This is a genomic window from Luteibacter anthropi (assembly GCF_023699965.1).
In the GTDB taxonomy this organism is placed as follows: domain Bacteria; phylum Pseudomonadota; class Gammaproteobacteria; order Xanthomonadales; family Rhodanobacteraceae; genus Luteibacter; species Luteibacter anthropi.
Map to the genome: position 1 here is coordinate 3,222,752 of NZ_CP077072.1, position 115,343 is coordinate 3,338,094.

General features: G+C 64.6%; 98 protein-coding genes, 1 tRNA gene, 1 pseudogene and 1 riboswitch (1 of these 101 cut by a window edge). Of the genes and pseudogenes, 53 read left to right on the plus strand and 47 right to left on the minus strand.

Annotated elements, in window-relative coordinates:
• From KR767_RS14010 to KR767_RS14025, 4 genes are all read left to right on the plus strand, one after another.
• A protein-coding gene (locus KR767_RS14010) for an MFS transporter (protein ID WP_166949332.1) crosses the window boundary here: on the plus strand, window positions 1-126 show its 3' end. 1,083 nt of this gene lie to the left of the window's left edge; the window shows 126 of its 1,209 coding nt (coding positions 1,084-1,209); the start codon falls outside the window, past its left edge; the stop codon is at window positions 124-126.
• 149 nt (window positions 127-275) lie between these two features.
• Window positions 276-1,391 (plus strand): hypothetical protein, encoded by a 1,116-nt coding sequence (locus tag KR767_RS14015; RefSeq protein ID WP_250876714.1) that lies wholly within the window; start codon window positions 276-278, stop codon window positions 1,389-1,391.
• Entirely contained in the window at window positions 1,388-2,038 is a 651-nt protein-coding gene (locus KR767_RS14020; RefSeq protein WP_166949336.1) for an ATP-binding cassette domain-containing protein, read from the plus strand. The genes KR767_RS14015 and KR767_RS14020 overlap by 4 nt, the downstream gene beginning before the upstream one ends.
• Before the next feature lie 83 nt (window positions 2,039-2,121).
• On the plus strand, window positions 2,122-3,867 hold the full coding sequence (locus KR767_RS14025; protein WP_425602678.1) for a sensor domain-containing diguanylate cyclase: 1,746 nt from the start codon (window positions 2,122-2,124) through the stop codon (window positions 3,865-3,867).
• A 6-nt stretch (window positions 3,868-3,873) separates the two neighbouring features.
• Here the strand turns inward: KR767_RS14025 and KR767_RS14030 are convergent, their stop codons facing one another.
• Complete coding sequence (locus KR767_RS14030; protein WP_250876715.1) at window positions 3,874-4,968, minus strand: NmrA family NAD(P)-binding protein; 1,095 nt, start codon at window positions 4,966-4,968, stop codon at window positions 3,874-3,876.
• A 161-nt stretch (window positions 4,969-5,129) separates the two neighbouring features.
• Here KR767_RS14030 and KR767_RS14035 point away from each other — a divergent pair, with 161 nt between their 5' ends.
• Both KR767_RS14035 and KR767_RS14040 read left to right on the plus strand, forming a co-directional pair.
• Window positions 5,130-5,630, plus strand: a complete 501-nt coding sequence (locus KR767_RS14035) for a winged helix-turn-helix transcriptional regulator (RefSeq protein WP_250876716.1) — start codon at window positions 5,130-5,132, stop codon at window positions 5,628-5,630.
• 80 nt (window positions 5,631-5,710) lie between these two features.
• The gene (locus KR767_RS14040) at window positions 5,711-6,358 is read left to right on the plus strand and encodes a DsbA family oxidoreductase (protein ID WP_166949340.1); all 648 of its coding nucleotides are present in this window, start codon (window positions 5,711-5,713) and stop codon (window positions 6,356-6,358) included.
• Window positions 6,359-6,364: 6 nt separating this feature from the next.
• On the opposite strand, the gene KR767_RS14045 is transcribed toward KR767_RS14040, so the two are convergent.
• Entirely contained in the window at window positions 6,365-7,009 is a 645-nt protein-coding gene (locus KR767_RS14045) for a TMEM175 family protein (protein ID WP_250876717.1), read from the minus strand.
• Window positions 7,010-7,279: 270 nt separating this feature from the next.
• On the opposite strand from KR767_RS14045, the gene KR767_RS14050 reads away from it, so the two are divergent.
• Both KR767_RS14050 and KR767_RS21345 read left to right on the plus strand, forming a co-directional pair.
• Window positions 7,280-8,677 (plus strand): neprosin family prolyl endopeptidase, encoded by a 1,398-nt coding sequence (locus tag KR767_RS14050; protein ID WP_250876718.1) that lies wholly within the window; start codon window positions 7,280-7,282, stop codon window positions 8,675-8,677.
• A gap of 132 nt (window positions 8,678-8,809) precedes the next feature.
• The gene (locus tag KR767_RS21345) at window positions 8,810-9,820 is read left to right on the plus strand and encodes a methyl-accepting chemotaxis protein (RefSeq protein ID WP_284732846.1); all 1,011 of its coding nucleotides are present in this window, start codon (window positions 8,810-8,812) and stop codon (window positions 9,818-9,820) included.
• Between the two features lie 4 nt (window positions 9,821-9,824).
• Here the strand turns inward: KR767_RS21345 and KR767_RS14065 are convergent, their stop codons facing one another.
• The 10 genes and pseudogenes from KR767_RS14065 to KR767_RS14105 all read right to left on the minus strand — a co-directional run bounded on the left by KR767_RS14065 (window position 9,825) and on the right by KR767_RS14105 (window position 23,675).
• Window positions 9,825-11,693: a glycoside hydrolase family 2 protein gene (locus KR767_RS14065; RefSeq protein ID WP_250876719.1), complete on the minus strand. Its 1,869-nt coding sequence runs from the start codon at window positions 11,691-11,693 to the stop codon at window positions 9,825-9,827.
• 17 nt (window positions 11,694-11,710) lie between these two features.
• Window positions 11,711-14,056 carry a GH92 family glycosyl hydrolase gene (locus KR767_RS14070; protein ID WP_250876720.1) on the minus strand — a complete coding sequence of 782 codons (2,346 nt, stop codon included), beginning with the start codon at window positions 14,054-14,056 and terminating at the stop codon, window positions 11,711-11,713.
• A gap of 65 nt (window positions 14,057-14,121) precedes the next feature.
• Window positions 14,122-17,310 (minus strand): TonB-dependent receptor, encoded by a 3,189-nt coding sequence (locus tag KR767_RS14075; RefSeq protein ID WP_250876721.1) that lies wholly within the window; start codon window positions 17,308-17,310, stop codon window positions 14,122-14,124.
• 1,306 nt (window positions 17,311-18,616) lie between these two features.
• Window positions 18,617-19,024 carry an XVIPCD domain-containing protein gene (locus tag KR767_RS14080; protein ID WP_250876722.1) on the minus strand — a complete coding sequence of 136 codons (408 nt, stop codon included), beginning with the start codon at window positions 19,022-19,024 and terminating at the stop codon, window positions 18,617-18,619.
• 93 nt (window positions 19,025-19,117) lie between these two features.
• Window positions 19,118-19,315: pseudogene (locus tag KR767_RS21445) on the minus strand (peptidoglycan-binding domain-containing protein); the annotation flags it as partial.
• Window positions 19,228-19,431, minus strand: a complete 204-nt coding sequence (locus KR767_RS14085) for a hypothetical protein (RefSeq protein WP_250876723.1) — start codon at window positions 19,429-19,431, stop codon at window positions 19,228-19,230. The gene KR767_RS14085 and the pseudogene KR767_RS21445, both read right to left, overlap by 88 nt.
• The gene (locus KR767_RS14090; RefSeq protein ID WP_250876724.1) at window positions 19,428-19,784 is read right to left on the minus strand and encodes a glycoside hydrolase family 73 protein; all 357 of its coding nucleotides are present in this window, start codon (window positions 19,782-19,784) and stop codon (window positions 19,428-19,430) included. The genes KR767_RS14085 and KR767_RS14090 overlap by 4 nt, the downstream gene beginning before the upstream one ends.
• 18 nt (window positions 19,785-19,802) lie before the next feature.
• Window positions 19,803-20,405 carry a hypothetical protein gene (locus KR767_RS14095; protein ID WP_250876725.1) on the minus strand — a complete coding sequence of 201 codons (603 nt, stop codon included), beginning with the start codon at window positions 20,403-20,405 and terminating at the stop codon, window positions 19,803-19,805.
• Window positions 20,406-20,919: 514 nt separating this feature from the next.
• Window positions 20,920-21,267, minus strand: a complete 348-nt coding sequence (locus tag KR767_RS14100) for a zinc ribbon domain-containing protein YjdM (RefSeq protein WP_166949352.1) — start codon at window positions 21,265-21,267, stop codon at window positions 20,920-20,922.
• A 23-nt stretch (window positions 21,268-21,290) separates the two neighbouring features.
• A complete protein-coding gene (locus KR767_RS14105; protein ID WP_250879163.1) occupies window positions 21,291-23,675 on the minus strand; it encodes a serine hydrolase in 2,385 nt (794 codons plus the stop codon).
• A gap of 158 nt (window positions 23,676-23,833) precedes the next feature.
• On the opposite strand from KR767_RS14105, the gene KR767_RS14110 reads away from it, so the two are divergent.
• Together KR767_RS14110 and KR767_RS14115 are read left to right on the plus strand one after the other, a co-directional pair.
• Window positions 23,834-24,250: a heavy metal-responsive transcriptional regulator gene (locus tag KR767_RS14110; RefSeq protein ID WP_250876726.1), complete on the plus strand. Its 417-nt coding sequence runs from the start codon at window positions 23,834-23,836 to the stop codon at window positions 24,248-24,250.
• On the plus strand, window positions 24,247-26,571 hold the full coding sequence (locus tag KR767_RS14115; protein WP_250876727.1) for a heavy metal translocating P-type ATPase: 2,325 nt from the start codon (window positions 24,247-24,249) through the stop codon (window positions 26,569-26,571). The genes KR767_RS14110 and KR767_RS14115 overlap by 4 nt, the downstream gene beginning before the upstream one ends.
• An 86-nt stretch (window positions 26,572-26,657) precedes the next feature.
• Here the strand turns inward: KR767_RS14115 and KR767_RS14120 are convergent, their stop codons facing one another.
• The gene (locus KR767_RS14120) at window positions 26,658-29,060 is read right to left on the minus strand and encodes a GH92 family glycosyl hydrolase (RefSeq protein ID WP_250876728.1); all 2,403 of its coding nucleotides are present in this window, start codon (window positions 29,058-29,060) and stop codon (window positions 26,658-26,660) included.
• A gap of 142 nt (window positions 29,061-29,202) precedes the next feature.
• On the opposite strand from KR767_RS14120, the gene KR767_RS14125 reads away from it, so the two are divergent.
• Window positions 29,203-30,258, plus strand: a complete 1,056-nt coding sequence (locus tag KR767_RS14125; protein ID WP_250876729.1) for a sulfite exporter TauE/SafE family protein — start codon at window positions 29,203-29,205, stop codon at window positions 30,256-30,258.
• Window positions 30,259-30,262: 4 nt separating this feature from the next.
• Here the strand turns inward: KR767_RS14125 and KR767_RS14130 are convergent, their stop codons facing one another.
• The 4 genes from KR767_RS14130 to KR767_RS14145 form a co-directional block, all read right to left on the minus strand.
• Window positions 30,263-31,138, minus strand: coding sequence for a bestrophin family protein (locus KR767_RS14130; protein WP_166949364.1), 876 nt, complete (start codon window positions 31,136-31,138; stop codon window positions 30,263-30,265).
• Window positions 31,135-31,800: a carbonic anhydrase gene (locus KR767_RS14135; protein WP_166949366.1), complete on the minus strand. Its 666-nt coding sequence runs from the start codon at window positions 31,798-31,800 to the stop codon at window positions 31,135-31,137. Before KR767_RS14135 ends, KR767_RS14130 begins: the two co-directional genes overlap by 4 nt.
• A 103-nt stretch (window positions 31,801-31,903) precedes the next feature.
• On the minus strand, window positions 31,904-32,371 hold the full coding sequence (locus KR767_RS14140) for a RidA family protein (protein WP_250876730.1): 468 nt from the start codon (window positions 32,369-32,371) through the stop codon (window positions 31,904-31,906).
• Entirely contained in the window at window positions 32,368-33,084 is a 717-nt protein-coding gene (locus KR767_RS14145; protein WP_250876731.1) for an SDR family NAD(P)-dependent oxidoreductase, read from the minus strand. The genes KR767_RS14140 and KR767_RS14145 overlap by 4 nt, the downstream gene beginning before the upstream one ends.
• On the opposite strand from KR767_RS14145, the gene KR767_RS14150 reads away from it, so the two are divergent.
• Window positions 33,083-34,099: a LysR family transcriptional regulator gene (locus KR767_RS14150; RefSeq protein WP_250876732.1), complete on the plus strand. Its 1,017-nt coding sequence runs from the start codon at window positions 33,083-33,085 to the stop codon at window positions 34,097-34,099. The two genes, KR767_RS14145 and KR767_RS14150, sit on opposite strands and share 2 nt — an antisense overlap.
• A gap of 126 nt (window positions 34,100-34,225) precedes the next feature.
• Here the strand turns inward: KR767_RS14150 and gcvP are convergent, their stop codons facing one another.
• Entirely contained in the window at window positions 34,226-37,096 is a 2,871-nt protein-coding gene (gene gcvP, locus KR767_RS14155) for an aminomethyl-transferring glycine dehydrogenase (RefSeq protein WP_250876733.1), read from the minus strand.
• Window positions 37,097-37,138: 42 nt separating this feature from the next.
• Window positions 37,139-37,234, minus strand: a riboswitch (glycine riboswitch).
• A gap of 171 nt (window positions 37,235-37,405) precedes the next feature.
• On the minus strand, window positions 37,406-38,230 hold the full coding sequence (locus KR767_RS14160) for an SDR family oxidoreductase (RefSeq protein ID WP_250876734.1): 825 nt from the start codon (window positions 38,228-38,230) through the stop codon (window positions 37,406-37,408).
• A gap of 98 nt (window positions 38,231-38,328) precedes the next feature.
• On the opposite strand from KR767_RS14160, the gene KR767_RS14165 reads away from it, so the two are divergent.
• From KR767_RS14165 to KR767_RS14175, 3 genes are all read left to right on the plus strand, one after another.
• Window positions 38,329-39,222: a LysR family transcriptional regulator gene (locus KR767_RS14165; RefSeq protein WP_250876735.1), complete on the plus strand. Its 894-nt coding sequence runs from the start codon at window positions 38,329-38,331 to the stop codon at window positions 39,220-39,222.
• 159 nt (window positions 39,223-39,381) lie between these two features.
• Complete coding sequence (locus KR767_RS14170; protein WP_250876736.1) at window positions 39,382-40,710, plus strand: DUF5690 family protein; 1,329 nt, start codon at window positions 39,382-39,384, stop codon at window positions 40,708-40,710.
• Window positions 40,707-41,891 carry a TIGR03364 family FAD-dependent oxidoreductase gene (locus KR767_RS14175; RefSeq protein ID WP_250876737.1) on the plus strand — a complete coding sequence of 395 codons (1,185 nt, stop codon included), beginning with the start codon at window positions 40,707-40,709 and terminating at the stop codon, window positions 41,889-41,891. The genes KR767_RS14170 and KR767_RS14175 overlap by 4 nt, the downstream gene beginning before the upstream one ends.
• On the opposite strand, the gene phnF is transcribed toward KR767_RS14175, so the two are convergent.
• Window positions 41,881-42,636 carry a phosphonate metabolism transcriptional regulator PhnF gene (phnF, locus tag KR767_RS14180; protein ID WP_166949385.1) on the minus strand — a complete coding sequence of 252 codons (756 nt, stop codon included), beginning with the start codon at window positions 42,634-42,636 and terminating at the stop codon, window positions 41,881-41,883. The two genes, KR767_RS14175 and phnF, sit on opposite strands and share 11 nt — an antisense overlap.
• An 80-nt stretch (window positions 42,637-42,716) precedes the next feature.
• Here phnF and KR767_RS14185 point away from each other — a divergent pair, with 80 nt between their 5' ends.
• Entirely contained in the window at window positions 42,717-43,868 is a 1,152-nt protein-coding gene (locus tag KR767_RS14185; RefSeq protein WP_250876738.1) for an alpha-D-ribose 1-methylphosphonate 5-triphosphate diphosphatase, read from the plus strand.
• On the opposite strand, the gene KR767_RS14190 is transcribed toward KR767_RS14185, so the two are convergent.
• Window positions 43,869-46,115: a TonB-dependent receptor gene (locus tag KR767_RS14190; RefSeq protein ID WP_250876739.1), complete on the minus strand. Its 2,247-nt coding sequence runs from the start codon at window positions 46,113-46,115 to the stop codon at window positions 43,869-43,871.
• A 396-nt stretch (window positions 46,116-46,511) separates the two neighbouring features.
• Between KR767_RS14190 and KR767_RS14195 the strand changes: the two genes are divergently transcribed.
• Entirely contained in the window at window positions 46,512-48,578 is a 2,067-nt protein-coding gene (locus KR767_RS14195) for an RICIN domain-containing protein (protein WP_250876740.1), read from the plus strand.
• A gap of 92 nt (window positions 48,579-48,670) precedes the next feature.
• Here the strand turns inward: KR767_RS14195 and KR767_RS14200 are convergent, their stop codons facing one another.
• Together KR767_RS14200 and KR767_RS14205 are read right to left on the minus strand one after the other, a co-directional pair.
• The gene (locus KR767_RS14200; protein ID WP_250876741.1) at window positions 48,671-49,123 is read right to left on the minus strand and encodes an HIT family protein; all 453 of its coding nucleotides are present in this window, start codon (window positions 49,121-49,123) and stop codon (window positions 48,671-48,673) included.
• Between the two features lie 55 nt (window positions 49,124-49,178).
• Window positions 49,179-49,538: a DUF4274 domain-containing protein gene (locus KR767_RS14205; protein ID WP_250876742.1), complete on the minus strand. Its 360-nt coding sequence runs from the start codon at window positions 49,536-49,538 to the stop codon at window positions 49,179-49,181.
• 188 nt (window positions 49,539-49,726) lie between these two features.
• On the opposite strand from KR767_RS14205, the gene KR767_RS14210 reads away from it, so the two are divergent.
• Window positions 49,727-50,047 carry a hypothetical protein gene (locus KR767_RS14210; protein ID WP_250876743.1) on the plus strand — a complete coding sequence of 107 codons (321 nt, stop codon included), beginning with the start codon at window positions 49,727-49,729 and terminating at the stop codon, window positions 50,045-50,047.
• Window positions 50,048-50,194: 147 nt separating this feature from the next.
• Here the strand turns inward: KR767_RS14210 and KR767_RS14215 are convergent.
• Window positions 50,195-50,279: transfer RNA gene (locus tag KR767_RS14215), tRNA-Leu, on the minus strand.
• Between the two features lie 130 nt (window positions 50,280-50,409).
• On the opposite strand from KR767_RS14215, the gene rnr reads away from it, so the two are divergent.
• From rnr to sugE, 4 genes are all read left to right on the plus strand, one after another.
• Window positions 50,410-53,181, plus strand: coding sequence for a ribonuclease R (gene rnr / locus KR767_RS14220; RefSeq protein WP_425602679.1), 2,772 nt, complete (start codon window positions 50,410-50,412; stop codon window positions 53,179-53,181).
• 3 nt (window positions 53,182-53,184) lie between these two features.
• Window positions 53,185-53,931: a 23S rRNA (guanosine(2251)-2'-O)-methyltransferase RlmB gene (gene rlmB / locus KR767_RS14225; protein ID WP_250876744.1), complete on the plus strand. Its 747-nt coding sequence runs from the start codon at window positions 53,185-53,187 to the stop codon at window positions 53,929-53,931.
• Window positions 53,928-54,200 (plus strand): CBU_0592 family membrane protein, encoded by a 273-nt coding sequence (locus tag KR767_RS14230; RefSeq protein WP_250876745.1) that lies wholly within the window; start codon window positions 53,928-53,930, stop codon window positions 54,198-54,200. The genes rlmB and KR767_RS14230 overlap by 4 nt, the downstream gene beginning before the upstream one ends.
• A gap of 226 nt (window positions 54,201-54,426) precedes the next feature.
• A complete protein-coding gene (gene sugE / locus KR767_RS14235) occupies window positions 54,427-54,744 on the plus strand; it encodes a quaternary ammonium compound efflux SMR transporter SugE (protein WP_166949403.1) in 318 nt (105 codons plus the stop codon).
• Between the two features lie 100 nt (window positions 54,745-54,844).
• On the opposite strand, the gene phoU is transcribed toward sugE, so the two are convergent.
• The 6 genes from phoU to rnt all read right to left on the minus strand — a co-directional run bounded on the left by phoU (window position 54,845) and on the right by rnt (window position 60,262).
• Entirely contained in the window at window positions 54,845-55,552 is a 708-nt protein-coding gene (phoU, locus tag KR767_RS14240; protein WP_166949405.1) for a phosphate signaling complex protein PhoU, read from the minus strand.
• A 22-nt stretch (window positions 55,553-55,574) separates the two neighbouring features.
• A complete protein-coding gene (gene pstB / locus KR767_RS14245) occupies window positions 55,575-56,318 on the minus strand; it encodes a phosphate ABC transporter ATP-binding protein PstB (RefSeq protein ID WP_243853243.1) in 744 nt (247 codons plus the stop codon).
• A gap of 82 nt (window positions 56,319-56,400) precedes the next feature.
• A complete protein-coding gene (gene pstA / locus KR767_RS14250; protein ID WP_166949409.1) occupies window positions 56,401-57,270 on the minus strand; it encodes a phosphate ABC transporter permease PstA in 870 nt (289 codons plus the stop codon).
• Window positions 57,270-58,301 (minus strand): phosphate ABC transporter permease subunit PstC, encoded by a 1,032-nt coding sequence (gene pstC / locus KR767_RS14255; RefSeq protein WP_250876746.1) that lies wholly within the window; start codon window positions 58,299-58,301, stop codon window positions 57,270-57,272. Before pstC ends, pstA begins: the two co-directional genes overlap by 1 nt.
• 120 nt (window positions 58,302-58,421) lie before the next feature.
• Window positions 58,422-59,402 (minus strand): phosphate ABC transporter substrate-binding protein PstS, encoded by a 981-nt coding sequence (gene pstS / locus KR767_RS14260; RefSeq protein ID WP_250879165.1) that lies wholly within the window; start codon window positions 59,400-59,402, stop codon window positions 58,422-58,424.
• Window positions 59,403-59,602: 200 nt separating this feature from the next.
• Window positions 59,603-60,262: a ribonuclease T gene (gene rnt / locus KR767_RS14265; protein WP_166949415.1), complete on the minus strand. Its 660-nt coding sequence runs from the start codon at window positions 60,260-60,262 to the stop codon at window positions 59,603-59,605.
• 203 nt (window positions 60,263-60,465) lie between these two features.
• Between rnt and KR767_RS14270 the strand changes: the two genes are divergently transcribed.
• Entirely contained in the window at window positions 60,466-62,058 is a 1,593-nt protein-coding gene (locus KR767_RS14270) for a coiled-coil domain-containing protein (protein ID WP_243853235.1), read from the plus strand.
• Window positions 62,059-62,137: 79 nt separating this feature from the next.
• Here the strand turns inward: KR767_RS14270 and KR767_RS14275 are convergent, their stop codons facing one another.
• The 5 genes from KR767_RS14275 to KR767_RS14295 all read right to left on the minus strand — a co-directional run bounded on the left by KR767_RS14275 (window position 62,138) and on the right by KR767_RS14295 (window position 70,260).
• Window positions 62,138-63,589, minus strand: a complete 1,452-nt coding sequence (locus KR767_RS14275) for an efflux transporter outer membrane subunit (protein WP_250876747.1) — start codon at window positions 63,587-63,589, stop codon at window positions 62,138-62,140.
• Complete coding sequence (locus KR767_RS14280) at window positions 63,573-64,760, minus strand: efflux RND transporter periplasmic adaptor subunit (RefSeq protein WP_166949417.1); 1,188 nt, start codon at window positions 64,758-64,760, stop codon at window positions 63,573-63,575. The genes KR767_RS14275 and KR767_RS14280 overlap by 17 nt, the downstream gene beginning before the upstream one ends.
• Window positions 64,750-67,986 carry an efflux RND transporter permease subunit gene (locus KR767_RS14285; protein ID WP_166949419.1) on the minus strand — a complete coding sequence of 1,079 codons (3,237 nt, stop codon included), beginning with the start codon at window positions 67,984-67,986 and terminating at the stop codon, window positions 64,750-64,752. Before KR767_RS14285 ends, KR767_RS14280 begins: the two co-directional genes overlap by 11 nt.
• Window positions 67,987-68,176: 190 nt before the next feature.
• Entirely contained in the window at window positions 68,177-69,598 is a 1,422-nt protein-coding gene (locus tag KR767_RS14290; protein WP_250876748.1) for a sensor histidine kinase, read from the minus strand.
• Complete coding sequence (locus KR767_RS14295) at window positions 69,595-70,260, minus strand: response regulator (protein ID WP_166949421.1); 666 nt, start codon at window positions 70,258-70,260, stop codon at window positions 69,595-69,597. Before KR767_RS14295 ends, KR767_RS14290 begins: the two co-directional genes overlap by 4 nt.
• 277 nt (window positions 70,261-70,537) lie before the next feature.
• Between KR767_RS14295 and KR767_RS14300 the strand changes: the two genes are divergently transcribed.
• The 3 genes from KR767_RS14300 (at window position 70,538) to KR767_RS14310 (ending at window position 73,241) form a co-directional block, all read left to right on the plus strand.
• A complete protein-coding gene (locus tag KR767_RS14300) occupies window positions 70,538-70,891 on the plus strand; it encodes a hypothetical protein (RefSeq protein ID WP_166949423.1) in 354 nt (117 codons plus the stop codon).
• A 139-nt stretch (window positions 70,892-71,030) separates the two neighbouring features.
• Entirely contained in the window at window positions 71,031-71,711 is a 681-nt protein-coding gene (locus tag KR767_RS14305) for a carbonic anhydrase (protein ID WP_166949425.1), read from the plus strand.
• A 12-nt stretch (window positions 71,712-71,723) separates the two neighbouring features.
• Entirely contained in the window at window positions 71,724-73,241 is a 1,518-nt protein-coding gene (locus tag KR767_RS14310) for a SulP family inorganic anion transporter (RefSeq protein WP_166949427.1), read from the plus strand.
• Window positions 73,242-73,589: 348 nt separating this feature from the next.
• On the opposite strand, the gene nth is transcribed toward KR767_RS14310, so the two are convergent.
• The 4 genes from nth to KR767_RS14330 form a co-directional block, all read right to left on the minus strand.
• Window positions 73,590-74,204: an endonuclease III gene (nth, locus tag KR767_RS14315; protein WP_166949667.1), complete on the minus strand. Its 615-nt coding sequence runs from the start codon at window positions 74,202-74,204 to the stop codon at window positions 73,590-73,592.
• Between the two features lie 20 nt (window positions 74,205-74,224).
• Entirely contained in the window at window positions 74,225-74,833 is a 609-nt protein-coding gene (locus KR767_RS14320) for an RnfABCDGE type electron transport complex subunit B (RefSeq protein WP_250876749.1), read from the minus strand.
• Between the two features lie 25 nt (window positions 74,834-74,858).
• Entirely contained in the window at window positions 74,859-76,961 is a 2,103-nt protein-coding gene (metG, locus tag KR767_RS14325; protein WP_250876750.1) for a methionine--tRNA ligase, read from the minus strand.
• Between the two features lie 279 nt (window positions 76,962-77,240).
• Window positions 77,241-77,711: a DUF2147 domain-containing protein gene (locus KR767_RS14330; protein ID WP_250876751.1), complete on the minus strand. Its 471-nt coding sequence runs from the start codon at window positions 77,709-77,711 to the stop codon at window positions 77,241-77,243.
• Between the two features lie 419 nt (window positions 77,712-78,130).
• Between KR767_RS14330 and apbC the strand changes: the two genes are divergently transcribed.
• The 9 genes from apbC (at window position 78,131) to KR767_RS14375 (ending at window position 86,733) form a co-directional block, all read left to right on the plus strand.
• Complete coding sequence (apbC, locus tag KR767_RS14335; RefSeq protein WP_166949443.1) at window positions 78,131-79,216, plus strand: iron-sulfur cluster carrier protein ApbC; 1,086 nt, start codon at window positions 78,131-78,133, stop codon at window positions 79,214-79,216.
• A gap of 60 nt (window positions 79,217-79,276) precedes the next feature.
• Window positions 79,277-79,843, plus strand: coding sequence for a dCTP deaminase (dcd, locus tag KR767_RS14340; protein ID WP_166949445.1), 567 nt, complete (start codon window positions 79,277-79,279; stop codon window positions 79,841-79,843).
• 87 nt (window positions 79,844-79,930) lie between these two features.
• Entirely contained in the window at window positions 79,931-80,428 is a 498-nt protein-coding gene (locus tag KR767_RS14345; RefSeq protein ID WP_250876752.1) for a hypothetical protein, read from the plus strand.
• Window positions 80,429-80,489: 61 nt separating this feature from the next.
• Window positions 80,490-81,467 (plus strand): tRNA (adenosine(37)-N6)-dimethylallyltransferase MiaA, encoded by a 978-nt coding sequence (miaA, locus tag KR767_RS14350; RefSeq protein ID WP_250876753.1) that lies wholly within the window; start codon window positions 80,490-80,492, stop codon window positions 81,465-81,467.
• A 90-nt stretch (window positions 81,468-81,557) separates the two neighbouring features.
• Window positions 81,558-81,818: an RNA chaperone Hfq gene (hfq, locus tag KR767_RS14355; protein WP_166949451.1), complete on the plus strand. Its 261-nt coding sequence runs from the start codon at window positions 81,558-81,560 to the stop codon at window positions 81,816-81,818.
• Between the two features lie 89 nt (window positions 81,819-81,907).
• Window positions 81,908-83,215 (plus strand): ribosome rescue GTPase HflX, encoded by a 1,308-nt coding sequence (gene hflX / locus KR767_RS14360; RefSeq protein ID WP_250876754.1) that lies wholly within the window; start codon window positions 81,908-81,910, stop codon window positions 83,213-83,215.
• Between the two features lie 162 nt (window positions 83,216-83,377).
• Window positions 83,378-84,505, plus strand: coding sequence for an FtsH protease activity modulator HflK (gene hflK / locus KR767_RS14365; RefSeq protein ID WP_250876755.1), 1,128 nt, complete (start codon window positions 83,378-83,380; stop codon window positions 84,503-84,505).
• Complete coding sequence (gene hflC / locus KR767_RS14370) at window positions 84,502-85,371, plus strand: protease modulator HflC (RefSeq protein WP_166949457.1); 870 nt, start codon at window positions 84,502-84,504, stop codon at window positions 85,369-85,371. Before hflK ends, hflC begins: the two co-directional genes overlap by 4 nt.
• A 54-nt stretch (window positions 85,372-85,425) precedes the next feature.
• A complete protein-coding gene (locus tag KR767_RS14375; RefSeq protein ID WP_250876756.1) occupies window positions 85,426-86,733 on the plus strand; it encodes an adenylosuccinate synthase in 1,308 nt (435 codons plus the stop codon).
• Between the two features lie 296 nt (window positions 86,734-87,029).
• On the opposite strand, the gene purB is transcribed toward KR767_RS14375, so the two are convergent.
• The 3 genes from purB to epmB form a co-directional block, all read right to left on the minus strand.
• Window positions 87,030-88,397, minus strand: coding sequence for an adenylosuccinate lyase (gene purB / locus KR767_RS14380; RefSeq protein WP_250876757.1), 1,368 nt, complete (start codon window positions 88,395-88,397; stop codon window positions 87,030-87,032).
• A gap of 51 nt (window positions 88,398-88,448) precedes the next feature.
• A complete protein-coding gene (locus KR767_RS14385; RefSeq protein ID WP_250876758.1) occupies window positions 88,449-90,509 on the minus strand; it encodes an EAL domain-containing response regulator in 2,061 nt (686 codons plus the stop codon).
• A 102-nt stretch (window positions 90,510-90,611) separates the two neighbouring features.
• On the minus strand, window positions 90,612-91,637 hold the full coding sequence (gene epmB, locus KR767_RS14390; protein ID WP_250876759.1) for an EF-P beta-lysylation protein EpmB: 1,026 nt from the start codon (window positions 91,635-91,637) through the stop codon (window positions 90,612-90,614).
• 89 nt (window positions 91,638-91,726) lie between these two features.
• Here epmB and efp point away from each other — a divergent pair, with 89 nt between their 5' ends.
• From efp to folE2, 7 genes are all read left to right on the plus strand, one after another.
• Entirely contained in the window at window positions 91,727-92,308 is a 582-nt protein-coding gene (efp, locus tag KR767_RS14395) for an elongation factor P (RefSeq protein ID WP_166949467.1), read from the plus strand.
• 173 nt (window positions 92,309-92,481) lie between these two features.
• Complete coding sequence (locus KR767_RS14400) at window positions 92,482-93,822, plus strand: TRZ/ATZ family hydrolase (protein WP_250876760.1); 1,341 nt, start codon at window positions 92,482-92,484, stop codon at window positions 93,820-93,822.
• Window positions 93,819-94,088, plus strand: coding sequence for a YciI family protein (locus KR767_RS14405; protein ID WP_250876761.1), 270 nt, complete (start codon window positions 93,819-93,821; stop codon window positions 94,086-94,088). Before KR767_RS14400 ends, KR767_RS14405 begins: the two co-directional genes overlap by 4 nt.
• A gap of 9 nt (window positions 94,089-94,097) precedes the next feature.
• Entirely contained in the window at window positions 94,098-94,802 is a 705-nt protein-coding gene (gene ubiG / locus KR767_RS14410) for a bifunctional 2-polyprenyl-6-hydroxyphenol methylase/3-demethylubiquinol 3-O-methyltransferase UbiG (RefSeq protein ID WP_250876762.1), read from the plus strand.
• Window positions 94,799-95,479: an HAD family hydrolase gene (locus KR767_RS14415; protein ID WP_166949473.1), complete on the plus strand. Its 681-nt coding sequence runs from the start codon at window positions 94,799-94,801 to the stop codon at window positions 95,477-95,479. The genes ubiG and KR767_RS14415 overlap by 4 nt, the downstream gene beginning before the upstream one ends.
• Window positions 95,476-96,315 (plus strand): squalene/phytoene synthase family protein, encoded by an 840-nt coding sequence (locus KR767_RS14420; RefSeq protein ID WP_250876763.1) that lies wholly within the window; start codon window positions 95,476-95,478, stop codon window positions 96,313-96,315. The genes KR767_RS14415 and KR767_RS14420 overlap by 4 nt, the downstream gene beginning before the upstream one ends.
• Before the next feature lie 100 nt (window positions 96,316-96,415).
• On the plus strand, window positions 96,416-97,345 hold the full coding sequence (folE2, locus tag KR767_RS14425) for a GTP cyclohydrolase FolE2 (RefSeq protein ID WP_250876764.1): 930 nt from the start codon (window positions 96,416-96,418) through the stop codon (window positions 97,343-97,345).
• A 129-nt stretch (window positions 97,346-97,474) separates the two neighbouring features.
• On the opposite strand, the gene KR767_RS14430 is transcribed toward folE2, so the two are convergent.
• Genes KR767_RS14430 through yidD form a run of 3 tightly spaced genes read right to left on the minus strand, consistent with a single transcriptional unit; the run spans window position 97,475 to window position 99,856 of the window.
• Window positions 97,475-98,275, minus strand: coding sequence for a M23 family metallopeptidase (locus tag KR767_RS14430; RefSeq protein ID WP_250879166.1), 801 nt, complete (start codon window positions 98,273-98,275; stop codon window positions 97,475-97,477).
• On the minus strand, window positions 98,263-99,603 hold the full coding sequence (locus KR767_RS14435; protein WP_250876765.1) for a dihydroorotase: 1,341 nt from the start codon (window positions 99,601-99,603) through the stop codon (window positions 98,263-98,265). The genes KR767_RS14430 and KR767_RS14435 overlap by 13 nt, the downstream gene beginning before the upstream one ends.
• Complete coding sequence (gene yidD, locus KR767_RS14440) at window positions 99,596-99,856, minus strand: membrane protein insertion efficiency factor YidD (protein ID WP_250876766.1); 261 nt, start codon at window positions 99,854-99,856, stop codon at window positions 99,596-99,598. Before yidD ends, KR767_RS14435 begins: the two co-directional genes overlap by 8 nt.
• 117 nt (window positions 99,857-99,973) lie before the next feature.
• Between yidD and dksA the strand changes: the two genes are divergently transcribed.
• A complete protein-coding gene (dksA, locus tag KR767_RS14445; RefSeq protein WP_166949481.1) occupies window positions 99,974-100,933 on the plus strand; it encodes an RNA polymerase-binding protein DksA in 960 nt (319 codons plus the stop codon).
• A 110-nt stretch (window positions 100,934-101,043) separates the two neighbouring features.
• On the plus strand, window positions 101,044-102,462 hold the full coding sequence (locus tag KR767_RS14450) for a nicotinate phosphoribosyltransferase (protein ID WP_250876767.1): 1,419 nt from the start codon (window positions 101,044-101,046) through the stop codon (window positions 102,460-102,462).
• Between the two features lie 274 nt (window positions 102,463-102,736).
• On the opposite strand, the gene KR767_RS14455 is transcribed toward KR767_RS14450, so the two are convergent.
• Together KR767_RS14455 and cysS are read right to left on the minus strand one after the other, a co-directional pair.
• Window positions 102,737-103,171 carry a SufE family protein gene (locus KR767_RS14455; RefSeq protein ID WP_250876768.1) on the minus strand — a complete coding sequence of 145 codons (435 nt, stop codon included), beginning with the start codon at window positions 103,169-103,171 and terminating at the stop codon, window positions 102,737-102,739.
• Window positions 103,168-104,547, minus strand: coding sequence for a cysteine--tRNA ligase (cysS, locus tag KR767_RS14460; protein WP_250876769.1), 1,380 nt, complete (start codon window positions 104,545-104,547; stop codon window positions 103,168-103,170). Before cysS ends, KR767_RS14455 begins: the two co-directional genes overlap by 4 nt.
• Window positions 104,548-104,749: 202 nt before the next feature.
• Here cysS and KR767_RS14465 point away from each other — a divergent pair, with 202 nt between their 5' ends.
• The 9 genes from KR767_RS14465 to KR767_RS14505 all read left to right on the plus strand — a co-directional run bounded on the left by KR767_RS14465 (window position 104,750) and on the right by KR767_RS14505 (window position 115,235).
• Window positions 104,750-105,298: a glycine zipper 2TM domain-containing protein gene (locus KR767_RS14465; RefSeq protein WP_166949487.1), complete on the plus strand. Its 549-nt coding sequence runs from the start codon at window positions 104,750-104,752 to the stop codon at window positions 105,296-105,298.
• A 357-nt stretch (window positions 105,299-105,655) separates the two neighbouring features.
• Window positions 105,656-106,687, plus strand: coding sequence for an N-acetylornithine carbamoyltransferase (locus KR767_RS14470; protein ID WP_166949489.1), 1,032 nt, complete (start codon window positions 105,656-105,658; stop codon window positions 106,685-106,687).
• Between the two features lie 42 nt (window positions 106,688-106,729).
• Window positions 106,730-107,935 carry an argininosuccinate synthase gene (locus KR767_RS14475; protein ID WP_166949490.1) on the plus strand — a complete coding sequence of 402 codons (1,206 nt, stop codon included), beginning with the start codon at window positions 106,730-106,732 and terminating at the stop codon, window positions 107,933-107,935.
• 10 nt (window positions 107,936-107,945) lie between these two features.
• Window positions 107,946-109,043 carry an acetylornithine deacetylase gene (locus KR767_RS14480; RefSeq protein WP_250876770.1) on the plus strand — a complete coding sequence of 366 codons (1,098 nt, stop codon included), beginning with the start codon at window positions 107,946-107,948 and terminating at the stop codon, window positions 109,041-109,043.
• Window positions 109,044-109,083: 40 nt separating this feature from the next.
• Window positions 109,084-110,349, plus strand: coding sequence for an acetylglutamate kinase (locus KR767_RS14485; RefSeq protein WP_243853246.1), 1,266 nt, complete (start codon window positions 109,084-109,086; stop codon window positions 110,347-110,349).
• Window positions 110,350-110,355: 6 nt separating this feature from the next.
• A complete protein-coding gene (gene argC, locus KR767_RS14490; protein WP_250876771.1) occupies window positions 110,356-111,303 on the plus strand; it encodes an N-acetyl-gamma-glutamyl-phosphate reductase in 948 nt (315 codons plus the stop codon).
• A gap of 18 nt (window positions 111,304-111,321) precedes the next feature.
• A complete protein-coding gene (locus tag KR767_RS14495) occupies window positions 111,322-112,614 on the plus strand; it encodes an argininosuccinate lyase (RefSeq protein ID WP_250876772.1) in 1,293 nt (430 codons plus the stop codon).
• 192 nt (window positions 112,615-112,806) lie between these two features.
• Window positions 112,807-113,931, plus strand: a complete 1,125-nt coding sequence (gene proB / locus KR767_RS14500; RefSeq protein WP_250876773.1) for a glutamate 5-kinase — start codon at window positions 112,807-112,809, stop codon at window positions 113,929-113,931.
• Window positions 113,932-113,951: 20 nt separating this feature from the next.
• The gene (locus KR767_RS14505) at window positions 113,952-115,235 is read left to right on the plus strand and encodes a glutamate-5-semialdehyde dehydrogenase (RefSeq protein ID WP_250876774.1); all 1,284 of its coding nucleotides are present in this window, start codon (window positions 113,952-113,954) and stop codon (window positions 115,233-115,235) included.
• Window positions 115,236-115,343: the final 108 nt, after the last annotated feature.

Genomic DNA, 115,343 nt, shown 5'->3' on the forward strand with positions numbered 1-115,343 from the left:
GGCCTGCTCCTGGCCATCGACATCTACGCCGCGATCATTCTCGTGCTTGCGCTGGCTGCGGTGGGCTGGATCGTCTCGCGCGCCCACCATGTTCGCGCGCCTTCGCCCATGCCTGTCGGAGGCTGAGCCGCGGGCGTTGCGTTCCTGCGAGCGCTCCCTAGAATCGGGTGGACCGACAGGAAGCGTTTGCAGGACAGCCCATGGAAAACGATTCAGGCAAGCCTTCGCCGTCGGCAGGCGAGGTACTCACCGCGATGTCGATGACGTGGTACCGGATGGATATCCGGCGCCGGATGATGCGTCACAAGCAGGCCATCGTGGCGGCGCTGTTGCTGGCGCTACCGACCCTGGCGGCTTTCGTGATGCCCATGGTCGCGCTTTTCGATGCGCCAGGCGGCAAGGCAGCCCTGCTCACGGCGGTGGGACTTGCCCTCGTATCGGCGGGCTGGGCCGCGTTGCAGCGTGATGCGCTTGCGTTTTCACCTGCAATGCCTTTTCTTGCCAGCCTGCCCCTGTCTCGTGGGGCGGTCTTGCGTCGCGATCTTCTTGTCCTGGGTGCAGCATCGGCACCTTTCTATCTGTTTCTCATCGTAGCGTACCTGTTGTCCGGGGCGTTACAGGATGCCTTGTTCAAGGGTGCGCTTCTTGTCGCGTTGATCGCGACGTTCCTGGCCGCTCAACTGGCATGGACGCGGCGGCGTCCCTTGTGGTGCGCCGTTGCGGTCGCGCTGTCCGGGACCGCCGTGGGCATACATCACACTGGCGTCGCTTTATCGGCGCTGGTCGGTGCGCTTTTGGTGCTTCATCTTCTTCCGCAGCAGCGTCCATGGTCCACCGCGGACTATCGACTTGCCCGATACGGCCTGCGACCAGCGGGCTTTGGGTGGATCGGTCTCTACGCGCGCATTCTGCTGAACTATGCGCATGGATCGTACCGTTCGACGTGTGTTCTGGTTGGATCGCTTGCGCTGGTGACGGCGTTTTTCTTGTGGCGCAGCAACGGTGACGGCATCTGGCAAATCGGACTGCTTGGTGGTTTCTGCGTGGTCGCGACGAGCGTGTTCGGCATGGGGTATTCCCATATCCGCAAATCACGTGATGCCTACGCCGTGGCCCTCTCGGCACTGCCCGTCCACGCTGCACGACAGGCTCTTGCAATCGTCGTCGCCGTGGAATGGCCAGCCGTCACCCTCTCGTGTGCGCTCGGCGTGTTCGCCTGGCCCCGGGTATGGATGATCGTGGCGATCGCCCCGCTGGCAGGTGCACTGTCGGCGATGCAGTACCTGCTTCACCTGAAGAGTCCGGGGGATGCCGTGGCAGTGTCTCTTGGGGCCGGTATCCTCGTTGTGTGGGGCATCGTGGAGATAGCCGGAAGAATGGGTTTGGCATGAACGAATCACTTCGGATCGACCGACTCGGTATCGCCTTCCGTGGCAAGGTCGTCTTCGACGGGCTCAGCCATGTCTTTCCTGTTGGCTGCCATCTGATCCAGGGGGCCAACGGCACGGGAAAGTCGAGCCTGCTTGGCGCCATGGCAGGGCATGTGCCTTATACGGGACGTATCGCGATAGATGGTCATGACCTGGCCCACGACGGTGAGAAAGCACGCCGTTCATTGGCCTACGTGCCCGACGAGCCCACGTTCTATCCGTTTGTGACCGGCCGGGCTTTCGTGGATTTCGTGCTGCGAACGCATCGGCGTTCGGTGATATCCGAGAAACGCTGCTTCGATGACATGGTAGGGCGGCTGGGCTTGCGCGAGCATCTCGATACGCGGTTTGGCGAGGCTTCGCTCGGTACACGCAGGAAATTCTTCCTGCTGGCTGCCTTTCTCCTGTCGCCAGGGGTGATCCTGCTGGACGAGCCCTTCAACGGCCTCGACGCGGCGGCGGCCGAAGAGGTGCTTGGATGGCTGCACGACGCGGCGCAAATGCAGACGATCCTCCTGACCTGCCATCAGCTGCCTTCGCAGGCAGTACTCGAAGCCTCGCGGTGGATTCTGGGCCAGATACCGCATACCACGCTTGCCGTTTCATGACGGGACGAGGGTAAATCGGCAAGTAATGCGCCAGGTGTTTGGAGTAAGCTCGCCCTGCGAACTCACTGGATGGCGGAGGGTGCGTGAACGAGTCCGACCGGCTGGCGCAGCTGCACGCCATGCGCGTGCTGGATACGCCCCAGGAAGAGGCCTTCGACGCCATCGTGTCGGCGGCCGCGGCGCTTGCCGAAACCCCTATTTCACTTCTGACCCTGCTGGACGAGACCCGGCAGTGGTTCAAGGCCAATGTCGGCCTGGAAGGCGTCAGCGAAACACCGCGCGCCTATGCGTTCTGCGAGGCGGTCGTGTCCACGGGTACGCCGCTCGAAGTCCCCGATGCGCTGGCCGACCGTCGTTTCTCGGACAATCCGCTGGTGCGCGGCACGCCGCATATTCGCTCTTACGCAGGCTTTCCCGTGGTGGGCCTGGAGGGTGCCACGCTGGGTGCGCTGTGCGTCATCGACCGGCATCCCCACGAGTTGGCGCCCGACCAGCGGTCGGCCCTGTCGCATCTGGCAAGGGCTGCTTCCGTGATGCTGCGGCAGCGCCTCACGATGCTCCAGTCGCAGGATGCCCATCGCGCGGATGCGGAAGAAGCCAGGCGCCTGGCCAGCGTGGCAACCCAGCTGGGCGAAGAGTTGCGCGAGAGCCAGCAGTTCCTGCAACGCACGGGTCGTATCGCGGGCGTGGGCGGCTGGGAACTGGACCTTTGCAGGCAGCGCATCCGCTGGTCGGACCAGGTGCGGCGCATTCACGATGTGCCCGAGGGCTATGAGCCTACGCTGGACGAAGCGTTGTCGTTCTACGAGCCGGAGGGCAGGGCGCAGATCCTTGCCGCGGTGGATCGTGCGGTCAACGAAGGCATTCCCTATGACCTCGAAGTACCTTTCCGCAGCGCGACCGGCAAGCGCATATGGGTGCGCACGGTGGGCGAAGTGGAGATGGAAAACGGCGAGCCCGCGCGACTGGCCGGCGCCTTCCAGGATGTGAGCGAGCGGCATCGTGCGGTCGAGGCGCTGGAATCCAGCGAGCGGCGTTTCCGCCAGCTTTTCCAGTATTCACTCGGGCTGATCTGCACGCACGACCTGGATGGCTTTCTTCTCGCGGTGAATCCTGCGGCGGCCACCTCGCTGGGCTTCGAGTTGTCGACCATCCTCGGACGCAATCTCGGCGAATTCATGCCGACCCGGCGCAGGGCCGAGCTGCCTATCTATCTCAAGCGAGTGAGGGAAGAGCGCATCGCCGTAGGCGTGCTCGAACTGGTGGGCGCGGATGGACAGCTGCGTTACTGGCGCTACCAGAACATCCTGAGCGAAGACGCCGACGGTCCCTACGTGCTGGGGCATGCCCAGGATGTGACGGAGCAGCATCGCTACCAGCGCATGTTGCTGGACTGGTCCACGCGCGATCCGCTGACCCAGGCTCAGAACCGGCGCTATCTGGCGACACTGGAACGCAAGGCGGCCGAGAGCGTCGGCTGGGGCTGTGTCGTGGTTGACCTTGACCACTTCAAGCAGGTCAACGACACGCAGGGTCACCAGCGTGGCGATGAGATCCTCGTGTCGGTGACACGCTACCTGGAGCGCTGCTGCCATCCTGAAGACGTGGTGGTGCGCATGGGCGGTGACGAATTTCTCGTGGTCATCCACGATCCGACGAGGGTGCGGGGTGTCGCCGCACGAATCACTGCCGGACAACAGGATGCAGGTATCGGGCTGAGCGTTGGCAGTGCCATTGCGCAGCCGGGCGACGCGGTGGATACCGTCATCGCCCGGGCCGATGAAGCGCTGTATACCGAACGGACCATCCGGCGGCGGCCACGCGGCTGAGCAACCCTACAGCGCACCCTGTCCGCGATCTTCAACGAGCTTGAGCAAGGGCGCGGTGCGCTGCATGTTTTCCGGCTGCATGCGCTCCCACAGGCTGCCCTTGCCGAGCTGACGGCCTTGTTCGTCCTGCCTGCGCAACCATTGCTCCACGGTTTTGATGCGGCCGGGATGAATCTCGTCGAGCAAGGCGTAGTCGCGGGTGATGACCTGGTGCTTCCACAGGTTCCAGAACCCGGTGAAGTTGTCGCGGAAACTCATGGTGCTCTTGTCAGTGGGATCGGCGTTATAGCCGGCAGGTCGCCCGGCGGAAGCCTTTAGAGGGCCGTTCCAGTAGGTTTCCATGTCCGTATCGATGTAGCGTGCAGGATGCCCGGTGACCTTCTCGAACGCGGCCGCCAGCTGTGCGTAACCCACCTGTTCGATGGCCACTTCAAGGTTCATGCCGTTGGCGCGTTCGGGATGATCGAAAAGCCAGCGCGCGTAATGACCGCAGTCTTCCAGAGCCACGTGCGGAACGGCGCCCTCGCCCAAAGGCACCCGCCAGGTCAGCACGCCGTCTTCCAGCGCGGGGCTCATCGGCGTCATGGGCCAGATGGCCATTTCCATGTAGGGTCCCGTGGTGAACACCGCCGCGCCCATGCGATCGCGGTTCACCTGGTTCTGGAACAGAATCCATTCCCCGATACGGCCCTTGCCGTCGTAGTGGCCCGTGCGGAAGCAGGAGTCGTAACCCGCCTTTTTCAGGCCATAGTCGAGGTTGCCGTACACGAAGAAGCGAACCCCTTCTTCGAGCGCGATTTCATAACTGCGGATGGCCCAGTACATCTCGTTCTTCTCGCCGGCATTGAAACCGTCGATGTTCACGAAGGCCACGTCGCAATGGCGAAAGCCCTCGCGCAGCACCGCTTCGTCCGCGAACGTACCCTTGAGGATCGACACGTTGCCCAGTGCCAGTAGTTCTTTCGCGCGTCTCGAATCGGGATCGCGACTCAGGGCGCGCACCGTGTAGCGGCCGTCAGCGACGAGGGCACGGATCACGGGCAGGCCCTGGGCACCGGTGCCACCGATGACGAAAACCCGAGAGGGGGAGAGGGTGGACATGGTGCGGCTCCGTCATTACTCCAATAATAAGAGTTACGATAATCCTGGCTGGAGCAGGTGTGCAAGTGCCCGTGCGTGCTCGATATGGCGATACGAGCGCGTCACTCCTATCATGGGAGTCATAAGTACCGGCCACCGCCGGCCATCTGGCAGGAGAGACGATGCGATCCAAGGGTTTCGAAGGCATGGTCTGCCCCATCGCAGGTGTCATGGCGGCCATCGGCGACCGCTGGGGTCTGCTGATCCTGCGCGACCTGGTCTTCGGGCTGAGCCGCTACGACGACTTCCGCCGCTCGTCCGGCGTGACCAACACCACGTTGAGCGATCGCCTGAAACAGCTGGAGGCCGCCGGCCTGATCGGGCGCCGCCCCTACCAGACGGCGCCCGAGCGTTTCGAATACTTCCTGACGGAACGGGGCCGGAAGATTGCCCCCCTCATGCCGGTGCTGGCGCAGCTCGGCGATGCGCTGGGCGTCTCCGGTGCCCCGGCATCGCCGCTTCAGTTCGTGAACCGGCAGAGCGGCGTCCCGGTGACCTGGGGCTTCGTGGACGCCGACACCGGGAAGGCACTGGATGCGGCGGAGATCGCCATGCAGGAAGGCCCGGGCGCCGACGAGCTCATGCGCTGGAGGCTGTCGCGCAAAGCAGAAGCCAGCAAATAGGGCCGCCAGGCCCGGGGCTTGGATTTACAGGTGATCGCTACGATCTAGCATGGATTCCGACGAATCCAGGTACCCACGCCATGCCCCGCAAGCTCAAGATCGACTTCGTCTCCGACATCGCCTGCCCCTGGTGCGCCATCGGCCTGGGTGGTCTCGAAGAGGCCCTGACACGTCTCCAGGACGTGGTGGAACCCGAGATCGCGTTTCATCCGTTCGAGCTGAATCCGGATATGGCGGCCGGTGGCGAGAACACGCTGGAGCATATCGTGCGCAAGTACGGCATCTCCGCCGACGAGGCGCGGAACAATCGCGAACGCATCAAGGCGCGTGCGGCGGATGTCGGCTTCACCATGAACACCTCCGACGACAGTCGCATCTACAACACGTTCGACGGACATCGCCTGCTCGCATGGGCGAAGGTCGAAGGCCGGCAGCATGAACTCAAGCGCCAGTTGCTCGCGTTGAACTTCACCGAGCAGGCCGATCCGGGCGACCGTGATCGTCTGGTCGCTGCCGCCGAGAAGGCCGGGCTCGATCCCGTGGCGGCGCGCGATGTGCTCGATAGCGGCCGTTACGCCGACGATGTGCGCAAGGAAGAACTGCACTGGCGGCAGATGGGCATCAACAGCGTGCCGGCCGTGGTCGTCAATGATCGTTACCTGATTTCCGGTGGCCAACCGCCCGAGGAATTCGAGCGGCAGCTGCGCCATATCGCCCAGCAGGACTGAACCCGCTCAGGTCGCGTCGGCTTGCTTCGCCGGCGCGACACGGGAGCGGCGCAGGCTTCCCCGCGCGAACCAGACCACGACCAGCGGCATCAGCGCGAGAGGCAGGTTGCTCGGACCCGGTGCCCATATGGCCAGCACGAAGGCGAGCGCCGCCATGCAGGGCAGCGCGAGCGTCCTTCGCCGCATCATGGCGACGTCGTTCTCATCGGCTTCTTCGCGCAGATAGGGCGCGCGCAGGGCACTGCGGAACAGGCGGTATTGCAGCAGGCCGGCGACGAACAGGTTCAGCGCATAGAACATTTCCGGGATGCGCTCGTTCGAGTGCGTGCTCATGAGTGCCGACGAGAACGGCATGAATGCTACGGACATGAGCAGGGCGAGGTTGCGCCATACCAGCGACGGATGGAATCCGCGCAGCATGCCGAACACACGGTGATGCGCAGCCCAGAGTGCCCCCACCACGATGAAGCTCAGCACGAAGCCGAAAAAATGCGGCAGCAGTTCGACCAGCGCATGCAGCCATGCGGCATCGTCGCGGCCTTCCGGCTGCGGCACGTGAATCTCGATGACCAGCAGCGTGATGGCAATGGCGAACACGGCGTCCGAGAAGAACGTCAGGCGTTCCAGTTGCTGTTCCTGCACTTGCGACATGATCGGCTCCCCCACCGTGGTGTCGAAACGCGATGATCGCCCATGGCTTCCCGTTCAGGCAACGGGTCCGGTGCCGGGGTGCGCCTGGTGAACGGCTCGGCGGCGACCGATACCTGATCCGTGAAACCGGTCACGTTGCGTGGCTGATGTGATGCATACGGCACAGACGCGTGGATAGGCATGGGGGATTCTCGGGGTGCTCCACGCATCCGCTCCGGCCGGGCCGATGGCCTGTCGCCAGGGCGGTCACCGTCATCCATCAGGAAGATCATGCATATGACCCAACGGGCAGTTCGTCCGGCGCTTCTCGCCGTTTCCATGTTCCTTGCCATCGGTGCAGACGCCCATGCGTCCACGCGCGATGTCGACAGTGTGATGCCGCGGATCGGCATCACGCGCCAGGCCGATGTCACCACGGCTTCGGCGCGCAGCGCCACGTCCGATTTCCGCCAGTTCCGCTCGGTGCAGCAGACGCGGAGTTTCGATGCCGTGAAGCGCGACAATCCGTCGATCAAGGCATCACGGGCGGAATTCGCCCGCATGCAGGCGTACCTGGCCAATACGTATGAAGGCCTCACGGTCACCAGTACCTTCACGGGCGGCGACCAGGTGTTCGACTGCATTCCGGTGGGCCAGCAGCCGTCGTTGCGTGATGGCAGCCATCTGATCGCCCCGCCCGCCGGTGCGAAGACCAGCAATGGCAGTACGTCGTCGCGCCGCTGTGCGGCTGGCAACGTGCCGTTCCGTCGCGTGGATATCGACCAGATCGCCGCGCATGCGACGCTGGAAGACTTCCTGGCCAAACCGCAGGCCACGGCGTCGAACACGCACTACTACTCGCATGTGGCACAGATCACGCCGACCAATATCTACGGCGGCGGTGCCGGCCTGAACCTGTGGAAGCCTGCCGCCGACAACCGCACGATGTCGCTGATCCAGATCTGGGTGACCGGCCAGGGCAGCAGCGGCGTGCAGACGGCCGAAGGTGGCTGGCAGGTGCAGCCGGGTGCGTGGGGCACCACGTCGCCGACGGTGTTCGAATACTGGACGGCTGACGGCTACCAGTCGACCGGCTGCTACAACCTGGGCTGCTCGGGCTTCGTGCAGTACGCGAACGATTTCTCGCTGGGCACGGCCATTCCCTCGGACCGCTACAGCGTGGCGAACGGCACGCAAACCATCATGACGGTACAGTGGCAGCGTGTGGACAGCGACCAGGTCTGGTGGCTGGTGGTCGATGGCGAGTACGTGGGTTACCTCCCGGCATCGCTCTACGGCCAGGGCAACATGGGCGTGAACAATGGCCTGCGTCGCATGGACGCCGGTGGCGAGATCGCCCGTGACGGCCTGCCTTCGGCGGCCATGGGCAGCGGCCAGTTCGCGGAAACCGGTTATCGCCACGCCGCCTTCGTCACCAACGAGTATTCCCTCGACAGTGGCTGGAACCAGCATCCGGTGAATCTCGCCGCGCGGGATACCTGGCTCAATGCCACGCCCAGCTGCTACACGCTGTCGCTCATCGGCGTGACCCCGGGCCAGCTCGGCCAGTCGCTGCCGGCCGGCGTGTCCACCACCCCGACGCTCCAGCCGGGCATGTCGGGCACCAGCTTCTACCTGGGTGGTCCGGGCACGGCCAACGCACAGTGCAAGGCCGCCTATCCGGGCTGATTCACGCTCTGCGGACGAAAAGCCCGGGCGGCGCCATGCCGCCCGGGCTTTCTGAACGGATGGAACGACCCACGCTCAAGCACCCGGCGGGGGTGTCGATAATGTGATCTACATCACACTTTTGGGGTGGCAATGATCGGGCGTTGGTTCTCAGGTCGCCGTGCGACCGAAGCAGTAGTGCCGGTGGACATCGAAGCCATGGAGCAGGCGCTGGAGCGGGCCTCGGACACGGCGCGGCTGGAGGCGATCGATCGTGCGCAGGCCATCATCGAGTTCGAACTGGATGGGACGATCCTCGCGGCCAACCAGAACTTCCTCGATGCCATGGGCTATGCCGCGAACCAGGTGATCGGTGCGCATCACCGCATGTTCGTCGAGCGCGCGGAGGCATCCTCGGCCGCCTATGCGGACTTCTGGAAGCGGCTACAGGCCGGTGAATTGCAGGGCGGGCTCTTTCGCCGCGTCGGCGCAGGGGGCAAGGAGGTCTGGATACAGGCCACCTACAACCCGGTGCTCGATCGTGACGGCACGCCGCTGAAGGTGATCAAGTACGCCACCGATATCACGGCGCAGACACTGGCCGCGCGCGTGCTCCAGGCCGAAGTGGGGGCCCTGGCCGATGCGGTCTCCGGGAATTGCCGCGAAGCCCAGCAGGGCGAGCGGCTGGCCATCGAGGCGCGAAGCAAGGCGGCCGATGGACGCAACGCAGCGATGGACGCCATGCGCACCATGGAAGGCATCCGCCAGGATACCCAGTCCATGGGCGGCATCCTGGAAACGATCGATGCGATTGCCTTTCAGACCAACCTGCTTGCGCTCAATGCGGCCATCGAGGCTGCGAGGGCAGGGGAAGCGGGGCGTGGCTTTGCCGTTGTCGCGGCGGAAGTCCGGCAACTCGCCGCCCGCAGCGCAGCCGCCTCACGCGAGATACGGACGCTCATCCAGGAAGCCCAGTCCACGGTGGACGAGGGCGTGGCGAAGGTGAACCACGCCGCCTCCGTGATGGGCGTGCTGGACGAATCTGTCGGCGAACTCGGCGAGGTCGCACGACAGGTTTCCGTCACGGCACGCGCCCAGGCTTCGGGCATCGACCGCGTGCACGCGGCGGCCGCCGAACTGGACAGGGTCTACGACCGCCGTTGAATGATCAGGGGCCGTCGTTCGCGCGAATCGTTGCTTCGTTGATCTCGCGCACCCTGGCCTCGTCCACTTTTTCGACCTTGCGGTCGTAGGTATAGAGCCCGTTGTGTTCACCCTCGACGTCGGTGATCTGCGTATACACGCTGCCGGACATGCCTTTGCCCGGCCCCTTGTCGCGTAGCACGGCGGTGTTGGCTACGTAACCGGCGTTCAGTGCTTCGGCGTCCTTCACGTCGCCATAGGGATTGATCGCCGTGTTCGGCCATACGTGACCGGGAACGCCCAGGGTAAGGCCGCCATGCTCGCCGTCCATGGAGGCGCGGGTGGCATCCGGGGTGGGCAGGCCGGGGCCCTGGTAATCGTGCACGTCGTACACGTCGCCGGCCTTCGGGTCACCCTTGGTATCGCAGCAGTTCAGGCCGCTGCGGGCATCGACGATGCGTGACGGATCCAGTTGCTTGATCTGCGCCGACAGTTCGGCGGCTGCCGGAATGCTCCACTGGCCCCAGCCTTCGTTGAACGGAATCCAGCCGATGATCGAGGTATGGCCCTTGAGCTGCCCGACGATGGATGTGACATCGGCACGGAAGCCGGACTTGTCGGCAGCGCTCAGCGCGTCGTTGCGTCCGGTAGGCAGTGATGGCATGTCCTGCCACACCATCATGCCGATGCGATCGGCCCAGTAGTACCAGCGGGCGGGCTCCACCTTGATGTGCTTGCGGATGGTGTTGAAGCCGAGGTCCCTGGTCTTCTGGATATCGAACTTCAGTGCCGCGTCGGTGGGCGCGGTGTAGATGCCGTCGGGCCAGTAGCCCTGGTCGAGCGTGGCCAGCAGGAACGTCGGCTTGCCGTTCAGTACGATGCGGTTCTTGCCACCCACCTTGGCAATGGCGATGGTACGAAGGCCCGCATAGCTGGTCACTTCGTCCTGCTTGCCGCCCTGTGTGAGCGTGGCCTTGAACGTATACAGGAACGGGTCTTGCGGGCTCCACGTATGAGGATGCGCAACAGGCAGGCGCAGGGGCTTGCCGGCGGGGCCGCTGGCTTCGCCCACCTGTTTGCCGTCTGCATAGGCGGTGACCTTCAACATCGCTCCTGCGCCGGTACCGTCGATCTTCGTGGTGACCGTGAAGGCGTCGAGGCTCTTAACCGCCGTGAAATCCAGTTGCGCGAGGCTTGCAGCAGGCACGGGTTCCAGCCAGACGGATTGCCAGATGCCGGAGGCCGCGGTGTAGAAGATTCCCTCGGGTTTCAGTCGCTGCTTGCCGACCATCACGTTGGCGCTGTCCACCGGTGCATGCACGGCGACGACGATTTCCTGGGGGCCTTGCGCATGCAGTGCCTGGGTGATGTCGGCACTGAACGAGGTGTAGCCACCCGTGTGCTTCGCCACCTGCGTGCCGTTGACGTAGACCGTGGCGTCCTGTGCCACGGCGCCGAAGTTCAGGCGCACATGCTGACCGTTGGTGGTGAAGTCGGCAGGGATATCCACCATGCGGCGATAGAACATGTCATCGGCATGTTTCTGCACGCCCGACAGCGCCGATTCGATGGGATAGGGCACGAGCACCTGGTCTTTCAGATCCTGGTTGAAGGGCGGCGCGCCCTTGCCATCGGCGGCTGAGTACTGCCACACGCCGTTGAGGCTCATCCAGCGGGGTTGTTCCAGCGAAGGCCGGGCCAGCTGCGGGCGCGGGTACTCGGGCAGGGCGTTCTTCGGCGATACCTCAGCCGTCCACGGCGTGGCCAGCGGTGCGACCTTGCCGTTCCATACGGTGGCGGTGTCGGGTGCCGCCATCGCCAACGGCGCCACTCCCATCGCGAGCGCCATGCCGATCCAGGCGCTCAGGCCATTGCGTTTGATCTTGCCGGTCATCTGTTTTCCTCGTCGGTTCACTGTGCGGCCGTCGACATGGACGGCGGCGCATCGTGTGGATCGGTGCCCCAGGTCTTGCTGGGTTCGGGGCCCATCGTGAGCACCAGCGTGGCACCCCTGGCGATATCGGCGTGGCTGAACCAGGGCCTGGTCCAGGGCTTGCCGTTGAGCGTGGCGGACTGGATGTACATGTTCCGCTCGGAATTGTTCTGCGCGACGATCTCCAGCACCTTGCCGTTGCCCAGGCGCAGGCGCACGCGGTCGAAGATGGGGCTGCCGATGATGTATTCCGGCCTCGACGGATCGACCGGGTAGAAGCCCATCGCGCTCAGCACATACCAGGACGACGTGGAGCCCTGGTCGTCCATGCCCGGGTAGGCATAACCGTTGGCGTCGCTGCCGTACATGTCGTTGAGGATGCGCCGGGTGAGTGCGGCTGTCTTCCATGGCTGGCCACTCCACGCGTAGAGGTAGGCGGCCTGCTGGTCGGGCTGGTTGCCTTGCACATACTGGCCGATCAGGCCCGTGCAATCGCGGCATATACCCCTGGCGGTATAAGGCGTGGAGAAGAACGCATCCAGCTTGGCATTGAAGGCATCGCGGCCACCGAGCAGGGTCATGAGTCCCTGCACGTCATGCGGCACCAGCCACAGGGTGGACCAGCCGGAGCCTTCCTTCATCATGAAGTTGTAGTACGGCTCGCCCGGATCGAAGGGTGATATCCACTTGCCATCCTCCGTGCGGCCACGGAAGAAGCCCACCGAGGGATCAAAGACGTTGCGATAGTTTGCAGCGCGATGCAGGAACATCTGCGCATCGTCTTTCTTGCCCAGCCGGAGGGCCATGTCGGCCAGCGCATGATCGTCCCAGGCGTATTCTAGCGTGGTTGCCACGCCAGCCTTGCCACCTGCATAGGGTGGACTGGGGTTACCCGGCGGCACGATGTCCGAGATCCAGCCCTGTTTCATGTACTCGGCGAGGTAACCGCGCGGCCCGTTGGGATCGGTGGCGTTCTTGCGCAGGGATTCGTACGCGGCGGCATAGTCGAACGCAATGCCGCGCTGCCAGGCGCCGTCGTAGAGGAACACGGCGTGGTCGCCATGGAACGACGTATTCATGTAGCCACGCTCACGGGCGCGGTCCAGCTCTGATTGCATGATGTCCTGCACTACGGCCGGCTGCATCAGCATCAGCAGTGCAATCTGGTTGCGGCCGGTGTCCCAGAACGGCACCGGGCCGTAATGGTCGTAGCGGGCGACCTGGTCGTTGCCGCTGGAGTCCGTATAGTGCTCGCCCTTGCGTGCGATCATGCGCGGGCTGGCGAAAGAGTGGTAAAGCGTAGAGTAGAACAGCATGCGCTGCTTCGGTGTGCCGCCGGTTACCTCGACACGATCGAACAACTGGGCCCACTTCGCGCGCGCCTTCTCGTGCACGCGGTCGAAATCCGTATCACTGTCCTGGGCCTTCAGCCGTTGCTCGGCCTCTGCGGCGCTGTGGCCGTGGGCGATGCGTACCGTCACCTGGTCGCCGTTTTTCGTGTCGAAGGTGAGATAGGCGCCGGCATAATCGCCGGAGACACTGCGGCGATCGGCCTGCACGTCTTCCCGGCCGAGTCCTTCGCCCTTGTGGATGATCTCGGCATGGAAGGTACCGAAGTGCGCAAAAGGCCGGGAGAACTCAGCGACGAAGAACGGGCCATCCGCGTCGTGGTCGCGACGCCCTGCCGTGGCGACGCCGCGCACGGTGTGATCGTCCACCACTTCCACCTCGCCGCCGTCGCGGCGCAGGTTGATGATGACGTTGGAACGATGGCTTTCCGGGAAGGTAAAGCGCATCAGGCTGGTCCACTGCGTCGCCGTCAGCTCGACCCGGGTGCGGAAACTGGAAAGGTCTACCGCGTAATAGCCGGGCGATGCCTTCTCGCTCGCCTTGTCATAGGTTGATGTGGCGTAGTCGGGCGGCACGGTCCAGTCGCCCACCACCGGCATGACCATGGGGGCGCCACGTGCGCCGTAGGTAGAACCGCCTCCCGTGAAGCCCACCATCGTGGGACGACGGTAGTCGTAGGCCACCGGTACGCCCGTGGCAAAACCGAGGTCGACGTTGATATTGACCGGCGCGGCTTCGGTGGCGCTCTGCGGAAGGCTGGCACCTGGCGTCGTCATGCCGGTGTACAGCGGCTCGCCGGGCGGGGGAGAGTTACCGATGAGATCCTGCCGGTCGAGGGCCGAGGTGCCCACCAGCGGGTTGGCGAGGTCGAGCGTCGATGGATGGCCGGCGGCCGGCGGCGGTGCTGCGAGGCTGTCGAGGGCGAAGGTCGCCAGTGCCACGGCGAGAAGAGATCGTGCAGAAGAGGGGATCATGCGCGCTTCCAGGGAGCGGAAGGATTGCGGGGCCGGGCGTTGTCGCCCGGCCCCGCTCGTGTTTACTACTTGTCAGCACCACCGAACTTGTACGTCACGCCTACGTAGTACTGGCGGCCCGGATACATCAGCTGGACCAGCCGGGCCCGGGTGTCGCTGCCCAGGTAGGTATGCGGCGTGGACTTGGTCAGGTTGATGATCGAGGCGGTGACCATGAAGTGCTTGTTGAACTCGTAGTCGCCGTTCACGTCGATCTGGTGATAAGGCTGGGCGTAGATGGGCAGGCCCGAAGTGAGACCCTGCATCGTGCGACCCGTCCAGTTGTCGCTGGCACGCAGCAGCAGGCCGTTCTTTTCATAGAACAGCGAGACGTTCGCGGCGTACTTCGCGCTGCCGATCAGCTCCGACTTGCCGACCTGCGTGTCGCCCAGCGAGACGGGAGTTTCGTTCGTCTTGTTGAGCGTGTAATTGGCGATGTAGCCAAAGCCCGAGTCCCAGGTGTGCTGGGTGTAGAACTCGATGCCCTTCGACGTACCGGAGCGGCCGTTGGCGTTGGTGCTGTACTGCATGAAGTTCTGCGTGCTGCCACCGACGTTAACGTCGATGTTGTTCACCGTGACCGGCACGACGAAGTTCTTCACCTTCTTCTGGAACAGGTCGATACCAATCACCGACTGCGGGGCGTAGTACCACTCGCCGGCCAGGTCGAACTGCGTGGCGGTGAACGGCTTCAGGGCGGCGTTGGCTCCGCTGCCGTACCAGCCAGGCTGCGGCGAACCGAACTGCTTGCGGTCGTTGTAGTAGGCCTGGGTGTAGTTGGTGAGGCTGCCGAGCTGCGCCAGGTCGGTGTAGTTGGCACGGGCCATGGCTTGCGAGCCGGCGGCGCGCAGCACGAAGCTGTCGGCAATGGTCCAGGCGATGTTGAAGCTGGGCAGCAGCTTGTTGTAGCGCTTCTTCGTGGTGGCGTTGGTGAAATTCTCGACCACCGCCACTTCGCGCGGAAGGTACTGGAAATCGCCCGGTGCGCAGGCGCCGCCGCCGGCGTTCACGCCGCTGGCCGGGCAGATCAGGATATTGCCCGCCGGGTCGTGGTAGTACACCGCGTTGTTGGTGGTGATGTCGTTGGCGACGGTGAGGTCCTGCTTCGTGGTGACGAAGCGCAGGCCCACGTTGCCGCGGATGGTGCCCGTATCGAAGTTGGCCTGCACGTAGGCCGCGGCAATCTTCTCGCCGATGGACGACTTGTTCTGTGGCTTGTTGTAGATCACCCGGTCATACGTGGAGTTCAGGTGATTGTAGTAAGCCGGGAAGTTGATGCCCGGGAAGATGCTGTTGTCGTAGACCTCGTTGCTGCCGTTGAGGCTGTTGGCCAGCAGGAAGCCTGCGGGCAGCTGGCCGGCGTTCGGATCGCAGGTCTGGAACTGCAGGGTGGTGCCCTTGCAGTACCAGCGCATTTCATTGCTCTGCTGCTCGGCATGTGCGTCGGTGTATTTCCCACCGAACTGGATCGACTGCAGCCAGGTGGAATCGAAGGCCCACGTGAAATCCGCCTGGGCGAAGTTCTGCGAGGTGCTGGTGTTGACCATGTTCGAACCGGTGGAGCCCAGGTCGACCTGGCCTGCGCCTGCAAGCATGTTGCGCAGCACGTCCGGCGAGGCGTTGATACCCGGGTTGTCCAGCGTCCACGAGGCGCCGTTGCTGCCGTCCACCCACTGGCCGTTGACGAAGTTGCGCGGCTTGGCGGCCATGCTCAGCTGCACCGACGGGCCGCCCTTGGCCCAGGTGCGGCCGACGTTGAACGAGCCGCTGAGGCTGCCGCCGTTATCCCATTCGCCTTCGAGGTTGAGGGTCTGAGAGGTGGCCTTCTCGACCGAGTAGTTGCCATTGAGCCAGGGGATTTCCGTGGAGCACACGTCCACTGCCTGGCGCGCCTTGCCGGTCGACGGATTGACCGAGGCATTGCAGCCCACGCCGCTGGGCGGAAGCTGGTAGTTGGCGCCGGTGACGATCGTGTGCGAGGGATCGAAGCTCAGGCCGTTGGGGGCAAGCAGGCGACCCTGCTGATCGGCATAGTTGCTGTTGCCCGGCAGGCCCCACTCGGGCACTTCCAGCGTGTTGGTGATCTGGGTCTGCTGGCGCTCGAAACGGAAGTAGTTACCGGTCAGCAGGAAGTGGTCGCTAGGCTTGAACTGCATCGTTGCCTGCGCGCCCTTGGTCTTCAGGTCGAGCTGGTTCTGGCTGGTGGAAAACTGCTGCGGCATCCAGAAGCCGTTGTACTTCCGGCCGGCCTGGTCAACCACGCCGTTGCCCCACTGGTCGATATTGGATGCAACGGAGGGATCGAAGGTGCCGCCATGCACGTTCGTCGGCGGCTGGGTACAGTTGGTATTGCTCGCACAGTTGTCGGACCACCAGTGCCAGCTCGAAGCATCGGCCTGGTAGGTGGTGGTGCTGCGCTTCTGGTACGAACCGGCGACGAGCACGCCGAAGGTCTCATCCTTGTTCTTCCATGACCACAGCCCCGATACCTGCGGCTGGGTCTTGCTGCTGGTGTCCGACGACGCGGCGGTACCGGTCACGAAGCCTTCGTTCACGCCCATTTCCAGGGGGCGGCGGGTGCGCAGGTCGACGTTGCCGCCGATGCCGCCTTCGTCCAGGCGCGCTTCAAGGCTCTTGTAGAGCTTGATGTCCGAGAACATGTTGGCGGGGAACAGCGTGTAGTTGAACGAACGGGTCAGGCCCGCCGAGGTATCGGCCGAGGCGACGTAGTTGCCGTTCAACTGGGTAAGAGTCAGTTCGGGGGCCAGGCCACGGATGCTCACCGTCTTGCCTTCACCGGACTCGCGGCTGATGACCACGCCAGGCACGTGAGCGAGCGCGTCGGCGATGTTCTTGGCGGGGAACTGGGCGATGTTCTGCGCGTTGATCACCTCGACGATGGAGTTGGCTTCGCGCTTGTCTTCCATGTTCTGGTTGATCGACTGGCGATAGCTGGTGACCACGACCGAATCGAGGTCGGTGGTGCCGGTGGCATCGCCGTTCTTGTCGGCCTTCTTGCTCTTGTCGTTCTTCTTCGGCTTCGCGGTGTCCGTGGCCTGGTCCGGTGCGGCCGGGCTTGCGGTCGTGGAGGCGGGCGTGGCCGTTTGCGCCATGGCGTCGGCAGGCAGGCCAAGGTAACCGGCAAAGGACAGCGTCGCGGAAGCGAGGGCCGTGTACAGCGGTTTGCGCATGAGCATATGTGGCTTGTTATTCATTTTGTTTTTATTCCCCTCAATGGTGTGCATTCGTATGGAGTGCGGCGTGGTGAGCCCCCGCTCGATCACTCGCCGCAGATGCGCGATCTCTGGCTACACGCGTCCTCCTTTCCCCTTGGATTGGATCGATCCAAAATTTGGATGGCCGAAAGCGTCCAGGCTGATCGGCGGTGGTTGCTTCAATTCCCCTGGTGCAGAAGGCGAAGGCCTATGGCAAGGAGCCCCGAAGCAGGGGATGGCGTCGTCGCGATCGTCGGCCGGGCAGGCCGGACGAGCGGGGCGACAGCAGAGTGTCCGCAGGCTTGCGGAGCCGGGAAGCAGGACGAAGGGAATTACTGGCCACGACAATAATCCGCATTACCGCAGCGGTGAATGCGGTACGCGGCTCGGCCATCCTGAAAAGGCGGGCATATCTTGTTGTCATCAAACGGCTTCCCATTCCCCTCGCTACGGCAGGCGGGAGCAGCGGAGACATTCGTGCAGCAATCGATGCCTGCACCCCCATGCCTTGCCACCCCCGGTCCCGGTCAGGCAGCGCCGGATGCTCCGGTCCTGCCTGGCATTGGATCGATCTAATTTCCCCTGGTGGCGAATTAAGACGCCGAAACGGCAGGCTGTCACGCTGCGCCGCAAAAAGAATGCGTGGCAAGGGTGGAAAAGAGGCCATACCCCTGTAGGAGCGCGCCTCGCGCGCGACCGTTTGATACGTCTCGTCGACGACCGTAGAGGCCTCGCTACCGAAGGTGTGGGACCCGATCGCATCGGCGATGTTGCGCTCCGTAGGAACCCAGCCCCTGTGGTGTCTCGCTCCGTAGGGCGGGCTAGCCTATTGGCCTCGCATCGGCGCTCATACGTGGCGGAGCAGAGGCGACGGGGGCGGCCCTTGGCGCTCCGGCCTGCGGTGTCCCTCGGGAAAGGAGGAGCCGCTGCGCGGCTCAGTGTCTTATGGCTTGCGCCCCTTCGGGCACGGGGAGCGGGCGGGGTTTTTCGACTCGGCTCCTGCCTCGGCGAAAAAGGCCGGCCTTCCTGGCCGGCCCCGCTACGCGGCCTTATCCGCCCACTCCCCTCACCTCCATCAAGTCGCGCCAAGGGCCGCCCCCGCCGCCTCTCCCAACGTAACCGCGGCGTGTTGTAGGAGCGCGCCTGCGCGCGACCGGATGAATCGAAACGATGATGATGTTCGCGACAATCGGTCGCGCGCCGGCGCGCTCCTACAAGGCATTCACACCACGACCCCGTATCCCTGTAGGAGCGCGCCTTGCGCGCGACCGGTGGAGCGGGAGGATGGGTTGCGACGTTTGCGGGCCTAGCGCTGAAGGATGGTGGATTGCTGCTGTATGTCCGAAGCCTGTTGCTGTGCTGGTTGTTGCTGGCCTTTCTGCATCTCTGCGTGCTCGTTCGCCCGGATATTGGCTACTGCTTCTTCGCTGGACTGGCTCAAGGGTGTCTGTATCGCCTTCATGACGTCGACATCGGCGTACTGCTTGAAGGGTGACTTCAGATCACCTTGGACTGCATATGCCCGGCTGGCATCATCCGACAGGATGACGTGGTCGATGCGCTGGAATCCTGCGGCCGTGGCCGCTGTGACCAGACTTCCCGAAAGCATCTGACTATGCGGTCCTGTCTCCCGATGATGGTTTTTATCGAGTTGCGCCACGCATTGAAATGCCTGGTCATACATCCCTTTGGCAGGGTGACCGGTGTCCATCATGCTTGGTACCTTTTGCCTGGCTACCGCCTCGGTTATAGCGCCAAGCGTTGCCCTGCCGGCAATGCCATCCTCCTGGAGCCCATGGTCATGCTGAAAAGTTTTTACTGCGTGATAGGTATTGGCACCGAAATCCTTGTCGGCCTGTAGCTGGTGACCGTTTGAATCCTTGTATCCAAGGGCGGTGAGAGATGCCTGGAGGGCGCCTACGGCATCGCCCCGGTCACCCCTGCGAAGTACGCCATCATGGTCGCCGTTATGGAGTTGCGATGACCTCCCTTCGGCGAGGTCGATTCCCCTTTCACGCTGCGGCCATTTCCCAGCTTGACCAGCTTTTCAGCATAGTTCGAGTCGGTGGCGTAGCCGGCGTTTGCTATAGACTGGGCTTCTTTTTCAGGGTTGACGTTCACTTCGGGCTTGTATAGGCCCGATTTTCATATCGATGATTCTCCGCAAGGAATTTGGCGCGATCGGCCATCGATTCTGCATAGGAGTCGTACACCCGGAACTTCTCCTTTGACATATAGACCTTGCCGGTTTTCTTATCTTCTTCCGGGACGGTAAATTCGGCTGACTTTCCCTTCCAGTTGGCATCGGCCTTGATGTTGTAAAGATTGTTCGTTCCGGGACGGATCTTCTGCCCCCAGCCGGTTTCAAGAGCTGTCTGGGCAAGGATTATTTCCACAGATGATCCTGTTTCATCGGAAATTTTCTTTGCACCTGGATAAATGTTTGCAATGAATTGCTCTTGAGGTGTCGGCATTATCGCTGTCCTTGTCGATCAGGGTACGGGGCTCGCGCTGAAAGCCCTTCTGTCGTTCGGATTATTGAGGTTGAAGTATTTTCCCGTCACCACGATTTTTCCATTATCGCGGCGAAAATTTTCAGGGCCAGCTTCAACCCAGGTGGACGGCGTGCGTCCTGCTTCTTTGGCAATAACCTTCTCGGCCGACTCAATTCGACCGGTAGCCCTGTCCAGCGTCACGACATCGACGAAGGTTTGCGATAGTGCCTGTGCCTGCGAGGTGTCTGACTGGATCAGTGCGTAAATTTTCCCTGCGTCAGATAAGCAATGAGTTGCGCGATTCTGGTAGCGATTTGGACGTAGTGGAACGCTAGTCACCCAATGAACGGCATGGGACGTCGTGTTTTCCAGATAAACGTATGCCCGTCCGTTCATGGCATCTTCGTCGGTCACATCTCCAACGACACATTGCTGGCCCTCGCCAGCATCTGTTTTTGCGTATTGTTCAAAGCCAGAGGGGATTTTCGCGGCACTGGCGACGAGCGGTGCTCCCAAGAGAAACACGAATGCGACAAGCGGGAGAGCTTTATGGCGTGCATTGCGCATGAGGTTTCGCAAGAGAGTACCTGCTTCGGCCATGACTTATTCCTTAAGATCGCGGGAAAGCTTGTTGTGTTTCGTCTGGGTTGCTGGTTATAGCTGGATGGAATGAGCTTGAAAAGATTAGATGTTTCAGGTCGTGATGTCGCTGGGCCTTTGCCTCTGATCTTCGCCAGATAGGTCTGGAGTGTCGGCAGGCGCTTGGTTCGCCTGGAGGCTCATGCCGTCATCGGGTAAATCCGACCCGTTAAGGAAATGCCGTTCTGCGGCATGGTGGCGTCTGGGCATCGTTGATGCCATGGTGCTCTCACTCCGACTCCGTATCCCTGTAGGAGCGCGCCTCGCGCGCGACCGGATGAATCGAAACGATGATGATGTTCGCGACAATCGGTCGCGCGCAGGCGCGCTCCTACAAGGCATTCACACCCCGACCCCGTATCCCTGTAGGAGCGCGCCTTGCGCGCGACCGGTGGAACGGGAGCGATGATGGGTTGCGCCATGAATGGTCGCGCGCAGGCGCGCTGCTACAGGGGGTAGAACCTGATCGTTGCGATCAGGCCTTCTTCAGGAAACAGACCTTGAGCACGAGACCCTTGATCTTGTCCGAGTTGCCTTCGATATGTTCGGCATCGCCATCGACAAGGCGGATGTTGCGGATCACCGTACCCTGCTTGAGGGGAATGGACGATCCCTTGACCTTGAGATCCTTGATGACGACGACCGTGTCGCCACTGGCAAGGACATTGCCGTTGACGTCGCGAACGACGGTATCGGGATCGTCGGATGCAGCGGCAACCTGGGGCCATTCGTGGGCGCAATCCGGGCAGATGAAATGCTCGCCGTCCGGATAGGTGTTTTCCATGCCGCAGACGGGGCAGGGAGGGATGTCATGGGTAGTCATGCCCGATTTTACCACGCGTGCTTTCAGACGCCGCGAGGCGTCAGTGTCGCAGCAGGTTGTCCGCAGATGGGTTTTCCCGTGGCAACGCAGGTCTTCTGCCAGTGATTCCAGTCATCCGGCCGAATACCCGCACCAAGGGCGACCCTGTGCAGGTCTTCCCACGATGTGATCACTGGCGCTGTGAGCAGGGCGCGCATGAAGGCCCTCATTTTCTTCTCGCCTACTTGTTGCTCCAGCGATAGCAGAAGGAACGGGCCATAGCTGTAGCGATAGGATTCGGAGATGTCGCCGCTTTGGGTCACCTTGTCCAGCGGGATAAATGCTTCCTTCTGCTTACCGGCCTGCTCGGCCCAATGGGCCACGCGTTTGTCGGCTGCCGCTTTGCCACGGATGGCCCGAAGCGCTTTCATGGAGAGGAACTCGGCGTTGGATTCCAGGAGAAACCAGGCATACGGCCCTTGTGGCCGCACCAGCGTGCCGAAGTAGTAGTGCCCGAGCTCGTGTGCAAGATAGCTGATTTCCTGATCGGCTTTATCGCCGCCCGCCAGTAGCGTCGTGCCGATCTTCCCGACACTGCCACTGAAGGCAATCGTCGGCCAGGTGGCAAATCCCCAGCCGGAGCCGGTCCGGTCCCGTCGCGCCTGGTCGATGGTGATCATGCGCAGGAATACCGGGCGATCCATCATGGCCTTGCCCATATAGTCCTGGTAGTACGACTGGACCTTCCCGACCAGTCCGGACATGGCCTCCGATGAAGTGGCATCGACGGATTCGTTGAGGATGGTGACGTTGGCGGTTTTCGTGATGGGCCCCGTGCCCCCGAAAATCATGGGCGGCCGTGCGGTATCGCTATGGAACGTGGCCTCGGTCCCTTCCACCGGAGCATCGCCATTGGCATAGATGAAACGACAGTCATCGCAGGTGACATCAAGGTGGTAAGCCATGTCACCAGCGCGCACCCTGGCTTTCGGATCGTAGGGCAACGGCAGCCACGCCGACTGCTCGCTGAAGCGGAAACTGTCCCCATTGAAGGCCATGATGCCCTTGAAGTCGCCGGGAGCATCGTGTGCCGCGTAGATGGGAAGGGCGCCTACGTACTGCACGCACAGCATGGGTGGTGCATCGGTGACGGTGTAGATCCGTGCCTCGCCGTCGATGTCCGAACCATAGGAGCCATCGAATGAAACGGCATTGCCCTGGCCATCGGTCACCTTCGCCACATTGAGCCCTGTATTCAGCACGAAAGCGCTGGAGAGTGCTTCGGGTCGATGCGTCATGCAGATGTCTCCCTTCACCACGCCCGTATGCAGGTTGGTGCGAAGGCTTCCGGACGCCATCAGGTCGGCAAGCGTATCCGGCGTACTGGTCGCCCCCGCCTTGGCCACGGAGACCCCGCCAGGCTGATTGTCGAGAATGGCGTTGATGGCGTCGGCCATGGCATAGACGTCATTGCGATTCTGGCTGGTCAGCAGAATGAGGGTGCGACCCTTGGTGGGATCGGCCATCAGAAGCGCCTCGAAGTTGTAGTTGCTCCCGTCATGAACGTGGCGGATGAGGTGGTCGCCATCCATTTCGCCGTGACCAAAACCTGTCTGCCACCTGGGATTGCCGGTCGTCAGGATCCGGCGCGTGCTGTCCGGTGTAATCAGGCAAAACCTTGTGACGCAGTTCGACCAGTGAAAAAGGTCGTCGACGGTGACCGCCGGCCAGCCGGAAAGACGGACCTTCAACGGGTCTTCCTTGAAATCTGCAGTGAATCCCCGGGCTATCCGGGGAATGCCATCGACGGGGTCGATGAATGCGTCTGTGATTCCTGCCTTGGGGAAAACACGGGTTCTCAGAAAGGCAGAGTAATTCATCCCACTGACGTTCTCGATGATGCGTCGACGCAGGAAGGTATTGTTATTGTTGTACGCGTATTGGGTTCCCGGTGGGAAGTCGAGTTGCTTCAATGCCCGGAGATTCCTGAGGGCATCGGCATCATTGTTAACCGTATTCTTGTCGATGCCCGGCAGGCCGCTGGTGTAGTGGAGAAGATCATTGAGCGTGACGGCCCTGGACCATGGCGGCAGGTCGGGGATGAACCTGGAAACCGGATCGGAAGGCGAGAGTCGCCCATCTTCGGCCAGCATCATGATGCCCGTGGCGTCGAACTCCTTGCCAATCGAGCCGATGTCAAACCGGTGGGATATCGACAGCGATACGTTTCGGCTTGCATCCGCATAGCCATAGGCTTTGCGAAGGATGACCTCGTCATGGTCCGCAATGAGCACGGCGCCGTTGAGCTGACCGGCCTCGTAGGCGTGATTGAGGTACGCATCGAGCGCCGCCACTCGCGGCCCGGTGGCCATGGCATGGCCGGAGAGTGTGTTGAAGCCCAGGGCTGCGATGGCCCCCCAATACCGCATCCCATTCACGACATGCCCCCATGTGTTCGGCGAGATCGGTTCGATGGTGGCGGGCGGGCATTGGTTTAATGGCCTGATGGCTTTCCCGGCGTGGCACCCAGCCAGGTCGATAGGTAGGGCTTGACTCTAGAGTTACATCAAGGGTCTAGACTTGCCCCATGACTACCCAGACCTCCCTCACCATCGGCCGCATCGCGCAGAGCGCCGGCGTGGCCATCGATACGATCCGGTTCTACGAGCGGGAAGGGCTGCTGCCCGAACCGCGGCGCCGGGCTTCGGGTTACCGCGAATACGACGAGGGCGCCGTCTCCCGGCTGCGCTTCATCCGGCGGGCCAAGGACCTTGGTTTCACGCTGGATGAGATTCGTGAGCTGCTCGCGCTGTCTGCCGACCGCCATGGTGGGGTGGAGGGTGTGCGCGAGCGGGCGGCGGCCCGGTTGAAGGCCATCGACGAGCGCATCGTCGAATTGCAGCGGGTGCGCGACGGCCTGTCCGAACTGGTGGACGCGTGCCCGGGCCACGGCGCCCCGGAAGACTGCCCCATTCTCAAGGCCCTGGCGGAGCCCGGTCGATGAGTCATTCCTGCTGCTCGCACGGCGCTGCCGATCAGGCCGCGACCGTTATCGACCCGGTGTGCGGCATGACGGTGGACCCGGCGAAGACACCGCACCACGCCACGCATGACCATCATGAGTATCACTTCTGCGGTGCGCGCTGCCGCGAGCGCTTCATGGCCGAACCGGCGAAGTTCCTGGGGCCGAAGGAGCCCGAGGTCGCCATGCCGGCAGGCACGATCTACACCTGCCCCATGCATCCGGAGGTGCGCCAGGAGGGCCCCGGGGCGTGCCCGAAATGCGGCATGGCCCTTGAGCCGGCGATGCCGTCGCTGGATGACGACGACAGCGAAGTGCGTTCGCTGGGACGGCGCCTGTGGACCCTTGTGGCACTCACGCTGCCGGTCTTTCTGGTCGCGATGGGTCCGCACCTGTTCGGCTGGATGTGGCCGGAGCCCTGGGCGTCGATTGCCCGCTGGGGCGAGGCGACGCTCGCGACTATCGTGGTGCTGTGGGGCGGTGCGCCTTTCTTTGCGCGGGGCTGGCGTTCGCTGAAGCCGTGGTCGCCGAACATGTACACGCTGATCGCACTGGGTACCGGCGTGGCGTGGCTGTATAGCGCGATCGCCATCCTCGCGCCGGGATGGTTCCCGGCGTCGATGCGCGGCATGCATGGCGAGGTGGATGTCTATTTCGAGTCTGCCGCCGTGATCGTCACGCTGGTGACTCTGGGCGACTTCCTCGAACTGGGTGCACGTCGACGCACCGGCGCCGCCTTGCGCGGATTGCTGGGCCTCGTGCCCAAGACGGCACGCCGCATCGGCAAGGACGGTAGCGAAGACGACGTGCCGCTTGAGCACCTGCATGCCGGCGACCGGGTGCGTGTGCGACCGGGTGAGAAGGTGCCGGCCGACGGTACGGTGCTGGAAGGCGAAAGCCACATCGACGAGTCGATGCTTACCGGCGAGCCCATGCCCGTGGCGAAGCGCGAGCACGACAAGGTTACCGGTGGCACCCAGAACCAGCATGGTGCGCTGGTGGTGCGGGTGGATCATGTGGGCGCGGATACCGTGCTGTCGCGCATCGTCATGATGGTGGCCGAAGCCCAGCGTTCGCGCGCGCCGCTGCAGCGGGTGGCCGACAAGGTGGCAGCGTGGTTCGTGCCGGCTGTCGTCGTCTGCGCGCTGCTGGCTTTCGCCGCGTGGTGGATGGTCGGCCCGCAGCCGGCACTGGCCCATGCCCTGGTGGCGGCCGTTTCCGTGCTGATCATCGCCTGTCCGTGCGCACTGGGCCTGGCCACACCGATGTCGATCATGGTCGCCAGCGGTCGCGGTGCGCAGGCGGGCGTATTGTTCCGTGATGCGGCAGCCATCGAAACGCTGCGCGATATCGACACGCTGGTGTTCGACAAGACGGGCACGCTCACCGAGGGCAAGCCGGCACTCACGCAACTGCGCGGCTTCGGTGTCGAGCGTGCCGAAGCCCTGGGGTTCGCGGCGGCCGTGGAGCGTCCCAGCGAACATCCGCTGGCCGCCGCCATCGTGGCGGCGGCGGAAGCCGAAAACGTGGCGATTCCTGCCGTCTCGGGCTTCCAGGTGGCGGTGGGGCGTGGTGTGAGTGGCCGTATCGACGGACACGACGTGGCACTCGGCAATGCGCGCCTCATGGAGCATGAGCGCGTGGACATCGGTGCGGCGCGCGATCTGGTCGAGACCTGGCGGGCAAAGGGCGCCACGGCCATGTTCCTAGCCGTGGATGGCCGCCTTGCCGCTGCGCTGGCGCTGGCCGATCCGGTGAAGGTGTCCACGAAGCCGGCGTTGCAGGCGCTGCATAAGGCAGGCGTTCGCCTGGTGATGCTTACCGGTGACAGCGAGGCGACGGCAAAGGCCGTGGCGTCACTGCTGCCCATCGACGAGGTGCATGCCGGCGCGTCGCCGGAGGACAAGGCGCAGATCGTCAATGACTTGAAGAAAGCGGGTCGCCGGGTGGCAATGGCGGGCGATGGCGTGAACGATGCGCCGGCGCTGGCAGCGGCCGATATCGGTATCGGCATGGGCAACGGCAGCGATATCGCCATCGAGAGTGCATCGGTGACGTTGCTGAAGGGTGATCTTGCGGGTATCGAACGTGCGCGGGCCTTGTCGGTCGCCACGGTGAAGAACATCCGGCAGAACCTGTTCTTCGCCTTCGTCTACAACGCCGTGGGCGTGCCGGTGGCGGCGGGCGTGTTGTATCCGCTGCTGGGACTTACGTTGTCGCCGATGATCGCGGCACTGGCGATGAGCCTGAGCTCGGTGTCGGTGGTGGGCAACGCGCTGCGCCTGCGCAAAGCCTCCATGTAGGAGCGCGCCTGCGCGCGACCGGGTTTTGCGAACAGATGGGTCTATCGCGAAAACCGGTCGCGCGCAGGCGCGCTCCTACAAGAGCGTTAGTGGGTGTCGAAGGAGGGTGGGGCGTCCTTCGGCTTGCTGGCCCACTGCTTGTTCGGCTTGTCGGAGAGGTCGAATTCCAGCCTGCCGCCCTTCAAGGTGAAGGACTCCGGCAGCCAGGCGCGATCGCTCGGCTTGCCATCGACCTTGAGCGCATTGACGTATGGGCGTCCCTGGCCGGCATTTGGCGCAAGGATGGTCACGTCACCACCCGGACGGTGCACGGTGGCACGCGTGAACAACGGACTGCCCACCACCAGATCGGCACGACCGGGAATCGACGGATACACGCCCAGCGCGGCAAACACGTACCACGAAGACATCTCGCCAAGGTCGTCGTTGCCCGGAATGCCCTTCGGCTCGTTCAACCAGATGGTGTCGAGCACGCGACGCACCAGTTCCTGCGTCTTCCACGGCTGGCCGGCGAAGTTGTATAGCCATGGCGAACCGATGGACGGTTCGTTGTTGAGTTCGGCATGCAGCGGGCCGGCGTTGGTCACCGCGAATGCGCCATCCGGCTGGTAGAAGAATGCATCGAGTCGCTTGCGTGCCTTCTCCAGGCCGCCCATGGCCTTGAACAGGCCGCCGGCATTGAAGGGCACCATCCACACGTACTGCGCCGCGCTGCCTTCCACGAAGCCGTCTTCGGTGGACGGCGTAAACGCGTGCGGCTGTTCCTTGTCGTCGTCCTTCACCAGTGCCCAGGAGCCGTCTGCATTCCGGTTGCGGATATAGCCGCCTTCGGCGGTGGCCTTCGGGTCGAAGAGATTGCGCCAGTACTGCGCACGCTCAAGGAAACGCTTTGACGTAGCAGTATCGCCAAGACGTTCGGCCAGGGCGCTGATGCCGAACTCGGCCGTGGCCAGTTCCAGCGTATCCGCCGCGGGGCCCCACGACGGCGCACCGACAGGGATGTAGTGCAGCTTCAGCCACGATTCGAGGCCGGGACGCTGGCCGACGCACTCCACTTCGCAGCCATCGTGCGAGGCATCCAGTGCGGTGGGGTTGTCTGCCGCATGCACGAGCGAGGCGAGGGCGCCCCTGGCATCGAAATCGCGTGCGCCAAAGGCATGGATGCCAGCGATCGCCGGCGCAGCCGGGTCGCCGTTCATCACGTGCGTACCGCCATTGTTGTGGGTCCAGCGGTCCCATACGCCGTTGTTCTGTTGTGCCTGGTTGTAAAGGCTTTGGGCGATGTCGCTGGCGATGTCAGGTTCGAGCCATGCGGTGAGCTGTAGCTGCGAACGGTAGACGTCCCAGCCGGAGAAGTTGGCGTACTGGTCCTTCTGCCTGCCTTCGACGCGGTGCGGCTTGTTGTCGAAGCCCATGTATTCACCGTTGACATCGCTGAAGACGTTCGGCGTCATCTGGGCGTGGTACAGCGCCGTATAGAACACGGTGCGCTGGTCCGGCGTGCCGCCTTCGACGTCGATGCGCGAGAGCTGGCGGTTCCACGCGTCCACGGCCTTGTCGCGCACGGTTTCGAACGAGGTGCCTTTCGGTACTTCGGCGTCGAGGTTGGCCTGCGCATTGGCATCGCTGACATACGAAATGCCCACGCGCACGTTTACGTCCTTCGTGCCGGGTGCGAAACCCACCCAGGCTCCCGAGCCGGTGCCGGCATCCGGGAAGCCCTTCTTGCCATAACCCGTGCCGCCTTCGCTGCGCGTGCCACCGTGGCTGACGTCGGCGTTCTTCCACGTGCCCGTGGAGGCGAACGGCTGGTCGAATTCGATCACGTAATGCAGCGTGTAGTAGCTGCGCTTGTCGGCATCGTTGATGTAACCGCAGAAATTGCCGCTGGTGACCTCACCGCTGATCCGCCGCTGCGTGGCGTCCACGGTGACGGTGGCCTTCTCCGAACCCACTTCCGAATCGGAGGCGCGCACCAATACGTTCACCGGCTTGCCGGCCGGGAAGGCGAATCGTGCGGCACCGCTGTGCAGGGCGGCGGTGAGATCCACGGCCACGCCGTTATCGAGTGTCACATGGTAGTGACCGGCCCGGGCCTGCTCGTTCGCATGCGAGAAGGTGGATGTATAGGTATGGCGAAAATCCTTGCTGGGCGACTGGGTCACCTCTTCGGTGACCGGCATGATGGGCACATCGCCCGAGGCGCCGGCACAGCCCCAGCCTTCCACGTTGGTGAGGCTGAAGCCGCGCAGGGTGTCGGCGCGGTATTCATAGCCGCCCGGAGCCGCGATGGGCGATTTCTTGCCCGGCAGGGGAGAGGCTTCCGGACTGAACTGGAGCATGCCGAAGGGGACGACGGCGCCGGGGAAGACATTGCCCCCGTTGGTGGTGCCTATCAGCGGATTGACGAGGCTGGCCGGTCCGTCGGCGGCGCCGGCCAGGGCCGGCAGTAGGGCGGATACAAGGACGAGCGGACGCAACGGGCGCAAGGCAGTCTCCCCTGGACAGGCTGAATTTGTCTCGATTGAAATCCTATGCGGGGCGGTTGTCCCGTGCCATGGGTCATGTCCGGCATGAATGAAGTTCTACCGTGCGCGGGGGTATCGAAGCTTCCCCTAAGTAGGGGGTCGGATGATCCGCGCACTCCCCCCCGCCGTCGGTTCCATGTTCTTCGTCCTCGTCTTTTTCGCCACGCTTGCCGCCTTTGCCATCAGTGCCGTCAGCGGCGGTGGAGCCGGGCTGGTGCTGATGCCCGTGCTCAGGCTTGGCCTGCCCATGGCCCAGGTGCCGGTGGCGCTGTCCATCGGCAGCGCCGTAAGCTCCATGACCCGCATCGGCCTGTTCCTGCGCCATGTGGAATGGCGCATCGTGCGCTGGTTCGTGCCGTTTTCGATTCCCGGGGCGTGCGTGGGCGCCTGGCTGCTGGGCCATGTGAGCCCGGTGTACGCCGAGCTGCTGATCGGGCTGTTCCTGCTGGCCAACCTGCCCATGTTATGGCGCAAGCCTCGACTCACGATGGCGCGTGCAGCACCGGGGCCGGGCCTGCTGGGTGTCATCGGCTTATGTGCGGGCTTCGTTTCGGGCCTGACCGGTGCGGTAGGCCTGCTGTTCAATGGCTTCTACCTGCGTTATGGCCTCGACAAGGAGCGCATCGTCGCGACCCGTGCGGCGAACGAGATCATCCTGCACCTGCTGAAGATCGTGCTCTATGTGTACTTCGGGCTGGTGACGCGGGAAGCCGTCGGTGCCGGTGCCGTGCTCGCCATCGCGGCGGTGATATCCACCTTTGGCGTACGCCGCATCCTGCCCTTGCTGAGCGAGGCGCTGTTCCGCCGGCTGGCCTATGGCTCGATGGTGACCGCTGGTATCGCCATGACGGCCATGGCCAGCCATGCCCTGGTACAGACGCATGGCATCGGGGTGAGCACCCAGCGGGTGGCCGGCGGCACCAATGCGCGACTGGCCGGTTTCGGCCGCGAGGTGACCGTGGAATTCCGCCGGCACGAGCCGACGGAAATCGAATACCTGATCGGTCTGGCCGACCTTCCCGATGGCATTCGCGAGCAGGCGGAGCAGCTCGCGGCGGGCGCCGACCGGGTCGTGGTCGAAGCCGTGCATTCGCTTGGCGAACGCAGTTTCGAACTATCGGTGCAGCGCGGCGACGAAGTGGAAAAATATCGCTTCTGACGACTTACCAGAGAATGCCGTCCACCGGCTTCATCGGTTCCAGTCCATGCGCTTCGCCAAGACCATCGCGCAGGTCGATCTCGATGGCGCGGGTGAGGGTGGTGAGCGGAACGTCGTCTTCCAGGTTCTCGAACGGATTCTGCATGTCGTTGCCGATCTGCAGCAGGGCGAGGAACAGGAAGCCCGCCACGGTGGAGCCCAGCGGCGTGTACAGGCCCAGCGTTTCCACCAGTCCCAGCGGCAGCAGCAGGCAGAAGCCGTGGGTGAAGATGGCCGGATAAGTCGCGTACTGCTGCGGCAGCGGCGTGTTCTTGATCCGCTCCATGCCGCCTTGCGCATTGGAGATGTCGCTCAGGGTGCGTGACAGGGCGGCGAGCAGGATCGGATCGGGTTCGGTGCCTGCGATGATCGTCGCCGTGCGCGCATGGATGGCGTTGGGTACGTTGGCGACGCCGCGCAGGCGTTCCACCTCGTCGGCCGGCAGGCGGTTGGCCAGGTCGTCCCAGGGCGACTGGCGACGCAGGTGCATGCGCAGGGCGTGCACGTAGGCGATCTGCCGGTGCGCCACCGTGGCCGCCACGTCACGGCGTGGCAGCAGGGTGAGGGCTTCACGGGCGAGGGTGCGCGATGTGTTCACCATGGCGCCCCACAGGGTGCGCGCCTCCCACCAGCGCGCATAGGCGGTGGTGTTGCGGAAGCTCAGGTATACCGCCACGGCCGAGCCGAGCAGGGTCACCGGCAGCGCCGGAAACTCAGCCCAGCGCGGGTGGCTGAAATACCAGAACACCGTCACGGCCACGTCCCACGCCAGCAGCCAGATCAGCGGCCGGCCCACGTAACGCAGGATATGGCCCAGATGCGCGCGCCCCGGGAGGATCACGCGGCGTGCTCGTGCTGGATGGCGTCGGACAGGTGCACAAAGTGATCCGTCTTCTCATCGAGCACGACCACGCTGCCATCGCCGATGTTGTAGACCCAGCCCTGCAGGGTGATCTCGCCATTGGCCCGTGCGGCGGCCACGGCAGGATGCGTGCGCACGTGCGCAAGCTGCAGGCGCACGTTTTCCTCGATCGTGGCCTGGAGCGCTTCCGCGCCTTCCAGCTTGCGCGCGAATACGGCGCTCTTTGCTGCCTGCGCATTGCGCAGCCAGGCTTCCACGGTGGGCAGGTCCTTCGTGGACTCGGGATTGAGCAGGCCCTTCATGGCGCCGCAGTCGGTATGGCCGCAGATGACGACGTTCTTCACCTTCAGCACGGTCACCGCGTATTCGACCACCGCCGACACGCCGCCCATCATCTCGCCATAGGCCGGCACGATATTGCCGACGTTGCGGCAGACGAACAGCTCGCCCGGCTCGGTCTGGGTGATCATCTCGGGCACCACCCGCGAATCGGCGCAGGTGATGAACAGGGTGTGCGGACTCTGGCTGCCGGCCAGTTCGTCAAACAGGGGTTTGTTGTCCTGGAAGACCTTGTGGCTGAACTTCTCGACGCCCTTGAGCAGGCCGAGCAGGCTTTCGTCGCGAGGGGTTTCCTGGGTCATGCGCTCACCTTGGAATGAACCCCGCCGCAAAGTGCGGCGGGGTAGGGAGCGAAGTTTAAGACAAAGCTCAATGAGGCGAATGCGAAGGCGTACGGAGGCGCCCTCAGCCTGCGGCTTCCAGCAGCAGTTCCACTTCCACCGGCACGCCCAGGGGCAGGCTCGCCACGCCCAGCACCACGCGGCCGGAGAGCAGGGCCTCACCAAAGACGGCGCGCATCACGTCGGATGCCCCGTCGGCCACCCGGGGGTGTTCCCGGAAATCGCCGGCCGTGGCGATATACACGCCCAGCTTCGCCACCCGGGTCACCCGGTCCAGCGAACCCAGGAAGGCCCTGGCGGCCGACAGGCCGCTCAGCACGGCCATCTGCGCCGCCTTGTGGCCTTCCTCGACGGTCAGTTCCGCACCCAGCCGGCCCAGGATCGGCAGGTCGTGCCCTACCGCGGGCAGCATGCCGCTGAAGTACACCATGTCGCCGACGCGCACCGCTTCGACATAGCTGCCAAACGGTGTGGGTGCCGGCGGCAGGCTCAAGCCCAGCGCCGCCAGTCGGCTTTCCGCCGAGCCGTTCACCACTTGCCCAGGTGCGCGCCGCCATCGACGCGAACCTGCTCCCCGGTGATGCGCGGTGCTTCGGTCAGGAAGACCACGGCGTCTACGACTTCATCCACGCTGGAAATGCCCTTCATCGGCGACAGGGTGGCCAGGAAATCCTTCGGATTGGTGGCATGCAGCGGCGTGTCCACGATACCTGGCGATACTGTGTTCACCCGGATGCCGTCCCCGGCGTACTCCATGGCGAGGTTCTTCGTCGCGGCCTCGATGCCACCCTTGGTGATCATCGACGCCGCGGCGTTGAGGCCTGCAATAGGGTTCTGTGCCAGCGGGGAGGTGATGCTCACGATGCTGCCGCCCGTGCGCTGGCGCAGCATGCGCGCGATAACGCGCTGGGTGATATGCAGGAAGCCGTCGAGATTGGTCGCCACGAGGCTGCGGTATTCCTCGATGGTGGTTTCCACGAACGGTTTGGCGATGAAGATGCCTGCGTTGTTGACCAGGGCATCCACGCCGCCGAAACGTTCCACGGCGGTCGCGAGCACTGCATCTGCCGTGGCCGGGTCGGCGATATCGCCATCCACGCGGGCCAGGCGATCCGAGGGCAGCAGCTCACGAGACTGGCTGACCCGGCGCGAGGTGGCCACCACGTTGTCGCCACGCTCAAGGAAGAGATTGACGAGCCCGGCGCCGATACCCTGCGATGCGCCGGTGATGATGACGGTTTTCATGACTGCCTCCAGTCGATGGTGGAATGACTGGGGCGAAGTATGGGAAGTACTGGATTTGGCGATTAGATGGGAATATATGGAATATCTTTCCCATCAATGGAAAAGTTTCGTGCTGGATCTCAACGACATCGCCATCTTCGTGCGGGTGGCCCGGCTGGGTAGCTTTTCCCGGGCCGCCCGGTCGTTGGGGATGCCCGTTTCGACGGTCAGCCGGCGCGTGGGCGACCTGGAGGAAACCCTCGGGGTGACCCTGCTCCAGCGGACCACGCGCAAGCTGAGCCTTACCGGACAGGGGCGGGCCTATCTGGAAGCCTGCGACGAGCCGCTGGAGCGATTGCAGGATGCCGAGCGTACGTTGACGCAAACGCAGCGCGATCCGGAGGGGCTGTTGCGTGTCTCGGTGCCTGCCGTGCTGGGGCAGGGGGAGTTCTTCGATTTTGTGTCGGCCTTCATGCGCGCGTATCCGCGCATCCAGATCGAGCTGTCGGTGACGAATGCGTTCGTCGACCTCGTTGCCGAGAACGTCGATGTGGGTCTTCGTTTTGGCGAGTTGAAAGACTCATCACTGGTGGCGCAGCGGATCGGTGACAGCGTGCGCTATGTCGTGGCGACGCGAGCTTATGTGGAAGCTCATGGCGTACCTGCGACGCCGGAGGGACTGTCGTCGCATGCGTGCGTGTTGCTGAATGCGCGCAACAACGAAACCGACTGGCTGTTGGTGAAGGGGCGTCGATCGGTGAAGGTGCACGTGTCCGGCGCGCTGTCGGGCAGCGACTTCAATTCGGTGAGTGCGTTCGTGTATCGCGGCCACGGCGTGGGTTTCCTGCCATCGGGCTATTGCGACGCGCGGCTGGAGAGCGGTGAGCTGGTGCGATTGCTGCCGGAGTGGTCGTCACCGGTGATCCCGGTGCATGCCGTCTATCCGACGCGACGGTTCATGCCATCGCGCCTGCGGGTATTCCTCGAAGCCCTGAAAGCCTGGCAAAGCCCCTACTGGCACCCGATAACTCTGTAGGAGCGCGCCTTGCGCGCGACCGGTTATCGCGGCACGAATGGTCGCGCGCAGGCGCGCTCCTACAAGAGCTGCTGTGCCCCTGTGCGCGACCGGACATGACGGTACGTCCGGCCGCGCGCAGGTACATCACGCCTCGATATCTTCCTTGTACGCATCCACCGGGATGCACGCACACATGACGTTCTTGTCGCCGTAGACATTGTCCACGCGCGACACCGGCGGCCAGTACTTCGACAGCTTCAGCGACGGCAGCGGGAACGCAGCCAGCTCACGCGGGTAAGCGTGCGACCACTCGGTGCCCGTGACCATGGTGGCCGTGTGCGGGGCGTTGCGCAGCGGGTTGTCCTCGCGATCCAGGCGACCGTCTTCCACTGCGCGGATTTCCTCGCGGATCTGGATCATGGCGTCGATGAAGCGATCCAGTTCGTGCTGCGATTCGCTTTCCGTCGGCTCGACCATGAGCGTGCCGGCCACCGGGAACGACAGGGTGGGCGCATGGAAGCCGAAGTCGATGAGGCGCTTGGCGACGTCTTCGGCGCCCACGCCCGTGACGTCCTTCAGCGGACGCAGGTCGAGGATGCACTCGTGCGCCACCAGGCCATTACGACCGGTGTAGAGCGTCTTGTAGTGCGGAGCCAGGCGCCTTGCGATGTAGTTCGCGTTGAGCAGGGCCACCTGGGTGGCCTTGCGCAGGCCTTCGGTGCCCATCAGCGTGATGTACATCCAGGAGATCGGCAGGATCGAAGCCGAGCCGAAGCTGGCCGCGCTGACCATGCCCACCTCGCCCTCGCCACCGAAGGTGCGCGGCAGGAACGGGGCAAGATGCGACTTGACCGCGCACGGACCCACGCCCGGGCCGCCGCCGCCGTGCGGGATGCAGAAGGTCTTGTGCAGGTTGAGGTGCGAGACGTCCGAGCCCCACTTGCCCGGCTTGGCCACGCCGACCAGCGCATTCATGTTGGCGCCATCGGTGTACACCTGGCCGCCGTGCTTGTGCACGATGTCGCAGATGGCGACCACGTCTTCCTCGAACACGCCGTGCGTGGAGGGATAGGTGATCATGATCGCGGCAAGGCGGTCGGAATATTTTTCGGCGTTCTTGCGGATGTCTTCGACGTCCACGTTGCCGTTGGCGTCGCAGTGGGTCACCACCACCTGCATGCCGCACATCTGCGCGGACGCCGGGTTGGTGCCATGGGCCGACTCGGGAATGAGGCAGATGTCGCGATGGCCTTCGCCGCGCGAGCGGTGGTAGGCGCGGATCGCCAGCAGGCCGGCGTATTCACCCTGCGCACCGGAGTTCGGCTGCAGGCTCACGGCATCGTAGCCGGTGCACTCGACCAGCATGGCTTCCAGCTCGTCGATGAGCTGCTTGTAGCCCTGCGCCTGCGCAGCCGGGGCCAGCGGGTGGATGTTGGCGAATTCCGGCCACGTTACCGGAATCATCTCGGCGGTGGCGTTGAGCTTCATGGTGCACGAACCCAGCGGGATCATGGTGCGGTCGAGCGCGAGATCCTTGTCGGCGAGGCCGCGCAGGTAACGCAGCAGTTCGTGTTCGCTGTGGTGCGTGTTGAACACCGGGTGCTGGAGGAAGTCGAGGTCGCGCACCAGGCCCTTCGGCAGGGCGTCGGCGGTGGCGGCGTCCAGCGCGTCGATGTTGCTGGCGTCGGCACCGAAGACAGCGGCCAGCGCCACGAGGTCGGCGCGGGTGGTGGTCTCGTCGAGGCTGATGCCCACGGAGCCGGCATCGATCTGGCGCAGGTTGATCTTTGCAGCTTCGGCCTTCGCGTGGATGGCCTTGGCATCGACACCGGTGACATGCAGCGTGTCGAAGAAGTCATTGCCGACGGTGACGCCAGCCTTGCCCAGCGCGCCGGCCAGGATGGCGGCAAACCGATGCGTGCGACGGGCGATGCGCTGCAGGCCTTCCGGACCGTGGTACACGGCGTACATGCTGGCCATCACGGCGAGCAGCACCTGCGCCGTACAGATGTTCGACGTGGCCTTCTCGCGGCGGATGTGCTGCTCGCGGGTCTGCAAGGTGAGACGGTAGGCCGGCTTGCCCTCGGTATCCACGGACACGCCGATCAGGCGACCCGGCATCGAGCGCTTGTAGGCGTCGCGGCAGGCCAGGTATGCGGCGTGCGGGCCGCCGAAACCGAACGGCACGCCGAAACGCTGCGTATTGCCCACGACGATGTCGGCACCCCAGCTGCCCGGCGAGGCGATGAGAGTGAGGGCGAGCAGGTCGGTGGCGACGCAGACAATGGCGCCGCGGGCATGCGTGGCCTCGGCCAGGGCCTTGTAATCGTTGATGCGGCCGAAGGTGTTCGGGTACTGCAGCAGCACGCCGAAGCTGTCGACGTTGCCTGCATCCGCATCGTCACCCACGTGCACTTCGATACCGATGCCATCGGCACGGGTGCGCAGGATTTCGAGGGTCTGCGGGTGGACGTCCTTCGACACGAAGAAGGTGTTGGACTTGGATTTCGCCGAACGCTTGGCGAGCGTCATGGCCTCGGCCGCCGCGGTGCCCTCGTCGAGCAGCGAAGCGTTGGAGATGTCCATGCCGGTGAGGTCGGTCACCATGGTCTGGAAGTTGATCAGGGCTTCCATGCGGCCCTGCGAGATCTCGGCCTGGTACGGCGTATAGGCCGTGTACCACGCCGGGTTCTCAAGCACGTTGCGCAGGATGACGTTCGGCGTGAGCGTGCCGTAGTAGCCCTGGCCGATGAAGCTGCGGAACACCTGGTTGCGGTCGGCCACGGCGCGGATCTTCGCCAGGGCCTCTTCCTCGGTGACGGCGGCGGGCAGGGCCAGCGGTGCCGGGGACTTGATCGAGCCGGGGACGATGGCGTCGGTCAGCGCGTCGAGCGACGCATGGCCGACCACGGACAGCATCTCGGCGATCTCGGCGTCGTTGGGACCGATGTGGCGTTCGATGAACGCGCCGTGGTTCTCGAGGTCGCGCAGCGAGGGAGAGGTTTTCTGGCTCATGGCGTTGGAGGCATCCGAAGTACCGTGCCGTGCCGGCACGTGGGGCGCCCCTCTGTCCTTTTGCCTGAGAGTTTGGGGGCGGGGAAGCCCCTTGCACCTTCGGCGCCGGATCGAACCGGTCTCTCCAGAGTGATGTCTCGCGCGGTGGTATGGGGGCCTGAGCGATTACGGGCGTTGCGCCTTCGGCAGCGGATCCGTCCGCTTCTCCCACCGTGCTTCAAGCACCCGATTATACCCTGTAGGAGCGCGCCTGCGCGCGACCGGGGGCATGGCCACGCCGGGTCGCGCGCAAGGCGCGCTCCTACAGGATCAGCGCTGGAACTGCTGGCGCATGAAGGCCATGTAGGCTTCCTCGGAGGTCTGCCGGCGGGCCTCCACCAGGGGGCGGATATCCTCCGTGGCGAGATAGCGCAGGCGGTCGGTACCGTCGGTGGTGGCGTCGAAGATCACCTTCGCCACGTCCTGCGACGTTGCCAGGCGCTTGTCGCGCAGGCCCTCGAACACCCTGGCGGTCGCCGCGGCGAAATCCTCATACCCGGCGGGCAGGGCCAACTGGCCGGCCTCGCTGGCCGAACGGTGGCCGAAGCCGGTGTCCAGCACGCCGCCGGGCTCCACGATCTTCACGGCAATGCCCTGCGAGGCCAGCTCGTACGACAGCGACTCGGAGAACCCCTCCAGCGCGAACTTGCTGGCGTTGTACAGCGAGATCATCGGCAGGCCGAACACCCCGGCGCCCGAGCTGACGTTGACGATGGTGCCCGACCGGCGTGCGCGAAAATGCGGCAGCAGGGCGCGGATCACGTCCATGACCCCGAACACGTTCACGTCGAACTGCTGCTGGATTTTCTCCCGCGAGGTGCCTTCGAACACACCGAACAGGCCAAAGCCGGCGTTGTTGACCACCGCGTCGATGGCGCCGAAGTGCTCGATGCCCTGCCGGATGGCGCTGTCGATGCTGGCGCGATCCTCCACATCGAGGCGGGTGACAAGCACGCCGGGCAGGGCCGCCAGCGCCTGTCCGGCGTCCGGGTTGCGCATGGTGGCCACGACGTTCCAGTCGCGGGCGGCGAAGTATTCGGCAGTGGCCTTGCCGAAGCCGGTGGAGGCACCGGTGATGAGGACGGTCTTGCGCATGGGAAAGGACTCCGTGGGTGACGGACACCAAACTAGTTGCGCCGGACTGTCCGAACAATCAGGCTTGTGCGGGACGAATCGATGCAGGATTTCGCACAATGCAGAAGGCCGGCCTGGTCGAGCTACAGGCGGTGCTGGCGGTCGCCACGCACCAGAGCTTCCGTCGTGCGGCGGTCGCCATGGGCATGTCACCTTCGGCACTGAGCCACGCCGTGGCGATGCTGGAGCAGCGCATGGGCGTGCGCCTGTTCAACCGGACCACGCGAAGCGTGTCCCTGTCCGAGGCAGGCGAGCAATTCGTGGCGCGCGTACGACCGGCGCTGTCCGAGATCGCGGCCGCCATGGAAGGAGCCAATGCGTTCCGCGACAGCCCCACGGGCACCTTGCGCATCAACACCTCCGAGGGCGCCGCCATGATGCTGCTGGAGCCCGTGTTCTTCGACTATCTGCGCCGTTATCCGGACATGCGCCTGGACCTCATGACGGAAGGGCGCTACGTGGACATCGTGGCCGAAGGCTTTGACGCAGGCATCCGCGACACCGACAACGTGCCGCAGGACATGGTCGCGGTACGTTGCACGGGCGACATCCGCTTCCTCGTGGTCGGCGCGCCTTCGTATTTCGAAGGCAGGGAAAAACCACTGGTACCAGAAGACCTGCTACGTCATACCTGCATCCGCAGCCGCCTGCCCAGCGGCAGCTGGTATCGCTGGGAGTTCGGGAAACGCGGTGAAGAACGACGCATCGACGTGGATGGCCCGCTGGGCCTGGACAGTCACCGGATCATGATCGCCGCTGCCCTCGACGGCCTGGGCCTGATCTGGACCAGCGAATCCAGCGTGGCACCTTACATTGCCGACGGACGCCTCGTTCCAGTGCTGGAAGACTGGTGCCCGTACTTCAACGGGCTCAGCGTTTACTACCCGGCCCACCGACATATGTCGGCAGGCCTTCGTGCGTTTATCGATCTCGTGCGAGAGCGTACGCCATAGCCTCAGAAGAAGGCTGCAGGGCTCAGATGTATGTGCAGGTGGTGGGCCTTGCATCGGGCAGGCGGGAGTGGTCTAGACAATCCGCCCGACTGTCGGTGGTCGCGTCACTGCCACGCCACAGTGCCCGGCGAGCATGCCTCATACCCGATGGAGGCTCGCATGACGACACGACACGATGACTGGATCGCCCGCCTGCCTCCACGGCAGGCGAGGGTGCTCATGCCTCTTCTGGCCGGCCTGGCTGCGTTCTGCGTGTATTCGTGCATGTACGCCTTCCGCAAGCCGTTCAGCGCGGCCAGCTATGACGGCATGAGCCTCGGCGGGCTCGACTACAAGATATGGCTGGTGATCGCGCAGGTGCTCGGTTACGCGCTCAGCAAGCTCATCGGCCTGCGTTTTGTTTCCGAGTGGCAGGGTGGGCAGCGGGGCAGGGCGATCCTTGGCCTGATCGGCGTGTCGTGGGTGGCGCTACTGGGTTTTGCGTTGGTGCCCCCGACGCTGGGCATCGTTTTCCTGTTCCTCAACGGCATGCCCCTGGGCATGGTCTGGGGGCTGGTGTTCGGCTACATCGAGGGGCGGCGTGCCACGGAGCTGATGGGGGCCATCCTGTCGTCGAGCTTCATTTTTGCATCCGGAGTCGTGAAAGGTGTGGGCAAGGCCCTGCTGCTGTCGGGTGTGAGCGAGCACTGGATGCCTTTCCTGACGGGGCTGGTGTTCGTGCCGCCCCTGTTGCTTTCGTTGCGGGTGTTGTCGCGGTTGCCCGGCCCCGATGCAGAAGACATTGCAGCGCGCGCGCCTCGCGGCAGCATGGATGCCGCGGCCCGGCGTGCCTTCGTGCGCCGGTTCCTGCCGGGGCTTCTGCTGGTCGTGCCGCTTTACGTGTTGCTCACGGTGCTGCGCGATTTTCGCGAGAACTTCGATACCGAAATCTTTCGTGACCTGGGCTTTGGCCATGATGCATGGGTGTTCGGCCAGGTCGATACGCCCATCGGCATCGGTGTGCTTTTGTGTACGGCGGCCCTCAGTCTCGTGCGTGACAACATGCGTGCCTTGTTGCTCAACCACGCGATGATCGCGCTGGGTCTGCTGTGTGCGATCTTCGCGACACTGGCCTTTGCCAACGGCAAGCTGCCTCCGTTGATGTGGATGGTGCTGGTCGGTTTCGGCCTTTACCTGCCTTACATCCTGCTCAATGGCGTGTTCTTCGAGCGCCTCATGGCGACCTTCCGTGTTGTCGGCACGGCCTCGTTCGTGATGTGCATTGCCGATGCGGCAGGCTATCTCGGCAGTGTCGGCGTGCTGCTGACCAAAGCCTTCGCCGGCCTCGATCTCGACTGGACACGTTTCTTCGAGCGCGCCGTGCTGCTCGCCTGTCTGCTGGGGCTTGCCCTCAACGGCCTCGCTGCCCGCTGGTTCTGGCGGGAAGCCCGCAGGCACGAGGCAGTCGCACCCATTCCCTCCCTGCCCATGGAACGTCATTCGCTATGAGTCATTCGCAGCAACCCGGCGCCATCGTCGTCGGCGCCGGCATCGTGGGTCTTGCGCTCGCCCGCGCGCTGGCCGAGGCCGGTTACAAGGTCACCGTCTTTGATCGGCATGAGCGCGCCGTGGGCGCCTCGGTGCGCAACTTCGGTACGGTGTGGCCTATCGGCGTGCCTAACGGCCCCCTCTACGACCGCGCACTGCGTTCGCGCTCGATCTGGCGGCAGTTCTGCGATGAAACCGGCACCTGGTCCGCGCCGTCGGGCAGCCTGGTGGCGGCGTGGCACGACGACGAATGGCAGGTGATGAATGAATACGCCGAGGCGAACGCAGGCCTGCGACCGTGCCGTGCGATCGACGCCCGGGAAGCCCTGCGCCATGCGCCGGGACTGGTAAGCAAAGGCCTGCTCGGCGCACTGTTGAGCGATGACGAACTCGTGGTTGATCCACGTGAAGCGATTCGCGCCATGCCGGCGTGGTTGTCTGCGCGTTACGGCGTCACCTTCCACTGGCGACAGGCCGTGACGCGGGTAGAGCATCCATGGGTCTGGAGTGGCGGCAGGCGCTATACCGCCGACGTCATCTACGTGGCCGGTGGCAGCGACTTCGAAACGCTGTTTCCCGAACTCTACGATCGCCAGGGCATCACCAAGTGCAAGCTGCAGATGTTGCGGCTGGAAGCGCAGCCGTCGTCGTTCCGCCTGGGGCCGGTGGTGTGTGGTGGCCTGACGATGGCGCATTACAGCGGCTTCCATGGCCTGCCGGGCATCGAGCGCCTGCGCAGCCGCCTTGCGGTGGATTACGCCGACCTCACGGTGCTGGGTATCCATGTGATGGCTGCACAGAATGGGCTGGGCGAGATCACCGTCGGTGATTCACACGAATACGGGCATACGCTCGATCCGTTCGATGAAACATCGATCAATGGCCGCATCGTGGATTACCTGCGCGGCGTACTCGACCTGCCACACTGGAACGTCAAGCAGACCTGGCACGGCACCTACGCGAAACTGACCGAGCCGGGCCGCAGCGAACTGGTGCTCGAAGCGGAGCCTGGCGTGACCATCGTCAATGGCGTGGGCGGTGGCGGCCTGGGCATGACGTTGTCCTTCGGGCTGGCCGAAGACATCGTGTCCGGCCGCCTGCAACCGCAGCGCGATGCCGTGGCGCTCGCCGCTACCGGCTGACCACATCCGGGGTGGACAGCACCAGCTGCACCCTTTCCGCCGCGAAACAGGTCAGCCCGTATTGCACGGGCTGATTCTGTGCGTCCACGTTCAGCGACTCCACCTCAAGCACCGGCAGATCCGCAGCCTGTTCGAGGATGCGCGCCGTGACCGCGCCGGCCAGCCGGGCCGTGACACGGGTATACGAGCGGAAATAATCCGGTACGCCGAACTCGGCCAGCGTACGGGTGACCGAGCCGGTACGCTGGAACACCTCGTCCAGTCGGGGAAAGCGGACGGCCGGAAACCAGGCCTGGCCATGGTCGAGTACGCGACCTTCCGCATGGGCGGACGACTCGATCCACCAGGCCCGTTCGCCCCGTGCGAGGGCCAGGGACTCGGCTACACGACGTGGCGGCGTCACCAGCGCGGTGCCGAGTACGCGGTTGCCCGAGGTGACATTGAGGTTGTTCATGTTGCGGCTGAAGCTGGTGCGCCTGCCTATGGCGTAGTCGTAGGACTCTTCACGCACCCGCAGGCCCCGGCCGGTCTCGGCATGCACCACGCCGCGTTCTTCCAGCGCATCGAGCGCGCGGCGCACGGTGTGGCGGTTGACCTGAAGCTGGCGAGCCAGTTCCAGGGCGGAGGGCAGGCGGTCGCCGCCGCGCAACACGCCGTCGTGGATCTGCCGGAGCACCTGTTGTTCGATCTGGCGCCAGACCGGCATGTCGTTATCGCGGTCGGGTGGCTGGAGTCGGTTTGCCATCAAGGTTGCATCTTTGTGGCGCAGCCTTGGCTGCGGTATGAAGGCACAGGGCGAGTATGGAAAGACAAGCTTTCGTTGACATGACACCCGAAGCTACCTGGTGTATCGCGCGGGCCCGCGTGGTGCTGGCTGACCGGGTGGTCGAGGGCGGCATCGAGGTTACCGGCGACCGGGTGAGCCGGTTGCTGCCTGGCGATGAGGTTCCCGCGGGCGCCGTGGATTTCGCCGGCGACTACCTGCTGCCGGGCATGCTGGAACTGCATACCGACAATCTCGAAAAACACCTCGTTCCCCGCGCCGGCGTGGTCTGGCCGGCGTTGCCGGCCCTGCTGGCGCATGATGCCCAGCTGCTGGCCGCCGGTATCACGACGGTGCTCGATGCGCTGTCCCTGGGTGACCTGGAAGAAGACGGCACCCGCCTGGATACGCTCGATGGCGCACTGGCCGCGCTGGACGAAGCCCGGGCCCATGACCTGCTGCGTTGCGACCATCACCTGCACCTGCGCTGCGAACTGAGCTGGCCGGGCCTCCTGGACCTGCTGGCGCCGCTCGCGCCACGGCGGGACCTGCGCCTGCTCTCGCTCATGGACCACACGCCGGGACAGCGGCAATACCGCGACGTGAACCAGTACCGCCGCTATTACAGCCGCAGCGGCCTGGTGTGGAGTGACGAGGAATTCGCCGGCATCCTCGAGGAGCGCCGCGCGCAACAGGCGCTTTATCGCGCCGATCAGCTCGCCAGGGTACTGGTGCTGGCGCAGCGCCACGGTATCGCGCTGGCCAGTCACGATGACACCGACCCCTCCCACGTGGACGAGGCGGTTGCCGCCGGGGCCCCCATCTGCGAATTCCCGACCACGCTGGCGGCGGCGCAGGCTGCGCACCACGCCGGGCTGCGCGTGGTGGCGGGAGCCAGCAATCTCGTGCGCGGTGGCTCCCATTCGGGCAACGTGGCGGCGATCGAGCTGGCGCGTGCCGGCTGCCTCGATATCCTGTCGTCCGATTACATGCCCACGAGCCTGCTGCACGGCGCCTTCATCCTCCATGAAAAAGCCGGCTGGTCGCTGGCCGATGCCATCCGCACGGTAAGCGATGCACCGGCCTGTGTGCTGGGTTTCAGTGACCGGGGCCGTATCGAGCCCGGCCTGCGCGCCGACCTGCTGCGCGTCCGCATGCACGGAGCGCAGCCGGTGGTTCGTTCGGTATGGGTGGCGGGCCAGCCCAGGCTCTGATCAGAACGTCATGTCCACGGTGAGAAAGCCCTGCCGTGGCGCGCCTACCAGCAGGGTCTGGAAGGTGCCGTTGGGATCGCTCGTGGTAAAGCCGTTGCTGTCGATGGTAGCCACGTATTTCCTGCCCAGCAGGTTGCTGACCGTGAGCGATACCTTGGTGGACTGCACCGAGCCCATCCTGCCCAGGTTCCAGGTAAGTCCTGCGTCAAACAACGTGAAGCCGCCAATGCGCTGGTCGTTCACGTAGGTGTAGTAACGCGCACCGGTGTACTTCGCGCCGAGCTTTGCCTCGACATCGCCGAACCGGTAGCTGACTTCGCTGGCCAGCATCTTCTTCGGCGAATCGACGACCGTCTTGCCGCGCGTGGGCACGAGTACGCCGCCATCGAGGTAATTGTCCTTGTACTTGGCGTCGTTGTAGGTGGCCGAGTTGAACCAGCGGACATCGCGCGTGGGCTGCCAGACGACGGTGAATTCCGCACCACGCGCGTTCACCTTGCCCACGTTGGCAATCTGGTTGGGGCAGCTCACCACGCCGGCACAGGGCACGATCACCAGCAGGCGGTTCTTGAAGTCGATGTTGTACAGCGCGAGCGACGATTGCACGGTGTCGTCGACATAGCGCACACCCAGTTCGCTGTTGGCCGAGCGTTCCGGGCGCAGGTGCTTGCTCAGCCCGTCGAAGGTTTTCTGGTCGGACGACCAGGCACCGTTCGCACCGGGTTCGTACGCGTTCTGGTTCACCTGGAAGGAGGCGAAGGTTTCCCAGCCACCGCCGAGGCGGTAGTTGGCAGCGATCTGCGGCAGGAAATCGCTCCTGGCAGTGAGCGCGCCGCTGGCGCGGCCCGGCAGCAGGGCGATGGCATTGGTCGTGACGTTGTGGCCCTTGAAGCCGCCATCGATATGCAGGCGGTCGTCGAGCAGCGAGAAGTCATCCTCGATATACCACTGGCGGGTCAGCGTCATGAAGCGCTGGCGGAAAAGCACGTTGTCGTAGGTGTCGTAGATGCGGTCCTGGCTGATCGGGCCGCCATCGGGGATGGCCTGGAAGCTGCGCGCGATGGTGTAGTGGCTATCTTCGAACCAGAATCCCGCCTGGAGATGATGTTCGCCGAGCTGATACTCCAGCGAATTCATGATGCCGCCGCGGGTCATGAGGTAATGCGACAGGCGCAGGGCGATCGGGGCATCGCCCGGTGCGGGTGTGTAAGGCAGGTCGGACTTCGGTGCATACCAGTGACCCTGGCCGAGGTCATGGTGGTAATACGGCTGCACGTTCAGCGTGAGATTGTCGCTGAGGAAGAACTCGCCCTTCACCGAGCCTATCTCGTCCTGGCGGATGCCGTTGCCGTTGAAATAGGTGTCGTCCGCCGAGGTTACGCAGCCGCTGTACTTGCCGTTGGCGATATCCACCGAGCGCTGCCAGTCGGGCGCCAGGTAGTCGAAGCGATAACCGCAGCGACGCAGCGAATCCTTCGACAGGTCGAGATAGGCCTGCTCGGTACGGCGAACGACATCCACGATGCCGGTGATCCGGCCGCCGGTCCAGTCGTAGATGGCCTTGCCGATGAACTGGCGCTGGCGCTGGCCGTCGTCGCCCTTCCACTTGGGCGCATCGACATACATGCCCGCCACATAGGCACTGAAGCCATCATGCTCGCCGATATCGCCGCGGATATACCCACGCTTGAAACCGTACGATCCGCCGGTCGCGTTGACCCGTACGCCAGGCGTACGGCTGGGATCGTCGGTATGCAATTGAACCGTGCCACCCAGGTTGCTCGTTGAGGCGGTACCCAGGGCACCCGAGCCCTGGGAAAGATCAAGCTCGCCCAGGCTTTCACCGATCCATGCACGGGTGACACTCAGGCCGTCGCCCGTGTGGTAATCGGCGTTGCCGAGCGGGATGCCGTCCAGCGTGTAGCCGAGCTGGGTATGGTTGAAGCCACGCAGGCTGATGCGTGACGACCATTCGTCGGTGCCGAATGGTTCGTTGGAGACGAAGTGCACGCCGGGCATGCGCTGGAGCATCTGCAAGGGGCTGGTGCCAGGCGTCTGTTGCTGGATGTCCAGCTTGCCCAGTTGCTGCACCTGCCGGGTGGCGTTCTGGCCCACGACGGACACGGCATCGAGCGTGGTCGGGTCCTTCTTTGCATCCGTCACCTTGTCGGCGACGTCATCGGCATGGGCCATGAGGGGCAGGGCGGCGAACAGGGCAAGGCAGAGCGGGGTGCGAAGCGGCGTCATGGGCAAGCCTTCGATGGAGGTCCAGACCCCGGCCACGGTGGCAGGGGTGATGGGCGCCCATTACGCGTTGGCCGCGTTACGCCGGGATGCTTCGCAGGTGTCGGGCAGGCGGCACGTTTTGGACAATCGCGGCTCGCTGTCTAGACAGGGGGATTTGGTGATGCAGCGAGAAGGCGGATGGCTGATGAGGACGTAGGGGAATGCGAGGTCTTGGTCAGGTCATTGCCTACAGGAGCGTAGGTAGTGCAGTGACCAGGGCCCGATGTTTCTGTCAGGGATGGGCTCCTGGCGCAAGGTCCGGGGTGGGGCGGACAGCCGATGCGCCTGAGCAAAGCCGGATCGACATGATCGTTGAAGCGGCTACCTTTGCCGCAGGACCCACAACAAGGAGATGTTATGCAGTCCACTTCCCCACGTCGTTCCCTTACCCTCGCCATCGGTATTGCCTTGCTTTCGGGCATTGCCACGATGGCGCCTGTTTCATCTTCCGCGCATACGTTGGTAGATACGACTGCCCCTGTCGCGCCCCTGACAAGTGGCCCCCTCGTGCTATTTGGTGGCGAGGGGGTGCAGCATCATTTGCGCTTGCTCGCTTCGACGGGCCAGCCGGTCCTGGCCTCCCGGCTCGACACGGTTGGACTTGAAGAGCTGACGGATCCGTCCTCGCAAGCCATTGCTGTCGTGGCAGCCAGTGAGATCAGTGGGCTTGGTCCTCAGTCCTCGCGACTGTCAGGAATGTTTCATGCCGGCGTGCCGGTTTTCGTCTGCATGGATTCGACAGACCGACGTGCCGTAGCGCATTTCTTTGGCGCCGTGCCGCCGAAGGGCGGAGACGTCATCTTCGTACGCGCCCCTGATGGTCGTATCGATGTGATCGAGGCGGATATCGAAGACACGCACTGGACGCCGTCGTGGTCGAAAGAAGCCGCCGATTCGCTGACCGCGCTTCGTAGCCGTACCGGATTGGCTGCTGCGGGATCGTACGGTGAGACCTCAGGCGGTTATGTGCCGCTGGTGGAGTTCCACAACGATGTCATGAACCTGGTCAGCAAGGAGCTGACAGGCAAGGCGGTTATCACGGTGGCACGCAACGCCAGCGCAAGTAGCGATACGAAGGACATCTTCGTGCACGCATCACCGACGTTCAAGGCAGGGCGTGAGTACGAGGTGCTGAACAGCAAGGGTCAGAAAGTGAATGTCTATGTCAATGCAGGCATTTACGAAGGTCATAACCTTCCCGGTGTGACGACCAATCTGACCGCCGCGCTTCTACCCTGGGCTTATCGCGTGAGCCACAGCGTGTCGGCCGAGGGGGAAAAGGTAGCGATGACGTCGCATTTGCCCAAAACGCACTCGGAAACGGAGTTCGACTACAAGGAATCATTCAGCCGGTCTTTCAATATCGGCGGAACGACCGGTGAATCATTGTCTACTGATGGGCTGGCGGATGCAGTGCTGGCCGCGAAACTTCCTTTTAATCTTTCGGTGGGCTATTCAGATTCGACCGGCTACGAACACAATTTCCGTTTCAAGGACTACTCCCTGCTGGCGGCCGAAGAAGACGCTGGCAAGCGCATGGAATGGAAGGCCGTCATCCAGCCAACCTTGCACAATATTCTTGTTGAAAGGGACGCTGCTTACTCACCCGGTCTTACCGAAAAGCGTATGACTCCGATGATGCGCGTAGCTTCGTTCGACACCACATCCACCTGGTCGGTCGATGGGAAGTACGAAGGCAGCGTGACGGTCGAAGTCGATGCAGGTTTCACCCTGAACGAACGGACCTGGTGGTGGGACGGTTCGACGCCGCGGCGGGATGACAAGGTTTCGCAGTACGACCGCACGGTGCACAGCATGCTCGTAGATCTCTCGAATCCGCACCTCACCATGGAGCCGACGGTCAGGCTTCAGTCCAAAGAAGGGCTTGGGGGCTGCGTAACCCAGCGCGAGGGGCGAGTCAGCATCGAGGCATGCGATAGCGCAAGCCGGAACCAGATGTGGTCGCTCAATGGCAATGGAGAGGAAGGCCATTACGTGAATCTTGGCAACAAGCAGTGCCTTTCGATCGATATCGCTACATGGGCCTTGCGGACGGCAACTTGCGCCTCCACCAGGAACCAGCTGTGGAAATGGCACGCTGACCGGATCCACAGTGCGTACGAGGAAGGAGCGGGCAACAAGGGACATCGCCTTTACGTCGAGGGCGATGGCTCACTCAACGTGCGTGTTCAGGCGGCTGACGACCGGTTCCAGCAGGTCGACGTCAATCCCTATAACAAGGTTCTGAATCCGTGGGCTCAGTATCCCAATGCACCGACGGCCGGCACGGTGATTCCGAAGCCCTTTGGGCAGGGCGGAAACGACTCCTACGTGACGGAAGAAATGGCACGGCGGCTGCGCGCAGTGCCCACGCGTGAGCGCTGGAGCCTCACCCTGGTGAGCGAGCGTTCTCCGGTTCAGTAAAATGTAGTGCCAAAGTGATGGTGCGATGCGCCGGCGGATTCCCGTGCATCGCACCATCGTTAACTATCGAGAAGTGATTCGTGTTGCAGCCTTCATGGAGATAACAGGCCGTCCGGTCCAAGCCTCCTCAGCCATTGGACAACCTCAGCCTGCTGTCTGCTTTCATCGGCTGTCAGTTCACGCTCGCAGTAAACCCTGCTGAGGAACAGGATAACGTCATTGCCGTCCGGATCATTTGCATAGTCCGGGTGCTGCGATACTTCGGCCACGAGGGATTCTGTTACGGGGGCAGCATGAAAGTGGCAACTGAAGCCCGGTGAAAATCCGAGTTTGTAGAACACGACCTTGAACGGCATGTAGGCTCTTCGCAGAAGGAGTTCCACGTGCTTCAGTACGCCCCCTAGTTCGGCAAGTGACGCACCGTCCAGATCGGATAGGTCAGCGCTTTGCGAGTTCGACGACACCATCAGGTAGCCGGGGTATCGCGCATCCCTTCGATGACTTACCGACCAGTGCTGAGTGCGGAAGATCAGATGTTCTGTCATGAACTGAGCTCTGGCGATGGATATGCGAGTGCCTTCATGCTGGTCATGGACCGGACTATGGAATATCGGTAAGAAAGATGGCCGGCAGACCGTCTTTCCCGAATAGATGGCGCTGGGTGCGCGAAAGCGGTGGCTTGAAGACTGCGTCGGTTCGCGGGTATCGGCCGCCGAGGATGTCCTGGGCAAGCGCCCGCCCGAACGCAAGCCGCTCGATGCTGAATTCGTTCTCCACTGTGGATGACAGCAGCGCTTCGTAGGCATCCGCCAGCCAGAAAAGATCCAGTGCCAGGCTCAGGTCGCAACCAGGGTGCGCGGCAATGGCGCGGGGCAACTCCAGCCCGTCGTCCCAGTTGTAGTCGAAGAGCAGTTCATGCAGTTCGGCACGCGTTGCACTCGAAGAGGAGATGCGGGGCATCGGAAGACGTATCCCGGGGAGAGAGGCCTGAAGTCGATTGTTGGATGCGCAACGATCCATGGCAAGGGGTTGTGGCATAGTCCGCCGCCAGTCGAAGCCATTGATACAGGGATACGGGGATGCGGACGGGCGTGTGGTCGCTTAATGCATTGCTGGCAGCGTGGTCCGTTGCCGCGATTGGCTCGGCCATGGCGCACATCGTCGCCCCGCTCTGGACCGCAGCCGGAACGATCTGGCCCGCGTCGCCACACTGGCAGCTGGAGATTGCCGGCTTCGATACATTCGGCGCCGTCGTATTCGGGTGGGTGGCGGTACAGCGAGAGGTGGGGCTGAAGATCAGGGCGGTCGGAGCGCTGTGCTGCCTGTCGCTGTTTCTCGGGCTGAATCACCTGAGTGGCTGGCTGGAAGCGCCACGCATTTTTCATGTGGTCTTTTCGATCGCCAATCTCATCGCGGTGACCTGGGGTGTGCTCGCGGTCCTGCTGATTCGTCGCGTTCCGTCGCCGTAGTGACCTGGCAGCGTCAGTGGATGAGCAGGGATAACCGATGTGCCTGAGGGCAGCGGGAAGGGTGAAAACGAAAAAGCCACCCATGAGGGTGGCTAGTTCGGTAGAATTGCGTCAGAAGCTTTCGAAGCCTTGTGCCGCATTCTGTATTGGTGCCCAGGAGAGGACTCGAACCTCCACGGTTTTACCCGCTAGTACCTGAAACTAGTGCGTCTACCAATTCCGCCACCTGGGCAGGTGACTCGAAGCAGTGTGTTGCGTTGCTGCCCCGTGAGCCGCGTAGATTAGGCAGGTCGGGTAAACTTGTCAACGATTTTTCACAACGGATTCAAAAAAACTTTGCATCCACTTTCCAAGGTCCCTACGTGACGAAGAAAAACAAAGGTTCCGGAGGCTCGAAGGGCCCCCGTAAGCCCAAGGCCACGCGCCCCGGCAAGGCGTTGGCCAAGTACCGCGACCGCTTGCCGGCCGCGGTCGCCGACCCCCATGCCGAGCGCGAAGCCCAGCGCTACGAGCAACCCATTCCCAGTCGCGAGGCGATCCTCGCGCTGCTCGAAGAGCGGGGCGAACTGGTATCCGCCGAGGACATCGCCCGCGCCCTGCGTCTGTTTACCGATTACGAGATCAATGCCCTGGGCAAGCGCCTGGGCGCGATGATCCGCGACGGCCAGCTGTTGCGTAATCGTCGCGGCGGCTATGCGCCGGCGCAGAAGCTCAGCCTGATTCCTGGCCGTGTCATTGCGAACGCCGAAGGCTATGGCTTCCTGCGTCCGGACGAGGGCGGGGAAGACCTGTACCTCTCGCCGTCGCAGATGCGCAGCGTGCTGCATGGCGATCGCGTGCTTGCCAGCGTCGTCGGCATCGACCGTCGCGGTCGCCGCCAGGGTGCCATCGTCGAGGTGCTGGAGCGTCGCTCGCCCCGACTGGTGGGCCGTATCGTCATCGAGAACGGCGTGACCCTGGTCGAGCCGGACGACCGCCGCCTGCACCAGAACATCATGATCCCCGCCGGTCGCGAAGCCGGTGCCCGTTCGGGTGAGATCGTGGTGGCCGAGATCACCGATCCGCCGACGCCGCATCGTGGCCCGCTGGGTACGGTGCGTGCCGTGCTGGGTCAGCGCCTGCAACCCTCGCTGGTGGTGGAGATGGCCATCGCCAGCCACGACCTGCCACACGAGTGGCCGCCGCAGGTGGTCCGCCAGGCCGAGGAAGTGGAGCCGAAGGTGTCCGCCGCCGAGAGCAAGGGCCGCGTGGACCTGCGCAAGCTGCCGCTGGTGACCATCGATGGCGAGGATGCGCGCGACTTCGATGACGCCGTGTATGCCGAACCGCTGAAGGGCGGCGGCTTCCGCCTGATCGTGGCCATTGCCGATGTCTCGCACTATGTGCCGGTGGGTACACCGCTGGACACCGAGGCCTACGAGCGCAGCACGTCCACGTACTTCCCCGGTTTCGTCGTGCCGATGCTTCCGGAGACGCTGTCCAACGGTATCTGCTCGCTCAATCCGCGGGTGGACCGCCTGTGCATGGTCTGCGACATGGAAGTGGACGACCAGGGCGAGGTGCAGCACGCCAAGTTCTACGAAGCGGTGATGTACTCGCACGCCCGCCTCACCTACAACAAGGTCTGGCAGGCCGTGGGCGAGCGTAACGCCGAGGTGCGCGATGAAATCGCCCATGTGCTGCCGCAGGTGGAGAACCTGCATCGCCTGTACAAGGCGATGTCGAAGGCGCGCAAGCGTCGCGGCGCCATCGATTTCGAAACGCCCGAGGTGAAGTTCCGCCTCGCGCCGTCGGGCGATGTGGTGTCCATGGGCGCTACCGATCGCAACGATGCGCACAAGCTGATCGAGGAATGCATGATCGCCGCGAACGTGCAGGCGGCGAAATTCCTTTCGAAGCGCAAGATTCCGGCCCTGTACCGCGTGCACGCGCCGCCGCCGGTCGAGAAATACGAAGACCTGTTGCGCTTCCTGCGCGAGTTCAAGCTGAAGCTGCCCCCCGCCGACGAGGTGACGCCGGCCGACTTCTCCGCGCTGCTGAAGAAGGTGCAGGATCGCCCGGAAGCCGAGCTGATCCAGTCCGTGCTGCTGCGCGCGCAGAGCATGGCGGTGTACCACCCGGAGAACCAGGGCCACTTCGGCCTGGCGCTGGATGCCTACGCCCACTTCACCTCGCCGATCCGCCGTTATCCCGATCTTCTGGTTCATCGCGCCATCCGCTATGCGCTGACCAAGGGCAAACCGTCCGATTACACCTATAGCGAAGCCCAGATGGCCGCCATGGCCGTGCACTGCTCGCAGCGCGAGCGCCGTGCGGAAGAGGCCGAGCGCGATGTGGACGAGCGCTTCAAGTGTGCCTGGATGGAAAAGCACGTGGGCGAGGAGTTTGCCGGCACTATCACCGGGGTTACCTCGTTCGGCCTGTTCGTCGAGCTGGCGGCGTCCCGCGTGTCGGGTCTGGTGCACGTGTCGCAGCTGCCCAACGACTACTACAAGTTCGATCCGGTACGTCACCTGCTGGCCGGTGAGCGTACGGGCGCCAGCTACCGCCTGGGCGACTACGTGAGCGTGCAGGTGATGCGCGCCAGCCTGGAAGACCGCAAGATCGACTTCCGCCTCGTGGCGCGCCTGCAATCGCTGCCCAAGCCCGTTGCACCGGCACCGGTAGCCACGCCGCCTCCGGCGCCGGGCAACGCCGTGACTGAAGCCGGCAAGGCCATCGGTCGCGCCGTGCGCAAGATGGCCGAGAAACTCGGTGCGAAGCGCAAGCCGAAGGCCGGGGTTGCCGCTGCGCCAGTGGTTCGCGATGATGCGCGCCCTGTCGTCGATGCGACGCCGGTCGCACCAAAGCGTGTTGCACCGACGAGGCCGGCGGTGGCGCCGGTGGCAAAGAAGGCCGTTGCCAAGAAGGCTGCCGCGAAGAAAACCGTCGCCCCGAGCGCACCCGTGAAGGCGGCGGCGAAGAAGACGGTTGCGAAACCGGTGGTCACGAAGCAGGCCGTTGCGAAGAAGTCCGCGCCCACAAAGGCTTCGACACCGAAGGCAGCGGTGAAGAAGGTCGCCACGAAGAAAACGGCAACGAAAAAGGTCGCGGCAAAGAAAGCGGCCCCGGGCAAACCCAGGAGCAAGTCGTAAGTCATGAGCGAGACGTGGATCGTCGGCATCAATCCGGTCGAAGGCGCCCTTGCCAACGACGCGGAGCGAGTCCGTGAAGTATTGATCGAGCAGAACTCGAAGAACGCCCGCATCAACGAGATCGCGGCGGCTGCGCGCAAGCGCGGCATCCAGGTGAAGTCGGTAGGCAAGGACCAGCTTGAGCGCATCGGTGGCGAACCCCGCCACCAGGGCGTTATCGCCAAGTACGAAACGCCGCCGCTGCGCGGCGAGGGTGATCTGCCCGCATTGCTTGAAGCGGCCGGCTCCGATGCGCTGGTGCTGGTGCTCGATGGCGTCACCGATCCGCACAACCTGGGTGCCTGCCTGCGTAGTGCGGCAGCGGCCAGGGTCACGGCAGTCATCGTGCCCAAGGACCGTGCCGTGGGCATCACGCCGACGGTGCGTCGCGCCTCCGCTGGCGGCGCGGATCTCATTCCGGTGCTGGCGGTGACCAACCTGGCGCGCGCCCTGCGTGCGCTGAAGGATGCGGGCGTGTGGATAACGGGGCTGGCCGGCGAGACCGACCAGTCCATCTACGACATCGACCTCAAGGGGCCGGTGGCGCTGGTGATGGGGAGCGAAGGCGATGGCATGCGTCACCTGACCCGCGAAACCTGTGATTTCGTGGCGAAGATCCCCATGCTGGGTAACATGGAAAGCCTCAACGTATCCGTCGCAACTGGCGTGGTGCTGTTCGAGGCATTGAGGCAACGAGGAGCCAAACGATGAGCAACATGCTCTGGCACGACTGGACTGGCCTTATCGGCGTGGGCCTGGTGCTGATCGCGTATTTCCTGCTTCAGGCGCACAAGCTGTCGGGGCAGGGGTACACCTATCAGGTGATGAACCTGCTGGGTGCGTTCGGCATCCTGCTGTCGCTGATCTTCGGCACCTTCAACCTGTCGGCGTTCCTGCAGGAGCTGGCGTGGTTCCTCATCAGCGTCTACGGCATGGTGCGTGGCGTAAGGGCAAGAAAAGTCACGCCCATCGCGCCCTGACACAGCCCTTGTAGGAGCGCGCCTTGCGCGCGACCGGGTATCGCGATACGGGAGGGTTTTTCGCGATACCCGGTCGCGCGCAAGGCGCGCTCCTACAGGGTTACACCCCGGTCAGGATGACCCGGTAGAATGCTTCCCGGACAGGCGCAAGGCCGGTCCGCCCATGGGGACGACCCCATGGCGCTCTTTCACTGCGGGGACGGCCCCGCCCTGGCGGAGCGACACCATGTCGTGGTTCATCCTCTTCCTCGCCGGCCTGTTTGAAATCTGCTGGGCCGTGGGACTCAAGTACACCGAAGGCTTCACCAAGCTGGTACCAAGCCTGCTCACCGGCGCCGCGATGGTGGTGAGTATCGTGTTGCTGGCATTTGCGGCCAAGAAATTGCCTCTGGGCACGGCCTATGCCGTGTGGACCGGCATCGGTGCGGTCGGTGCAGTGACCCTGGGTATCGTGCTGTTCGGCGAGTCGGCGCAGCCGTTGCGGCTGCTTTGCGTCGGACTGATCGTGGCCGGCATCGTCGGCCTGAAACTGACGGCCGCCTGAGCGATCCATCTGTAGGAGCGCGCCTTGCGCGCGACCGATACGGAGCCGTGAATTCATCGCTCTGTACCGGTCGCGCGCAAGGCGCGCTCCTACATGGGGATTACGGTTCCGGGTTGGACGTGGTGTCGCGCTTGGCGCGGGGGGCTACAAGCGGTTCGCCGTGCACCACGAACCACACGTTTTCCGCGATGTTGGTCGCGTGGTCGCCGATGCGTTCGATGTTCTTCGCCATGAACAGCAGGTGCGTGCACGGCGTGATGTTGCGCGGATCTTCCATCATGTAGGTGAGCAGGGCGCGGAAGACCATCGTATAGGCTTCGTCCAGCTCCGCATCGGCCTTCCACACTTCGTAGGCCGCCTCGGCATCCTGGTCGTGATAGGCCTTGAGCACGTTGCGCAGCTGGTCGGCGGCCAGTTCGGCCAGGTTGGCCAGGCCACCGGCCACGGGAATCGGCGCCACGCGGCTGAGCGGAATGGAACGCTTGGCCACGTTCGCGGCGTAATCGCCGATGCGCTCGATATCCGCGGCGATGCGCAGCGCGGCGAGCACGTTGCGCAGGTCGCTGGCGATCGGTGCACGCAGGGCGAACAGGCGCACTACGTCCTGGCTGATTTCCTGTTCCAGGACGTCGATGGCGTCGTCGTTGTCGACCACGCGCTGGGCGGCGCGCTCGTCGCGGCGCTCCACCACGTCGATGGCGGCCTCGATCTGCGCGACGGCAAGCTCGCCCATCTTCACGATTTCACCCGTGAGGCGCTTCAGTTCTTCGTCGTAGCTCTTGATGATGTGCTGGTGCGGCGTGTTCATCGCATCCCTCGTGTCTTGGGGCTCAGCCGAAACGGCCGGTGATGTAGTCTTCGGTCTGCTTTTTGTCCGGCTTCGTGAAGATCTTCTCGGTCCGGTCGAACTCGATCAGCTCGCCCATGTACATGAAGGCGGTCATGTCGGAGCAGCGTGCAGCCTGCTGCATGTTATGCGTCACGATGACGATCGTGAAATCCTTCTTCAGCTCTTCCACCAGCTGCTCGATGCGGCTGGTGGCGATGGGATCGAGCGCCGAGGTGGGCTCGTCGAGCAGCAGCACCTCGGGCTTCAGCGCAATGCCGCGCGCGATGCACAGACGCTGCTGCTGGCCGCCGGAGAGGCCCAGCGCACTCTGCTTGAGCTTGTCCTTCACCTCGTCCCACAGGGCTGCGCCACGCAGTGCCTGCTCCACGCGTTCTTCCATCTGCGAGCGCGAAAGCTTCTCGTGATGGCGGATGCCGTAGGCCACGTTTTCGAAGATGGTCATCGGAAACGGCACGGGCTTCTGGAACACCATGCCCACCTTGCTGCGCAGGCGGTTCATCGAGTACTTCGGATCGAGGATGTTCTCGCCGTCGAGCACGATCTCGCCCTGGGCGCGCAGGCCCGGGTAAATGGCATAGATGCGGTTGAAGATGCGCAGCAGGGTGGACTTGCCGCAGCCCGACGGACCGATGATGGCGGTGACCTTCTTCTCCGGTACGTCCATGGCGATGTTCTTCAGCGCATGGAATTCGTTGTAGTAGAAGTTGAGGTCGCGCACGGTCATCTTCGCGGGGACCTGGCCGAGGTCGACGCCCGAGGCGTGAGGCGACGTGCCAAAGCCCGGCTGGGAAACGACTTCGTTCATGTTAGTCATGGGACACCTTGGAACGCGAGAAGGCAAAGCGGGCGATCAGGCTGAGCGCCAGCACGAACATGGTCAGCACGAAGGCACCGGCCCAGGCGAGCACGTTGATGTCCGGGCTCGGGTCCTTGGTGTATTCGTAGATGATCTGCGGCAGGCTCGGCATCTTGTCGAGCGGGTTGAAGGTCATGAAGTTGTTGCCGAAGGCCGTGAACAGCAGCGGAGCGGTTTCGCCACTGATGCGGGCCAGGGCCAGCAGGATGCCCGTCACGATGCCCGAGCGGGCAGAGCGCACGAGGATCTGCAAGGTGAGCTTCCACTGCGGCACGCCCAGCGACAGCGCGGCTTCGCGCAGCGTACCCGGCACCAGGCGCAGCATTTCGTCGGTGGTGCGCACGATGACGGGCAGGGCGATCAGGGCCAGCGCGATGCCGCCCGCGATACCCGAGAAGGTGACCGCGCCGTCCGTGAGGTACTTGGAGGGCAGCACCACGATGGTATAGACGAACAGGCCCAGCACGATCGACGGCGCCGACAGCAGGATGTCGTTGAGGAAGCGGATGGTCGGACCCAGGCGCGAACGGCGCGAGTACTCGGCCAGCCAGGTGCCGGCCGCCACGCCGATGGGGGTGGCGATCAGGATGCCCAGCACGTTGAGGATCAGGCTGCCCACCATGGCGTTGGCGAGGCCGCCTTCTTCGCGGTAGGCGGTGATCTTGGTGAACAGCTGCGGCTTCAGGCCAGCCAGGCCCTGGCTCAGGGTTTCCCAGAGAATCCAGGCCAGGAACAGCAGGCCGATGGCCGTGGCGACCACGCTGAAGATCATCGCCAGGATGTTCTTCACGCGGCGCGTGGTGTAGAGCGCGGAAGACATCAGCGGCCCTCCTTGGTGGCCATGCGGCGAAGCATGAGGCGGGCGATCAGCAGCACGATGAAGGTCACCACGAAGAGCAGGAAGGCCAGCGCCATCAGGGCGGACTTCTGCAGGCCCTGGGCCTCGCCGAACTGGTTGGCGATGGTGGAGGCGATGGAGCTGCCGGTCTCCAGGAACGACCAGGAGAACTTGAAGGTATTGCCGAGCACGAAGGCCACGGCCATGGTTTCACCCAGTGCGCGGCCCAGGCCGAGGAACACGCCGCCGATCACGGCGGTGCGGGTGTAGGGCACCACGATGTCCCACACCACTTCCCAGGTGCTGGAACCCAGCGCATAGGCCGATTCCTTCAGGCGGGTAGGCACGGTCTGGAAGACCTCGCGCATCACCGAGGAAATGAACGGGATGATCATCACCGCCAGCACGAGGCCAGCCGTGAGCACGCCGGCACCGAAGAAGGAGTATTCGCTGGAGAAGAACTTCGCGATTCCCGGCACGTGGGTCACCAGCCAGGACACCTTGCCGTCGGCCGGATCGGCGCTGAAGTTGTTCATCAGCCACGGCTTGATGTGCTCCGCCACGAAGGGGGCGAAGATGAAGAGACCCCACATGCCGTAGATGATCGAGGGGATGCCTGCCAGCAGTTCGATGGCCGAGCTGACGGGGCCGCGCAGCCACTGCGGCGCGATCTCGGTAAGGAAGAGGGCGATGCCGAAGCTGATGGGCACGGCGACGACAAGTGCGATCAGTGCGGTACCGACGGTGCCCATGATGGGCACGAGGGCGCCGTACTGGTCGTTGCTGGGATCCCACACGGAGCTGGTGAGAAAGCCCCAGCCGAAGGTGTGGAAGGCGTCCTGGCCCAGCCACAGGGTGGAACCGGCGGCGCCGATGAGCACCAGGAGGACGAGCAGGGCACAGGCCTTGAGCACCCATCCAAAAAGGACGTCGTTGCGCGAATCCTTCGCGTTGCGGGCCGCTTCGGCCGACTTGGCGGCGGTCGTCACGGCGTTGCTGGCGGTGGCATGCATGCGAATGCTGTTTCCCGGGCCTATGCAAATTTATGGGTCGCCGCTCCTGTCGGAACGGCGACCCCCTTGGGCGATACCCTGGACCGGAAATGTTTCATCCGGCCTGTCGGTTCGCGACGATTACTTGAACTCGGCCCAGTAGGCTTCGATCTGCTTGACCAGCTCCGGCGGCAGGGCCACGTAGGAGAGCGAGGCGGCCTGCGACTGGCCGTTCTCGAGCGACCACTTGAAGAAATCGAAGGCCACCTTGGTGTGCTCCGGGTTCTTCGACTTCTTGTACATGATGATCCAGGTGGTGGCGGTGATCGGCCACGCCTTGGCGCCCGGGGCGTTCGTCATGATGAGGTTGAAGTCCTTGGCCGACTTCCAGTCCGCGGTGGCGGCGGCAGCGGCGAAGGCGTCGGCGTTCGGCTGAACCCACTGGCCGGCGGCATTCTGCAGCTGGGCCCAGGAGATCTTGTTCTTCTCGGCGTAGGCGTATTCGACGTAGCCGATGGAGCCCGGGATCTGGCGCACGTACTGCGACACGCCTTCATTGCCCTTGCCACCGACGCCGGCCGGCCATTCGACGGCCGTGCCGAACTTCACCTTCGAGGCCCACTCGGGGCTGACCTTGGAGAGGTAGTTGGTGAAGTTGAACGAGGTGCCCGAACCGTCCGAGCGGTGCACGACGGTGATCTGCGCGGCCTTGCCTTCCAGACCGGTGAGGGCCGTCTTCAGCTCGGGGTTCAGCGCCAGGATCTCGGCGTTGTTCCATTCCTTGATGTCGCCAAGGAAGATCTTGGCGAGCACGGCACCGGTGAGCTTCAGCTTGCCGGCGTCGATGCCCTTGATGTTGATGACCGGCACGATGCCGCCGACGACGCTGGGGAACTGGCCCAGGCCGAACTTCTGCAGGTCTTCGGCGCTCATCGGGGCGTCGGAGGCGCCGAAGTCGATGGTGCCTTCCTTGATCTGGGCGATACCGGCGCCCGAGCCGACGGACTGGTAGTTGAGCTTGTTACCCGTCTTCTCGGCGTAGGCCGCGGACCACTTGGAGATCACGGGATAGACGAAGCTCGAGCCGGCACCAGTGATATCGGTGGCATGCACGGCCGACATGCCGAACAGCGAAGCAGCGACGAGTGCAGCAATGCGGAGTTTGCGTGTGAACACGGAGTGGTCCTCGGTGGAGAGAGTGTCAGGCGAAGCGCGCCCGGGGCCGTATTGCAGCCCTGCCGTGTTGCAATGAAATGAGTTGAATGTTTCACGAATATGACACCCGTCTTTTTGGCGTCATATTCAGGAACTTACGAAAAGGCTCAAACGGCCAAAGGCGTTGCACGTTCCTGCTCTGCAAGCTCCAGGCGACGCCAGCGGTTGACGATTTCGCAGAACAGTTCGGCAGTGCGCTCCGCATCGTAAATGGCGGAATGCGCCTCGCGCGTATCGAACGGCACGCCTGCTGCGATGGCCGCACGGCTGAGCACGGTCTGCCCATAGGCCAGCCCGCCGAGCGTGGCGGTATCGAAGCAGCTGAAAGGGTGGAACGGGTTGCGCTTGTGTCCGACCCGGCGCACGGCCGCATTGAGAAAGCCCAGGTCGAACGCGGCGTTGTGCCCGACCAGGATGGCCCGCTGGCACTCCGCCTGCTTCACGGCCTCGCGTATGGCGGCGAAGACGTGGTCCAGGGCCTGGCGCTCGGGCAGGGCATTGCGGAAGGGGTGGTCCGGGTCGATGCCGGTGACCTCCAGGGAGCGGGGGTCGATATTGGCGCCGGGGAAGGGCTCGACATTGGCCGCCACGGCCGGATCCGGCACGAGCAGGCCTGAGGGGTCCATCCGGACGGGGACGACCGCGATCTCGAGCAGGGCATCGCGTTCGGAGTCGAACCCCCCGGTCTCGACGTCCACGATGACGGGCAGGAACCCGCGGAACCGCGCGGCCATCGTGGTGGCGGTGCTATTGCTCAATGTATCCATGTGACAAGGATACCAGCCCGGGGGGCAGGCCACCCATTCGTTAAGCGGATGTGCGCCTGTCTTGGTTTTGTAACAAAAAAGGCATGTAACGGTAAAGGGCGGGTTCCATTCTTCGCGGCGTTTGCTCCTTTTGAGTTTTTTCTGACCAAAAGACTCAAGGGGAGTGAGGGGCAGACATTCAAACCAACAAGCGGAGACATCCCATGCGTTCCAAGTTGCTCACGGTGGCCATTGCCGCCGGCCTGGGCGTTACGAGCTTCCATGTCGCGGCCGATCCGGCGTCGGCCAAGAAGGGGCAGACTGCGAGCCAGAGCGCCGAGGCGTCGAGGAACGCTGAGATCGAGGCCCTCAAGGCCCAGCTCCAGGCGTTGCAGGCAAAGGTCACCGAACTGGAGCAGCGCACCGATGCCCAGTCCGACATCAACGTCTCCACGGGCCAGAACCTCGAGGCTGTGCAGAAGCAGCAGGTCGTTGCCGATGCGGCGATCAAGAAGTCGGCCGACAAGATCTCCTACAAGGGCGTGAACATCACGCTCGGCGGCTTCCTCGCCGCGGAAACGATCTACCGCACGCATAACGAAGGCGCCGACATCGCGTCGAACTTCAATGCGATCCCGTACAAGAACAGCTCGGTCGGCCGCACGTCGGAAACGCACTTCACCGCGCGCCAGACCCGCGTCTCCCTGCTCGCCCAGGGCGACATCGATCCGAACACCCACGTCGCCGGCTACATCGAAGCCGACTTCATCGGTGGCGCCCAGACCGCGAACCAGAACGAGAGCAACTCGTTCAACCCGCGCGAGCGCAATGTCTACATGACGGTGGACTGGGACAACCCGGGCCTGCACCTGCTGGCCGGCCAGAACTGGTCGCTGCTGACGCTCAACAGCAAGGGCATCACCCCGCGCCAGGAGCTCACCCCTCCGCAGATCGACGCCCAGTACATCCCGGGCTTCACCTGGGCCCGCCAGACGCAGATCCGCCTGGTCAAGGATTTCAACAAGCAGTACTGGCTGGGTATCTCGCTGGAAAACCCGCAGACCACGTTCGGCGTGAGCCCGAACCAGTCGAAGGCGCCGGTGCAGCCGATCTACAACACCCCGGCCGGTTCCGGTTACGACTCGGCCAACACGCTGTCGCTTAACCACATCCCGGACGTGGTCGTGAAGTTCGCCGCCGACCCGGGCTTTGGTCACTACGAAATCTTCGGTGTGGGCCGCGCGTTCTACAACCGCTACAACTCGGGCCAGGGCAACAGCAACCACAACGTCTACGGTGGCGGCTACGGCATCGGCGTGATCCTGCCGGTGGTCGAGAAGGTGCTCGACTTCCAGTTCTCCGGCATGCAGGGTCGTGGCATCGGTCGTTACGGCAGCTCGCAGCTTCCGGACGTGACCTTCCGCCCGAACGGCTCCATCGCCCCCATCAAGGAAAACATGCTCCTTGCTGGCCTGACCTACCACGCCACGCCGGATTGGGACGTCTACGCCTTCGGCGGCCGCGAGCGCCAGCAGAAGGAAGCGTTCAACTACAACGGCGTGCCGCTCGGCTGGGGCAATGCCGGTTACAACAACGCCGGCTGCGATATCGAAGGCGGCAGCTGCGTAGGCAACACGAAGCAGATCTGGCAGGGCACGCTCGGTTTCTGGTGGAAGTTCTACCAGGGCAAGTTCGGTCGCGCGCAGTTCGGCGCCCAGTACTCGCACACCCAGCGCGAAGCGTTCGAAGGCATCGGTGGTTCGCCGAAGGCCAAGGAAGACATGTTCTTCACGAGCTTCCGCTACTACCCGTTCTGATACAGGTATCGCAAAGGAGTTCGACCCAGGGACGGAGAAAACGGCGGGCATATGCCCGCCGTTTTCATTCCGGGCGATGTCAGCGCTTGCTGACATCGTTCCCGGCATCCCAGCCGCCACCCAGCGCGCGGATCAGGTCCACGCTGGATTGCAGCTGACGGGTACGCACCTGTTCGGCCGTGCGTTCCGCCTTCAGTGCCGCCGTCTGTGCGGTCACCACATCCAGATAGCTCACCACGCCTTCCATGTAGCGATTGGTCGCCAGCGTCTGCGATTCCTTCGCCGCGTCCGCCGCGGCATTTTCCTGGCTGGCCTCACGCCCTAAGTCTTCCAGCAGGGAGAGGTTGTCTTCCACCTCCTGGAAGGCATGCAGCACCACGCCGCGATACTGGGCCGAGGCCGCATCCAGCTCGGCTCTTGCCTGTGCAACGCGTGCTCGGCGCAGGCCGCCGTCGAACAGGGGCAGCGAAGCGAGAGGGCCCAGTGCCCAGAACCGGTTACCCGTGCTGAGCAGGCTGCCGTTGCCGACGTCCTGCCAGCCGAATCCCGCACCGAGGCTCAGGGTGGGAAAGAATGCGGCCCGGGCGACGCCGATGCTGGCATTGGCCGCAAAGGTCCGGCGTTCGGCCGCCGCGATATCCGGACGACGCTCCAGCAGGGTCGAGGGCACGCCGAGGGGAATGGCGGGAATCGACAGCGGGGTGTTCTTCTCCGGCATCGAGAACGTGGAGGCCGTTTCGCCCACGAGCGCCGCGATGGCATGCTCGGCGAGCGCGCGCTGTGCGCGCAGCTCCGTGCCCTGTGCCTGTGCATCTGCGTACTGGGCATTGGCTCGCGCCACGTCCAGGCCGGACGACACGCCGCCTTCCATCCGCTTCTGCGTCATCTGCTGGCCATCCGCAAACGCCGACAGCGAATCGCGGACGATGCGCCGCTCGACATCCAGCCCGCGCAGGCGGATGTAGAGATCGGCCAGGCGTGCTTCCAGGCTCAGTTTCGCCGAACCGAGATCGGCCTTTGCCGCCACGCTGAGTGCCGTGCCCTGGGCCACTTCGTTGCGGATACGGCCCCACAGATCCAGCTCGTAGCCGGCGTTGAACTGCACGGTGCGCGTGTCGTACTCGTCGGGCTGGTTGGAGCCGCGCAACGGACGGTTGTCGGACTGGCGGTTGTTGGTCGGGCTTGCGTCGAGGCTGGCGTGGGGCAGTTCATCGGCGCGAAGCTGCTGTTCGAAGGCGCGCGATGCGTTGTAACGAGCCAGCGCGACGGCGAGATCCGGGTTGCCGGCATCGAGCTTGCTTTCGAGTTCGTCGAGCGTGGGGTCGCCATACACCTTCCACCACGGTCCACGTGACGCCTCGTCGCCCGGCGCGGCCGTCGTCCAGCCGTCCGGGTTCGCGGCACCCTTGAAGCTGTCGGGCAGCGCACCGATCGTTGGCGCCTTGTAGGTGGGCGCCAGGGAGCACCCGCCCAGCGCCAGAAGCAGGGCGGCGGTGGGCAGGCGTCGCGTCAGGTCACGCTTGCTTGCCACGGGGGGCCTCCTTGCCGGCAGGCGTGGCGATCTGTACGAGGTCGCCCTGCGAGAGGGAATCCGACGGGTGGTCGACGATGCGGTCGCCCGGCTTCAGGCCGTGGTCGATTTCCAGGCGGTCGCCGAGGTCGATCGCGATGTGTACATCGCGCAGCACCACCTTGTTGTCGGCACCGACCACGGCGATCTGCGGACCGGCGGCGCGGAAGAGCAGCGTGGTAGCCGGTACCAGCACGGTGTTCGGGTCTGGCGTCAGCGACAGCTGCACTTCGGCGAAGTCGCCCGGCAGAAGATCGTTGCGCGGGTTCTCCACCTGGAACTGCGCGCGCAGCGTGCCGGATGCCGTGTTGATGGCGCTGGAGCTGCCGATCAGCGTGCCGTCCACCATTTCGCCGCCGTGGCCGAGCACCAGCAGCTTCACTTTCATCCCCGGGCGCACGGCAGAAGCATAGCCCTGCGGCACTTCGGTATACAGGCGCATCTTGTTGGTGTCGGCCACGGCGAACAGCGGCTTGTCGCTATCGGTATTGGCCGTGATGAGGTCGCCGATATCGGTATTGCGCGCGGTCACCGTGCCGTCGAACGGCGCGACGATGCGCTTGAAGCCTTCCAGCGCCGCGAGGCGGTCGACGTCGGCCTTGGCGGCAAGCACGTTGGCACGTGCCGTTTCCGCTTCGCTCGATTTTTCATCGGCCTCCTGCTTCGACACCGAACGCGAGGCGAGCAGGTTCTGCCAGCGCGTGGCAGTGGTCTCGGCCAGGCGCACGTCGGCCTGGGCACGGACAAGACCGGCCTTGGCCTGTTCGAACTGCTGGTCGAGTTCGGGCGTATCGATGGTGGCGAGCACCTGGCCGGCCTTCACCTTGTCGCCGATGTCCACGTTCCACTGCTTCAGGTAACCGGCCACGCGGGCATGGATCGGCGTGCTGATCCATGCGTCGAGATGGCCGGGCAGGGTGAGACCCTGTCCCTTCTCTGCGTTGGATGCAGTGATGACTTCCACGGTGGGAATAAGCTGTGCGTTCGTCCACTGGGTGAGCTCGTGCGATTCGACGCTGCGCAGCGAGAGGCCGGCGACGACAGCGACGACGGCGAGGCCCAGGCCGATGGCAATCGGCAGACGAAGGCGGGGCGGCCGTCCCGGTATCGCGGCAGGGGTTTCATGCGACATGGGGTTGGTCTCCGATAAGGCGTTGGTCAGAAGGAGCGGGTGCGGTGCGGCCGTGCACGATCGAGAAGATCACGGGCACGAAAAGCAGCGTGGCAAAGGTGGCGAAGATCAGGCCGCCGATGACGGCGCGACCGAGCGGGGAGTTCTGTTCGTGGCTGAGTGCCATGGGCAGCATGCCGATGACCATGGCCAGCGCCGTCATGCAGACGGGGCGGAAGCGGGTGAATCCGGCTTCCAGCGCGGCCTTCATGGCATCGCCGTGTTCGGCCAGCCGTTCGCGGCAGAAACTCACCACCAGGATCGAGTTGGCCGTGGCCACGCCCATGCACATGATGGCGCCGGTGAGTGCGGGTACCGACAGGCTCGTATGGGTGAGGAACAGCATCCACACGATGCCGGCGAGGGCGGCGGGCAGCGCCGTGATGATCACGAACGGATCGAGCCACGACTGGAAGTTCACCACGATCAGCAGGTAGATCAGCAATACCGCGCCGACCAGGCCGAACAGCAGGCCGCTGAAGGCTTCGTTCATCGTGCCGACCTGGCCGTGCAGGCTTACCAGCGTGCCCTTCGGGCGCGTGGCGGCGAAATGATCGAGCACCTTCTGCACGTCGCTGGACACGCCACCGAGGTCGCGATCCTGGATCGAGGCGTAGATGTCGAAGGAGGGCATGATGTTGTAGTGCGACACCACCGCATCGCTGGGGCCGCGCTTGAACGTGGCGATGCCGCCGAGAATCTGCGTCGGATGCGCGCCGGACGAGGTCACCGGCATGGCCTTCAGGTCGGCCATGGAATCCATCTGGTACTGCGGCGTGGCCGCAACGATGGCATAGGACACGCCGTTCTTCGGGTTGAGCCAGAACGCCGGAGCCACCTGCGAGCTGCCAGCCAGCGAGGCCACCATGCTGTTGGTGACGTCACGCTCGGTGATGCCCAGGCCGTCGGCACGCACGCGGTTCACCGTGACGTTCAGCTGCGGATAGCTGGAGCTTTGCTGCAAGCGTACGTCGGCGATGCCCGGGATCTTGCGCATCTGCTTCATGATCTCCTGCGCATAGGCCTCGTTGCCGGCGCGGTCGCGTCCGGAGATGGATACATCCAGCGGGGCAGGTGCGCCGAAGTTGAGGATCTGGCTGGTCATGTCGGCGGGCAGGAAGGCGAACTGCGTACCCGGGAATTCACGGGGCAGCTTCGCGCGCATGGTCCGCACGAAGTCGGCGCTGGCGCCATGGCCTTCCTTCAGCACGATCTGGATGTCGCCATCCTGCGGACCGATGGTGCCGCTGCTGTTGTAGACCAGGTTCACGCCGCTGAGCGGCAGGCCGATATTGTCGATGATCGTATCGAGCTGGTCCGGCGGCACGATCCGGCGGATGGCGGCCTCGATGTGATCGAACTCGGCGGCCGTCTCTTCGATACGCGTACCCATCGGCGCACGGATGTGCATCGAGATCGAATCCGAATCCGTCGCCGGGAAGAAGTCGCGACCCAGGGCCGGCACGAGCACGAACGAGGCGAGCACGAAGCAGAGGAAGCCGATGATGAACGGTTTCCGGTTGCCGAGCGCGACGCCGAGGATGGCGTAGTAACCGTCACGGATGCGGGTGAAGCGATGCTCGAAGCCCAGTTGGAAGGCCACGAGTGCGCGCAGCACGGCGGGCTTGCGACGGCCGTGCTGGTCGCCTTCGTGATGATTGATGTACGGATCTTCCGGATGGGCGCCCACCCCCGTTTCCACGTGGTGTGGCTTCAGCAGGTACATCGCCAGCGTCGGCACCAGGGTGCGCGAGAGGATGAACGACGACACCATCGCGAAGATCACCGACAGTGCCATGGGGCGGAACAGGAAGCCGGCGATGCCGTTGAGCATGAACATCGGCACGAACACGATGCAGATGCACAGCAGCGAAACGAAGGCCGGCGTCACGATCTGCTTCGCGCCATCCATGATGGCGTCGATCACGCCCTTGCCCTGTTCCAGATGCCAGTTGATGTTCTCGATGGTCACCGTGGCGTCGTCCACCAGGATGCCTACCGCGAGTGCCAGGCCGCCCAGGGTCATGACGTTGAGTGTCTGCCCGAACAGCGCAAGCAGGGCGATGGCCGAGAGGATCGCCAGCGGAATCGACAGGGCGATGATCACCGTCGAGCGCCAGCTGCCCAGGAACAGCAGGATCATCACCGAGGTCAGCAGCGCGGCGATCACGCCTTCGCGGGCCACCGAACTGATCGAGGCCTTCACGAAGATGGACTGGTCGCCAAGCAGGTTCGTCTTCAGCGACTTCGGCTGGGTTTCCTGGATGAGCGGCAGGAGCTTCTTGATGCCGGCCACCACGTCCAGCGTGGAGGCGTTGCCGTTCTTCAGCGCAGGCATCAGCACCGCGCGCTTGCCGTCCACGCGCACCACGTTGTTCTGCGGTGGGGAGCCGTCGCGCACGTGGGCCACGTCACCGATGGTGATGGTGGCGCCGTTCACCGTCTTGATGGGCAGGTTGTTCAGCTCGTCGATGGCCGTGGGGCTGTTGTTGAGCTGCACGTTGTATTCAAACGTGCCGATCTTCGCCGTGCCCACGGGGATGATCTGGTTCTGCGCACTGAGCGCCGTGCCCACGTCCTGCGCGGAAAGGCCCTTGGCCGCCAGCGCCTGCGGATTCAGGTCGAGGGTCACCTGCTTCTGCTTGCCGCCGTAGGGTGTGGGAATCGCGACGCCAGGCACCGACACGAGGGTGGGGCGCATGAAGTTCTGCGCGATGTCGCGGATGTTCGCTTCGGAGAGCTTGTTGCTCGACAACGCCATCTGCAACACCGGCACGGTGGAGGCGTTGTAGTTGAGGATCAGCGGCGGCGTGATGCCCGGGGGCATCTGCTTGAGCACGGTCTGCGAGATCGAGGTGACCTGCGCGGTGGCAGTGCGGATGTCCACGCCTGGCTGGAAGAAGATCTTCACCACGCCCACGCCGGGCAGCGACTGCGACTCGATGTGCTCGATATCGTTCACGGCGGTGGTGAGCTGGCGCTCGTAGTAATAGATCACGCGGCCGGACATCTGGTCGGGCGGCAGGCCGGTGTAGGTCCACACCACGCTGATCACCGGGATGCCGATGTTCGGAAAGATGTCGGTGGGCGTGCGCAGGGCTGCCAGCGGTCCGGCGATGAGGATCAGCAGCGCCAGGACGATAAAGGTCAGGGGGCGCGAAAGCGCGATGCGGACGAGCGCTAGCATGGCCGGCGCTCCGGGAGCTCTTGGGTCGCGGGCGCGACGTCAGCAGGACGTCCTGTACGCCGTTCGGGCACTTGGGTGTTCATCGACGGATAACGCTCGGCTTTGCCTCGGGCGGAAGCGCCCAGTGGCATCATCCTTGTCGATGCTTGTGGAAATCTTTTGGCCCGGAAAAAGGTTCGCGCAAGCCGGATCAGACGACCACGGGAGGCTCGCCGGGGGGCAGGGCGTCCATCACGATATGGGCCAGCAAGCCGTGTCCGCCGGGGGCTTCCAGCAGTTCGATGCTGGCATCGTGCAGCTCGACCGCACGTTGCACGATGCTCAGGCCCAGCCCAAAACCGCTGGCTGCGGCCTCCGTCTCGCGATGAAAGCGCCGGAACACGGCCTCGCGTCGCTCGACCGGAATGCCGGGGCCATCGTCGCGTATATCGATGATGGCCTTGCCGTCCCGGAGCGCGATATCGATATCTACCTGGCCGCGCTCGGGGGTATAGCGCAGCGCGTTTTCCACGAGATTGCGGAACATGGCCGTCATCGCCACCTCGTGGCCGGCCACGAGCAGTTCGGCCTCGTCGTGGTTGAGACTGAGGGAGATATCCTTTTCCGCGATCACCGGGGCCAGCTCTTCCACGACTTCCGTGGCAATGAGCACGAGGTCGAGCGGCATGCGGCGCTGCGAGGCCGCGCCGGCCTCCAGGCGGGCGATGGCGAGGATCTGCTCGATGCGCCGGCCCAACCGGCCCAGGCTGCGCCGGGCGTTCTTCAGGGTGTACTGCACCTCGTCCGGGTCGTCGGCGATCAGCGCGCTTTCCAGGTGGATCATCGTGGCGGCAAGAGGGGTGCGCAGTTCGTGCGCCACGTCGCTGGCAAAACGATGCTCGCGCTCGATGGCATCTTCCAGGCGTTCCAGCTGCTGGTTCAGCGTGACGATGAGCGGCTTGATCTCGTCCGGTGTGCGATCCAGCGCGATCGGTCGCCGGCTGCCGGGGGTGCGCCGGGCGAGCAGGCGGGTGAGCAGGTCGAGCGGGCGCAGGCCCTGCTTCACGGCGAGGCTGAGCAGGATCGCCAGCAAAGGCAGGCCGATCACCAGGGGCAGGGTGTGTTCGAGCACGAGGCCGCGCGTGATGTCCTGGCGGTTGTCGTAGCGCTCGCCGATGCGGATCACCAGGCCGAAGTGGTTCTGCAGCGTGAAGATGCGCCAGCGCGTGCCTTCATGCTCGATGTTGCCGAAGCCGCGTTCCTCCTGGGCGGGGGCGGCCATATTCACGAAGTTGGCCGTGGCGGCGATGAGATGACCACTGGGGTCGTACGCCTGGAAACCGACCTCGGGCTCGTAGCTCTTCGCGTGCACGGGCACCAGCACGCCGCCACGCTGGGCTTCCACCGGCAAGGTAATGCTGCGGACGTTTTCCTTGGGCACGTAGCCGGGCTGGCCGTAGGCCATGAGAATGCCCAACGTGCGCCCGGCCTGGGCAAGGCGGCCGTCCAGCAACTGGTTCATCTCGCGCTGCTCGCGCTCGTAGCTGATGGCGCCCAGGGGAATCAGCACCACCACCATCACGCCGATGACGAGCCAGGTGAGGCGCGAGCGCAGGCTCGGGGTCTTCTTCACTGGGGGTCCCTGGGGATCATGTAACCGATGCCTCGGATGGTGTGGATCACTTCGGGGCTGAGCTTGCGCCGCAGCCAGTGCACCTGCACCTCGATGGCATTGCGGTCCACGATGGTATCGAAGCCGTAGACCGAGCCTTCCAGGCTTTCCCTGCGCACGATACGCCCGGCCCGCTCCATGAGGATGCGCAGCACGGCGAATTCGCGGCGGGTGAGGGTGACGCGCTGGCCGCGGAACTCCACTTCCATGGTGGCCAAGTCGAGCAGTAGGCCGCCGACTTCCACCCGGTTATCCACCAGGCCCTGCGCCCGCCGGGTGAGCGAGCGAATGCGGGCGGCCAGCTCACCCAGGTGAAAGGGCTTCACCAGGTAATCGTCCGCGCCGAGGTCGAGCCCGCGGATACGGGCCTCCAGCGCATCGCGTGCGGTCATCACCAGCACCGGGGTCTTCACGCCCGAGCGCCGGGCTTCGGCGAGCAGTTCCAGGCCGTCCTTACCGGGAAGGCCCAGGTCGAGCAGCACGAGGTCGATGGAGCCGTCCGCCAGCGCCGCCAGGCCCTGGCGCCCGTCGGTGAGCCAGGTGACGGCATAGGACTGGTGTTCGAGAGCGTGTTTGATCGCCTCGCCCAGTTCGGTGTCGTCTTCCATCAGGAGGATATGCATGGATGTGGCTCGGCTCGGCGGTTCGGATAGGCCCGGGGAGGCTGACATGATCGGGAGCATGGCTTTTGCCTTGCTTTTGTCCCCTTGCTGCGAATCGTCTCACCGGCTCAGGGGGCTTGCGAAGGCGTAACGTGAACGGATTCCCACCGTATTTCCAGTCCGACCCCTGCTGGAAACGGGCATTTATCACGGTTTTGCAGGTGAATTTGCCCAAAAGCTGAATCTGTTGCGTTGCAGCGCTTGCAAGGTAACAGGGCGGTGGGTAGGTTCGGCCGTCATGGGTATCTCCTTCGCCAGCGCCATGCGTCGATTCCTCAGCACGATGATCGTGCTGGTGGGGCTCTTCGTCGCCTGTGGCACGGTGCAGGCCAACCCATGCGTTGCGCACGACGATGCCTCCCTCATGGAGCATGTTTCCCATGATGCGGCGGGCGTCTTCGCTTCCGACGACGATGCTCGAGGCACCGTGCCCTCGCTCGAAGACAATAGCTACAGCCTCGACGACACCTTCGATGTCCCCGCCGAGCACGTGATCAGCGTGCCTCGCGCCAGCACCCCGCGCCCGGTCGATCTCGTGCCTCCGCCGCACGCACATCACCCACGCCAGGACCATCGTCCCCCGATCGTCTGATCGCCCCCGCGTGCCGTCGCGTCCGCGACGACGCCATCTTCCGCGCACCACAAAACACCTATGCGCATCGGCATGAGCCGAGGCGTTCGCGGGCCCGCGTGCCTGCACACCGATCCTCCCCCAAAGAGAGAGAACCGCCATGGAACGTCTTATCCAGGGTTTCGAACAGTTTCGCCGTGAAATGACCGCCGAGCACCGCGAGCTCTTCTCGCGCCTGGCATCCGGGCAGACCCCGCACACCATGTTCATCACCTGCGCCGATTCGCGCGTGATGCCGGAACTGATATTCAACGCCCAGCCGGGCGACCTGTTCGTCTATCGCAACGTGGGCAACATCGTGCCGCCGTATGCGCAGCACGTCAGCGGCGTGGTAGCGGCCATCGAATACGCCGTCACGGCGCTCAAGGTGCAGCACATCGTGATCTGCGGCCACTCCGACTGCGGTGCGATGAAGGCCCTGCAGAATCCGGCCGCGCTTAAGGGCAAGCCGTCCGTCGAGCAGTGGCTGAAGCATGCCGATGTCGCACGCTATGTGGTGGCCGAGAACCGTCCCACCATCCTGGGCGAGGAAGGCCTGCGCTACCTCACCGAGGAAAACGTGGTCGGCCAGCTTGAGCACATGCGCACGCTGCCTGCCGTGGCCGCTGCGATGGCGAACGGTAGCCTGCGTATCCACGGCTGGATCTACGACATCGCCAAGACCGAGATCACCGCTTTCGACCCCGCCCAGGGTCGCTTCCGTCCGCTGGTTGCGGACATGCCGGATGCGACCCCCCACGCACGTTTCTCCGTGCGACTGCCGGTGGCTTCTGCCGCTTAAGGACCAACCCCGATGCGCACGTATTTCTCCCAGGGCCTGTTTGGCCGCGACCTCCTAGGATCGGTGGTCGTTTTTCTTGTCGCTCTGCCGTTGTGCATGGGTATCGCTATCGCGTCGGGCATGCCGCCCAGCGCGGGCCTGATAACCGGCATCGTCGGCGGTATCGTCGTAGGCGCCATCGCCGGCTCGCCGCTACAGGTCAGCGGCCCGGCGGCGGGCCTGGCGGTCCTGGTGTTCGAACTGGTGCGCGAGCACGGCGTGGCCGCCCTTGGCCCCGTCGTGCTCCTTGCGGGCCTGATCCAGATCGTGGCCGGCCTGTGCAAGGTCGGCGTGTGGTTCCGCATGACGTCGCCGGCCGTGGTGGCCGGCATGCTGTCGGGCATCGGCATCCTCATCGTGGCCTCGCAGTCGCATGTGCTGCTTGATGCCATTCCCAAAGCCCGTGGTCTGGAAAACTTCGCGGCGCTCCCCGCCGCCGCGTGGGAGTCGGTCACCGGTGCCGCCGAAGGCCAGGCACCCGCCGCGCTCATGGTCGGCCTTGGCACCATTGCCATCATGCTGGGTTGGGAAAAGCTCCGCCCCGCGAAGCTGCGATTCATCCCCGGTGCGTTGCTTGCCGTGGTTGCCATGACGCTCATCGCGCAGTTCGGTGCGCTCGACGTCAAGCGCGTGGACGTGCCCGCCAATCTGTTCTCGGCGGTGAGCCTGCCCAGCATGGGCAGCCTGTTTGGCCTGTTCGATGCGAGCCTGTTGGTGGCCGCGGCTACCTTCGCCTTCATCGCCAGTGCTGAAACCCTGCTTTCCGCCGCCGCGGTGGATCGCATGCATGACGGCGTGCGCACCCAATACGACCGCGAGCTTACGGCGCAGGGCGTGGGCAACCTCATCTGCGGCTTCCTCGGTGCACTGCCGATGACGGGCGTGATCGTGCGTAGCGCAGCCAACGTGCAGGCGGGTTCCGCCACGCGCATGGCGGCCATCTACCACGGTGTGTGGCTGCTGGCCTTCGTGATGCTGCTGCCCTGGCTGATGCGCATGACCCCGGTCTCGTGCCTCGCAGGCATCCTGGTGTTCACCGGCGTGAAGATGGTCAACCCGAAGCAGATCAAGGACCTCGCCGCCTACGGCAAGGGCACCGCAGCCGTCTACGTCGCGACCACCGTCGCCATCGTGGCCACCGACCTGCTCACCGGTGTGATCGTGGGCTTCGGCCTGTCACTGTTCCGCCTTGCGCTGCTGTCGTCGAAACTGAAGATGGACGTCAAGCACCACGACGAGCCGGGCCAGGCCACGCTGCACCTGGAAGGTTCGGCCACGTTCCTCAAGGTGCCGAGCATGGCCCGCACGCTGGAAGCCGTGCCGCCGAACACGCGTCTGAGCGTGTCGATGGATCGCTTGCAGCATGTGGATCAGGCATCGCTGGAACTGCTGCGTGAGTGGGGCCGTAATGCCTCGAAACGCGGTTGCGAGTTGATCGTCGACTGGCAGGAACTGGGTCGACGGGTCGAGGGTTCGCCCAAGGCCGCTTGATGGGTTGGTTGGCGTGACGTCGTTGCCGGTCGCGCGCAGGCGCGCTTCTACATGGAGTGTCCTGCGCGCAACCGGCAACACATGCGCAATACGCCCCTGTAGGAGCGCGCCTTGCGCGCGACCGCCAACGCGATAGCCCACAAATGAGTTAAAAGCCCCCAATAGCCCAAGGCCCGACAGCCGCACACCTCCAAACCCGCGATACCCCTTGTAGGAGCGCGCCTTGCGCGCGACCGGCAACGCGATAGTCTGCAATCAAGCGTATGGCCCGGCAGACTCAGGGATTCGAAATGGCTTCTTCGTAGGGGTCGCGCGCAAGGCGCGCTCCTACAAGGGGGCTTGTCGTGCTCAGGTGGCCTTTGTCTTCTGCTTGTATGCACAAAGATCAATGATCGGGCAGCCCGGGCACTCCGGCTTGCGTGCCTTGCACACATAGCGCCCGTGCAGGATCAACCAGTGATGCGCATCCTGGATGAACTCCTTCGGGATCACCTTCTCCAGCTTGTCTTCCACCTTGCGAACATCCGGACCCGGTGCGAGCCCGGTGCGGTTGGCCACGCGGAAGATATGCGTATCCACGGCAATGGTCGGCTGGCCGAAGGCCGTGTTGAGCACCACGTTGGCCGTCTTGCGGCCGACACCAGGCAGTTCTTCCAGCGCCTCGCGTGATTGCGGCACCTCGCCGTCGTAACGGTCGACGAGGATCTGGCTCATGGCGATGAGGTTCTTCGCCTTGTTGTTGTAGAGCCCGATGGTGCTGATGTAGGTCTTCAGCTTGTCCAGGCCAAGATCCAGAATCTTCTGCGCCGTGTTGGCCACCGGAAAAAGCTTGCGCGTGGCCTTGTTCACACCAACGTCGGTAGCCTGCGCCGATAGCGCCACCGCCGACAGCAGCTCGAAGGGCGTGGTGTATTCCAGTTCGGTCTTCGGATGCGGATTCAGCTCGCGCAAGCGGCTGAACATCTCGACGATGTCGGCTTTCTTCACGGAGCGTCCTTCTTTTTTGCCTTGGCGCGGGCCAGGGCTTCCAGTACGGCATTGCGTGCAGCCGGCGCGCCGACGTCCCGCTTGCTGGCGGCGAGCTGTTGCTCGCGCAGTTCGCGCTGGCGGCCCAACCGCGCTTCGCGCCGCTGGAATCGCTGGCGTGCTGCATCGGCGTGAGCGCGGTCTTCCGCCTGTGCGACCGGCATCGGGTCGAGCCGGATGCAATCCACCGGACAGGCGGGCACGCACAGTTCGCATCCCGTGCAAAGGTCGCTCAGCACAGAGTGCATCAGCTTTGATGCGCCCACGATGGCATCCACGGGACAGACCTGGATGCACTTCGTGCAGCCGATGCATTCGGCTTCGACCACACGGGCGAGCGTGCGCGGCTTCTCGTCGCCACGGGATGTGTCGAGAGGAATGGCAGGGCGATCGAGCAGGGCGGCAAGCCGGGCGATGCCGATGGCACCACCCGGCGGGCAGCGATTGATGTCCGCTTCGCTGGCGGCGATGGCTTCCGCGTACGGGCGGCAGCCATGGAAGCCGCACTGCTCGCACTGGGTCTGTGGGAGCAGGTCGTCGATGCGGTCGGCGAGCGTTGGCGTCATGGCTGGCGCACGGCCGATAGGGCGATCAGCGGACGGTGGCGCCCGGTGCGGCGCCCTGGTCGGCATCGAGCAGGAACAAATCCGCACCGCCTTCGCCGGCGGACAGGATCATGCCTTCGGACAGGCCGAAGCGCATCTTGCGCGGGGCGAGGTTGGCGATGAACACCACGTTGCGGCCGATGAGCTTTTCCGGTTCGCCATATGCGGCGCGAATGCCGGAGAAGATCTGGCGCTTGCCCAGCGGGCCGGCGTCGAGTTCGAAGCGCAGAAGCTTGTCCGAGCCCTCCACGAATTCGCAGGCTTCGACCTTGCCGATGCGAAGGTCGAGACGGGCGAAGTCGTCGATGGAGATGGTGGCGGATTCGTTGGTGGTCTCGGTCATGGCTTTCGGTGCTTCTTTGGGCTTGTTCGATTTCTTGGTGTCGGCCTTGGCCACTTCGCGCGCCTGTTCGGCTGGCGTCAGCGACTCCTTCGACGCTTCGACCATGGCTTCGATCTTCTTCGGATCGAGGCGGGCGAACAGCGGCGTGAAGGCGTTGAGCGTGTGGCCGAACAGTTCGCGACGGGCATCGGCGAAGTTTTCAATGGAGCCGCCGAGAAAGGTTTCGGCGCCGGCCACGGTGGTCGGCACGATGGGCTTCAGCAGGCCGGAAAGCAGGCGGAAGGCATGGATGGCGAAGGTGCAGACCTGCTGCAGTTCATCGCGGCGGTTTTCATCCCTGGCGATGACCCACGGTGCCTTCGTGGCGATGTAGCCATTGATGATATCGGCCATGGCGACAAAGCGGCGGGTGACTTCGGCGTATTCGTCGGCTTCGTAAAGCGCTTCGATGCCGTCGTACTGGCCAAGCAGGTCGCTCCAGAGGGCGGTGGCTTCCGCATCGAAACGATCCGCAAGCTTGCCGGCGAAGTGGGTATGCAGGAAGCCCGCCGTGCGGCTGGCGATGTTCGCCCACTTGCCCACAAGGTGCGAATTGACGCGCTCTTCGAAGGACTTGAGGTCGAGGTCCACGTCGACGGGCGCCGGGCCGAGCATGGTGGCGAAGTAATAGCGCAGCGCTTCGGGGTCGAGACCGGCATCGAGATAGGTGCGGGCCTGGATGAAGGTGCCGCGCGACTTGGACATCTTCGCGCCGTTCACGGTGAGGTAGCCGTTGACGTGCAGCGCCGTGGGTACTCGGAGGCCCGCGCCGTGCAACATCGCCGGCCAGAACAGGCCGTGGAAGTTGATGATGTCCTTGCCGATGAAATGATGCAGCTCGGCGATGCTGTCCTTGCCGAGGAAGTCGTCATAGCGCAGGCCGGCGCGTTCGCACAGCGCCTTGAACGAGGCCAGGTAACCGACCGGCGCATCGAGCCACACGTAGAAGAACTTGCCCGGGGCATCGGGAATCGGGAAGCCGAAGTAGGGCGCGTCACGGGAGATGTCCCAGTCGCGCAGGCCGCCATCGATCCACTCGCCGAGCTTGGCCACGACGCTGCTGTCGGCCGTGGGCCTGCCGTCGGTGAACTTGCCGGCGAACCAGTCACGCAGCAGTTGCTCGAACTTGCCCAGTTCGAAGAAGTAGTGCTCGGAGTCGCGCAGGATCGGCGTGGCGCCGGACATCACGGAGTAGGGGTTCACCAGGTCCGTGGGCGCATAGGTGGCGCCGCAGTTCTCGCAGTTGTCGCCGTACTGGTCGGGCGTGCCGCAGTTGGGGCAGGTGCCCTTGATGTAGCGATCAGGCAGGAACATGTCCCGCGTGGGGTCGTACAACTGCTGGATGTCGCGGCGGGCGATATAGCCGCCATCGCGCAGGCGCAGGTAGATCGCCGTGGCGAGCTCCTGGTTCTCCGGCGAGTGCGTGGTGTGGTACTGGTCGTAGCTGAAGTGGAAGCCTGCGAAGTCGGCTTCGTGGCCGGCGCGAATGTCGTCGATGTACTGCTCGGATGTCTTTCCGGCCTTTTCGGCAGCCAGCATGATCGGCGTGCCGTGGGCGTCCTCGCCCGCCACGTACCAGACCTCGTTGCCCTGCATTCGCTGCGCCCGCGCCCAGATGTCGGCTTCGATGTAGCCGAGCATGTGGCCCAGGTGGAGCGGGCCGTTGGCATAGGGAAGGGCGTTGGTAACGAGGATGCGGCGGGCCATGATGCTCACGGTCGGCTATGGGACCGGGGATTATGGCATGGCGCCCGCTGGCAGCGGGCCGTGGAATGAGGCGTCACGCGTTGTCCCGGTCGCGCGCAAGGCGCGCTCCTACAAACCCACCCTGTAGGAGCGCCCCGCGCGCGACCACCCGAAGCGAATCCCCTACCCTGTAGGAGCGCGCCTCGCGCGCGACCGGCCCGAAGCGAAACCCCGCCCTGTAGGAGCGCGCCTCGCGCGCGACCGGTTGATCCGGGCGCCGACTGGAGCCGACGTAGGCCCTTACTCGTCGCGCACCCACTCCTGGCTGCGACCGAGCAGGGAGAAACCGATATAGCCATGCACATCGAGCTTCTTGCCACCGTCCACCAGCTTCAGGTTGACCTTGTAGATCTTGCCCTTGGACGGGTCGAGGATCTGGCCGCCCGACCACTGGTCGTCGTCCTTCTTCAGGCCCCACATGATGGTCATGCCCTCGATGGGCTTGTTCTTGCGCTCGCCGTCGCACTTGGCGCAGATGAGGTGGCCTTGCGCGTCGCGCGCGGCGCCCGGGGTGGGCTTGAGCACCTGGAGCACCTTGCCCTCAAGCACGCCGCCATTCTCGGTGATCTCGACGACGGACTTCACCTCGTGGGTGGCGTCATCGATGGTCTTCCACTTGCCCACCGGGGTATCGGTGGCGGCGAGGGCGGGGAGGGCGGCCGTCGCGAGGGCGAGGGCGGCGGTGGTGCGGATCAGGTGGTTCACGGACATCGGGACTCCCCATACGGTCAGGTATGGCCCGAGACTGACGAAAGGCGGCAGGAATCGTCAAGTTGCATCGCGCCACGGGGTGGTCGCCCTGGCCGGGTCGCGCGCGAGGCGCGCTCTTACAGGAGGGGTGTCGCCACGGGGTGGTCGTGCGCGAGGCGCGCTCCTACAGGGGTGGGTGTCGCTTCGGGGTGGTCGCGCGCGAGGCGCGCTCCTACAGGGTGGGGTGTTGCTTTGGGGCGGTCGCGCGCGAGGCGCGCTCCTACAGTCTTGCCTTGTAGGAGCGCGCCTTGCGCGCGACCGGTACAGGCGATTCACCCGACGATTCCACGGTACGAAGCTCCCCTTCCCACAGTCGCAAGACCGGCGAGCCCCCCAGGCTGGCATAATAATGTCATCTTCGATTTTCCTCACTTCTCCCCATGTCCCAGGCCAGCGAAACCCTCGTGCGCGGCGTACTCGACCGCGTCGTCGATCCCCATTCCGGTCAGCCGCTGTCGGCGGCGATCCGTGCCATCGGCGTGGATGGCGACCGTGTGTCCGTCGATATCCAGCTCGGTTATCCGGCCGTCGGCTATGTCGAGCAGGCCGCCGCCGAGGCCCGTGCGGCCCTGGAGGCTGAGCCCGCCATTGCGTCGGCCGCCGTGTCGGTGAGCTGGCGGGTGCACGCCCACAAGGTGCAGGGCCAACTCGCCCCCCTGCCGGGCGTGAAGAACATCATCGCCGTGGCATCGGGCAAGGGCGGCGTGGGTAAGTCCACCGTCTCGGTCAATCTCGCCCTGGCGCTGGTCGCCGAAGGCGCCACCGTCGGCATCCTGGACGCCGATATCTACGGCCCCAGCCAGCCGAAGATGCTCGGTTTGTCCGGCAAGCCCGTCTCCCCGGATGGCAAAAGCATCGAGCCGATGCGGGCCCACGGCCTGCAGGCCATGTCGATCGGCGTGCTGATCGACGAGGACACGCCCATGATCTGGCGTGGCCCCATGGTCACCCAGGCCCTGATGCAACTGCTCACCGATACCCGCTGGGACGGCCTGGACTACCTCATCATCGACCTGCCCCCCGGCACGGGCGACATCCAGCTCACGCTCTCGCAGAAGGTGCCGGTCTCCGGCGCCGTCATCGTCACCACCCCGCAGGACATCGCGCTGCTGGATGCCCGCAAGGCGCTGGGCATGTTCCGCAAGGTGGAGGTGCCGGTGCTGGGTGTGGTGGAAAACATGGCCACCCACATCTGCTCGCAGTGCGGCCACGAGGAACACATCTTCGGTCACGGTGGCGGTGCGCGCATGGCGGAAGAGGCCGGCATCGCCTACCTCGGCGACCTCCCTCTGGATATCCGCATCCGCGAGCAGGCCGACGGCGGCAAGCCGACGGTGGCCGCCATCCCCGATTCGGACCTCACGGCCCGTTACCGGTCCATCGCCCGCTCAGCGGCCGCAAGGTTGTCGCTGCAAGCGCGCAACAAGGCCATTTCCTTCCCGAAGATCGTCATCCAGAACACGTAAACAAGTGGCGTGGAAGGGGGCGTTCCTATACCTTTCCCGCTCCAGCGAGGGAGATCGTAAGTGAGTATCAAGTCAGACAAGTGGATTCGCCGCATGGCCGAGCAGCACGGCATGATCGAGCCGTACGCCTCGGGCCAGGTGAGGGAGCGTGACGGCCATCGTCTCGTGTCCTACGGCACGTCCAGCTACGGCTACGATGTCCGCTGCGCTGACGAGTTCAAGGTGTTCACCAACATCAACTCGACCATCGTCGACCCGAAGGCCTTCGACAAGGGCAGCTTCGTCGACATCAAGTCAGATGTCTGCATCATCCCGCCGAATTCGTTCGCGCTGGCGCGCACCGTGGAGTATTTCCGCATCCCGCGCAACGTGCTGACGATCTGCCTGGGCAAGAGCACCTACGCCCGCTGCGGCATCATCGTGAACGTGACCCCCCTCGAACCCGAGTGGGAAGGCCACGTCACGCTGGAGTTCTCGAACACCACGCCGCTGCCCGCAAAAATCTACGCCAACGAAGGCGTGGCGCAGATGCTGTTCCTCGAGTCCGACGAGGTCTGCGAGGTGTCCTATGCCGACCGTGGCGGCAAGTACCAGGGCCAGCGCGGCGTCACGCTGCCGAGCACCTGAACGCCCGCCCGGTCCCAGCCGCGCGCGACATCCGCGCGCGGTAGACTCGCCCTTTTCCGAAGCCGCACCCGATCCACGGAGACACCGATGATCCGACTTCCCACCCTGATGACCCGCGCCGTCGCCGCGGTCTTCCTTGCCAGCCTGCTGGTGCTTGCCGGTTGCCACCGTGGCGTCTCCAAGGGCGACCACGTTGCCACCAGCGCCACCGAAGGCAAGTTCGACTACACCGTGAAGGCGTACAAGAGCGGCCAGTTTCTCGTGGACAACGCGGTGCTTTCCGCAGCGGATACGGGCAGCCACTTCGCGTACCTGAAAGATCAGGGCAAGCTGCCGAAGACGGTGCTCCTGCTGCCCAGCGACGATTCGAAGATCCGTGACGCCCACCTGGGCTTCATGGCCCGCATGGCGCTCGATTACGGCTTTGCCGTGTATTACGACAAGAAGGGCGAACTGGTTCGCCTGAATGCCGTCGAGAAGGATGCCCGCACGCTGGAAGACACCCCGCAGAAGGCGGCGCTGCCCGACCATATGCAGGGCAAGTCGGCGTCCAGTGGCGCCTACGATCCGCAGACCCAGCAGTAACGCCGCACCCTCCGGGAATCGCCGGCCTTCGGGCCGGCGATTTTCTATTTCAGAGACAGCAATGTCGTCCGACGCACGCCCTCTCGCCATCTTTCTCATGGGTCCTACCGCCTCGGGCAAGACGGCGCTTGCCTGCGAGCTTGCCGACCGCTTCCCGGTCGGCCTGATTTCGGTCGATTCGGCGCTGGTCTATCGCGGCCTGGATATCGGTTCCGCCAAGCCCGATGCGGCCACGCTCGCCCGTTATCCGCACGAGCTGATCGACATCCGCGACCCTGCGCAGCCTTACTCGGCTGCCGATTTCGCCACGGATGCGGTGTCCGCCATGCAAACGGTGGCGGCCTCCGGCAGGGTGCCGCTGCTGGTGGGTGGTACGGGTCTTTATTTCCGAGCCTTGCAACGGGGGCTGTCGGAGTTGCCGGAAGCTGACGCGTCCGTCCGGGAGCGTCTTGCTGAGGAGGCGGCCCGCCTGGGCTGGGCCGCCATGCATGCGCGCATGGCGGCGGCCGATCCCGAGGCCGGCGAGCGCATCAAGCCGGCCGATGCCCAGCGGATCCAGCGGGCGCTCGAAGTCATGGAGCTGACGGGGCGCCCGATCAGCGAGCTTCAGCGCCAGGCGCGCAAGCCCTTCCCATGGCGGGTGCTCAAGCTGGCCCTGCTGCCGGAGAGTCGCACCACCCTGCACGAGCGCATCGCCCGGCGTTTCACGCAGATGCTTGACGAAGGCTTTCTCGACGAGGTGAAGGCCCTGCGGGCCCGCGGCGACCTCCACGCCGATCTTCCAGCCATTCGCGCGGTGGGCTACCGTCAGGCGTGGGAATATCTCGATGGTCACGGAGACGCCACGAATTTGCGAGACCGTGGTATCTATGCCACCCGCCAGCTTGCCAAGCGCCAGATCACCTGGCTGCGCAGCGAGCTGGACGCACGGACGTTCGACCCTGACCGGGTCGATCCGTTGCCGGAGGCCTCGGCGGCTCTGGCACTGTTCCTCGGAATGCCGGAGTCGTCACGCCGGCCGCTTCCAGATGACGTTTAAATGCAGTTAAGATTCAAAAAACTTGGGCCGGGGCGCCGCGGGGCGTTCTTTATCCGGACCCGCACAATAAAAACGTAGGGGAGAAGAAGAATGTCCAAAGGGCAATCGTTGCAGGATCCGTTTTTGAATGCACTGCGCCGCGAGCGCGTGCCGGTCGCCATTTACCTGGTGAACGGCATCAAGTTGCAGGGCACCATCGAGTCGTTCGACCAGTTCGTGGTGCTGCTGCGCAACCAGGTCAGCCAGATGGTCTACAAGCACGCCATTTCCACCGTGGTGCCGAGCCGCAACGTGCGCGTTGGCGGGCACGAAAACCACGCGGAGTCGGCGTCGGGCGACGTCGAGGGTTGAGGGGCCTTCGAAGGAAACCCATATAAGGGGTCGGGCGCGCGCACGCATGCGGCGCGCGCCCTTCATCACTCATGAGGTTATCCCGCTAAGTGTTCGATAGGCAAAAGAAAGGCGACCGGGCCATCCTGGTGTTGCCGCATTCGCGCGGCGAGGGCGACGCGGTGCGTCGTGGTGAGGAATTCGCCGAACTGGTGACCTCGGCAGGCGCCGAGATCCTCACCAGCATCCCCGCACGTGTCGAAACCCCGAACCCACGTTTCTACATCGGCAGTGGCAAGGCCGACGAAGTGGCCGAGGCCGTCCGCGCGCTGGAGGCCGACCTGGTCCTGGTGGACCACGTGCTCACCCCCGTGCAGGAACGCAACCTCGAAAAACACCTGAAGACCCGCGTGGTGGATCGCGCCGGTCTCATCCTCGACATCTTCGCCCAGCGGGCCCGTTCGCACGAAGGCAAGCTCGAGGTGGAGCTGGCGCAGCTCAAGCACATCGCCACCCGCCTGGTGCGCGGCTGGACCCATCTGGACGCCCAGCGCGGCGGTGCCATCGGCAACCGCGGCCCGGGTGAAACCCAGCTGGAAACCGACCGTCGCCTGCTTGCCGAGCGGGTGAAGATGCTCACCAAACGCCTTGAAAAGGTTCAGGTCCAGCGCGACCAGCAACGCCGTGCGCGCCTGCGCAACACGGTGCCCCGCGTGGCCCTGGTGGGCTATACCAATGCCGGCAAGTCCACGCTGTTCAATGCGCTGACCACGGGCGGGGTCTATGCCGCCGACCAGCTGTTCGCCACGCTGGACCCGACAGTACGCAAGATCGACGGCCTGTCCTGCGGGCCGGCCGTGGTGGCCGACACCGTCGGCTTCATCCGCGAGCTGCCGCACGACCTGGTCGCAGCCTTCCGCGCGACGCTGGCCGAAGCCCGCGATGCCGACCTGCTGATCCATGTCAGCGACGCCGCCGACGAGGAGCGCGAGCTGCTGCGCCGCGTGGTGGACGAGGTGCTCGAAGAGATCGGCGCGGGCGACGTCCCCCAGCTTTCCGTGATGAACAAGATCGATCTCGTCGATACGGAAGCCCGCGTTGATCGGGGTGACGACGGGCTGCCACGCCAGGTGTGGCTGTCCGCCCATTCGGGCGAGGGCCTGGAAGGCCTGCGCCAGGCCTTGGGCGAACTGCTTGGCGGTGACCGCATCCGTACTGGTCTTGAGCTTCCTCTCACCGCCGGCAGGCTGCACGCCCGCCTGAAAGCGGCCGGTGCCATCGTGGGTGAAGCCATCGACGAACACGGCTGGCATCTCGACATTGATGCCCCGCGTTCCGTCCTGGCCCCGCTGCTGGGCGATGACGAGCATGCAAGGCCTTTACGCGAACTGATCGAGCCGGCCGAGGCCGATTTCTGACCCGTCGCATCGCCATGGCCTTCTGGTAGAATTAACACTGTTTGCGTGCCGATCCGGCGCGGTGCCGGGTCTGCAATGACGCCCGCCGCTCGCTGCCGTCGTGTCGGCCTGATCATGGCTTGTCAGCCGCCCACCTCCGGTCCCCGAAGGAGACTGTCGCCCATGGCTTGGAACGAACCCGGTAACGGCCAGAAGGATCCCTGGAACCGCAACCGGCAAGGCGGGCGCAAGCCCGACCTCGACGGAGCGATCAAGAACATCAAGGCCCGTTTCGGTCGCTTTGGTGCAGGCAGTGGTGGCGTCGCAGCCATCATCGCCGTGTTCATCGTGGCTTGGCTGCTGGTCTCCAGCTACACGGTCATCGATGCCCGGCAGGTCGGCGTGGTGCTGCGCTTCGGCCAGTTCTCGCGCATCCTGCCGCCCGGCTTCCACCTGAAGGCACCGGCTCCGATCGAAACGGTGACCAAGGTGGAGACGACCCAGGTCCGCTCCATCTCGGACAACGTGTCGATGCTTACCCGCGATGAAAACATCATCGCCATCGACTTCAACGTGCAGTACCAGGTCGCCGACGCCCGCAAGTTCCTGTATTCCAACGCCGACGTCGAGAACGGCACCATCGCCAATGCGGCCGAGGCCGCCGTGCGCTCGGTGGTGGGCGCCAACGTGATGGACAACATCCTCACCACGCCCGGCGTCGACAGCCCGGCGCCAGACCAGGCGCCCGTCACGGGCGTGGCTCCGGCCGCCAAGGAAACCCTGCAGCAGCAGACGCGTGACATCCTCCAGGCCACGCTCGATAAATACGATGCCGGCGTCACCGTCACCGGCGTCAGTTTCCAGAACGTGGCTCCGCCGAAGGAAGTGAAGGACGCCTTCGACGACGTCAACGCGGCGCGCGAAGACAAACAGAGCGAAGAGAACAAAGCCCGCGCCTACGAAAGCCAGGTCGTGCCGGTGGCGCGTGGTGAAGCCGCCCGCATCGCCGCAGAGGCCGAAGCCGAGCGCGTGGAGCGCATCGCCCGCGCCAATGGCGATGTCGAGCGCTTCAACCTCATCCTCAAGGAATACCGTGCCGCGCCGGAAGTGACGCGTCGTCGCCTCTGGCTGGAAACCGTCGAGGAAGTCATGGCCGGCAACCCCAAGGTCATCGACGGTACCAACGGCAAGAACATCATCCAGTTGCCGGTGGACGGCTCGTCGAACCCGGGCGTGCGCAACGTGCCGGGCGTAGGCACCGTGGTGCAGTCCGCGACCACCGAGCCGAATGCGCAGGGGAATGCCCAGTGAAGATCATCTCCGGCCTCATCGTCGTCGCCCTGGTCCTCCTTGGCTTCAACAGTGCCTTCGTGGTGAAGGAAGGCGAGAACGCGCTGCTGTTGCAGTTCGGCCGCATCGTGCGTGCCGATTACCAGCCCGGCCTGCACTTCAAGGTGCCGGTCATCCAGCAGGTGATGCGTTTCGACAACCGCATCCTGGGTCTCGATGCCCAGCCCGAGCGCTATTTCACGCTCGAAAAGAAGAGCGTCAACGTCGACTTCTACGTGAAGTGGCGCATCGCCGATAACGCCGCCTACTACCGCGCCACCTCGGGCGAGCAGATCCAGGCCGTGCAGCGCCTCACGCCCATCGTGAAGGACGCACTGCGTTACGAGTTCAATGCCCGTCCGCTCGAAGATCTGATCGCCGGTGGCCGCAAGGACATCACCGAGCGCGTGCGCCAGCAGACCGATGCCGTGGCCCGCAAGACCCTGGGCATCGCCGTGGTCGACGTGCGCATCAAGCGCATCGACCTGCCCGACGAAGTAAGTGGCTCGGTCTACAAGCGCATGCGCGCCGAGCGCCTGCAGCTGGCCAACGAGCTGCGCTACACCGGTCAGGAAAGCGCCGAGAAGATCCGTGCCGACGCCGATCGCCAGAAGCTCGTGCTGCTGGCCGACGCCAATCGTGACGCCACGAAGGTGAAGGGCGACGGCGATGCGCAGGCTGCGGCCATCTACGCGCAGACTTATAGCCAGGATCCCGAGTTCTTCGCCTTCTACCGGAGCCTCGCCGCGTATCGCAAAGCCTTCGCCGATGGCAAGGGTACGCTCGTGCTGAAGCCCGATTCCGAATTCCTGCGCTACCTCAACGACGGCCCTGGTCGTCAGCGCTAACCGGTCTCCACATCGCCCTCGCGGGCAACCTACCTTGAAGAGAGCATCATCATCATGGGCAAGTCAGTAGTCATCCTCGGCGCGCAATGGGGCGACGAAGGCAAGGGCAAGATCGTCGATCTGCTTACCGAGCGCGTCGGCGCCGTCGCGCGTTTCCAGGGCGGCCACAACGCCGGTCACACGCTGGTGATCAAGGGCAAGAAGACCGTCCTGCACCTTATTCCCTCGGGCATCCTGCGCGACGACGCGCTGTGCCTCATCGGTAACGGCGTCGTGCTTTCCCCGGCCGCACTGATGAGCGAAATCGCCGAGCTGGAAGGCCAGGGCGTGGATGTGCGTGCCCGCCTGAAGATCTCCCCGGCCACGCCGCTGATCATGCCGTACCACATCGCCGTCGATAAGGCGCGCGAAGTCGCCTCCGGCGCCAAGGCCATCGGCACCACCGGTCGCGGCATCGGCCCGGCCTATGAAGACAAGGTGGCCCGCCGCTCGATCCGCGTCGCCGACCTCATGTATCCGCACGAGCTGCCGGAGAAGGTGAAGGCTGCCGTCGATTACTACAACTTCGTGCTCACGCAGTGGCTGAAGGCCGAGCCCGTCGACTACCAGACCGTGCTCGACGAAGCGCTCACCTGGGGCGAGTACATCAAGCCGATGGTCGACGACGTCGCCACCATCCTGCACGACGTGCGTCGCGAGGGTGGCAACATCCTGTTCGAAGGTGCGCAGGGCGCGCTGCTCGACATCGATCACGGCACCTATCCGTACGTCACCTCGTCGAACACCACGGTCGGCGGTGCGCTGGCCGGTACCGGCGTAGGCGCACGCGATATCGACTACGTTCTGGGCATCTGCAAGGCCTATGCAACGCGCGTCGGCGGCGGTCCGTTCCCCACTGAGCTCAACGACGAGATGGGCGAGACCCTGCGCAAGAAGGGCAACGAGTTCGGTGCCAGCACGGGCCGTCCGCGTCGCTGCGGCTGGATCGACCTGGTGGCGCTGAAGCGCGCCGTGCAGATCAACGGCATCGACGGTCTGGCGATCACCAAGCTCGACGTGCTCGACGGCCTGGAAAGCATCAAGGTCTGCATCGCGTACGAATACCGCGGCAAGCGTCGCGAACTGGCGCCGCTGGATGCCGACGGCTGGGACGAGTGCAAGCCGGTGTACCTGGAATTCCCGGGCTGGGCCGAGTCCACCGCGGGTATCCGCGACTGGAACAAGCTGCCGCCGGCCGCGCGCGCCTACCTGCGCGCCGTGGAAGAGCTGTCGGGCTGCAAGCTGGCCCTGGTGGCCACGGGTGCCGACCGCGACGACACGATCGTCCTCGACGACCCGTTCGGCAACGACAGCGGCTGCTGATCGTTTCGCAGGCCCGGTAAAACAAAACGCCAGTCGAAAGACTGGCGTTTTTTTACGCCCTTTGCAGGAGCCCGCCTCGCGCAACGGGGTTCAGCAAAACCATACCCCTGTAGGAGCGCGCCTCGCGCGCGACCGGGTCTTAGCAAAACCATACCCCTGTAGGAGCGCGCCTCGCGCGCGACCGGTCTTAGCGAAACCATGCCGCTGTAGGAGCGCGCCTTGCGCGCGACCGGGTTTTCGCGATAACCGGTCGCGCGCGAGGCGCGCTCCTACAGGGGGTGCGCGATAATGCGTGGCTAGATCTCGCGGGCGAGCTTGTCGGCCAGGCCGATGTAGCTGGCCGGGGTCAGTTCGGCAAGGGCCTGCTTCGCGTCGGCGGGCAGGTCGAGGCCGGCGATGAACGTGCGCATCGAATCCTTCGTGATGCCCTGGCCGCGGGTGAGAGCCTTGAGCTGCTCGTACGGCTCCGGCAGGCCGAAACGACGCATCACGGTCTGCACGGCTTCGGCCAGCACTTCCCAGCTGTTGTCGAGGTCGGCGGCCACGCGCTCGGCGTTCACGTTGAGCTTGCCCAGGCCCTTCATCAGTGACTCGAACGCCACCAGCGAATGACCGAAGGCCGTGCCCAGCGCGCGCAGCACGGTGGAGTCGGTAAGGTCGCGCTGCCAGCGACTGATCGGCAGCTTCTCGGCAAAGTGGCCGAGCAGGGCGTTGGCGAGACCGAAGTTGCCTTCGGCGTTTTCGAAATCGATCGGGTTGACCTTGTGCGGCATCGTGGACGAGCCCACTTCGCCGGCCTTGAGCGCCTGGCGGAAGTAACCCAGCGAGATGTAACCCCATACGTCGCGGGCGAGGTCGATCAGGATGATGTTGACCCGGCGCAGCACATCGGCGAACTCGGCGATGCCGTCGTGCGGTTCGATCTGTGTCGTGTACGCGTTGAAGGTGAGGCCCAGGCCCTCGACGAAGCCCGCGGCCAGGGCCGGCCACTCCACCTCGGGGTAGGAAATGACGTGGGCGTTGTAGTTGCCCACGGCGCCGTTGATCTTGCCCGGGATCTCGATGGCGACGAGCTGGCGGCGCTGGCGCTCCAGGCGGGCGACGACGTTGGCCAGTTCCTTGCCCATGGTGCTGGGCGAGGCCGTCTGGCCGTGGGTGCGCGACAGCAGCGACAGGCCGGCGTGCTCGTGCGCCAGGGCGCGCAGCTTGCCGATGATCTGGTCCACGGCCGGCAGCAGCACGCTCTCGCGGGCGTCCTTCAGCATCAGGGAGTAGGCGAGGTTGTTGATGTCTTCGCTGGTGCAGGCAAAGTGCACGAACTCCTTGGCCTGGGCCAGGGCGGGTTCGTTGCCGATGCGCTCCTTGATGAAGTACTCCACGGCTTTCACGTCGTGGTTGGTGGTGGCCTCGATTTCCTTGATGCGCTCGCCATCGTCTACCGAGAACTGGTCGGCGATGGCTTCCAGGCGGGCCACGGCGTCGGCCGGGAACGCCGGCAGCTCGACGATGCCCGGGTGCCTGGCCAGGGCAAGCAGCCAGTGGATCTCCACGTGCACGCGACGGTGCATGAGGCCGAATTCGCTGAAGATCGGGCGCAGCGAAGCCGCCTTGGCGGCGTAGCGGCCGTCCAGGGGCGAAAGGGCGGTCAGCGCGGAGTGGGACATCGGAAGGTTCCTGAGGCGGATGCGGGGCAGCCGCCGATTATACCCGGCCCGTCACAGGGGCATGTATTCCTCGGCAAGTACCTTGGCAGGCTCCTGGAGGAAGTTGCCCTGGACGAAATCGACCCCGCAGGCGAACAGCAGCGACGTGCTGACGGCATCCTCGACCCATTCGGCCACGGTCTGCTTGCCCGAGGCATGACCCTCGCGGCAGATATCGGCGATTTTCTTCTGGTTTTCCGGATGCTGGGGCAGGTCGGTCATGAAGCTGCGGTCGATCTTGAGGTAATCGGCCTCGACATGGGTCAGCATCTGGAACGAGTTGAGACCCGAGCCGAACTGCTCGATGGCAAAGCGCCCGCCTGACTTGCGCCAGCCGGCCACGAACTCCTGCACCGGGCGCAGGCTCGTTAGCACCTTGGACTCGGGCATCTCCACCACCAGCGTGCTGCGGCGCAGGCGCGCCGTTTCAAGGCGGCGCTTCAGCCAGGGCAGCAGGTCGGGGTCTTCCACCGATTGCAGCGTGATCTTCACGAAGTAGGTGGTGGTCAGGCCATCGTTCTCGCGATGGGCCAGCGCATCGATGGCATGGCCCAGCACCCAGCGGTCGATGGCCGGCAGCAGGCCGTTGCGTTCCGCCACGGGCAGGAAGTACGACGGCAGCACATCGCCCTTCGGGCCCTGCATGCGAACCAGGATCTCGTAGAACTCGCCCGCGGCATCCTGCAGGCTGATGATCTGCTGGTGGTACAGGCGCAGGCCGTCGTCGGCCAGGGCCTGCTTCACCAGGTCGAGCCAGTACTGCTCGCGCTCGGCCTCGGCCTTTTCGCGGGCGCTGGGGTCGTGCAGTTCCACGCGGTTGCCGCCCTGGTTCTGGGCGTTGCGCAGGGCTGCGCTGGCCTGGTCGAGCAGGGTTTCGGTATTGGCGTTCTTTTCGGCCAGCAGCGCGCCGCCAATGGTGACGCTGAGCGTGATCGAGCGGCTGCCCACGTCGAAGATGTGCTCGGCCACCGTGGTGCGCAGGCGTTCGGCGAGCGCGGCATGTTCGAGGTCGCCGCGCGGCCCCAGCACGAAACCGAGCGTGTGGTCGCCGAGCACGCCACCGATGTCTTCGTTGTCCACGGCTTCGCAGACCCTGCGGGCCAGCGTGGCCAGGATACGGTCGGCATTGCCGATGCCCACGCTGGCGACGAGGTCTTTCCAGTTGTCGGGCTCAAGCAGCAGCACGGCCTGGCCCTCACGGCCCCCGGCTGCGGCGGCGACGGCCTGGTCGATGTGTTCGAGCGTGCGGGCCCGGTTGAACAGGCCCGTGACAGGATCGCGCTGCAACTGTGCCACCAGGGCCGGGTCCACGGCCTGCTGGCGGAAGATGATCTGCACGCAGGCCTCGCCTTCGAACGAGGCGTGGGCGAATTCGGCCACGGCCTTGAAGGTGCGGCCGTCATCGCGCCGGGCCACCAGCTCCATCGGCGGCAGCTTCTCGCCACGGGAAAGGCCGCGAAGGGCGCTTTTCAGCGGGTCGGCGTGGGCGCTGGCCACGAGGTCGAGGATAGACAGTCCGATCACGTCGTCCGCCTCGACAAAGCCGAAGGCTTCAAGGAATGCCTGGTTCACCCTCACGTGCATGCCTTCGTGAACGTAGGCGATGGCATCGCGCGACGAGTCGAGCAGGGCGTCGCAGCGGCGTTCGGTTTCGCGCAGGGAGGTTTCCATGCGGCGCAGCTGGCGCCGGGTGGCGAGGGCTTCGAATTCGCGGCGCACCACGGCCAGCACCTGGTCGGAGCGGCGTCGCAGCGCCACGCCACGCGCACCGCTGGCGAAAAGGTCGGCCACCGCATCGGTGTCCAGGCCTTCCACCACGGCCACCAGGGTCATGTCGCGCCCGCTGGCATCGATGTGGCGCATGACGGCGTCGGTTTCCACGCCCGCAACGGACGGGTTGAGCACCACCAGGTCGGGCTGGAGTTCGTCCAGCGCGGTGCGGATCTCGTCGTCCTTCGTGGCTCTCGCAGGACGCACGGCGATGCCGCCGTTGCGCAATACGTTGATCAACAGCTCGGCGTCTTCCACCGAGTCTTCGATGAAGAGGATCCTGATGACGTTGTCGTGTTTCATGCCGTTCCGGTTGCCGCCTTGTTCACCCCGCGAAGTGGTTGCCCACTCCGCTTCCCCCAAACGCGGTCCGGTCGACGCTGGCCGACCGGAAGAACGCCAATACTAACGCGCCGAATCGGCAACAGGGCGCTTGGAGGGATCGCCCGGCAGTTCACGTACCAGTTTTGGGACAAGGTACCCGGGAAGTCGTGCACGCAGCGCATCCACGAGGTCGAGGGCGCGGTGGTCCGGCACCTCGAAATGGGCAGCGCCCGTGACCTTGTCGAGCTGGTGCAGGTAATAGGGCAGCACCCCTGCCGCAAACGAGCGTTCGCACAGTTCGGCCAGCGTATCGGCGTCATCGTTGATGCCGGCCAGCAGCACGGACTGGTTGAGCAGCGTGGCGCCCGCCTCGCGCAGGCGTGCGCACGCGGCATCCACGTTCGCATCGAATTCGTTGGCATGGTTGGCGTGCAGCACTACCACTTTCTGCAACGGCAGGGCGGCGAGCCAGGCGATGAACGCATCGTCGATGCGCTCGGGCAGCACCACGGGCAGGCGCGTATGGATGCGCAGGCGGATCACGTGGGGCAGGGTAGCCAGCCCGCGGGTGAGTTCTTCCAGCTTGTGCGTGGCCAGCGAGAGGGGGTCGCCGCCGGAGAGGATCAGCTCGCGGATGGAGGTGTCGGCGGCCACATGGGCCAGCGCCTCGCGCCACTGGGCTGCGGCGGCGATGTCCTCGCCATAGGGAAAGTGCCGGCGGAAGCAGTAGCGGCAGTTCACCGCACACGAGCCGCTGGCGATCAGCAGGGCGCGGCCGTCGTACTTGTGCAGCACGCCGTGACCGGCCCGGGACGCCATGTCGCCCACGGCGTCGATCGTGTAGCCGGGGGCTTCCACGTGCTCGGCCTGGCGCGGCAGGACCTGGAGCAGCAGGGGGTCGTCCGGGTCGCCATGGCGCATGCGGGCTACGAAACCGCGCGGCACCCGCAGGGGGAAGCCGGCGTCGTCCGCGGGCAGCAGGTCGGCGCGGTGGGCCAGGCCCACGGCGGACAGCAGCTCCCCGGCGTCGGTGATGGCGTCCCGCCACAGCTCGCGCCAGCCCGGAACGGGTGCGGATAGGCGACAGGTGGGGCTTGCGGTTATCATGGTGGGCCTTGGGGCGGGCCATATGGCCCCTTGAGATCCCCCTATTTTAGCCGCCCGGTGGGCGGATTCACCTCTGGAGCAAGAAACGCATGGCGACCCTTGGCCTTAATGACGTCAAAACGGGCAAGAAGATCCTTCACAACGGCGATCCCTGGGTCATCACCGAAGCCGACTTCATCAAGCCGGGCAAGGGCCAGGCGTTCACGCGCATCCGCGTGCGCAACCTGAAGGACGGCCGCACCACCGAGCTCACCCTGAAGTCGAGCGACTCCTACGAAGAAGCCAATGCCGTCGATACCGACGCATCCTTCTCGTACATCGAGGGTACCGGCGACGACCGCGAGTGGATCTTCATGCACTCGGAAACCTTCGAGCAGTACCGTGCCAACCAGGCCGCCATGGGCGACGCCTGGAAGTGGCTCAAGGGCGACGAGCTTTGCCAGATCACCCTCTTCAACGAAACCCAGATCATCGCCGTGCAGGCTCCGAAGTTCGTGGAGCTGAAGATCGTCGAGACCGACCCGGGCGTCCGTGGCGACACCTCGGGCGGCGGCGGCAAGCCGGCCACGCTCGAAACCGGTGCCGTGGTTCGCGTGCCGCTCTTCGTCAACCAGGACGAAGTGATCAAGGTCGATACCCGCACCGGCGAGTACGACAGCCGCGTCAAGTAAGTCGTCCGGACCACCAGGTCTGGCTGATCGGCACGGCAGCCCCCGGGGCGCCGTGCCGTTTCTTTATCTGCGACCGGCAAGGGATTGCCTGCGTCCTGCTCAAGTACGATGGAAGGTCATACGGGATCGATATGTTCCGTGACTTCCTGGTATCCGGATTCAGTGAGGCACCCATGAACTCCACCACCCCTATCGATATCGATCTTCTCATCGAGGCCCGCTGGGTCGTCCCCGTCGAGCCGCACGGTGTCGTGCTCGACGACCATGCGGTCGCCATTAACGGCGGCGAGATCCTCGCCATCCTGCCGGCCGACGAGGCGCGCAAGCACTACACGCCGCGCGAGCGGGTCAGCCTCGGCGAGCATGCGCTCATCCCGGGCCTGGTGAATTCGCACACCCACAATCCGATGACCCTGCTGCGCGGCCTCGCGGACGACCTGCCGCTGATGGTCTGGCTGCAGGAACACATCTGGCCGGCCGAAGGCCGCGTGATGGGGCCGGACTTCATTCGCGACGGCGTGGAACTGGCCGTGGCCGAGATGATCCGTGGCGGCACCACCTGCGCCAACGAGAACTATTTCTTCCCCGACGTGATCGCCGCGACGTATCGCCGGATGGGCTTTCGCGCGGTGATCGGCCTGCCGGTGATCGACTTCCCCACGCCCTGGGCTAAGACCTCCGACGAATACTTCCAGCGCGCCGAGGAAGTGCACGACTCGCTGCGTGGCGAGCCGCTGCTCAGCACGGCCTTCGCCCCGCATGCACCGTACACGGTGTCCGACGAGAATTTCGAGCGCATCCGCGTGCTCTCCGACCAGCTCGACATCCCCGTTCACCTGCACACCCACGAGACGGCGCAGGAAGTGGAAGAGGGCATCGCGAAGGACGGCATGCGTCCATTTGCGCGCCTGCAGAAGCTGGGCCTGGTCAATGAGCGCCTGATCGCCGTGCACATGACCCAGCTCACCGACGGCGAGATCGCCGCCTGTGCCGCTGCCGGCGTCTCCGTGGTGCATTGCCCCGAGTCCAACCTGAAGCTGGCCTCGGGCTTCTGCCAGGCCGAAAAACTGCGCGCCGCGGGTGTGAACGTCTGCATCGGCACCGATGGCTGCGCATCGAACAACGACCTCGACATGTTCGGCGAGATGCGCACCGCTGCCATGCTCGCCAAGGCGGTGATCGGCGATGCCGCGGCCTTTGATGCAGCCAGTGCATTGCGTGCCGCCACGCTCAATGGCGCCAGGGCGATCGGCCTGGGCGACAAGGTGGGCTCGATCGAGCCGGGCAAGCGCGCGGACCTCACCGCCGTGCGTCTCGACGACCTCGAAACCCAGCCGCTTTACCATGTGGCCTCGCAGCTGGTGTACGCCACGGGCCGTCACCAGGTCAGCGACGTGTGGATCGACGGCGCGCGCAAGCTCGCCAACAAGCGTCTTGTCGACGTGGATATCGATGCCATCCGCGAGAAGGCTCGTTCGTGGCGCGAGCGTATCGCGGCGGAGGATCCCGCATGACCGATCATCTCTACCTGGTGCTCGCCATCCGTACGCCCGATTTCTCGGCATCGGCGGGCGACGACCACCAGATGTTCCTGTCGGAGCTGATCGGTCGCGGCATGATCGAGCTCACCGGTCCGTTCACCGACGGCACCGGTGGCGCCTATCTGCTGCGCGCGCCCAGCCTCGAGGAAGCCACGCAGATTGCCCATACCGATCCGCTGCATAAGAGCGGATCGTCCAGGCTCACCGTCCATGAGTGGCGCGTGCGCCGTTTCAGTTGAGGTAACACCATGCAGAACGCCAACGTCAGCGCGGAAGAAATCGCGCGTTTCGAAAAGCTCGCCGCTCGCTGGTGGGACCCCGATGGCGAGTCCCGTCCCCTGCACGATCTCAATCCCGTGCGTGCCGCCTACGTGGGTGGTCGCACCCAGCTTCGCGGTGCGAAGGTGGTGGATGTCGGTTGTGGCGGCGGCCTGCTCAGTGAGGCCCTGGCGCGTGCCGGCGCCAATGTCACCGCCATTGACCTCGGCGCGAAGCTGATCGAGATCGCAAAGCTGCACCTGTTCGAATCGAACCTCACCGTGGATTACCGCGTGCAGTCGTCGGAAGAACTCGCCGCTGCCGAACCGGCATCGTTCGATGCCGTATGCTGCATGGAGATGATCGAGCACGTGCCCGATCCGCTGGTTCTCATCCGCGATCTGGCCGCCATGCTGAAGCCGGGCGGACAGCTGTTCCTGTCCACGCTCAATCGCACGCCGGCCGCCTTCGGCGCGGCCATCGTCGGCGCGGAATACCTCATGCGCCTGCTGCCGCGCGGCACTCATCATTACGCCCAGTTCCTGAAGCCTTCCGAGGTTGCCGCGATGCTGCGTCACGTCGATCTCGAACTCGAGGACATCAAGGGGCTGGCCTATAACCCGCTCACCCGTAATGCCAGCCTGTCGGGCAATACGTCGGTGAACTACATCCTCTCTGCAAGGAAGCCCGCATGACCACGTTGCCCTTCAAGCCCGAAGGCGTTTTCTTCGATCTCGACGGCACGCTGCTGGATAGCGCCCAGGATCTGTACGCCGCCATCGTCCAGCTGTGCCACGAGTTGAAGTCGCCGGTGCCCGAATTCGAGCCGCTGCGCGAAGTGGTGTCGCGCGGTTCGCGTGCCATGATCGCGGTGGCTTTTCCCGATTTCGACGCCGATGCCGTGCTTCGTCACGTGCCGCGTTTCCTCGCGATCTACGAGGAAAACATGGGCCGCGCCGGGACGGGACCCTTCGAGGGCATCGAGCCGTTGATCAGCGGCCTCGACGCCGCCCACCTGCGCTGGGGCATCGTCACCAACAAGCCGGGTTTCCTCACCGAGGCCCTGCTGCCGCGTGCCGTACCGCACTGGAAGCCCGTTGCCGTGGTGGCCGGTGACACGCTGCCGGTAAAGAAGCCCGATCCTGCGCCGGTCCTGCGTGCCTGCGAACTCGCGGGCGTACCGCCCAAGCGTTCGGTGTTCGTGGGCGACGACCGCCGCGATGTGCAGGCAGGTCATGCGGCCGGCCTGTTCACCGTGGCCGTGCGCTGGGGTTATCTCGATGGCGGCAACCCGGACGAGTGGGGCGCCGATCTCGTGATCGATCATCCGGATGAACTGGCGGCGCTGCTGGGCATCAAGGTGGCTGCGTGACCGACGGCGCCACCCAGAGCTTTGTCGACAAGTGGCTGGCGGTGCAGCCCCAGCAGCGGGTTGCGCTGGGCTTCGTCGATCCGGCCGTGCGCGACGAGCACGTGGCGCTGGCCGCGTTCGAGCAGGAACTCATCTCGTCTGCCTATGGCATCCGTGAGCCGCAGGTGGCGGCTGCCAAGCTGCAATGGTGGGCGGAAGAACTCTCCGGCGCCGCTGCCAGCGGCGGTCGTCATCCGCTGACCAAGGTGCTGTTCGCCAGCGAGCGCGCCAGGAAAGTAGACACGCGCCTATGGCTGGCGCCTGTTCTCGCGGCGATGGCCCAGCTCGAGCAGGGCACCGCGTCGGACTTCGCGGCCCAGGTCGTGGCGGCGCGCAACCTGCACGGTTCGCTGGCTGCGCTGGAAAACGCCTGGTGGTTCGGTGGGCAGGCGCCTGTCGAGGCCGCTACGCGCATCGCTACGCTCTCACACCTGGTCTTCGCGCTGTCCCGCCTGGAACTCGACGCCGACCACGAGCGCCTGCCGCTGCCGATGTCGCGCCTGGCCCGGCATGGCCTGTCGCGTGCGCAGCTGAAGGACGATTCCCCGGCGCGTCGCGAGGCCTTGAAAGCCCAGCTCGACGAGCTGGCGGATGGCTTGCGTGATGCGCTGTCTTTGAACGAGCCCCTGAGCACGTTCCGTGGCCTGGAAGGGCGTACGGCGCTTGCCACGGCACGCGGTGCCGCAAAGGCGGCGGAGCCCTTTGCCGAGCTGCACCGCCGACAGTCGCTCACGGGTCCTGCCACGGCCTTCAGGGCGTGGCGGGCAGCCCGGCAGGCGGCGTCCCGGCTGGGCTGAACGGACTGTTTCCCGGAGCCTTCCATTGACCCTTGCCGCCATCTACCCCATCTGGTTCGGATAAGCCGGCAGACCCCGGCCTGCACCAAGGATCCCATCCATGTACATGCAAGATTCCCCGGCCCGCCAGCTTCCCGACGTGGCATCGCAAGACCACGCACTCGCCCTGGGCACGCTGGACTGGGTGGGCATGGATGGCATGGAGATGCCGGTGGCCTTCGATGCGGGCGATGGCGATGCCAGGACCACCAGCGCGCGCGTGGGTGCCTTCGTCAACCTGACCAGGGCGGAGGCGCGCGGCATCCACATGTCGCGCCTGTACCTGCTGGTGTCGGAGGCGTTGTCTGCCGGTCCGGTGACGCTGGCGGGTGTGCGAGCACTGCTGGGGCAGTTTCTCTCGTCCCACGAGGGGCTTTCCGATCATGCGCGGATCACCATTGGCTTCGAGCACCTGGTGCGCCGCCGTGCCTTGCGCAGCGACAACAGTGGCTGGCGTGCGTATCCGATCACCCTCGATGCCACCTTGCGCAGCGACGGGCAGTTTCTTCTGGAACTCACCACGAACGTGGTCTATTCCTCGACCTGTCCGGCCTCTGCGGCGCTGTCGCGCCAGTTGATCCAGGACAGCTTCGCGAAGGCTTTTCCCGCCGACCATGCGCTGGATCGCGAGACGATCCTGGCGTGGCTGGGCACGGAGCAGGGCATCGTTGCCACGCCGCACGCCCAGCGCAGCACGGCTACGATCCGTGTGCGACCGGCAGGAGAGGGCGCCTTCGACCTGATTGGCATGATCGATCGGGTGGAAGCCGCTCTTGGCACGCCGGTGCAGACGGCCGTGAAGCGCGCCGACGAACAGGCCTTCGCCCTGGCCAATGGCGGCAACCTGATGTTCTGCGAAGACGCCGCCCGCCGTATCCAGAAAACGCTGGACGCCGATGCAGGCATCGCCGACTTCCACGTACGCGTGGCACATCACGAAAGCCTGCACCCCCACGACGCCGTAGCGTTCTCCAGCAAAGCCCGCCGCTGACCTGAAACTCTTGTAGTAGCGCGCCTTGCGCGCCATCGTTCGCGCGACACCCCGTTTACTGTAGGAGCGTGCCTTGCGCGCGACCGGTTATCGCGACAACCCGGTCGCGCGCAAGGCGCGCTCCAGGGGTTACCTGATGCCGGGCAGCAACAGCGGGTCGAGTCGCGTACCGAACCAGTTGAAGCCCCAGTGCACATGCGGGCCCGTGGCACGGCCCGTCTTGCCGGCTGCACCGATCACCTGACCCTGATGCACCTGCTCGCCCACCTTCACATCGATGCGCGACAGGTGCAGGAAGTTCGACGACAAGCCGAAGCCGTGATCCAGCAGCACCGTGCCACCGGTGAGATACAGATCGGGCTTGGCAAACGTAATGATGCCATCGGCCGGCGCCTTGACCGGCGTGCCTTCGGGCACCGCGATATCCATGCCCGAATGCGGCGCCTTGGGATCGCCGTTGTAGATGCGCTGGTTACCGAAGCGCCCGCTGATACGCCCCGTCACCGGCCAGATGAACCCCTTGGCGAAATCCTCGCGTGAATCATCGCGATTGCGCGCCGCCACCACTTCGGCCTGCTCGCGCTGGATGCGCTGGGCGATATCCGGCGGCGGGTTCACTGTTTTCGGCGGCACGCCGTTCACCCGCTCGATGGGCCAGTCCCGGGGCGTGACCGTCACGGCATGGTGCGAACCGCCCACCGTGACGTCGATGGGGCCTTGCTCGTCACGCCCGGCACCGAATACGAAGGTGCCGTCGTTGCCGACACGCACGGGCTTGCCGGCTATGGCGACCCGCGTGCCGGGCGTGGTATGCCCGATCACAAGGCCACCCTGCGACACGCTGGACGGCAGGTCGGTGGTGGCCGCATGGGCCACCGGGAAGATCAGTGCTGCCGCAAGGGCGAGAGCGGCCCGCTTCAACGATCGAATTCCAGGCGCTGGCCTCGCACGCTGTCGTCGAGCTGCTTGCCGTCCCACACGCGCTGGCCGTTGACGAAGGTGGACGCGATGCTACTGCTGAAGGTGGTGCCTTCGAACGGCGACCAACCACACTTGGACAGCACTTCCGCGCGGGTGACCGTATGCGGTTTGTTCGGGTCCACGAGCACGAGGTCGGCGGCATAGCCCTCGCGCAGGAAGCCACGACCCTTCACGTCGAAGAGTTTTGCCGGATTGTGGCAGACGGTTTCCACCACGCGCTCAAGGGTGAGCTTGCCTTCGGTCACGCGCTGAAGGGCGGCCTGAAGGGCGAACTGCACGAGCGGCAGGCCCGAGGGGGCCTTGTCGTACTTCTGTTCCTTTTCTTCCAGCAGGTGCGGGGCGTGGTCCGTGGCGAGCACGTCGAGGCGGCCTTCGGCCAGGGCCTTGATGATCGCCTCACGATCCGCTTCGTCCTTGATCGCCGGGTTGCACTTGATGAAGAAACCCTTCTCGTCGTAATCGGCCTTGCCGCCGAAATGCAGGAAGTGCACGCAGGTTTCGGCCGTGATGCGCTTGCCTTCGATGGGACCCGGCTCGAACAGGGCCAGTTCGTCGGCAGTGGAAATGTGCAGCACGTGCAGGCGGGTGTTGTGCTTCCTCGCCAGCGAGATGGCGAGCCTCGTCGACTTGATGCAGGCCTCGCGCGAACGGATGTGCGGATGCTCCCAGGCAGGGATGTCCTCGCCGTATTTCTCGCGCGCCTTCTCGTGGTTGGCGTCGATCATCGGGGTGTCTTCGCAGTGCGTGATGATCGGCACCGGGGTGTCGCGGAAGATGCCGTCGAGGGTTTCCGGGTTGTCGACCAGCATGTTGCCGGTGGAGGCGCCCATGAACACTTTCACGCCCGGGGCGGCCTTCGGGTCGAGCTTGCGGATGTGCTCAAGGTTGTCGTTGCTGGCACCCATGTAGAAGGCGTAGTTCACGGCCGAGCTTTCGGCACCGCGGGCGTACTTGGCTTCCAGGGTGTCGCGGTCGAGTGCCGGCGGCTTGGTGTTCGGCATCTCCATGAAGCTGGTGATGCCGCCCGCCGCGCAGGCGCGCGATTCGCTGCGGATGTCGGCCTTCTGGGTGAGGCCGGGCTCGCGGAAATGGACCTGGTCGTCGATCATCCCCGGCAGCAGCCAAAGGCCGGTGGCATCGATAACCTCTTCGTCACGCTCTTTTTGCAGTCCCTGCGCGATCTTCGCGATTTTGCCGTCGCGGACGCGGACGTCCGCGGTGAATCGCTTGTTTTCGTTGATGAGTTCGGCGTTCTTGATGAGCCAGGCTTCAGTCATGGGTATGGGCTCCTTGGGCACCACAGCGTCGCAGGACGAATTGTTCCGGCACGGGGTCGAGCCCGCCTTCGCAGAAGGGCTGGCAGCGCAGGATGCGCCAGCTGGCCAGGACGGTGCCTCGCGCCGGCCCGAAGCGGGCTATGGCAACCCGTGCATAATCGGAACAGGATGGATGGAACCGGCAGCGGGCTCCCAGGAGGGGGCTGAGCCACCGCTTGTAGAAGGACAACAGTAGAAGGAGGAGGCGGGTCACGTATGGAACCAGGTGTCGACCGGCGATAGCCAGCCGACAGTATCCCAGAAGAGAGGTTGCTGGGGTAACGCATCTGGGCTATAACACCCCGCCGCCACGGCCACCGAGGTGAAGGATATGGCGAAAATCGCTAGTAGTTCCGCAGCTGCCAAGGGCGCCGCCAAGAAAGGCGGGGCTGGTGATGTGACGAAGGCCAAGCAGGCCGTGGCGAAGGCGACGAAGGCGCCGGCCAAGGCCGCGGGGGCCGTGGCAAAGAAAACTCCCGCCAAGAGCGCGCCGGCCAAGGCCGCCGCGAAGAAGGCAGCACCAGTCAAGACAGCGACAAAGGCTCCGGCCAAGGTCGCCAGCAAGCCCGCAGCCAAGGCGCCCGCGCCGGCAGCGGCCAAGAAGACCCCGGCCGCCGCCAGCAAGGCAGCGACGGCCAGGAAGACGCCTGAGGCGCCGGTGAAGGCCGCGCCCAAGGCCACGCCGGCACTGGCGGCCAAGACCGCCCCTGCCAACGATGCATCCGCGACCGCTGCTGGTCGCAAGGCATCCGCGGTGGCCAGCGCCTCCCCATCCAGAACTGAGAAATCTGCGCACTTCAGCATGAAAGACAGCACTACTTTCGACAACGGCATCACCAAAGAAGACGGCCGCTACGCGCTGCCGGCCACCACCATCATCGACCTTCCCGCCGGTTATCGTCCCAACGATAACGATGGCGAGGAATACATGAGCCCGAAGCACCTGGCTTATTACCGGGCCAAGCTCAAGAAGTGGCGCGACGACCTCATCGAAGAGTCGCGCCAGACCATGGACAACCTCCGCGAGGAAGTCCGTGACGTCGGCGACGAAGCCGAGCGCGCCACCCGCGAGACCGAAAACTCGCTGGAACTGCGCACGCGCGATCGTTACCGCAAGCTGATCTCCAAGATCGACAAGGCCCTGCGCCGCATCGAAGAAGGCCGCTATGGCTTCTGCGAGGAAACGGACGAGGAAATCGGCCTGGAGCGCCTCGATGCGCGCCCCATCGCCACGCTCACGCTCGATGCGCAGGAGCGCCGCGAGCATCTGCAGAAGCAGATGGGCGACTGATCCGGCATCGCTCCTGCGATACCCAGGGAACCCCGCTTCGGCGGGGTTCTTTTTTTTCCAGGGCGGGCAGGGCGCGGCGCGGGGAGTAAACTTCCGTCAAAGGAGCCCCCATGCGCCATCTGCACAATCTCATCCTCAATACCGACAGCTACAAGGCCAGCCACTGGCTCCAGTACCCGCCGGGCACCGACCGCACCTTTTTCTATGTCGAGTCGCGTGGTGGCGTATACGACAGGACCGTATTCTTCGGACTTCAGGCCATTCTCAAAGCCTGGCTGAGCCGCCCAGTCACCCATGGCGATGTGGACGAGGCGCGCGATTTCTTCGCCATCCATGGCGAGCCGTTCAACGAGGCCGGCTGGCGCCGGATCGTGGACCTTCACGGCGGTCGCCTGCCCATGCGCATCCGGGCCGTGCCCGAAGGCGCCGTAGTGCCCACCCATCAGGCGCTGGTCACCATCGAGTCGACCGATCCGGAGGCTTTCTGGCTGCCGAGCTACCTGGAAACCCTGCTGCTGCGCCTGTGGTATCCGGTAACGGTAGCGACGCTGAGCTGGCAGGTGAAGCGGACCATCCGGGGGTTCCTCGAACGCACCAGTGACGATGTCGCCGGGCAGCTGCCTTTCAAGCTGCACGACTTCGGCGCCCGTGGCGTTTCCAGCGCAGAAGCGGCCGCCATCGGCGGCATGGCGCACCTGGTCAACTTCCTGGGCACGGACACCGTGCAGGGTGTACTGGCGGCACGCGAGTTCTATGGCGAGCCGATGGCCGGCTATTCGATCCCGGCGGCCGAGCACAGCACGATCACCAGCTGGGGGCGCGACCGCGAAGCCGATGCCTACCGCAACATGCTGAGGCATTTTGCGAAGCCGGGCGGCCTGGTGGCCGTCGTGTCGGACAGCTACGACATCTTCCACGCCATCCGCGAGCACTGGGGCAAGACCCTGCGCGACGAGGTAATCGCCTCGGGCGGCACGCTGGTGGTGCGTCCGGATTCGGGCGACCCGGTGGAGGTGGTGCACCAGTGCATCACGCTGCTCGACGAGGCCTTCGGTCACACGAAGAACGGCAAGGGTTACAAGCTGCTCAACCATGTGCGCCTGATCCAGGGTGACGGGGTCAACCCGGACAGCATCCGCGCCATCCTGGAGCGCATCACCAGCGTGGGCTATGCGGCGGACAACATCGCCTTCGGCATGGGCGGGGCGCTGTTGCAGAAGGTGGACCGCGATACGCAGAAGTTTGCGCTGAAGTGCTCTGCGGCGCGTATCGACGGCCAGTGGGTCGATGTGTTCAAGGCGCCGGTGACGGATGCGGGCAAGTTCTCTCAGCGGGGCCGCCTGACGCTGATCCGTCATCGCGAGTACGGCACGTACAAGACCGCGCCGATTCCGGCGAACCTGGAGCGCGCCGAGGATCTCGTCCCCGAACACGGCTGGGAGCATGCGATGGAAACAGTATGGGAGAACGGCGAACTGGTGAAGGACTGGTCCTTCGCCGACGTGCGCGCACGCAGCGAGCTGGGGTGAACCCACCCTCAACACCTCACCCTGTAGGAGCGCGCCTCGCGCGCGACCGGTCATCGCGACACCCCACCCTGTAGGAGCGCGCCTCGCGCGCGACCGGTCATCGCGACACCCCACCCTGTAGGAGCGCGCCTTGCGCGCGACCAGTCATCGCGACAACCCGGTCGCGCGCAGGCGCGCTCCTACAGGGCTTCGGTGGGTCGCGCGCAGGCGCGCTCCTACAGGGTGGGTGTCGCTTCGGTGGGTCGCGCGTGAGGCGCGCCCCTACAGGGCGGCGTCAGGCCGCCGCGAGCGTCGCCGCGTGGGCCTTGATCTTCGCCAGCATGGCGGCCAGACCGTTCGAGCGGGTGGGGGAGAGGTGCTTCGCCAGGCCGATCTCCTGCACATACGTCGGCTCGGTATCCACGATCTCCCGCGCCGGGCGATCCGAATACACGCGCAACACCAGCGCGATCAGCCCGGACACGATGGCCGAATCGCTGGTGGCTTCGAAATGCAGCTTCGACGCATCGCCGGACGGCACCAGCCACACCATGGACTGGCAGCCGTGCACCCGGAAGGCCTCGGTCTTGTTTTCTTCCGGAAACGGCGGCAGCTGCCGCCCCAGGTCGATCAGATACTGGTAACGCTCGGTCCAGTCACCGAAGAAAGCGAATTCCTCGGCGATGGCGGCCTGTGCTTCGGCGGCGGTGGCTTCCTGCGGCGTGCTCATGCCTTCACCACGCTCCAGCGCGTGCCCTGCGCACCATCTTCGATGGCGATGCCCATGGCTTTCAATTCGTCGCGGATCGCGTCGGAACGGGCGAAATCCTTCGCCGCACGGGCAGCGCGACGCTCCTCAAGCTTCGCCTCGATGGCGGCCGCGTCCACGCTCTCGCCGGTGCTGCCCTGGCGGAACCAGGCTTCCGGCTCTTCCTGAAGCAGGCCAAGCAGGCTCGCACCGCCCAGCAAGGCGGCCTTGGCGGCGGCACGCTCGTCACCCGTGGCGCGACGCGCGGCGTCGGCCAGCTGCGAGATCTCGGCCAGGGCCTGGGGCGTGTTCAGGTCGTCGCAGAGCGCCGCCTCGACGGCCTCGGGGATCGACACCTCACCGGCATCCACGTCCGCCATGTCGCGCAGCACGCCATACCAACCGTCCAGCGTGCGCACCGACTGGGTGAGGGCGGCGTCGGACCAGTCCAGCGGCTGGCGGTAATGCCCACGCAGCAGCAACAGGCGCAGCGCCTCGCCGGGGTGCTTGTTCAGCAGTTCGTGCAACTGGAGCACGTTGCCCAGCGACTTCGACATCTTCTTGCCGTCGAAGGTGAGCATGCCGTTGTGCAGCCAGTAACGGGCGAACACCTTGCCGCCGTGGGCGCAGGTGCTCTGGGCGATTTCGTTCTCATGGTGGGGAAAGGTGAGATCCACGCCGCCGGCATGGATGTCGATGGTCTCGCCCAGGTGGGTTTCGCTCATGGCCGAGCATTCGATATGCCAGCCCGGGCGGCCGCGACCCCAGGGGCTGTCCCAGCCAGGCAGTGTCTCGTCCGAGGGTTTCCAGAGCACGAAGTCCCTCGGGCTCTTCTTGTTCGGGGCAACCTCGCCACGGGCGCCGGCGATCTGTTCATCGGGATCGCGACCGGAAAGGGCGCCGTACTCCTTGTACGAGTCCACATGGAACAGGACATGGCCCTCGGTGGCGTAGGCGTGGCCGTTGGCGATCAGTCGCTCGATCATGGCGACGATCTGGGGGATATGGGCCGTGGCATGCGGCTCCAGGTCGGGCGGAGCCACGCCGAGCCGTGCCATGTCGTCACGGTAGGCCTGGGCGTATTTGCCGGTGATCTCGCCGATGGGCACGCCGGCGGTGGCGGCGGCCTTGTTGATCTTGTCGTCCACGTCCGTGATGTTCCGGGCGTAGACCAGCTTCGGGTAGTTCCGCCGGATCAGGCGGGCCAGGACATCGAAGACGACGGGCGGACGGGCATTGCCGATATGGATGTAGTTGTAGACGGTGGGCCCGCAGACGTACATCGTCACCCGCTCGGGATCGAGGGGGGTGAACGCCTCCGTGCGGCGCGACATGGTGTTGTAGAGCGAGATCGGCATCTGGAATCCGTGGACGGGCGCGGCGGGCGGCCGGTCGGAGATATTAGCAAGCCGGCCGCCCCACGGGCGTACGCGCGGGGGCGAAATTGGTTGACACGCGACGTGATTCCGTCGCATTGCACTTCTAAGCGTCGATTCAGCGTGAACTTGGTGAAATGCATGCCAGTAGGCGTTCTGTGCGCCTGGCTGGAGGTTTTTCTACATGTCTCGCCTGCTCATTCCCGCACTCATCCTTGCGGTCTTCGCCACCGGCGCCAACGCGCAGGATGGTCGCTATGCCCCTCCCGGCCCCGCGGGTCCGGACGACAACACCCATTACGGCTGGGCCGACGTCCTGCGCGTCGATCCGGTCTATGGCGTCTCCCGCGTCGAGACGCCCCGCCAGGAATGCTACGACCAGCAGGTGGTCCGCCAGGAGCAGGGCCAGGGCAGCACCGCCGGCACCATCCTGGGCGCCGTCGTCGGCGGCGTGCTCGGCAACACCATTGGCAAGGGCAACGGCCGCACGGCCGCCACGGTGGTCGGCGCAGTAGCCGGCGGTGCCGTGGGCAACAACGTCTCGCGTGGCGACGACCGGGTCTACCAGAGCACCGAGACCCGCTGCCGCGACGTCAGCACGGTGTCCGAGCAGCGCCGCATCAATGGTTACGACGTGGAATACCGCTATCGCGGCGAGGTGTATGTCTCGCGCCTGAACTACGACCCGGGTGAACGCCTGCGGGTACGGGTCAGCGTCTCGCCAGCCGACTGAACCCTTCGGCTGTATCGGTACAGGAAAGGCCGCGAGCGATCGCGGCTTTTTTTGTGCGCCCCACCAGTTGCGCAACGCACCAAACCACGGCATGATCGCCGTTCCACCCTGACAGGCTCCGCCGTGTCCCACGCCGTCTACACCGCGATCGTCCTTACCAGCGCCCGTATGGCCGCAGGAATGACCTCGCGTGCTCGTCGACCGTACATCGGACAACTGGCCGGGTAGGCTGTCGCGCGCGTTTCATCCGTATCGACTAAAAAACCCGGCCATGTGCCGGGTTTTTTCGTTTCCACTTCCGGTTTTTTTCTTTCCATACACCGCCCGCAAGGCACCTACCACCGCCCCTGGATCGCCATGACCCTTCGCCACTTCCTCTCCACGCAGGACTACAGCCGCGCCGAGATCGACGCCCTTCTCGAGCAGGCCGCCGCGTTCAAGCGTTCCCCGCAGGGCCAGCAGCTGGCGGGCAAATCGGTTGCCCTGATGTTCTTCAATCCCTCGATGCGCACCCGCACGAGCTTCGAGCTGGGCACCTTCCAGCTGGGCGGCCATGCGGTGGTGCTGGCGCCGGGCAAGGATGCGTGGCCCATCGAGTTCGAGGTGGGCACCGTGATGGATGGCGATACGGAAGAACACATCGCCGAGGTGGCCCGGGTGCTCTCGCGCTATGTCGACCTGATCGCCGTGCGCGCCTTCCCGAAGTTCCAGGACTGGGCAGTGGATCGCCAGGACAAGGTCATCGCCGCCTTCGCCCGCTACGCGACGGTGCCTGTGATCAATATGGAAACCATCACCCATCCGTGCCAGGAGCTGGCCCATGCGCTGGCCCTGAAGGAGCACCTGGGCGACCTGCAGAACAAGAAGTACGTGCTCACCTGGACCTACCACCCGAAGCCGCTCAACACGGCCGTGGCGAACTCGGCCCTGCTTATCGCCACCAAGATGGGCATGGACGTAACCTTGCTGTGCCCCACGCCGGAATACGTGCTGGACGAGCGCTACATGGAATTCGCAAAGCAGAACGCCCGCGAAAACGGCGGTTCGCTTCAGGTGTCGCACGACATCGAGTCGGCCTATAGCGGCGCGCACGTGGTCTACGCCAAGAGCTGGGGTGCCATTCCCTACTTCGGCCGCTGGGACGAAGAGAAGGCCATCCGCGACGCCAACAAGCACTTCATCGTGGACGAGGCCAAGATGGCCCTCACGAACAACGGCCTGTTCAGCCACTGCCTCCCGCTGCGCCGGAACATCAAGGCAACGGACGCGGTGATGGATTCGCCCGCCTGCATCGCTATCGACGAAGCCGAAAACCGCCTGCACGTGCAGAAGGCGGTCATGGCCTCGCTCATTTCCCAGTCGGGCACGAAGTCCGGCCTCGGTTTCTGATTCTCCCTTCTTCCTCTACGAACCTCATTTTCCGGAGCCAGCATGTCCAGCAAAGATATCGTCCTCGCCTTCTCGGGCGGCCTCGACACCAGCTTCTGCGTCCCTTACCTCATGGAGCGCGGCTATGCCGTGCACACCGTGTTCGTCGATACCGGTGGCGTTTCGGCCGAAGAGCGTGAGTACATCGAGCACCGCGCGACCGAACTGGGCGCCGCCTCGCACCGCACCGTCGACGCCGCACAGGCGATCTGGGACAGCTTCGTCACCCCGCTGATCCAGGCCGGCGAGTTCTACCAGGGCCAGTATCCGCTGCTGGTGTCCGACCGCTACCTCATCGTGCAGGCCTCGCTTGAGCGCTGCGACGAACTGGGCACGAAGCTCTTTGCCCACGGCTGCACTGGCATGGGTAACGACCAGGTCCGTTTCGACCTCACCGTGAAGGCCCTGGGCGACTACACCATCATCGCCCCGATCCGCGAAATCCAGCGCGAACACACCCAGGTGCGCGCCTACGAGCAGAAGTACCTGGAAGACAAGGGCTTCGAAGTTCGCGCCAAGACCAAGCACTACACCATCAACGAGAACGTGCTGGGCGTGACCATCTCCGGCGGCGAGATCGACGCGTGGGAAATCCCGGGCGAGGGCGCCATCGGCTGGTGCGCGCCGCGTTCCGAATGGCCGTCCGAACCGCTGCGCGTGGAGCTGGGCTTCGAAAAGGGCGTGGCCGTGTCGCTCAACGGCAAGGCCGCCACCGGTCCGGAAATCCTGGGCTTCCTCAACCGCGAGCTGGCGAAGTACGGCGTGGGCCGCAGCCTCTACACCGGTGACACCAATATCGGTCTTAAGGGCCGCATCGTGTTCGAGGCGCCGGCGCTCACCGCGCTGCTCACCGCACACCGTGCGCTGGAAGAAACCGTGCTGTCGAAGCAGCAGAACCGCTTCAAGCCGGAGATCGGCCGCAAGTGGACCGAGGTGGCCTACGAAGGCTTCTTCAATGATCCGATCAAGGCCGACCTCGAAGCCTTCCTCGCCTCCACCCAGCGCAAGGTCGACGGCAAGGTGATCATCGAGACGCGTGGTGGCTCGGTGTACGCCGTGAAGGTGGAATCGAAGAACATCCTGCAGTCCGCCAAGGCTACCTATGCCCAGGCCGCCGACTGGGGCGTGGCCGAGGCCGAAGGCTTCATCAAGCTCTACGGCATGAGCTCCACGCTCTGGGCCGAAGTCGACCGCGCCAACGGCAAGTGATCCCGACCCCATGGACAAACTTCTCCAGGACACCCTGACCCATCTGCGCGCGCTCGTGGGCCACGACACGCGCAACCCGCCGCGAACCATCGGTACCGGTGGCATCTTCGATTACCTGCGCGCGAACCTTCCCGGGTTCGACGTGCAGGTGACGGATTTCGGTGCCGGTGCCGTCAACCTGTACGCGGTGCGCGGCAAGCCGAAGTACCTGTTCAACGTGCACCTCGACACCGTGCCTGATTCCCCGCACTGGACGGCCAGCCCGTTCGACCTGCGGGTGACGGAAGACCGGGCGATCGGCCTGGGCGCTTGCGACATCAAGGGCGCCGCTGCCGCGCTGGTGGCGGTAGCCAATGCCACGCAGGGCGACATGGCCCTGCTGCTGTCCACCGACGAGGAAGCCAACGATGCACGTTGCATCGATGGTTTCCTGAAGACGCCACGCGACTACGAGGCCGTGATCGTCGCCGAGCCCACCAAGGGCGAGGCGGTGCTCGCGCATCGCGGCATCCTTTCGGTGCAGATGCGCTTCCTCGGTCGCGCAGGCCACGCCTCGGGCGACCAGAAGCCGTCCGACAGCGCACTGCACCAGGCGATTCGCTGGGGCGCGGCCGCACTGGACCATGTCCAGGCGCTGTCGCACGAGCGTTTCGGAGGCCTCACCGGCCTGCGCTTCAACGTGGGTAAGATCGAAGGCGGCATCAAGGCCAACGTCATCGCGCCCACGGCGGATGTTCGTTTCGGATTCCGTCCGCTTCCGTCGATGGACGCCGACCAGCTGCTGGAAACCTTCCGCACGCTGGTCGAACCGCATCCGGTGGAGTTCGGCGAAACCTTCCGCGGCGATTCGCTGCCGGCCGGGGACACCGCCTCGGCCGAAACGCGTCGTCTTGCCGCCCGCGACATTGCCGACGAACTGAACATCCCCGTCGGCAACGCCGTGGATTTCTGGACCGAATCGGCGCTGTTCTCCAAGGCCGGCTACACCTCCTTCGTCTATGGCCCTGGCGACATCGCCCAGGCCCACACCGCCGACGAATGGGTCGCTCTCGAACAACTCGGGCATTACGCCCAGACCATCCATCGGATCGTCGATCGTGGAATCTAACCAGCACACCCGCAAGACCATCGTCCGCCTGCTCTCCGCCATGGGTAGCGCGCGCGAGATCCAGCAGTACCTGAAGCGTTTCTCCCAGCTCGACGCCGCACGTTTTGCGGTGGTGAAGGTGGGCGGCGCCGTGTTGCGCGACGAACTGCCCGACCTGACCTCGTCGCTGTCCTTCCTGCAGCAGGTGGGTCTTACGCCCATCGTGCTGCACGGTGCCGGCCCGCAGCTCGACGAAGAGCTGCAGGCCGCGGGCATCGAAAAGAAGACCGTGAACGGCCTGCGCGTGACTTCGCCCGAAGCCCTGGCCATCGTGCGCAAGGTGTTCCAGGCGCAGAACCTGCGTCTGGTGGAAGCCCTGCAGGAAGTGGGCACGCGTGCCACGTCCGTGCCCTCGGGCGTGTTCACGGCCGACTTCCTCGATCAGGACCAGCTCGGTCTCGTGGGCCGCGTGCGCGAGATCAACCTCGCGCCGATCGAGGCCAGCCTGCGCGCGGGCTCGATCCCGGTCATCGCCAGTCTTGGCGAAACCGACTCGGGCCAGATCCTCAACATTAACGCCGATTTCGCCGCCAACGAACTGGTACGCGTATTGCAGCCGTACAAGATCGTGTTCCTCACGGGCACGGGCGGCCTGCTCGACGGCGAAGGCAACGTGATCGACTCGATCAACCTGTCCACGGAATACGAGCAGCTGCTCGCCCAGCCGTGGCTGCACTCGGGCATGCGCCTGAAGATCGAGCAGATCAAGGATCTCCTGGACGACCTGCCGCTGACCTCGTCGGTGTCGATCACGCGTCCGTCGCAGCTGGCGAAGGAACTGTTCACCCACAAGGGTTCCGGCACGCTGGTGCGTCGCGGCGAGCGCGTGCTGCGCTTCGAATCCTGGGAAGGCGTCGACCTGGATCGCATGCGTCAGCTCATCGAGTCCAGCTTCGGCCGCACGTTGCTGCCGGATTACTTCGAGCGCACGAAGCTGCATCGCCTCTACGTCTCCGAGAACTACCGCGCCGCCATGGTGCTCACGGCCGAGGAAGGCTTTGCCTATCTCGACAAGTTCGCGGTGCTGGACGACGCTCAGGGCGAAGGTTTGGGTCGTGCCGTGTGGCAGGTGATGCGCGATGAGAACCCGAAGCTGTTCTGGCGTTCGCGCCACGGCAACGTGATCAATCATTTCTACTACGCGGAGTCGGACGGCTGCTTCAAGCAGTCGCGCTGGAAGGTGTTCTGGTACGGCCTGGACAACTTCGCCGACATCGAGCGTTGCGTCGCGCATTGCGCCACGCGTATCCCCACCCTGAAGGACTGAACGGCCATGTCGACCAAGACCATCGGCATCGTCGGCGCGCGTGGCCACACGGGCGCCGAGTTGATCCGGCTGATCGCCAGCCATCCGTCGCTGGAGCTGAAGTTCGTGTCGTCGCGCGAACTCGACGGCCAGCGCCTGGCTGAGCATAGCGACGCCTACACCGGCGAGCTGCGCTACAGCAACCTCGACCCGGCCGCCGTGGCGGAGCAGGGAGCCGACGTCGTGGTGCTGGCCCTGCCCAACGGCAAGGCGGCACCGTACGTCGAAGCCATCGACAAGGCAGCTGCGTCCACCGTGATCGTAGACCTCTCGGCGGATTACCGTTTCGACGAGCGCTGGTACTACGGCCTGCCCGAGCTGTATCGCGATCGCTGGCGCGGTGAGAAGCGCGTGAGCAACCCCGGTTGCTACGCCACGGCCATCCAATGCTCCATTGCGCCCATCAAGGACCTGCTGGCGGCACCGCCGGTATCGTTCGGCGTGTCCGGCTATTCCGGTGCGGGCACCACGCCCTCGGATCGCAACGATCCGGACAAGCTGCGCGACAACCTGATGCCGTACTCGCTCACCGGCCACATGCACGAGAAGGAAGCCAGCCGTCATCTCGGCATGCCGGTGGAATTCATGCCGCACGTAGCGCCGCACTTCCGTGGCCTCACCGTTACCACGAACCTCTATCTCGCCAAGGCGCACAAGCGTGAGGATATCGTCCGCCGCTTCGAGACGCGCTTCGAGAACGAGAAGCTGATCCACGTGGTGGATGAGGCGCCGTGGGTAAGCCATATCGCGAACAAGCATCATCTGGACGTCGGCGGTTTCACCGTATCCAGCGATGGTCGTCGCGTCGTGGTGGTGGCCACCCTCGACAACCTGCTGAAGGGCGCCGCCACCCAGGCCATGCAGAACGTCAACCGCGCGCTCGGCTTCGACGAGCTCACCGCCATTCCGCTCTGAGCGATAAGGAACCCTACGATGACCCAGCCGCTCTGGCAGAAATCCGACACCCAGGTGGACGCGCGCATCATGCGCTTCCTCGCTGGCAACGATGTCGTGCTCGACCGTGAGTTCTTCCTGCACGACATCACCGCCAGCAAGGCGCATGTGGAAGGCCTGGCCAATATCGGCGTGGTCTCCGCCGATGAGCGTGACGCCCTGTTGCGTGAGCTCGACATCCTGGCCGGTGATTTTTCCGCCGGCAGCTTCGTGCTCGACGAACGCTTCGAGGATGGCCATTCCGCCATCGAGGCCCGTCTTACCGAGCGCCTTGGGGATGCCGGTCGCCGCGTGCACACCGGCCGCAGCCGTAACGACCAGATCCTGGTCGCCACTCGCCTGTGGCTGAAGGAGAAGCTCTCCACGCTGGAAACCCTCTGCCGTCGCATTGCCGAGGTGTGTCTTGAACGCGCAGCTGGCGATGCCCTGCCGATGCCGGGCTACACGCATATCCAGCGTGCCGTGGTCTCGTCCACGGGCATGTGGTTTGCGGCCTTTGCCGAGGCCTTCATCGACAACACCCTGCGTGCACGCCAGGCGCTGGAGCTGATCGACGCGAATCCACTGGGTACTGCCGCCGGTTATGGCGTGAACGTGGCCCTCGACCGCGCGCACACCACGGCGGCGCTCGGCTTCAGCCGCATGCAGGTCTCGCCGATTTACGCCCAGCTCTCGCGCGGCAAGTTCGAGATGGCGGCACTCGATGCCGTCGGCACGGCACTGCTGGACACCCGTCGCCTGGCGTGGGATCTGTCGCTGTTCACCACCGCCGAATTCGACTTCGTGAAGCTGCCGGCCGAGTACACCACCGGCTCGTCCATCATGCCGAACAAGCGCAATCCGGACGTGGTGGAACTTCTGCGCGCGAGCTATGCGAGCGTGGCTGCCGCGCGTACCGAGATCGAACAGCTGCTGTCGCTGCCGTCGGGCTACCAGCGCGACCTGCAGTTTTCCAAGGGTTCGTTGTTCCATGGTTTCTCCATGGGCCTGGGCGCGCTGGAGCTGCTGCCGGACATGCTGGCTCGTTTCGAGTGGAAGTCGGACAAGATGCGCGCCGCCATCGAACCGGCGATGTACGCCACGGATGTGGCGATCGAGCAGGCCGTGGCCGGCGTGCCGTTCCGCGACGCCTACCGCGCCGCGGCGGAAACGGCGGCCTCGGCCGGTGAAGGCCGCTCCCCGGAATCCAGCCTCGCCGCCCGCACCTCGCCAGGCGCCGGTCACGACCTGATGCTGGACGTTCTGAGCAAGCGTCTGGAGCGCCTGCGCTAACCTTGTAGGAGCGCGCCTTGCGCGCGACAGGTGATCGCGAAAACCGGTCGCGCGCAAGGCGCGCTCCTACAAGAAACCTCACCGCTGTAGGAGCGCGCCTCGCGCGCGACAGCTCTTCGCATAACCCGGTCGCGCGCAAGGCGCGCTCCTACAACAACGTCGAGTCACTGTCGCACACCGGGAGGGTACGTGATGGCCAGTCACTTCACCGAACAACCGTTGCCTTCCTGGCGACGCGCTGTCCTGAAAGTCGGCAGCAGCCTTCTCACCACACCGGACGGCCGCCTCGACGACCATTACGCCGGATCCCTTGCCGCTTTCGTCTCCGCCAGCCGCCGCGAGGGCAGGGAAGTGGTCATCGTCTCCTCCGGCGCCGTCGCCGCCGGTCGTGGCCTCGCACTACCCGAAAAAAGCACGGGCCTCAGCGGCCGCCAGGCCCTCGCCGCCCTGGGCCAGACCCGCCTGGTCGCCCTGTGGCAAGGCTTTTTCGACGCCCCCGTCGCCCAGGTCCTGCTCACCCACGACGACCTGCGCAACCGCCGCCGCTACCTCAATGCCCGCTCCACTCTGCGCGAACTGCTTGCCCTTGGCGCCATCCCCGTCATTAACGAAAACGACACCGTTGCCGTCGATGAACTGAAACTCGGTGACAACGACAACCTCGCCGCCATCGTGGCGGCGCTGGTCGATGCGGACGTGCTGATGATCGCCTCGGATATCGCGGGCCTGTACACAGCCAACCCGCGCACCGACCCCGACGCACAACCGGTGCCCGACGTGGCCGAAGTCACCCCGGATCACCTGGCCAGTGCAGGCGGTGCCGGTACGGCAGCTGGTACCGGCGGTATGCGCACGAAACTGGAAGCTGCGCTCAAGGCCGCTGCTGCCGGTATTGAAACCCTCCTTTTCGACGGCCGCGACGCCGCCTGCGTAGCACGTCTGGCGGAAGGCCATCTCACCGGCACCCGTCTGCGCGCGCCGCGCTCACGCCTCGCAGCACGCAAGTACTGGCTGCGGCACGCACCGGGAGCCGGGCGTATCGTGGTGGATGACGGCGCCCTGCAAGCACTGCGCGCGCGCGGCGCCTCCCTGCTACCGGGCGGGGTACTGCACGCCGAAGGCGACTTCGCACGCGGCGATGTTATCGACATCGCCCATGCCGACAAGCCCATGGCCCGTGGCGTCGTGCAATATGCAGCCTCGGACATCCGCCGCATCGCCGGCCGGCACACCCGTGACATCGAATCCCTGCTTGGCTACAGCTATGGCGAGAACGTGGTTCATCGCGACGACCTCGTTCTGCTGGGTGACCTATGAACCAGGAGCACGAGGCGACCATGGACACGATCTCTCCCTTGCGTACGGCAGCGCTGGCCTGCCGTGATGCCGTCGCAACCATCGCGGCACTCGACACCGACGCCAAGCGGCACCTGTTGAACCATATGGCCGATGCATTGGCAGCCGACGAGGCCGCCGTACTGCAAGCCAACGCACACGACATGCGCGCTGCCGAAGCGAACGGTACGGGCAACGCCATGCTGGACCGTCTTCGCCTCGATCCGGCCCGTCTGGCAGGCATCGTCGCCGGCATACGCGACGTTGCCGCGCTTCCTGACCCGGTAGGTACTGTGACGCGACGCGAAACCCGCCCCAATGGCATCGTCGTCGAACGCGTACGCATCCCGCTCGGCGTGATCGCGATGATCTACGAGGCACGGCCCAACGTCACCGCCGATGCGGCGGCTCTATGCCTCATGGCAGGCAACTGTGCGATCCTGCGTGGCGGCAGCGATGCCGTGCAATCCAGCCTCGCCATCGCCGGTGCATTGCGCCGTGCGCTACGAGAGCAGGGCCTGCCGGAGGCGGCCATTACCGTCATCGACGATCCGCGCCGCGAAACCATGATCGAGCTGCTCCAGCTCACGGATATCGTGGACCTCGCCATCCCCCGTGGCGGCGAAGGCCTGATCCGCTTCGTCGCCGAGCACGCGCGCGTGCCGGTGATCAAGCACTACAAGGGCGTTTGCCACCTCTATGTGGACCGTGCGGCCGACGAAGCACTGGCGCTGGATCTCCTGCTGGACGGCAAGACCAGCCGCCCCGGTGTATGCAATGCACTGGAGACTTTGCTCGTTCACAGGGATATCGCGGCATCCTTCGTGCCGCTGGCCGTAAGACAACTCCGGGAGAAAGGCGTAGAGGTGCGCGGCGATGCGGCCAGCCGCGCACTGGTGTCTGATCTGGTGCAGGCCACGGATGACGACTATGCTGCCGAATTCCTCGACCTGGTCATTGCCTTGCGCATCGTGGACTCCACTGACGATGCCATCGGCCATATCCATCGCTATGGTTCGGACCACACCGAAGTCATCGCCACGCGCGATGAGGCAACGGCAGAGCAGTTCATTCGTGCCATCCGCTCTGCCGTGGTGATGGTCAATGCCTCATCGCGATTCAGTGATGGGGGAGAGCTCGGTCTGGGCACGGAAATCGGCATCTCGACCACCCGCCTGCATGCTTACGGGCCGATGGGAGCGGAATCATTGACGATCGAACGCTTCGTAGTACGTGGCGCAGGCCAGATCCGCCATGCGAGAACCTTCGATATTCCACCCCACTAACCCGTCGTTCCTGCGAACGCAGGAACCCAGCGCCCCGGTTCACCAGCAAACACCGCCACGTTTCATCGGCTTGCGTGTAGGTAACCCTCTCGCGAAAACCCACCGCAC

Coding starts and splice junctions, on each gene's coding strand:
- KR767_RS14015 (WP_250876714.1), top strand. CDS start 276: ATGGATATCCGGCGCCGGATGATGCGTCACAAGCAGGCCATCGTGGCG.
- KR767_RS14020 (WP_166949336.1), top strand. CDS start 1,388: ATGAACGAATCACTTCGGATCGACCGACTCGGTATCGCCTTCCGTGGC.
- KR767_RS14030 (WP_250876715.1), bottom strand. CDS start 4,968: ATGTCCACCCTCTCCCCCTCTCGGGTTTTCGTCATCGGTGGCACCGGT.
- KR767_RS14035 (WP_250876716.1), top strand. CDS start 5,130: ATGCGATCCAAGGGTTTCGAAGGCATGGTCTGCCCCATCGCAGGTGTC.
- KR767_RS14040 (WP_166949340.1), top strand. CDS start 5,711: ATGCCCCGCAAGCTCAAGATCGACTTCGTCTCCGACATCGCCTGCCCC.
- KR767_RS14045 (WP_250876717.1), bottom strand. CDS start 7,009: ATGTCGCAAGTGCAGGAACAGCAACTGGAACGCCTGACGTTCTTCTCG.
- KR767_RS14050 (WP_250876718.1), top strand. CDS start 7,280: ATGCATATGACCCAACGGGCAGTTCGTCCGGCGCTTCTCGCCGTTTCC.
- KR767_RS21345 (WP_284732846.1), top strand. CDS start 8,810: ATGATCGGGCGTTGGTTCTCAGGTCGCCGTGCGACCGAAGCAGTAGTG.
- KR767_RS14065 (WP_250876719.1), bottom strand. CDS start 11,693: ATGACCGGCAAGATCAAACGCAATGGCCTGAGCGCCTGGATCGGCATG.
- KR767_RS14070 (WP_250876720.1), bottom strand. CDS start 14,056: ATGATCCCCTCTTCTGCACGATCTCTTCTCGCCGTGGCACTGGCGACC.
- KR767_RS14075 (WP_250876721.1), bottom strand. CDS start 17,310: ATGAATAACAAGCCACATATGCTCATGCGCAAACCGCTGTACACGGCC.
- KR767_RS14080 (WP_250876722.1), bottom strand. CDS start 19,024: ATGATGGACACCGGTCACCCTGCCAAAGGGATGTATGACCAGGCATTT.
- KR767_RS14090 (WP_250876724.1), bottom strand. CDS start 19,784: ATGCCGACACCTCAAGAGCAATTCATTGCAAACATTTATCCAGGTGCA.
- KR767_RS14095 (WP_250876725.1), bottom strand. CDS start 20,405: ATGGCCGAAGCAGGTACTCTCTTGCGAAACCTCATGCGCAATGCACGC.
- KR767_RS14100 (WP_166949352.1), bottom strand. CDS start 21,267: ATGACTACCCATGACATCCCTCCCTGCCCCGTCTGCGGCATGGAAAAC.
- KR767_RS14105 (WP_250879163.1), bottom strand. CDS start 23,675: ATGCGGTATTGGGGGGCCATCGCAGCCCTGGGCTTCAACACACTCTCC.
- KR767_RS14110 (WP_250876726.1), top strand. CDS start 23,834: ATGACTACCCAGACCTCCCTCACCATCGGCCGCATCGCGCAGAGCGCC.
- KR767_RS14115 (WP_250876727.1), top strand. CDS start 24,247: ATGAGTCATTCCTGCTGCTCGCACGGCGCTGCCGATCAGGCCGCGACC.
- KR767_RS14125 (WP_250876729.1), top strand. CDS start 29,203: ATGATCCGCGCACTCCCCCCCGCCGTCGGTTCCATGTTCTTCGTCCTC.
- KR767_RS14135 (WP_166949366.1), bottom strand. CDS start 31,800: ATGACCCAGGAAACCCCTCGCGACGAAAGCCTGCTCGGCCTGCTCAAG.
- KR767_RS14150 (WP_250876732.1), top strand. CDS start 33,083: ATGACTGCCTCCAGTCGATGGTGGAATGACTGGGGCGAAGTATGGGAA.
- KR767_RS14145 (WP_250876731.1), bottom strand. CDS start 33,084: ATGAAAACCGTCATCATCACCGGCGCATCGCAGGGTATCGGCGCCGGG.
- gcvP (WP_250876733.1), bottom strand. CDS start 37,096: ATGAGCCAGAAAACCTCTCCCTCGCTGCGCGACCTCGAGAACCACGGC.
- KR767_RS14160 (WP_250876734.1), bottom strand. CDS start 38,230: ATGCGCAAGACCGTCCTCATCACCGGTGCCTCCACCGGCTTCGGCAAG.
- KR767_RS14165 (WP_250876735.1), top strand. CDS start 38,329: ATGCAGAAGGCCGGCCTGGTCGAGCTACAGGCGGTGCTGGCGGTCGCC.
- KR767_RS14170 (WP_250876736.1), top strand. CDS start 39,382: ATGACGACACGACACGATGACTGGATCGCCCGCCTGCCTCCACGGCAG.
- KR767_RS14175 (WP_250876737.1), top strand. CDS start 40,707: ATGAGTCATTCGCAGCAACCCGGCGCCATCGTCGTCGGCGCCGGCATC.
- phnF (WP_166949385.1), bottom strand. CDS start 42,636: ATGGCAAACCGACTCCAGCCACCCGACCGCGATAACGACATGCCGGTC.
- KR767_RS14185 (WP_250876738.1), top strand. CDS start 42,717: ATGACACCCGAAGCTACCTGGTGTATCGCGCGGGCCCGCGTGGTGCTG.
- KR767_RS14190 (WP_250876739.1), bottom strand. CDS start 46,115: ATGACGCCGCTTCGCACCCCGCTCTGCCTTGCCCTGTTCGCCGCCCTG.
- KR767_RS14195 (WP_250876740.1), top strand. CDS start 46,512: ATGCAGTCCACTTCCCCACGTCGTTCCCTTACCCTCGCCATCGGTATT.
- KR767_RS14200 (WP_250876741.1), bottom strand. CDS start 49,123: ATGACAGAACATCTGATCTTCCGCACTCAGCACTGGTCGGTAAGTCAT.
- KR767_RS14205 (WP_250876742.1), bottom strand. CDS start 49,538: ATGCCCCGCATCTCCTCTTCGAGTGCAACGCGTGCCGAACTGCATGAA.
- KR767_RS14210 (WP_250876743.1), top strand. CDS start 49,727: ATGGCGCACATCGTCGCCCCGCTCTGGACCGCAGCCGGAACGATCTGG.
- rlmB (WP_250876744.1), top strand. CDS start 53,185: ATGAGCGAGACGTGGATCGTCGGCATCAATCCGGTCGAAGGCGCCCTT.
- KR767_RS14230 (WP_250876745.1), top strand. CDS start 53,928: ATGAGCAACATGCTCTGGCACGACTGGACTGGCCTTATCGGCGTGGGC.
- sugE (WP_166949403.1), top strand. CDS start 54,427: ATGTCGTGGTTCATCCTCTTCCTCGCCGGCCTGTTTGAAATCTGCTGG.
- phoU (WP_166949405.1), bottom strand. CDS start 55,552: ATGAACACGCCGCACCAGCACATCATCAAGAGCTACGACGAAGAACTG.
- pstB (WP_243853243.1), bottom strand. CDS start 56,318: ATGACCGTGCGCGACCTCAACTTCTACTACAACGAATTCCATGCGCTG.
- pstA (WP_166949409.1), bottom strand. CDS start 57,270: ATGTCTTCCGCGCTCTACACCACGCGCCGCGTGAAGAACATCCTGGCG.
- pstC (WP_250876746.1), bottom strand. CDS start 58,301: ATGCATGCCACCGCCAGCAACGCCGTGACGACCGCCGCCAAGTCGGCC.
- pstS (WP_250879165.1), bottom strand. CDS start 59,402: ATGTCGGCCGTGCATGCCACCGATATCACTGGTGCCGGCTCGAGCTTC.
- rnt (WP_166949415.1), bottom strand. CDS start 60,262: ATGGATACATTGAGCAATAGCACCGCCACCACGATGGCCGCGCGGTTC.
- KR767_RS14270 (WP_243853235.1), top strand. CDS start 60,466: ATGCGTTCCAAGTTGCTCACGGTGGCCATTGCCGCCGGCCTGGGCGTT.
- KR767_RS14280 (WP_166949417.1), bottom strand. CDS start 64,760: ATGTCGCATGAAACCCCTGCCGCGATACCGGGACGGCCGCCCCGCCTT.
- KR767_RS14285 (WP_166949419.1), bottom strand. CDS start 67,986: ATGCTAGCGCTCGTCCGCATCGCGCTTTCGCGCCCCCTGACCTTTATC.
- KR767_RS14295 (WP_166949421.1), bottom strand. CDS start 70,260: ATGCATATCCTCCTGATGGAAGACGACACCGAACTGGGCGAGGCGATC.
- KR767_RS14300 (WP_166949423.1), top strand. CDS start 70,538: ATGGGTATCTCCTTCGCCAGCGCCATGCGTCGATTCCTCAGCACGATG.
- KR767_RS14305 (WP_166949425.1), top strand. CDS start 71,031: ATGGAACGTCTTATCCAGGGTTTCGAACAGTTTCGCCGTGAAATGACC.
- KR767_RS14310 (WP_166949427.1), top strand. CDS start 71,724: ATGCGCACGTATTTCTCCCAGGGCCTGTTTGGCCGCGACCTCCTAGGA.
- nth (WP_166949667.1), bottom strand. CDS start 74,204: ATGTTCAGCCGCTTGCGCGAGCTGAATCCGCATCCGAAGACCGAACTG.
- KR767_RS14320 (WP_250876749.1), bottom strand. CDS start 74,833: ATGACGCCAACGCTCGCCGACCGCATCGACGACCTGCTCCCACAGACC.
- metG (WP_250876750.1), bottom strand. CDS start 76,961: ATGGCCCGCCGCATCCTCGTTACCAACGCCCTTCCCTATGCCAACGGC.
- KR767_RS14330 (WP_250876751.1), bottom strand. CDS start 77,711: ATGTCCGTGAACCACCTGATCCGCACCACCGCCGCCCTCGCCCTCGCG.
- apbC (WP_166949443.1), top strand. CDS start 78,131: ATGTCCCAGGCCAGCGAAACCCTCGTGCGCGGCGTACTCGACCGCGTC.
- KR767_RS14345 (WP_250876752.1), top strand. CDS start 79,931: ATGATCCGACTTCCCACCCTGATGACCCGCGCCGTCGCCGCGGTCTTC.
- miaA (WP_250876753.1), top strand. CDS start 80,490: ATGTCGTCCGACGCACGCCCTCTCGCCATCTTTCTCATGGGTCCTACC.
- hfq (WP_166949451.1), top strand. CDS start 81,558: ATGTCCAAAGGGCAATCGTTGCAGGATCCGTTTTTGAATGCACTGCGC.
- hflK (WP_250876755.1), top strand. CDS start 83,378: ATGGCTTGGAACGAACCCGGTAACGGCCAGAAGGATCCCTGGAACCGC.
- KR767_RS14375 (WP_250876756.1), top strand. CDS start 85,426: ATGGGCAAGTCAGTAGTCATCCTCGGCGCGCAATGGGGCGACGAAGGC.
- purB (WP_250876757.1), bottom strand. CDS start 88,397: ATGTCCCACTCCGCGCTGACCGCCCTTTCGCCCCTGGACGGCCGCTAC.
- KR767_RS14385 (WP_250876758.1), bottom strand. CDS start 90,509: ATGAAACACGACAACGTCATCAGGATCCTCTTCATCGAAGACTCGGTG.
- epmB (WP_250876759.1), bottom strand. CDS start 91,637: ATGATAACCGCAAGCCCCACCTGTCGCCTATCCGCACCCGTTCCGGGC.
- efp (WP_166949467.1), top strand. CDS start 91,727: ATGGCGACCCTTGGCCTTAATGACGTCAAAACGGGCAAGAAGATCCTT.
- KR767_RS14400 (WP_250876760.1), top strand. CDS start 92,482: ATGAACTCCACCACCCCTATCGATATCGATCTTCTCATCGAGGCCCGC.
- KR767_RS14405 (WP_250876761.1), top strand. CDS start 93,819: ATGACCGATCATCTCTACCTGGTGCTCGCCATCCGTACGCCCGATTTC.
- ubiG (WP_250876762.1), top strand. CDS start 94,098: ATGCAGAACGCCAACGTCAGCGCGGAAGAAATCGCGCGTTTCGAAAAG.
- KR767_RS14415 (WP_166949473.1), top strand. CDS start 94,799: ATGACCACGTTGCCCTTCAAGCCCGAAGGCGTTTTCTTCGATCTCGAC.
- folE2 (WP_250876764.1), top strand. CDS start 96,416: ATGTACATGCAAGATTCCCCGGCCCGCCAGCTTCCCGACGTGGCATCG.
- KR767_RS14435 (WP_250876765.1), bottom strand. CDS start 99,603: ATGACTGAAGCCTGGCTCATCAAGAACGCCGAACTCATCAACGAAAAC.
- dksA (WP_166949481.1), top strand. CDS start 99,974: ATGGCGAAAATCGCTAGTAGTTCCGCAGCTGCCAAGGGCGCCGCCAAG.
- KR767_RS14450 (WP_250876767.1), top strand. CDS start 101,044: ATGCGCCATCTGCACAATCTCATCCTCAATACCGACAGCTACAAGGCC.
- KR767_RS14455 (WP_250876768.1), bottom strand. CDS start 103,171: ATGAGCACGCCGCAGGAAGCCACCGCCGCCGAAGCACAGGCCGCCATC.
- cysS (WP_250876769.1), bottom strand. CDS start 104,547: ATGCCGATCTCGCTCTACAACACCATGTCGCGCCGCACGGAGGCGTTC.
- KR767_RS14465 (WP_166949487.1), top strand. CDS start 104,750: ATGTCTCGCCTGCTCATTCCCGCACTCATCCTTGCGGTCTTCGCCACC.
- KR767_RS14470 (WP_166949489.1), top strand. CDS start 105,656: ATGACCCTTCGCCACTTCCTCTCCACGCAGGACTACAGCCGCGCCGAG.
- KR767_RS14475 (WP_166949490.1), top strand. CDS start 106,730: ATGTCCAGCAAAGATATCGTCCTCGCCTTCTCGGGCGGCCTCGACACC.
- KR767_RS14480 (WP_250876770.1), top strand. CDS start 107,946: ATGGACAAACTTCTCCAGGACACCCTGACCCATCTGCGCGCGCTCGTG.
- KR767_RS14485 (WP_243853246.1), top strand. CDS start 109,084: ATGGGTAGCGCGCGCGAGATCCAGCAGTACCTGAAGCGTTTCTCCCAG.
- argC (WP_250876771.1), top strand. CDS start 110,356: ATGTCGACCAAGACCATCGGCATCGTCGGCGCGCGTGGCCACACGGGC.
- KR767_RS14495 (WP_250876772.1), top strand. CDS start 111,322: ATGACCCAGCCGCTCTGGCAGAAATCCGACACCCAGGTGGACGCGCGC.
- proB (WP_250876773.1), top strand. CDS start 112,807: ATGGCCAGTCACTTCACCGAACAACCGTTGCCTTCCTGGCGACGCGCT.
- KR767_RS14505 (WP_250876774.1), top strand. CDS start 113,952: ATGGACACGATCTCTCCCTTGCGTACGGCAGCGCTGGCCTGCCGTGAT.